The 114272-nt window shown below is 41.9% G+C and carries 75 protein-coding genes (1 of these 75 only partly in view); 64 read left to right on the forward strand and 11 right to left on the reverse strand.

Annotation, left to right across the window (positions count from 1 at the left end; all coding sequences use genetic code 11):
* From G602_RS0103080 to G602_RS0103120, 9 genes are all read left to right on the forward strand, one after another.
* Positions 1-1700 carry the 3' portion of a GH39 family glycosyl hydrolase gene (locus tag G602_RS0103080; protein ID WP_026657625.1) on the forward strand. 706 nt of this gene lie to the left of the window's left edge, so the window shows 1700 of its 2406 coding nt (coding positions 707-2406); its start codon lies off the left edge, out of view; its stop codon occupies positions 1698-1700.
* A 270-nt stretch (positions 1701-1970) separates the two neighbouring features.
* Positions 1971-3404, forward strand: a complete 1434-nt coding sequence (locus G602_RS0103085; protein ID WP_242835477.1) for an MFS transporter — start codon at positions 1971-1973, stop codon at positions 3402-3404.
* A gap of 268 nt (positions 3405-3672) precedes the next feature.
* Positions 3673-4707 (forward strand): alpha/beta hydrolase, encoded by a 1035-nt coding sequence (locus tag G602_RS28520; RefSeq protein ID WP_049945019.1) that lies wholly within the window; start codon positions 3673-3675, stop codon positions 4705-4707.
* Positions 4708-4760: 53 nt separating this feature from the next.
* Positions 4761-6473: a glycoside hydrolase family 43 protein gene (locus G602_RS0103095; RefSeq protein ID WP_026657627.1), complete on the forward strand. Its 1713-nt coding sequence runs from the start codon at positions 4761-4763 to the stop codon at positions 6471-6473.
* Between the two features lie 93 nt (positions 6474-6566).
* A complete protein-coding gene (locus tag G602_RS24945) occupies positions 6567-8807 on the forward strand; it encodes a glycoside hydrolase family 3 N-terminal domain-containing protein (RefSeq protein WP_044930889.1) in 2241 nt (746 codons plus the stop codon).
* Positions 8808-8818: 11 nt separating this feature from the next.
* Entirely contained in the window at positions 8819-11455 is a 2637-nt protein-coding gene (locus tag G602_RS0103105; protein WP_044930891.1) for a hypothetical protein, read from the forward strand.
* Positions 11456-11659: 204 nt separating this feature from the next.
* The gene (locus tag G602_RS0103110) at positions 11660-12832 is read left to right on the forward strand and encodes a substrate-binding domain-containing protein (RefSeq protein ID WP_044930893.1); all 1173 of its coding nucleotides are present in this window, start codon (positions 11660-11662) and stop codon (positions 12830-12832) included.
* Positions 12833-12857: 25 nt separating this feature from the next.
* On the forward strand, positions 12858-14375 hold the full coding sequence (locus G602_RS0103115) for a sugar ABC transporter ATP-binding protein (protein ID WP_026657630.1): 1518 nt from the start codon (positions 12858-12860) through the stop codon (positions 14373-14375).
* A complete protein-coding gene (locus G602_RS0103120) occupies positions 14375-15415 on the forward strand; it encodes an ABC transporter permease (protein WP_026657632.1) in 1041 nt (346 codons plus the stop codon). The genes G602_RS0103115 and G602_RS0103120 overlap by 1 nt, the downstream gene beginning before the upstream one ends.
* A gap of 103 nt (positions 15416-15518) precedes the next feature.
* Here G602_RS0103120 and G602_RS0103125 read toward each other — a convergent pair whose 3' ends face one another.
* Entirely contained in the window at positions 15519-16343 is an 825-nt protein-coding gene (locus tag G602_RS0103125) for a LysR family transcriptional regulator (RefSeq protein WP_026657633.1), read from the reverse strand.
* 45 nt (positions 16344-16388) lie between these two features.
* On the opposite strand from G602_RS0103125, the gene G602_RS0103130 reads away from it, so the two are divergent.
* The gene (locus tag G602_RS0103130; RefSeq protein ID WP_155829671.1) at positions 16389-16622 is read left to right on the forward strand and encodes a hypothetical protein; all 234 of its coding nucleotides are present in this window, start codon (positions 16389-16391) and stop codon (positions 16620-16622) included.
* 9 nt (positions 16623-16631) lie between these two features.
* Here the strand turns inward: G602_RS0103130 and G602_RS0103135 are convergent, their stop codons facing one another.
* Positions 16632-18014 carry an LVIVD repeat-containing protein gene (locus G602_RS0103135; RefSeq protein ID WP_026657635.1) on the reverse strand — a complete coding sequence of 461 codons (1383 nt, stop codon included), beginning with the start codon at positions 18012-18014 and terminating at the stop codon, positions 16632-16634.
* A 456-nt stretch (positions 18015-18470) separates the two neighbouring features.
* Here G602_RS0103135 and G602_RS0103140 point away from each other — a divergent pair, with 456 nt between their 5' ends.
* The 24 genes from G602_RS0103140 to G602_RS0103255 all read left to right on the forward strand — a co-directional run bounded on the left by G602_RS0103140 (position 18471) and on the right by G602_RS0103255 (position 46256).
* On the forward strand, positions 18471-19322 hold the full coding sequence (locus G602_RS0103140) for a hypothetical protein (protein WP_026657636.1): 852 nt from the start codon (positions 18471-18473) through the stop codon (positions 19320-19322).
* A gap of 3 nt (positions 19323-19325) precedes the next feature.
* Positions 19326-20027, forward strand: coding sequence for an ATP-binding protein (locus tag G602_RS24950; protein ID WP_044930895.1), 702 nt, complete (start codon positions 19326-19328; stop codon positions 20025-20027).
* Positions 20028-20113: 86 nt separating this feature from the next.
* On the forward strand, positions 20114-20332 hold the full coding sequence (locus G602_RS0103150) for a 4Fe-4S dicluster domain-containing protein (RefSeq protein ID WP_026657637.1): 219 nt from the start codon (positions 20114-20116) through the stop codon (positions 20330-20332).
* Between the two features lie 2 nt (positions 20333-20334).
* The gene (gene vorB / locus G602_RS0103155) at positions 20335-21423 is read left to right on the forward strand and encodes a 3-methyl-2-oxobutanoate dehydrogenase subunit VorB (protein WP_026657639.1); all 1089 of its coding nucleotides are present in this window, start codon (positions 20335-20337) and stop codon (positions 21421-21423) included.
* Between the two features lies 1 nt (position 21424).
* Entirely contained in the window at positions 21425-22168 is a 744-nt protein-coding gene (locus tag G602_RS0103160; RefSeq protein ID WP_026657640.1) for a thiamine pyrophosphate-dependent enzyme, read from the forward strand.
* An 11-nt stretch (positions 22169-22179) separates the two neighbouring features.
* On the forward strand, positions 22180-22728 hold the full coding sequence (locus tag G602_RS0103165; RefSeq protein WP_026657641.1) for a 2-oxoacid:acceptor oxidoreductase family protein: 549 nt from the start codon (positions 22180-22182) through the stop codon (positions 22726-22728).
* A gap of 28 nt (positions 22729-22756) precedes the next feature.
* The gene (locus tag G602_RS0103170) at positions 22757-23668 is read left to right on the forward strand and encodes a phosphate acyltransferase (protein ID WP_026657642.1); all 912 of its coding nucleotides are present in this window, start codon (positions 22757-22759) and stop codon (positions 23666-23668) included.
* A 251-nt stretch (positions 23669-23919) separates the two neighbouring features.
* Positions 23920-24990, forward strand: coding sequence for a butyrate kinase (buk, locus tag G602_RS0103175; RefSeq protein WP_026657643.1), 1071 nt, complete (start codon positions 23920-23922; stop codon positions 24988-24990).
* Positions 24987-26285 carry an MFS transporter gene (locus tag G602_RS0103180; protein WP_026657644.1) on the forward strand — a complete coding sequence of 433 codons (1299 nt, stop codon included), beginning with the start codon at positions 24987-24989 and terminating at the stop codon, positions 26283-26285. The genes buk and G602_RS0103180 overlap by 4 nt, the downstream gene beginning before the upstream one ends.
* Positions 26286-26517: 232 nt before the next feature.
* Positions 26518-26943 (forward strand): hypothetical protein, encoded by a 426-nt coding sequence (locus tag G602_RS24955; RefSeq protein ID WP_049945020.1) that lies wholly within the window; start codon positions 26518-26520, stop codon positions 26941-26943.
* 80 nt (positions 26944-27023) lie between these two features.
* Positions 27024-27965, forward strand: a complete 942-nt coding sequence (locus G602_RS0103190; RefSeq protein ID WP_026657646.1) for a flavodoxin family protein — start codon at positions 27024-27026, stop codon at positions 27963-27965.
* Between the two features lie 72 nt (positions 27966-28037).
* Positions 28038-28511, forward strand: coding sequence for a hypothetical protein (locus G602_RS0103195; protein ID WP_026657647.1), 474 nt, complete (start codon positions 28038-28040; stop codon positions 28509-28511).
* A 1022-nt stretch (positions 28512-29533) separates the two neighbouring features.
* Entirely contained in the window at positions 29534-31024 is a 1491-nt protein-coding gene (locus tag G602_RS31820; protein WP_049945021.1) for a phosphodiester glycosidase family protein, read from the forward strand.
* A complete protein-coding gene (locus G602_RS0103205; RefSeq protein ID WP_155829672.1) occupies positions 31002-31442 on the forward strand; it encodes a hypothetical protein in 441 nt (146 codons plus the stop codon). The genes G602_RS31820 and G602_RS0103205 overlap by 23 nt, the downstream gene beginning before the upstream one ends.
* 197 nt (positions 31443-31639) lie before the next feature.
* Positions 31640-33328, forward strand: a complete 1689-nt coding sequence (locus G602_RS0103210) for a glycoside hydrolase family 3 protein (RefSeq protein ID WP_026657649.1) — start codon at positions 31640-31642, stop codon at positions 33326-33328.
* A gap of 19 nt (positions 33329-33347) precedes the next feature.
* Entirely contained in the window at positions 33348-33983 is a 636-nt protein-coding gene (gene pgmB / locus G602_RS0103215; RefSeq protein ID WP_026657650.1) for a beta-phosphoglucomutase, read from the forward strand.
* Positions 33984-34237: 254 nt separating this feature from the next.
* Positions 34238-36082 (forward strand): family 43 glycosylhydrolase, encoded by a 1845-nt coding sequence (locus G602_RS0103220; protein ID WP_026657652.1) that lies wholly within the window; start codon positions 34238-34240, stop codon positions 36080-36082.
* 30 nt (positions 36083-36112) lie between these two features.
* Entirely contained in the window at positions 36113-37891 is a 1779-nt protein-coding gene (locus G602_RS0103225) for a sensor histidine kinase (protein WP_026657653.1), read from the forward strand.
* On the forward strand, positions 37872-38642 hold the full coding sequence (locus tag G602_RS0103230; protein ID WP_026657654.1) for a response regulator transcription factor: 771 nt from the start codon (positions 37872-37874) through the stop codon (positions 38640-38642). The genes G602_RS0103225 and G602_RS0103230 overlap by 20 nt, the downstream gene beginning before the upstream one ends.
* A 105-nt stretch (positions 38643-38747) precedes the next feature.
* Positions 38748-40328 (forward strand): ABC transporter substrate-binding protein, encoded by a 1581-nt coding sequence (locus G602_RS0103235; RefSeq protein WP_026657655.1) that lies wholly within the window; start codon positions 38748-38750, stop codon positions 40326-40328.
* Positions 40329-40349: 21 nt separating this feature from the next.
* On the forward strand, positions 40350-41279 hold the full coding sequence (locus G602_RS0103240; protein ID WP_026657656.1) for an ABC transporter permease: 930 nt from the start codon (positions 40350-40352) through the stop codon (positions 41277-41279).
* A gap of 11 nt (positions 41280-41290) precedes the next feature.
* Positions 41291-42175, forward strand: a complete 885-nt coding sequence (locus G602_RS0103245; protein ID WP_026657658.1) for a carbohydrate ABC transporter permease — start codon at positions 41291-41293, stop codon at positions 42173-42175.
* A gap of 152 nt (positions 42176-42327) precedes the next feature.
* The gene (locus tag G602_RS0103250) at positions 42328-43359 is read left to right on the forward strand and encodes an alpha/beta hydrolase (RefSeq protein ID WP_026657659.1); all 1032 of its coding nucleotides are present in this window, start codon (positions 42328-42330) and stop codon (positions 43357-43359) included.
* A gap of 83 nt (positions 43360-43442) precedes the next feature.
* Complete coding sequence (locus G602_RS0103255; protein WP_026657660.1) at positions 43443-46256, forward strand: alpha-L-rhamnosidase; 2814 nt, start codon at positions 43443-43445, stop codon at positions 46254-46256.
* A gap of 77 nt (positions 46257-46333) precedes the next feature.
* Here G602_RS0103255 and G602_RS24965 read toward each other — a convergent pair whose 3' ends face one another.
* Positions 46334-48367, reverse strand: a complete 2034-nt coding sequence (locus G602_RS24965) for a methyl-accepting chemotaxis protein (protein ID WP_049945023.1) — start codon at positions 48365-48367, stop codon at positions 46334-46336.
* Positions 48368-48584: 217 nt separating this feature from the next.
* Between G602_RS24965 and G602_RS0103265 the strand changes: the two genes are divergently transcribed.
* Positions 48585-51044 carry a glycoside hydrolase family 2 TIM barrel-domain containing protein gene (locus G602_RS0103265; protein WP_026657661.1) on the forward strand — a complete coding sequence of 820 codons (2460 nt, stop codon included), beginning with the start codon at positions 48585-48587 and terminating at the stop codon, positions 51042-51044.
* Positions 51045-51286: 242 nt separating this feature from the next.
* The gene (locus G602_RS0103270; protein ID WP_044930898.1) at positions 51287-52699 is read left to right on the forward strand and encodes an MFS transporter; all 1413 of its coding nucleotides are present in this window, start codon (positions 51287-51289) and stop codon (positions 52697-52699) included.
* 69 nt (positions 52700-52768) lie between these two features.
* Here the strand turns inward: G602_RS0103270 and G602_RS0103275 are convergent, their stop codons facing one another.
* Positions 52769-53890 (reverse strand): helix-turn-helix domain-containing protein, encoded by a 1122-nt coding sequence (locus G602_RS0103275; RefSeq protein ID WP_026657663.1) that lies wholly within the window; start codon positions 53888-53890, stop codon positions 52769-52771.
* Between the two features lie 109 nt (positions 53891-53999).
* Between G602_RS0103275 and G602_RS0103280 the strand changes: the two genes are divergently transcribed.
* Positions 54000-54470, forward strand: a complete 471-nt coding sequence (locus G602_RS0103280) for a methylglyoxal synthase (protein WP_026657665.1) — start codon at positions 54000-54002, stop codon at positions 54468-54470.
* Between the two features lie 54 nt (positions 54471-54524).
* Here G602_RS0103280 and G602_RS0103285 read toward each other — a convergent pair whose 3' ends face one another.
* The gene (locus tag G602_RS0103285; RefSeq protein WP_026657666.1) at positions 54525-55511 is read right to left on the reverse strand and encodes an AraC family transcriptional regulator; all 987 of its coding nucleotides are present in this window, start codon (positions 55509-55511) and stop codon (positions 54525-54527) included.
* Positions 55512-55735: 224 nt separating this feature from the next.
* On the opposite strand from G602_RS0103285, the gene G602_RS0103290 reads away from it, so the two are divergent.
* The 10 genes from G602_RS0103290 (at position 55736) to G602_RS0103335 (ending at position 74890) form a co-directional block, all read left to right on the forward strand.
* Positions 55736-56986 carry an L-rhamnose isomerase gene (locus G602_RS0103290; protein ID WP_026657667.1) on the forward strand — a complete coding sequence of 417 codons (1251 nt, stop codon included), beginning with the start codon at positions 55736-55738 and terminating at the stop codon, positions 56984-56986.
* 16 nt (positions 56987-57002) lie between these two features.
* Positions 57003-57851, forward strand: a complete 849-nt coding sequence (rhaD, locus tag G602_RS0103295; RefSeq protein WP_044930928.1) for a rhamnulose-1-phosphate aldolase — start codon at positions 57003-57005, stop codon at positions 57849-57851.
* A gap of 229 nt (positions 57852-58080) precedes the next feature.
* Complete coding sequence (gene rhaB / locus G602_RS0103300; RefSeq protein WP_026657669.1) at positions 58081-59505, forward strand: rhamnulokinase; 1425 nt, start codon at positions 58081-58083, stop codon at positions 59503-59505.
* A 215-nt stretch (positions 59506-59720) separates the two neighbouring features.
* On the forward strand, positions 59721-63617 hold the full coding sequence (locus tag G602_RS0103305; protein WP_256374957.1) for an EAL domain-containing protein: 3897 nt from the start codon (positions 59721-59723) through the stop codon (positions 63615-63617).
* A 103-nt stretch (positions 63618-63720) separates the two neighbouring features.
* Positions 63721-65847 (forward strand): HD-GYP domain-containing protein, encoded by a 2127-nt coding sequence (locus G602_RS24970; RefSeq protein ID WP_049945024.1) that lies wholly within the window; start codon positions 63721-63723, stop codon positions 65845-65847.
* Between the two features lie 15 nt (positions 65848-65862).
* On the forward strand, positions 65863-70086 hold the full coding sequence (locus G602_RS24975; RefSeq protein ID WP_155829673.1) for a hybrid sensor histidine kinase/response regulator: 4224 nt from the start codon (positions 65863-65865) through the stop codon (positions 70084-70086).
* A 17-nt stretch (positions 70087-70103) separates the two neighbouring features.
* On the forward strand, positions 70104-70862 hold the full coding sequence (locus G602_RS0103320; protein WP_026657671.1) for a response regulator: 759 nt from the start codon (positions 70104-70106) through the stop codon (positions 70860-70862).
* A 7-nt stretch (positions 70863-70869) separates the two neighbouring features.
* The gene (locus tag G602_RS0103325; protein WP_026657673.1) at positions 70870-73251 is read left to right on the forward strand and encodes an HD-GYP domain-containing protein; all 2382 of its coding nucleotides are present in this window, start codon (positions 70870-70872) and stop codon (positions 73249-73251) included.
* Positions 73252-73385: 134 nt separating this feature from the next.
* A complete protein-coding gene (locus tag G602_RS0103330) occupies positions 73386-74516 on the forward strand; it encodes a threonine aldolase family protein (RefSeq protein ID WP_044930901.1) in 1131 nt (376 codons plus the stop codon).
* A 74-nt stretch (positions 74517-74590) separates the two neighbouring features.
* Positions 74591-74890, forward strand: coding sequence for a hypothetical protein (locus tag G602_RS0103335; protein WP_196808578.1), 300 nt, complete (start codon positions 74591-74593; stop codon positions 74888-74890).
* A gap of 145 nt (positions 74891-75035) precedes the next feature.
* Here G602_RS0103335 and G602_RS0103340 read toward each other — a convergent pair whose 3' ends face one another.
* Positions 75036-77027, reverse strand: coding sequence for an oxidoreductase (locus G602_RS0103340; RefSeq protein ID WP_026657676.1), 1992 nt, complete (start codon positions 77025-77027; stop codon positions 75036-75038).
* Positions 77028-78143: 1116 nt separating this feature from the next.
* Here G602_RS0103340 and G602_RS0103345 point away from each other — a divergent pair.
* The 4 genes from G602_RS0103345 to G602_RS0103360 all read left to right on the forward strand — a co-directional run bounded on the left by G602_RS0103345 (position 78144) and on the right by G602_RS0103360 (position 82078).
* Positions 78144-79532, forward strand: coding sequence for a hypothetical protein (locus tag G602_RS0103345; protein ID WP_026657677.1), 1389 nt, complete (start codon positions 78144-78146; stop codon positions 79530-79532).
* Positions 79533-79604: 72 nt separating this feature from the next.
* Positions 79605-80864: a DUF6688 domain-containing protein gene (locus G602_RS0103350; RefSeq protein ID WP_044930902.1), complete on the forward strand. Its 1260-nt coding sequence runs from the start codon at positions 79605-79607 to the stop codon at positions 80862-80864.
* Between the two features lie 72 nt (positions 80865-80936).
* Complete coding sequence (locus G602_RS0103355) at positions 80937-81422, forward strand: GNAT family N-acetyltransferase (RefSeq protein ID WP_242835478.1); 486 nt, start codon at positions 80937-80939, stop codon at positions 81420-81422.
* Positions 81423-81424: 2 nt separating this feature from the next.
* Positions 81425-82078, forward strand: coding sequence for an HAD family hydrolase (locus tag G602_RS0103360; RefSeq protein ID WP_026657681.1), 654 nt, complete (start codon positions 81425-81427; stop codon positions 82076-82078).
* Between the two features lie 57 nt (positions 82079-82135).
* On the opposite strand, the gene G602_RS0103365 is transcribed toward G602_RS0103360, so the two are convergent.
* Complete coding sequence (locus G602_RS0103365; RefSeq protein ID WP_026657682.1) at positions 82136-82933, reverse strand: LptM family lipoprotein; 798 nt, start codon at positions 82931-82933, stop codon at positions 82136-82138.
* Positions 82934-83167: 234 nt separating this feature from the next.
* Between G602_RS0103365 and G602_RS0103370 the strand changes: the two genes are divergently transcribed.
* The 13 genes from G602_RS0103370 (at position 83168) to G602_RS0103435 (ending at position 110852) form a co-directional block, all read left to right on the forward strand.
* Complete coding sequence (locus G602_RS0103370) at positions 83168-85000, forward strand: NAD(P)-binding protein (protein ID WP_026657684.1); 1833 nt, start codon at positions 83168-83170, stop codon at positions 84998-85000.
* A complete protein-coding gene (gene fdhF / locus G602_RS0103375) occupies positions 84997-87696 on the forward strand; it encodes a formate dehydrogenase subunit alpha (protein WP_026657685.1) in 2700 nt (899 codons plus the stop codon). The genes G602_RS0103370 and fdhF overlap by 4 nt, the downstream gene beginning before the upstream one ends.
* 151 nt (positions 87697-87847) lie before the next feature.
* On the forward strand, positions 87848-89524 hold the full coding sequence (locus tag G602_RS0103380; protein ID WP_026657686.1) for a M3 family metallopeptidase: 1677 nt from the start codon (positions 87848-87850) through the stop codon (positions 89522-89524).
* An 84-nt stretch (positions 89525-89608) separates the two neighbouring features.
* The gene (locus G602_RS0103385) at positions 89609-90955 is read left to right on the forward strand and encodes an esterase/lipase family protein (RefSeq protein ID WP_026657687.1); all 1347 of its coding nucleotides are present in this window, start codon (positions 89609-89611) and stop codon (positions 90953-90955) included.
* A 488-nt stretch (positions 90956-91443) separates the two neighbouring features.
* Positions 91444-93213 carry an ammonium transporter gene (locus tag G602_RS0103390; protein WP_026657688.1) on the forward strand — a complete coding sequence of 590 codons (1770 nt, stop codon included), beginning with the start codon at positions 91444-91446 and terminating at the stop codon, positions 93211-93213.
* Between the two features lie 79 nt (positions 93214-93292).
* Positions 93293-94876, forward strand: a complete 1584-nt coding sequence (gene asnB / locus G602_RS0103395) for an asparagine synthase B (protein WP_026657690.1) — start codon at positions 93293-93295, stop codon at positions 94874-94876.
* A 139-nt stretch (positions 94877-95015) separates the two neighbouring features.
* Positions 95016-97124, forward strand: coding sequence for a glutamine synthetase III family protein (locus tag G602_RS0103400; protein ID WP_044930905.1), 2109 nt, complete (start codon positions 95016-95018; stop codon positions 97122-97124).
* 206 nt (positions 97125-97330) lie between these two features.
* Positions 97331-101878 (forward strand): glutamate synthase large subunit, encoded by a 4548-nt coding sequence (gene gltB, locus G602_RS0103405; RefSeq protein WP_044930937.1) that lies wholly within the window; start codon positions 97331-97333, stop codon positions 101876-101878.
* Positions 101879-102169: 291 nt separating this feature from the next.
* Positions 102170-103657, forward strand: coding sequence for a glutamate synthase subunit beta (locus G602_RS0103415; protein ID WP_026657694.1), 1488 nt, complete (start codon positions 102170-102172; stop codon positions 103655-103657).
* Between the two features lie 282 nt (positions 103658-103939).
* Positions 103940-108364, forward strand: coding sequence for a starch-binding protein (locus G602_RS28530; RefSeq protein ID WP_049945025.1), 4425 nt, complete (start codon positions 103940-103942; stop codon positions 108362-108364).
* A 249-nt stretch (positions 108365-108613) separates the two neighbouring features.
* Positions 108614-109123 carry a hypothetical protein gene (locus G602_RS0103425; RefSeq protein ID WP_026657696.1) on the forward strand — a complete coding sequence of 170 codons (510 nt, stop codon included), beginning with the start codon at positions 108614-108616 and terminating at the stop codon, positions 109121-109123.
* A gap of 167 nt (positions 109124-109290) precedes the next feature.
* Complete coding sequence (locus tag G602_RS28535) at positions 109291-109557, forward strand: hypothetical protein (protein WP_026657697.1); 267 nt, start codon at positions 109291-109293, stop codon at positions 109555-109557.
* A 320-nt stretch (positions 109558-109877) separates the two neighbouring features.
* The gene (locus G602_RS0103435; RefSeq protein ID WP_026657527.1) at positions 109878-110852 is read left to right on the forward strand and encodes a DUF6033 family protein; all 975 of its coding nucleotides are present in this window, start codon (positions 109878-109880) and stop codon (positions 110850-110852) included.
* Positions 110853-111017: 165 nt separating this feature from the next.
* Here G602_RS0103435 and tnpC read toward each other — a convergent pair whose 3' ends face one another.
* The 4 genes from tnpC to tnpA form a co-directional block, all read right to left on the reverse strand.
* Positions 111018-112955 (reverse strand): IS66 family transposase, encoded by a 1938-nt coding sequence (tnpC, locus tag G602_RS0103440; RefSeq protein WP_026657526.1) that lies wholly within the window; start codon positions 112953-112955, stop codon positions 111018-111020.
* A 22-nt stretch (positions 112956-112977) separates the two neighbouring features.
* Entirely contained in the window at positions 112978-113328 is a 351-nt protein-coding gene (locus G602_RS0103445) for a hypothetical protein (protein WP_026657525.1), read from the reverse strand.
* A gap of 91 nt (positions 113329-113419) precedes the next feature.
* Complete coding sequence (gene tnpB, locus G602_RS0103450; protein ID WP_026657524.1) at positions 113420-113794, reverse strand: IS66 family insertion sequence element accessory protein TnpB; 375 nt, start codon at positions 113792-113794, stop codon at positions 113420-113422.
* The gene (gene tnpA / locus G602_RS0103455; RefSeq protein ID WP_026657523.1) at positions 113787-114182 is read right to left on the reverse strand and encodes an IS66 family insertion sequence element accessory protein TnpA; all 396 of its coding nucleotides are present in this window, start codon (positions 114180-114182) and stop codon (positions 113787-113789) included. Before tnpA ends, tnpB begins: the two co-directional genes overlap by 8 nt.
* Between the last annotated feature and the right edge of the window lie 90 nt (positions 114183-114272).

The raw sequence follows: 114272 nt of genomic DNA on the forward strand, positions 1-114272 counted from the left end.
CCAATTCTTCATCCTTCAACCGTGCTTTCCGCAAGGAGATGAACATGTCTCCTTCACAGTATCGTGAGCTTCACAGCGAGGATGCGAAAAAGGAAGAGGATGAAAAGAAGAAGATTGATATTGTGATCAGGGAAAAGCTTGAGAACAATGTGGCGATTCACGGCGGTACCGGTGTATCTGACAAGATAGTTACAGACCTTGCGGAAAATCAGGGTGAGCCCTACAAGAAGATATGGAATCACATTCTTAATATAGGAAGTGTTAATGATCTTACCCGTGCCAATACGCAGTATCACACAGAATACCTGCATGATAAGCTGCAGTTTACCATGGCCCGCATCTGGACACTGTTTTCAAAGAAGCTGATGATCACAGACGGATCTGGAAGAAAAGCCTGCAATTTCAATATGGTAGATATTGCATTGGATTTCCTTGTGAGAAATCATATAAGAGTTTTTCTGAGCTTTGGACGAAAGCCTGACATGGCTGCAAGTTCTACTGGGGAAATATATAACGAGGATGATTACATACCCTTTGAATCAAGAAATGCCTGGGAGTCTGCAATTACAGAATTTTTCAATCATATTGTCGACAGATACGGACTTAAGGAGGTTTCGGGATGGAAGTTTGAAATTACCAGTATACCGATTCTTCCGGAGGATGATACGAGACTCTGGGCAGGAGATCCTTTTTCCATAGAGATTGCTTACAGTTTTCTTTACAGCACAATCAAAAGAAAAATACCGGATGCCATGATAGGCGGCTTTGGTGGAACAATTAACCATGATTGGGAAAAGCTTCTGTCCTTGTATTCACTTATTGCAAAAGAGAACATGAAGCCTGACTTTGTCTCATTTCTTCTGTTTCCTTATGAAAATACTGTTGATAGCGAAGGGAATTTTGACAAGAAAGTATGTAAGGATCCTGAGAATGAAGTCAGACAGGTGCGTCAGATTAGGGAGCTTATGGAACAGGCAGGTATCGCTGAGAGTAAGCTTTACATCACTGAGTGGAATGAGTCTATTTCCAACAGAAACTATATAAATGACAGCTGCTTCAGGGCGTCATATATAGTCTCCAGATCGGAGCAGCTTCTTGGAAAAGTCGATGCCCTTGCTATTATGAGTTCCACTGACTGGATAAGTAATTACATGGACTCAACCGGTATTTTGAATGGTGGTATCGGACTTGTTTCTACAGACAGAATCAGGAAACCTGCGTATTATTCACTTGCATTCATGAATACGCTTGGTCACAGACTTTTGTCTCATGGTGATCATTACATACTTACGAAAACCGATAACGGAGGAATAAGACTTCTTCTTTTCAATGATTCATGGTTTTCGGCGGGATATTTCCTGGGACCTGAGGAAGTACCGCTTGAAAAAATGAGTTCCGGTTCATATACTGCCGGACATGTTCTGGATTTATCCGTGACCATAAGGCATCTGCAGGGAAGCAGCTGGTATATAAAGAGACGCATACTCAACAGAAATCACGGAAGTATACTTGATGAGTGGCAAAAGTTCCAGTATGAGACGAGACTTACAAGAAATGATGTTAAATATCTTGAGTCAATAAGCGTTCCAAAGCTTTCTCTTGAGAAGGCGGAGTTTGAAGAATCGGATCAGTCGATTACATTTACAGCCAAACTTGAGCCACATGAAGTGTGTCTTATTCATATTTTTGCCATGGAATGAAGCCATTTTTCATAGTAAAACGGGGCCTATGCAACAATGTTTGTCATTTGTTGCGTAGGCTCTTTTTTTATACCCCAAATATGAAAGGATTGATGTATATCGTGGAACGTTAAGCAAGCGATAATTGCATATAAAAGATAAAGTATATACATAACAAACGTGCACGTGTTAACCGGACCGTGGGGGTCAGGAAAAAGCAAAACAACAAATATTAGGAAGGTATATAGTATGCGGAAGTGAAGGTTCCGCAGCTTGGGAGGAAACAATAAAATGGTAAATCATGCTATGACAGATGCTGAAGCTACTGAAGGCAGTGTGGTATCATCTGCGAAGGTTACTTCAAACAATGAAAAAAAAGAAAAGACCAACTGGTTAACGGGTGGCTTTTATGCAATGGGTGAGGTTGGTTGCCAGCTTTCCTGGTACATGATCAACACATATCTCACAATTTTCTACACAGATATCGTAGGATTATCTGCATCAGCGATTTCACTGATCTTTGTGATCGCACGTGTTTGGGACGCTATCAACGATCCGATGATGGGAGCTGTTTGTGATAAAACCAAAACCCGTTTTGGTAAGTTCCGTCCTTATGTAATGTTCTCACCAATCTTTCTTGCAATCTTTAACATACTGACATTTACAGTATTCCCGCTTCAGGGTGTTATGAAGGTTGTTGTATGCATGCTTTGCTACATTGGTGCAGGTATGGCTTACACAGCTCTTTGCATTCCTTATCAGGGACTTGTAAATCTGATTGCAAGAGATTCTCAGGTTCGTATGGACTACGCTTCATGCCGCGGAATCGGTTCAGGTGCTATCAGCATGATTCTTTCAGCTGTTGCAATGCCTCTGATCCTTTACTTCGGACACAGCGAAGCACCTAACGCAACCGGCTATTTCTGTACAACAGTTCTTTTCTCAGTACTTCTTATTCCTGCCTGCCTGCTTTGCGCATGGAAGTGCAAGGAAATTGCTGTTCCTATGAAAGAAGAAAATGTAAAGCCTACACCTATTAAAGAGGCACTTCCTCTTATCGTAAAGAATAAGAACATCATGATCACAGTGTTCTCAACATTCTCAGGTGCAATGGGATGCATGGCTCGTATGTCAATGCTTACATATTATGTAATCTATGTTGTTGGAAATCCTATGATGATTGCTCCTATTTTTACAACAATGACAGTTTGTCAGTTACTTGGTAACCTTACACTTCCTTGGGGAACAAAGACATTCTCAAAGAAGGGCTATATGCTCCTTACAACCTTCATCCAGGTTGCAGCACTTGTTCTTCTGTTCCTTGTTCCTGTAAATAACATGGCATTCATTCTTGGTGTATCAGCAGTTATCGGTCTTACAATGGCTAATGGTAACATTGCACCCGGTATGATGTGTGACTCCATCGAGTATGGCGACTGGAAGTATGGCGTTCGCGAGGTTGGTCTTACATTCTCACTTGTAAGCTTCTCCGTTAAGCTTGCTACTGCAGTTACAGGTGTTGTAACAGTATCACTTCTTGCAGCTATCGGATATGTTCCTAACGCTGAGCAGACAGAAGCTGTTAAGGTTGGTATCAACGCACTTGTTAACCTTTTCCCTGCTGCAGTAATTGCAATCTCAGGTATCTCAGTTCTTTTCTATGATCTGACACCTAAGAAGATGAAGCAGATCTATGCTGATCTTGATGCCAGAAAGAACAAGTAATTTATAGAGTATTTGTGATTCGATACAATTATTAAAAATCTAATGGTGACGATTAAAAATATAAATCGCGCCGGTATGTGCTACTTACATACCGGCGCAATTTATCATATTGCCGACATTTTTTAATGAAGCCGGCATACTGGCAGGTGGGATGAAAAATATCTTGTTACAATGTTTGTATAACTGTAAACAATAGATTAAATGTAAGGCAGTTGTGTGAACATTATAGTAAGAACTGAATCTAAGATGAGTGAGGAGAAAGAACAAAATGAGAATAGAAACAATTACTTTAAATAAAAAGCGAAACGTAACTTTAACCGCAATGCTTCAGGATGTAGGCGGAGAATTCAGAGGTGTAACCAAGCGCCCTGCTGTATTTGTAATTCCCGGTGGAGGCTATATGTTCTGCTCTGACAGAGAAGCAGATCCTGTAGCACTTCCATATCTCAAGGCAGGGTATGATGCTTTTATCCTGAGATACTCTGTTAAGGAGGATTCCGTATGGCCCAATCCTTTAAACGACTACGATCAGGCCATGGACTACATTAAGGAAAGAGCAGATGAGTGGAACGTAATGACAGATAAAATTGCAGTAATCGGTTTTTCAGCAGGTGGACACCTTGCAGGAGCAGCTGCAACTATGTCAAAGAATCGTCCTGCGGCAGCAATCCTTGGCTATGCAGTGCTGCGTGAGGATACCACCCATGAGATTTCAGACGGGCCTTCAATTGTAGATGCAGTTGATGAGAAGACCTGTCCCTGCTTTTTATTTGCAACAAGAACTGACAATGTGGTTCCGATTCAGAACACACTTGATATGATGAGTGCTTTGAACAGACATAACACATCCTTTGAATGTCATATATATGATTTTGGTCCACATGGTTTTTCTACAGGAGATACCAGCATTCAGGCTAAGAGTACTCTTATTTCAGAGAGAGCAAAAAACTGGGTAGAGGATAGCATTGGCTGGCTCCGCGATGTTATGGGTGATTTTGATGAGAATGGACTCACAAAGCCGGTCTGCAAGGCTCATATTACAGATGATGGCGAACAATGGCTCTCACTTGACTGTACCCTTCGCAGAATATTCGGTAATCCCGAGGCAGTGAAGGTGCTTGCCGATACTATCGAGAGAATGAGGAAGGAAATTAAGCCTTTCAGTCCCGAGATGACCTTTGATGACATGATGCTTGGCGTTCTTGGAAAAATGAAGATGAGAGATCTTCTTGCTGAGCGGGGCATTGATATAGACAAGTTTGATGAGATGGATGAGAAACTCTCAAAGATACCGAATATCTGATTAAGTAGATTTAGCCAGTAATGTGCTTGTTTGAATGGAAAAGGAAAATAACTATGGAACATATAATTAGAAATCCAATAATCCCGGGATTCTATCCCGATCCATCTATTTGCAGAGTGGGAGATGATTACTATATAGCAAACTCGAGCTTTGAGCTTTGTCCCGGAATCCCGATTTTTCACAGTAAGGATCTGGCACATTGGAAGCAGATAAGCTATGCAATGACTTCTGAAAACGGATTCTATACGGATGCAAACCTGTATTCAGGAGGAGTGATGGCTCCGACAATCCGTTACCATAAGGGGACTTTCTACATTATTAATTGTAACTTTGGCGATAAGGGAAATTTCATAGTTACGGCTAAGGATCCAAAAGGTCCATGGTCAGAGCCCCACTGGATTACAGATATTCATGATATTGATTGTTCCATATTTTTTGATGAGGATGATAAGTGCTACCTGGTAAGTCCGGGAGAGGATAAGGACCAGGACAACAACAAAGCATTTTATCTGACTCCGTATGACATTGAGAATTTTAGGGTTTGTGGTGAGAGAAAGAAGATCTGGAACAGTGCAATGAGAGGAGCATGGGCTCCGGAAGCGCCACACATCTACCATGTTGGTGACTATTACTATCTGATGATTGCCGAGGGTGGCACAGAGCATAACCACTCCGTAATGATTGCAAGAAGTAAGACTATAGACGGCTGGTATGAGGGCAATCCTGCTAATCCGGTCCTGACACACAGACATCTCGGATGGGATTATCCTATTGAAAATATAGGTCATGCGGACCTGGTGGAGACTCAGACCGGTAAATGGTATGCAGTGATGCTCGGAGTCAGGATAATTGAAGGTCAGCACATGAACATGGGAAGGGAAACCTTTATCTGTCCTGTGGAGTGGCAGCGTGGCTGGCCTGTGTTTAGCAAGGAGACAGGAAAAGTTGAGCTGACATATCCGGCAGATCCTGATCTTCCGTGGTGCGAGGAGTCTGAGGAAGAGACATATTTAGGTGCTGAACAGGATATAAAAACAGATAACTGTAAGCGCAGCCATAAAGATGCATTATATGTGAGCAGAGATGATTTCAATTCAGAAGAGCTTGGTATGGACTGGAGCTTATGGGGGACACCTTCGGAAAAATACTATGAGATAAAAGACGGATCATTACGACTTAAGTGTTTAAAGCGTCCGATGGCAAGAAAACTACAGCCAGTGAGCTTTGCACCTAAGACAGAAAAGGATGAAAACGTCAGCTTTGTGGGAAGAAGACAAAGGCATATAAACTTCTCCTTTGAAATCAAAATGGAATTTGAAGCAGGCACAAGTGAAAATTCTGATGTAAGCGAAAGTGCAGGGATGGTGATAATGCAGCAGTGCAATCACCAGTATAGGTTTGAAAAGAGATGCAAGGACGGAAAACAGATCATTGCACTTGTCCTTGTAACAACAAAACAGAAGGGGCTTCCTTTCCTGCCGGGATATGAAGCAGATACAAGTGAGACAGTGCTGAAGGAAGAAGAAATATCCTTTGAAGGTACGGTGGTACTAAGGCTTTGGGCAAAGGGACAGGATTATACATTTTTCATGGGACAAAGTGCAGATAACTTAAAAGAATTCTATGCACATGCAGATGGCAAAAAGATAAATCCGGAAGAAGTAGGCGGAATGGTAGGTACCATGCTCGGTATGTACGCATCGGGTAATGGTAGAGAATCTGATAATGTGGCAAAGTTTTGCTACGCAGAGTATACAGGAAAGTGAATTTAGGGTTGTCCAAAGGACATTAGTTTTTTAGAGAAGATATTTTGAAGAATACGATGTGGGTAGACCGGGTGTATTTTTGGGAGGATAGATATGGCAATAACTTTAACAGCAGAGCAGACAAAAAGGGTGGAAGAGCTGCTCTCTAAAATGACATTAACTGAAAAAATCGGACAGATGAATCAGGAGTCTGTCTCAATTGTGGGCGGTTTTGATGTGCCCTTTGAACAGCTGATTGAAATGATGACAGACGGAAGACTTTCCAAGGAAGAGTTTGAAAACATCATGAAAACAGCAAAGACCGATTACCATGAGGATGCTATAAGAGAAGGTAAGGTCGGCTCACTCATGGTTTCGGATCCTGAAAAATGTAATGAACTTCAGAGAATTGCGGTTGAGGAGACAAGACTTGGAATTCCGCTTATTTTCGGACTTGATGTAATTCATGGTTTCAGGTCTGTTTATCCCATTGCGATAGCAGAGGCGGGCTCTTTTGATACAGAGCTTATGGAAAAAACAGCAAAAATGGCAGCAAAGGAGTCCAGATGCTCAGGCGTAGCATGGCACTTTGCACCAATGCTCGATGTTGCAAGAGATGCAAGATGGGGCAGGGTTTCAGAAGGACCCGGTGAGGATCCGTATCTTGGTTCATGCTTTGCAAGAGCTAAGGTAAAGGGACTTCAAAACGATCATTCATCAAAAGAAAATTACGTGGCAGCATGCTTGAAGCATTTTGTTGGCTATGGCGCTGCGGAAGCAGGAAAAGACTATAACACTGTAAGCATGGCTAACCACATCTTATATAATAATTATCTGGTACCTTTCAGGGCAGCAGTGGAGGAGGGAGCGCAGACAGCCATGGCTTCCTTCAACGACTTGAACGGCGTACCAAGCACAGTCAATAAATGGGCACTTCGAGACATTTTAAAGGACAATATGGGACTTCCCGGATTTGTTGTAAGTGATGCCAATGCAATAAAAGAGTGCGTGGTTCACGGTATAGCCGAAGACGAGAAGGATGCAGGTGAAAAGTCTGCAGTGGCCGGACTCGATATGGATATGGGAACAGAGATTTACATTAATAATCTTGAGAATTCCGTAGAAGAAGGAAAGGTTTCCGTGGAGGATATCGATGATGCCTGCCGAAGGATTCTTTCCGTAAAGATGTGGCTTGGATTATTTGATGATCCCTACGTCTCTGAGGAAGCAATGAAGAGATATGAGGAGATTCCGGAGGAGCATAAGGCACTTGCACTTGCATCTGCGGAGAAATCAGCAGTACTCTTGAAAAATGAAGGAAATATACTGCCCCTTAAAAAGGACACTAAAATCAGTCTAGTGGGAAATCTTGCAGCAAATAAAGGGGAAGTTGTAGGAGCCTGGGCAATAAGCTGGAAGGAGAAGGACTGTGTATCCATTTTAGACGGAATGAAGCAGGAATTTTCCAACGTGAATTATTATCCCTGTGGAGGACCTGAAGGGGATAATAACGATGAAGAGATTAAGGCAGCATGCGAAAATGGCGACGTGATAGTGGCAGTACTCGGCGAGACGGTAGCGATGTCAGGAGAGGCTTCATCAAGGGCAGATATCACACTTCCGGGAAAACAGAAGGAGCTTCTTGAAAAGCTTCTGGCATCAGGAAAACCGGTGGTACTTGTTCTTATGAACGGAAGACCCCTGGCACTTCAGTGGGAGGCAAAAAATGTACCTGCAATCCTTGAGGGCTGGCATCTGGGTATTCAGATGGGAAATGCGATAGCTCATATTCTTTCAGGAAAAAAGAACCCTGAAGGAAAGCTGTCATCCTCCTTCCCTGCAATGACAGGACAGTGTCCTATTTACTATAATCACCCTAATACGGGAAGACCTGCAGGTAATTTCAAGTTCACATCAAGATATCTCGATGCACCGTTTACAGCACTTTATCCCTTTGGATACGGTCTTTCATACACAAGTTTTGAATATTCGGATCTTACAGTAAGTGATGAGAAGGATTTACTGAAAATATCCGTAAAGGTAAGGAACACCGGCGACAGAGAGGGCACTGAGACTGTGCAGTTCTATATGCAGGATGTTGCGGCATCTATTGTAAGACCGGTCAAGGAATTAAAAGGCTTTGAGAAAGTAACACTTGCAGCAGGAGAAGAAAACACTATCACCTTCGAGCTTCCTAAAAAGAAAATGGGCTTCTGGAACAATCAGGGTAAGTATTTATTAGAGGATGGTCTTTTCAGAATTTATGCAGGCAGTGATTCTGCAACAGAGCTTAGCAAGGAGATAAGAGTAGGGTTTGAAGGTGTCCCGGGAGAGCCGGATTATCCTGTAGAATAAAGGAGTATAAAATGAACAATTACATATTCCCATTCCTATGGATGCGCGGCGAAGATGAAGCCACCATCCGTAAGGAGATGGAGAAAATAGATGAATGCGGAATAAAAGCAGTTTGCGTTGAAGCAAGGCCACACAAGGATTTCTGTGGCCCCGGCTGGTGGCATGACATGGACATTGTCATCGACGAAGCTAAAAAGCGCGACATGAAAATATGGATACTGGATGACAAACATTTTCCCACAGGCTATGCAAATGGTCTGATCGAAGAGAAATATCCTGAGAGAAAAAAACAGTATCTTGCCTGCACGGCATGCGATGTGTTTGGTTCAGCAAGAACACATACATTAAATATCCGTCGTATGATGAAGCCTACAATAGGTTTTTGGCAGATAGGACAACCTGCAAATGATGAGGAGAGGGCGAAAAACAAAGTCCTCTCTATTGTTGCTGTTCCTTTCGCGGAGGGCAACCGTTTTCATGAAAAAGAGCTGAACCTTATGGGATACTATCATGGACAAGATGAGATTACCTTCACTCTCCCCCAGGGACAGTGGAGAATTCATGTGCTCTACACGACTTACACTGATGGTGGAAACGAGAGCTATATTAACATGATCGACAGTGTTTCTGCTCATACACAGATTGAAGGTGTATATGAGGAACATTATAAGCACTATGGTGATCTTTTCGGAACAGTTATAGCAGGCTTTTTCTCCGATGAACCACAGCTGGGAAATACATCAGAGCAGGGATATGATACTAAGCTTGGAAAGCCCGGAATGCAGCTTCCCTGGAGCAACGAGCTTTCAGAGATGCTTAAGGAGCGCTGCGGTGAGGATTATCAGAAGCTGCTTGTATTTCTTTTTGCAGAAGGTGAGGAGAAAAAGGATGAGCCCCAGATTCGCTATGATTACATGGACTGCGTATCAAGGCTTTATCAGAAGAACTTTTCAGAACCAATCGGCAGATGGTGTCATGAGCATGGCGTGGAATATATAGGACATGTTGTGGAGGACAACGGTGTTCACTCAAGGCTTGGACTTGGTGACGCTCATTGGTTCCGCGCAATCAGCGGTCAGGACATGGCAGGTATCGATGTTATCGGAGGACAGGTAGTATATGGAGCACCGGTTCAGGAGAGAAAGGGTATGGGACCCCTTGTTCTCGACGGAGAGTTTTATCATTATGCTCTTGGAAAAATGGGAGCTTCTGCAGGCCACCTTGATCCCGGGAAGAAGGGACGCACTATGTGCGAACTGTTTGGAGCCTATGGCTGGAATTTTGGCGTACGTGATCAGAAAAGACTTCTCGACCATCTGCTTGTGAGAGGTATAAATCACCTTGTTCCTCATGCTTTTTCAATGGCGCAGTATCCGGATTTTGATTGTCCTCCGCATTTTTATGCAGGAGGAAATAATCCTGAATTCCCATATTTTGCAGAGCTTATGAAGTATGCAAACAGGATGTGCGATATTTTAAACGGCGGTGTTCACAAGGCAAGAGTAGCTGTTTTATATGATGGCGAGGGTGACTGGACTTCTGATGCCATGCCTATGCAGAAGGTATGCCGTGCGCTCACAGAGGCACAGATTGAGTTTGACATTGTCTGCCTTGATATGCTCAGAGACCTCAAAGCGTACAATGGTTATACAGACGGCAACAAGATAAATATTAACGGAGAGACTTTTGAGGTGCTGCTGGTGCCTTATGCTGAGTATCTCCCTGAGAGACTCTATGCTTTTAAGAAGGAGAATCCAACCTTCCCGGTTTACTTTGTGGGTGGATATCCGAAGGCACTTCTTATGGATGAGGTGAGAAAAATACCTGACAGAGCTGAGTGGAAAAAGCTTTTCAGTATGGTCAGCCTTGATGAGGTTACCGGGGAGCTTGAGTGCAACGACTGGAGTAAGCCATTCCTTGATGAGGAATTCCCGGAGCTTACCTTGTATCATTATGAAAAGGATGGAAAAGAGATTATCATGCTTATGAACGAGTCTGCTGAGGACGATTTTAATGGCGTGATAAATATTCCCTTTGAAGGTAGTGCAGTTTATGTGGACAGTTTTCGTCAAAAGAAGTGGGCCCTTAATCGTAAGGCAGATGGCAGAGTAAGGATTGAGATACCTGCCGGAGAGAGTTGTCTTATTATGGAGGAAGAGAATGCAGGCCTGAAACCATACTGTTCACTTGCAGGAAGACTCAGGGCTGCTGATAAGATAGAAGATATCTCTCATGAATGGAAAGTAGCTGCCGTAAAAGCAAAGGATTATCCTGCCTTTTCACAGGAAGAGACTATGCGTGACCTTGAACCCTACAGCAATGAGCATCCTGATTTTGCAGGAGTTCTTCGCTATAGAAAGACAATTACACTTGATGACAATGTAAAGGAAGCTTACCTTGAGATGGAGCAGGTTTATGATGTTGTGAAGGTAATTGTAAATGATCAGCCCTCGGAAATCAGGCTGACTCCACCTTACACTGTTAGTGTAGGTGAGCTTCTGAGGAAGGGAGAAAATGAGATTATCTGCGAGGTTGCAACAACACCCGCACGAGATCAGAGAAATTATCCTTCTGCTCCCTTTGACTTTAATCATGAAGTTACAGATCCAACCGGAATCTGTGGAAAGGTGAAGCTATACCTCAAATAAAAAAGCATGCAACAGACATTTGACTTCTGTTGCATGCTTTTTTATTTGCCTTACCACTTTGCAATAAAAAGACAGCTATATTGAATAGATGGATAAGAAAGACACCTCCCCGGGCGATATTATAAGTACATCAAATGAAACACGTACAGGTGCAATGCACTTGTAACGAATATAATGTTTTATCATTTTTGGGAGGATATCAAAATGAAAAAGAAATTATTAGCAGGACTTCTTGCAAGCGTAATGACAATATCTCTTGCAGCATGCGGCAACGGCGCAGCTGGAAGCACATCAGATGAGGCAACATCAACTGACGAAACAGCTACTGAAGAAGCATCTACTGATGAAGCAAAGGCAGAGGAGGCTTCAGATGAGACAACAGCTGAAGCATCAGCTGATGCAACACACATCTATGTACTTACAGCACCTGAGGATCACGGCTGGACAGGTTCCGTTGCAACATTTGCTAAGGAAAAGGTTGCTGAGGTAAACGGAGAGGGCAAGTACACAGCAGAGGTTATCACCTGCGAAGATGCAGCATACCAGATCACACAGATTGAGGACATCATTGCTAAGGGTGAAAAGAACATCTCAGTAGTTGTTCAGCCTATCGATGACACAGTTCAGTCAGCAATTCAGGAGCTTGTTGATGCAGGAATTCCCTATGTAGCATTTGACAGAATTATTGAAGGAGTAGCTTCAAGTGCAGTATCCAACGTTAAGGGCGACAACGAAGGTATCGGTGCAGGATCTGCAGCTTACTTTGTATCTCTTGGAATGCAGCCCGGTGAAAAGGTTTATGTATATGAGGGTGACACATCATCAGTTACAACTCTTCGTGATCAGGGCTTTACAGAATATCTTCTCGGTGAGATCGAATTTGACGGAGAAAAGATTGCAGATGACGCTAAGTGGACACAGGAGCAGATCGATGAGAACATCACATATTCAGGTGCTATGAACTGGAGCCGCTCCGATACTAAGGCAGCTTTTGAAACACTTATGGGTGACTCTTCAAACACAGATATCAAGTGGTTTTATGCTGAGGACGATGAACTTGCAATGGGTATCCTTGAGGCACTTAAGGGTGGCGGAATTGATGATTCTGCTAAGGAAGCTTTCCTTGGAAACAAGCCTGTAATCACAGGTTGTGGCGGACTTGATGAGCTTTATGGTGTACTTCGCGGTGAGGATTATACAGACATCACTTCACAGCTTGGCGGCATCATGTCAGTTACTTACAGCCCCAGCATGATCCAGACAGCTATTCAGGATATGGTTGACTACCTTGATGGCAAAGAAGTAACACAGGATCACGTTATCGAATGCCAGAATGTAACTTCTGACAACGTAGCAGATTTCGTAGGATTTAATTAAATTAAATGTAAGATAGGAAAAAACTATGGCACTTCTGGAAATGAAAGGTATACGTAAGTCCTTCAGTGGTGTGCAGGTACTAAAGGGCGTGGATCTTACAGTAGAGAAGGGTGAGATTCATGCCCTTCTTGGTGAGAACGGAGCAGGTAAATCTACCCTGATGAATGTCCTCACCGGAACCATTCCATGCGATGGCGGCAGCATCACTTTTGACGGACAAAGCCTTAAGAACATCACCGTGAAAAAAAGTGAACAACTGGGAATAGCATTTGTTCACCAGGAACTGAATCTCTTTAACGACCTTAGAGTTTTTGAAAATATTTTCATAAACAGAGAGATCACCGGAGCATTTGGAAAACTGAATAAGAAAGAAATGATCAGGGAATCTGAGGAACTTTTTACCAGACTCGGAATTAAGATAGATCCTAAAGCTCTTGTATCAGATTTAAGGACAGGAGATAAGCAGCTGCTTGAAATCAGTAAGGCCTTGCTTACAGGAGCAAAGCTTCTGATACTGGATGAACCTACAACCTCCCTTAATAATGATGAGGTTGAGCATCTTTTTAGTATGGTGAAGGATCTTAAGGAAAAGGGTATATCCTTTATTTTCATTTCACATAAGATGCCTGAAATATTCGATTACTGTGATTCCTACACTGTTTTCAGAAATGGAGAACTGGTAGGTAAAGGTAAGATAGCTGACACGACACCTGCGGATGTGACAAAGCTCATGGTAGGTCATGCAGAGGAAGCCGGAAGCTATGCAAAGAGAAAGACCGGAGAGACGGTCTTAAAGCTTAAAGATCTGTCAGGTAAGGGATTTAAGAACATTTCTTTTGAAGTGAAAAGGGGAGAGATAATAGGTCTTACAGGCCTCCAGGGATGCGGAAGCAGTGAGCTTTTGCAGTGCCTTTTTGGGATATCAACGCCTATAGAGGGAACTTTGGAGATAAATGGAAAGCCTGTAGCAGGACACAGCGTACACAAGGCTATGAAAGCGGGAGTCGGACTTTTACCTGCTAACAGAAAGGAAAATTCCGTAATTCCCGATATGAGCCTTGTGGAAAATATGTACCTTGCAGAGCAGACGCTTTCAGCAGGAAGATTTCATATCAATAAGAAAGCTGAGATGGAAAAATACGACCGCTATAAAAAGCAGCTTAATATCAAAGCTGAGTCCGGGAATTCACCTATAGTGTCCCTGAGCGGCGGTAATCAGCAGAAAGTATTTATTGCAAGATGGCTAAACACGGATGCGGAAATCCTTCTTTTTGACAATCCGACACAGGGAATTGATGTGGGAGCCAAGGAAGAGATTTATAAATTGATTCTTGCCCTTGCTAATGAGGGAAAGACAATCCTTGTAAATACACTTGAAATTCCGGAGTTGCAAAAGGTTGCGGACAAATGTCTGGTATTTTATGACGGCAGGATTGCAGGAGTTCTGGATCATGATGAGATTGAAGAACACACAGTAATGATGATGTCCACTGGAATTAGTGAAACCGGATATAAGAAAAATGAGAACGAGGTAATAGCGTAATGAACAACAAGTCTAAAACAAATGTGATAGGAAAAATCTGGCATGGCTACAGTTTCATATTTGTATTTTTCATAATTTTTCTGGTATATGCTTTGACCAGCAGCGGCTTCACCTGGAGTGCAACAATGAACATTTTCAGACATTCCGCAGTAATAGGAATTGTGGCACTGGGAATGGGACTCGTCTGCCTGACCGGGGAGATAGATCTGTCAGCGGGTTCGACTCTTGCTTTTGTCAGTGGGTTTTCAGTTGTTATTTTTAACATGACCGGTGGCAGCATTATTGCAACACTGATATTTGCACTTGCTATGGGAGGACTTCTTGGACTTGTAAATGGCTTCTTTGTCGGAGTTGTAAAAATGCCATCTTTCATCGTGACTCTTGCAACAATGCTTATCTACAGATCCTTTGCTCAGTATTTCTGCCAGCATATTTCAAAGAACTTAATAGGTGGCGGAAGTTCAGTATACAAAATGATATCAAAGCTTTCAGGATATGACTCCATGTATGGCTTTGGTAATGGCAAGCTTGCAACACTTCCCATTGTAGGAATTGTGCTTATAGTTTTCACAGCACTTTTTGTTTATATATCAAATGATACAAAGTTTGGTAAAAAAATATATGCTGTGGGATCAAGTGAAAAGGGTGCCTTTATGAGCGGTATCAACGTAAGACTTATGAAGATGATATCCTTTGTGATCATGGGTGTTATGATCGGCGCGGCAGCTTTTCTCTGGATATGCATGAATGGATCCTCAGATCCTGCAACAACAGGTAACAGCTATGAGATGTATGCTATAGCAGCTGTAGTACTTGGCGGAATTGCAATGTCAGGTGGTAAGGGCAAAATGATAGGTGTTCTTTTCGGATCACTATCCTACACAGTAATTGATAAGATAATCATTGCTCTTAAGATGGATTCACTTATAAACAACGCAATAAAAGGAATAATCCTTATCCTTGTAATTCTCATTCAGGTCGCAGGTCCTCAGATTAAAGAGAAATTTAAAGCTGTTGGAAACGCAGAAAAAGCAGCCTGATAGAAAAATATAATAATTTGGTAATAAAAAAGGGAGTGCATTACGCATTCCCTTTTTGAGTGCTACCGAAAAACTCACTGAGCTTTGTATACAACAGATCAATTTATGAAAAGATTGTACTGCGATGATATGAAAGTACAATCGGAAGTGAACAGTTAAGATCCATTGTATGAATTCCGGGGTGGTGGACTCCCTGATACCAGCTATCAAGGACTGCCACCCCGAGTCCGTTTTCTACTGATGCGAATACCGTGTTGATATTAGGAACGGCAGTAAATTTCGGAACAAAATTATATGGTCTGAAAAGTATTTCTATGTCCTGACAAAGTTCACCGATTCTTGGATCATCAATCATGAAAAAGGTGTAGTCACATAGATCCGCAGGAGAATTTATTTTTTCAAAACCGGGCAGATATTCTGAATAGACAACGATTCTGTCTATGCTTGTAAACTTCCGCTTTGTAAATTCAGAGACACCGGCCACATAGTCACCGGTTGTGATGATAGCATCCAGTCTTTTTTCTTCAACGGAAGTTGATAATTCCTTAAAACCCAGACATTCGAATGAAATCTTAAAATCAGGATTTTCTTCTTTGCAGGCTTTAACGACATCGGGCATGAAGTAAGATACATTCCAGCCAATGTTGTACCCCAGCCGAAGAATGCTGTTATTATTGGCAAGCATTTTGCGAACATTTGTAAGCTCTGCATTGAAGCGCTGGAACATGTTGAAGTATATGGTTCCGGCCTCGGACAACGATATATTTCTGCTGTTTTCACGTATGAAAAGCGTTGTTCCAAGCTCCTCTTCGAGCGCAGAAATATAACGGCTGACCGCAGGCTGTGGAAGATACAGATTCTGCGCAGCTTTCGTAAAGCTAAGATATTTACCTGTTTCTAAAAAGCATTCGATTTGTTTTTCATTCATATTTGCATTGTATCAAAAAATACTACCTGTTTTGACGAACTTTCTGTGAACAAAAGAATTACTTATTGTAAGTCGCTTCCTGTAAACAAAAGAATTACTTATTGTAAGTCGCTTCCTGTAAACAAAAGAATTACTTATGGTAAGTCGCTTCCTGTAAACAAAAGAATTACTTATGGTAAGTCGCTTCCTGTAAACAAAAGAATTACTTATGGTAAGTCACTTCCTGTAAACAAAAGCCTTCCCCCTATGGGGGAAGGTGTCAGCGCAGCTGACGGATGAGGGTTACTTTCAGATAAGACTCTTTAAAATATAAACACCATCATGCATAGCATTAAGATAAATATATCCTCTGTCATCAACAACAACATCCTCAGCGGTTCCGAGAGGCTTATTGGGCATCTTTACATCGAAGCAGAGCTTCTCAGGGTTCGGAGGAATGAAGTATGCAATCTCCTTCGGTACATAAGGATCTGAAATATCATAAACGCGAAGTCCTGCATGGAAGTAGCAGTCATACGCACGATCCTTGTTGTTCTCAAGCCAGGGCTTTCCTGTCATGGGCTCATGCAGATTGTGAGGACCAAAGGAAGTCGGGAAGTCATCACCAAGCTGGTTGAAGTTCTTGTAAGGGAAGTCCTCGGGGACTTCAGGGTAGGGCAGGATGGAAATCAGTACCGGATCCTCTTTGTTGCTGATATCAAACATTTCGATACCGCAGAAGGAGTGTACTCCGAACTGTTCGTACTGAGCCTTTCCATAGGTCCACTGACGCTCGCCCTCCTGCATTCCGATAGCATAATTTGTTCCAAGTACAGGCATGAAGGTGTGGCAGAGTGCGCCGCCAAACTTTGTTGCAAAGGGTGGTGTCATCTTGCATTCACCGATAACCTGAGGCCATTCGGGATTTGAGATATCAAGAATCTTAAAGCCACCTCCTGCGCAGCTAAGATATGCAGTCTTTTCATCATCTCCGACATAAGGGAAATGAACAAAACCGGGATATGTGTTATATCCCTGCCAGCCGTTCCATTCCTTTTTTCTTGTCTTTTCTGTCTGATTCCCGAAAAACTGTCCGGGATTCCACCAGCGACCAACCTCACGGGGATTGGTGGGATCAGAGATATCTACTATTCTGTAAATGAAATCCTTGAAACCAACTGCTGTTGCGGAGAGATGCATATATTTTCCGCCATTATAGGTAAAGCGGTGTACACCTGAACCGGGAGTTCCATCAGGCTCACCTGTTGACCAGAAGGAGAGCTTCTTGGGATGCTCAGGATCTTCTTTTAATGAAAAAATGTGAACTCCACCGGGAGCGGGAGTAAAGTTTTCAGGTGCAGGACCGTGCAGGAATTCAAGGCAGTTTCCGTTTGAAACAATCATAAGATCATCTGCAATCTGAACCTTAGGTGTTGACATATAAGGATATTTCTCGGGATCCATAACAGGCATGTACTGCACATGTCTGGGATTGGCAGGATCTGTCACATCGAGAATCTCAACACCGTTTCCGTAGAAACAGCCTCCGTATAAATAGTATTTTCCGTCCTTGGTCTTATATAACTGTGACTGGAAAAGGTAGTGATTGTCACAATCATGGTGCGCAAGCACCTCCATATTCTTAATATATCCCTCATTTCCGGGACTTTTTGCGTAGAATTTTTCGCTCATTAAAACCTCCGTATAACTGAGCCTAAGGGCTACTGTTTGTGGTAGATGTCTTAGGTCTTTACATAATATTAGACAACTTAATTTAGGGATTTCTGCCAATGTTTTAAACTCTTTTTCTATACTTCGATAATAATCCCCGCGTCGAAAATTAGTCCAATACCTATGTTGTGAGTTATCTATATCAAATTTGTTATTAAAAACTAAAAATATTGATATTTTTTTTCAAAACACATTTGTGCCTATAATTGCGTTGGCAAATATGAACAAAACACATCAGGGTTTCAAACGGTTTATGGCAAATCTATACAACTTACAGGAGTTAGGGTTCCTGTATAAATGAAAAATCTGCCAATTACTATTTTCTACCTTTAATGAGTAAACGTATTTAATGGTTTGCTTTAAACCGTAACAACACCCGCATTCAGGTTTTGTTAAGTGTATTAGGAGGTTATTCAAATGGCTTATGAATTTAATCTTATGAGAAGTCTCATATATGTAGGACTTGCTAAGGAAGAGTACAGAGCTAAACTTGAGCACTGGCTTTACAATCATCATGTTCCGGAAAGTATCAGCAAGTTTTCCCCATATGTAACTAAATATGCATTTTATCAGGCATATCCGACTCCACCTGAGGGTGACAGATTCGGTGCAAGAAAAATGCAGCTTACCGAGCACTACTGGCTTGTAAATGAGCATCTTCCTGAGATGGCAAACAACATTTTCCAGGAGTTTATGCCCATGGATGTACTCAGATGGCAGGGATGCATTCCTGATGTAGACAGCGCAACGGTACATGACAATGCAGAGTCGGGAGATGCAGGAAGAGCAGTAGGCGGAGGAGATTTTCCTCCATTCATCTTTGCTTTTGTTCCGATCAACTGGGAGGAAGACTTTAAGGGGAAAGAGAGAACACCTGTAAACGGACCTAATTTCCGCTGGCAGTTCCTTATCCAGTATCCGGAAGGATGCTCTAAGGACGAGGGTGAGAGATGGTTCCATGAGGAAGTGGTTCCTTTCCTTACAGGAAGCGTAAGAGTAAACAGACTTGTGAGCAGCAAGGTAAAGGTTAACTACGGCGCACCTTCAGCTCAGTTTGACAGACTGGTTGAGGTATGGTTCGACGGTCCGGAAGAGTGGTATGACCTTTGCGTCAACCTCGCTAAGGACAAGCTTAAGAAGCCTGAATGGGCACAGCAGGATACCTTCCCGTTCCTTAAGCCCCAGCACAATATAGCATCAATGTTCCTTGGAGACAGATGCACTTCCGATAACCTGACCCAGTACCGCGGATTTATAACAATGAGATAAAAAATGAAATTCATAGATAACGCCATAAAGGCAGGAAAAACAAACTTCATACTAATCGGCGAAGCCGGCTGTGGCAAGAGTGAGATAGCTTTAAACCTTGCCAAATATCTATCTGAAAACTGCGATAAAAAGGTTCATCTTTTCGATATGGACATGACAAAGCCACTTTTCAGATCAAGAGATGTTCTTAAGGAAGAGGCTCTATCCGACATAACTTTTCATTATGAGGAGCAGTTCTATGATGCGCCTACAGTAGTAGGAGGTGTAAGAGAATACCTTGCAAATGACGAGGAAATCGTGGTTATGGATGTCGGTGGAGACGATATCGGAGCAAGGTCAATCGGTGGCTTCATGATGGGAGCTGACAAGGAAAAGCTATGCGTCATGTATGTACTTAACTACTACAGACCATTTTGTCAGGACCTGAATCACATCGACAGATTCCTGAGTGAGATACTTGCAGTTTCAAGACTCTCTCTGAAAAATGTGCATTTCATAGATAATCCGAACATTGGAATCAGCACATCAGCGATGGAAACAGTCGACGGCTCAGCCATGATGAAAAGTCTGGTCGGTGAATACAAGGAAATTGAAATGACCTGCGCTGGCGAGGATCTGATAAATGAAGTACAGGGAAAAATAGATACAGATCTCATGCCACTGCATTTTTATCTGACATATGAGTGGCTTAGAGAGTGTTGCTAAAAAATAAGTAGAGCAAGGATGCTAATTTTTTAATGTCTTCCCCTTTGGGGCGCAGTTAGTAATCTTTTCTACATAGGAGGTTTCAAATGGCAAAATTTAAAGTAAGTGTAGTTGCCGAACGCTGTAAGAGCTGCGGTTACTGCATAAAGTACTGCCCTAAAAACGTTCTTGAAATTGGCACCGAAGTAAACGCCAAGGGCTATGAGTACGTTGTGGCAGCAAGAACTGAAGACTGCGTAGGGTGTCTGTCCTGCGGTCGTGTTTGTCCTGACGGGGCAATTGAAATCTACAAGGAGGGAGAATAATCATGGCAAGAACTTTTATGAAGGGCTCAGAAGCAGTTGCTGAAGCAGCTGTAAGAGCAGGCTGCAGATTTTTTGCAGGATATCCTATCACACCTCAGAACGAAGTGCCTGAGTATTTCTCAAGAAGACTTCCTGAAGTAGGTGGAACATTTATACAGGGTGAATCCGAAGTAGCATCAATCAACATGGTATATGGTGCAGCTTCAGCAGGTGTCAGAGCTATGACATCATCATCATCACCAGGAATTGCTCTTAAGAGTGAGGGAATATCATACTGCGCAGCAGCGCGAATCCCCATGGTGTATGCAAACTTCGCAAGAGGAGGCCCGGGTGTTGGTTCTATCCAGCCTGCACAGATGGACTATTTTGAGGCTACAAAGGCAGCAGGAAACGGTGGTTTCCAGATGATCGTACTTGCACCTTCCACAGTACAGGAAGCAGTGGATCTTACAGTAAAAGCCTTCGAGCTTGCTGACAGAGACAGAAATCCCGTACACATTCTTGCAGACGGTGTCATTGCAACAATGATGGAGCCTGTAGAGCTTCCTGAAATGATGCCGGAGGAAAAGGTAAAAGAGATTAAAGATAGCAAGAGAAAGTGGGCCTGCGTTGGTCACCCTCTTGATTATAAGAATCGTGCATGGATTGAGCCCGGCCACTGGCTTACCTCAAGACAACAGGAATGCAACGAGGAAGCAGCAGCACTCTACGAAACATGGAAAAAGAATGACGTGATGGTAGAGGAATACAAGGTAGAGGATGCTGAGATTATTCTGACAGCCTATGGAATCTCAGGAAGAATTGCAAAGTCTTCTGTTGATATTTTAAGAAGCAAGGGAATAAAGGTTGGTCTTATCAGACCTATTACACTTAATCCCTTCCCTACAGAGAGCTTTGAAAAGCTCGATTACAGCAAGGTTAAGGCAATCCTCGATGTCGAGATGTCAATCCCTGCACAGTATGCTACAGATGTTGAAGCAGTAGTAAGAAAGCGCTGCCCTGTTGAAAAGTGCCTGTGCTCAGGTGGAAATGTAATGTCAAGGGAAGCTGTTCTTGAGGCTGTAATGAAGATAGCAGGACAGGAGGCTTAAAATGGCAGAACTTTTATATAGCAGAACAAAAACAATTCAGGAAGATAAGGTATCAGGTTTTTGTCCCGGATGCATGCATTCCACAGTAATGAAGCTCATCGGTGAAGTAATAGATGAGATGGGGATTGTAGACAAAACAGCAGCAGTTCTCGGTATCGGTTGCTGCGGACTACAGATGGACTACATGGCCTATGACAATACAACAGCTCCTCATGGAAGAGCCTGCGCAGTAGCTACAGGTCTTAAGAGAGCTAATCCTGACACAATTTACTATACATATCAGGGTGACGGAGACCTTGCATCAATCGGACTTGCAGAGACAATGTCAGCTGCAAACAGAGGTGAGAATTTCACAGTTATTTTTGTAAATAACGGAATTTACGGTATGACCGGCGGACAGCTTGCTCCTACAACTCTTTTTGGAATGAAGGCATCAACTGCACCTAAGGGACGTATAGCTGAGGAGCATGGTTATCCTATGCATGTCTGCGAGACACTTAACCAGCTCACAGCTCCTCAGTACCTTGTAAGAACAAGCTGCAACAATCCGGGGAACGTTCTTAAGACAAAGCAGGCTATTAAGAAGGCTTTTGAATATCAGATTGCAGGAAAAGGCTTTTCACTTGTTGAGATAGTTACAAGCTGTCCTACTAACTGGGGACTTGATTCATTGAAGGCCCTTGATTTTCTTGAGGAAAACATGCTTAAAGAGTATCCGCTGGGCGTTATCAGGGATAGAGGTTAAGGAGGAGAAAAATGGAAACAAATTTATGTGTAGCCGGATTCGGCGGACAGGGTGTTATGACCCTTGGAAAATTTCTTGCTTCCGCAACCTGTGATTCAACAGATAAGAATGTTACGTTCTTCCCTTCCTATGGTGCGGAGCAGCGCGGTGGTACCGCTAACTGTTATGTCGTTATTTCCGATGAGATGATCGGTGCTCCTCTTGGTGATGTTATGGATGATCTCATCGTAATGAACGGACCTTCACTCAATAAATTTATTGGGACTCTGAAAAGCGGTGGACGACTTTTCATAAACAGTTCCATCGTTAAGGACAAAATTGAAAGAGACGACGTGGAAATCGTTGAGGCACCTGTAACAGAGCTTGCTCTTGAGATGGGTAACGCAAAGGTTTTGAACGTTATCATGCTTGGTGTTTACGTAGGTTATACAGAGGTTGTTGCACCTGAAATAGTCTGGGGCACAGTAGAGCATAAGCTTTCATCCAAGCCGAAGCTCCTTCCGCTTAACAAGGCAGCTTTTGATAAGGGTCTTGAAATCGGTAGAGCAGCAAGAAAATAAACGGATTTTTTAAGAAAGAAGGAACATAATGGTTTTTCATAATTTTGATGAACTCATTGCCAAGGTAAAGGGCGCGCCTGAAAAGAAGATAATGGCTGTGGCCTGCGCAAATGATGATCATACTCTTGAGGCTGTTGTTAATGCAAGACGAGAGGGAATCATCGAGCCTTTGCTGGTTGGCGATAAAAAGATAATTAAGGAAATTCTGGAAAAGCTTGGAGAGGATATCCCTGAGGAAAACATTTTTGATGTGCCTGCGGATGATCTTCAGAAAGCATGCGAGACAGCGGTTAAGCTTGTTCGCGAGGGCAGAGCTAATTTCCTTATGAAGGGTAAGGTAGATACAAAAATTATCTTAAAGGAAGTGGTTAATAAGGAATACGGACTAGGAACAGGTAAGCTTATGAGTCATTTTACAATGTTCCAGATTCCTTCCTACCACAAGCTTATTCTTCCTGTTGATGGAGGAATGGTTACATATCCTGATCTTGAGCAGAAAAAGCAGATCATTGAGAACACGGTAGAAACACTTAGAAGTATGGGGTACGACTGCCCTAAGGTTGGTGTTCTTGCCTGTGTTGAAAAGGTTAATCCTAAGATGCCTGAGTCTGTTGAGGCAGCTGAGCTTCAGAAGATGAATGAAAATGGGGAAATCAAGAACTGCATAGTGGAAGGACCTATTCAGTATGACTGCGTAATGAGAAAGGACCTTGCGGAGTTCAAGGGACTTGATTCTAAGATTGCAGGTGATCCTGATATTCTGGTTGCTCCAAACATCCATGCAGGAAACATCATGGGTAAGATGTATGCAATCAGCTGCGGTGGTAAAATGGCAGGCTTCATAGTTGGTGCCAAGTGCCCTATTGTAATGGTTTCACGTGGCTCAACAGCAGAGGAGAAGTACCTTTCAATCGTAGTCTCTGCGGCTGCAGCAAATTAAGAAATCCCCTCATCCGCCCTTCGGGCACCTGTCTTCGCTCCGCTTCGGTCCGCGCAAAGCCATCGTCCCCCGGACGATGTGCGCCCCCAAGGGGAAGGCAAAAAACATTTACATGTGCTGAAGGCAAAAAATATAGTCTTCCCCAAAGAGGTAGGCAAAAAACATTTACATGTGCTGAAGGCAAAAAAAATAAAGCCTTCCCCTTGGGGGGAAGGTGCCCGAAGGGCGGATGAGGGGAAAAGGAGAACGAAATGTCAAACGAAAAAATCCTGGTCATAAACCCGGGTTCTACATCAACAAAAATCGCCGTATATCAGGCTGAAAAACAGAAGTGGGTCGAAAGCATAAGCCATACACTTGATGGCCTTAAAGCCTACGCAACCATCTACGATCAGCTTGAAATGAGAACAAGTATTGTACAAGCCTGTCTTATCAGCCATGGTGATGACCTTAAAAGCTTTGGCGCTATCGTTGGAAGAGGCGGAGCACTTCCACCTGTAAAAACCGGTGCCTATGAAGTAAACGAGGCAATGATCGATACACTTAAGTTTCATCCCGTAGACCAACATGCCAGCAACCTCGGAGCAGGAATTGCATACAGACTTGCACAGCAGATTGGCGTTAAGGCCTACATCTACGATGCGATTACTGTTGATGAGATGACAGAGGTAAACAAAATCACAGGACTTAAGGGTGTGAGAGTTCCTGCAAAGGGACACAATCTCAACACCAGGGCAGCAGCACTTAAGCTCTGTGCAGATAAGGGAATTGACTACAACAAAGTAAACATAATTGTTGCACATCTTGGTGGAGGAATTACTGTAAATCTTCATTCTAACGGTCAGATAATCGACTTTTTCAATGATGAGATCGGAACCTTTGCACCTGAGCGAGCAGGCGGCCTTCCGACTTATGCACTTGTGGATATGTGTTATAGCGGAAAGTATACCAAGGAAGAGATGATGAAGAACCTTCAGCGAAAGGGAGGCATGATTTCCTATTTTGGAACAGCCGACATGCGCGAGGTTGAAAAAATGATAAATGAAGGTAACAGTGAGGCGGCACTTGTCTTCGAGGCTATGGCTCTTAACACCGCTAAGACAATTGCCAGAATAGCACCTTCTGTAGATGGAAAAGTAGATTACATCGTACTTACAGGAGGCCTTGCCTATTCAGATACTTTTGTTAATTCAATTAAAAAGCATGCAGGTTTCATCGGACCTATCGAGGTAATTCCCGGAGAGAATGAGATGAAGGCTCTCGCTGAAGGCGTGCTCAGAGTAATTCGCGGCGAAGAAACTGCGAGGATTTATGAACGATGAAACAGAATAATAGATGGAAATATGCTGTAGCAGGAGTAATAATACTCCTCTTTGCAGGTCTCATTTATGCATGGAGCGTACTCTCCAGCCCTATCGCAGCTGAGTTTTCAGATTGGAGTAAGGGATCCTTATCTCTGACCTTTACCATGGCCATGAGCTTTTTCTGTATAGGAGGACTTATTGCAGGGCTTCTTGCAGGAAAAGTGAAAGAGCGCTACATATTCATCGCATCGGCAGTACTCTTTCTTGCTGGTTTTATTTTGGTCAGTCTGATGCAAAGTATAGGAAGTCTTTACCTTGGCTTTGGAGTTCTTGCAGGCCTTGGAGCAGGCTTTTCCTACAACACTGTAATGGGAAGTGTGACCAAGTGGTTCCCTGATAAGAAGGGACTTATTTCAGGAATCCTGCTTATGGGCTTTGGAATCGGAGCTTTCATAATCGGTAAGGTTTATACCGCATTTCTTACTACAATCGGATGGCGTATGGAATTTAAGATAATGGGAATCATTGTCTGCGCAGTGATTGCCATTGGAGCTTTTATAATCAGAAAGCCTGCGACGGATGAGGTAGAAGAATTTACCCAAAACGCTATGGCTGATAAAGCAGATTCTTCAACAGGAAAAACTATAGCTGAGAAGAAGTCATCTATAGGAGGCAGGGCATCTGCAAATGAAATACTGAACAGACTTGTTTCAAATGATTTTACTACGATTCAGATGATATCAAAGCTTTCATTCTGGCTTTACTTTATCTGGGCAGTACTTATGAGCGCCGCTGCACTTGCGCTTATTGCCCAGGCAAGCGGAATTGTGGTAGAGAGTGCACCTGAACTCACCGCAGGAACCATAGCTACAATCGTTGGACTTATTTCCGTTTTCAACGGAATCGGAAGAGTAATTTTCGGTGGCCTTTATGATAAGCTCGGTCAGAAAAAAACAATGCTTCTGAACAATGCTTTGTACCTGATTTCTGTGCTGATCACTATGGCAGGTCTTAATACTAAGAGTCTTCCTATAGTTATTGCAGGATATATCTTTTTCGGACTTTCCTATGGTGGAGTTACACCCACAAACTCTGCGTTTATCATGGATTTCTTCGGAGTAAAAAACTATCCGGTGAATTTTTCCATAATAAATTTAAATCTGCTCCTGGCTTCTTTTGGAGGCACACTTGCAGGTGCTATCTATGACAAACAGGGAAGCTATATGAGCATATTTGTGATAATGCTTGTGGCTATAGCAGTTTCAACATTATGCACACTACTTATAAAAAAGCCTTCCGTTCAGCGAAGCTAAACAGGATAAAGCCATCCGCTTAGCGAAGCTAAACAGGATAAAGCCATCCGCTTAGCGAAGCAAAACAGGATAAAGCCATCCGCTTAGCGAAGCTAAACAGGATAAAGCCATCCGCTTAGCGAAACAAAAGAAAATAAAGCCATCCGCTTAGCGAAGCAAAAGAAAATAAAGCCTTCCCCCTTTATAAGGGGGAAGGTGTCAGCGAAGCTGACGGATGAGGGTTAATAACATCATGACAAAAGAACAATTCTTCAAATGGAACATCATAACTAACATATGTATGGCGCTCTCCATTAACACAGCAGCAACAATCCTGGCCGGCGGAGATGCACTTCAGAGCTGGGTAAGAGGGTGTTGCTGCGCATTCACTATCAATACAGTGGCTGCAATTATTATTCCCGTAGGGACTATCGGAAAATGGTTTGCAGAAAAAATATGCAAACAAAAGCCCGGAGCATTTATGGAGATGCTGGCAAGGAATTTCATAATCAATGCAATTTATGTAACTATTGTCAGCTTCTGCATGGCGATCATCGGTGTGGGGTTAGGTGAAAATCTGATTACTGCCTGGTGGTCCACCTATCCGATTTTACATGTTGTCGGACTCATCACAAGCCTTGTGATTGAGGTGCCTGTTGCGAAGATAGTTTACAGGTAGGCGTGTAACAACCAGATAAAAATGCTGACTAACAAGACAGGCATTTTAATAAAACTTTAATGGAACATAGGAGGTTTCACATGAAAATTTTAGGACTGTCCTGCGGGACAAGAAACGGTAACAATGATACAATGTGCCGCGTTGCTCTCGAGGAAGCTCAGAAACTTGGGGCAGAGATTGAATTCATCCACGTATTTGACTGGGACATCAAATACTGCTCTGGATGCGTTGCATGCTCAAGAGGCCTTGTAATGGGCAAGGGTATGATCTGCACTCAGAAGGATGACTATGCAGCACTTTTTGATAAGATGGCTGAGGCTGATGGTGTACTCATCGTTGATCCTATCTATGAGTCTGGCGGATCAGGACTCTTCCATGTACTTTGTGACAGAATGGGTCCCGGACACGACATGGGTATGCTCATGATGGCTGATGGACAGCTCAAGGAGCAGGGTAAGGAAGGCCTTGATCCCAAGTATCTTAAGAAGAAGGCTATCTCATTTGTTGGAATCGGTGGTTCTGACTGGGCTTGCCGTGTAGAGACAGACCACGCAATGCTTGCAATGAGTCCTGCCTGGAAGGTTATCGACAATGATTATTTCTCATGGTCCAAGGACGTTATCATGCAGGATGACAAGGTTGAGCGCATGAAGGAAATCGCCCGTAACCTTGTTGAAGCAGCTGCTGATATTGAGAATGCAGAGTGGAAGGGTAAGGAAGGTGCATGCCCTCACTGCCATGGTAATAACTTCTACATTTTCCCCGGAACAACAAAGTGCGTATGTGAGCTTTGCGGACTTGAGGGTACACTCGAAGTAGTTGACGGTGCTTTCAAATTCAAATTTGCTCCTGAGGATGAGCACAAGGCTCATGATACACTTTCAGGAAAGAAGCTTCACGGCGACGATATTTTCCAAAATGAGGGAAGACTTATGAACCTCTTCAAGGATCCTGAGTTCAAGGCAAGAAAAGAGCACTACACATCAGTAATCGCTCCTACACCTTCACCCTCTGTAGGTTGATGAATAACTATAGGCTGAAACAAATAATAACTGTACTGTTTATAAGACAGTATAATGTTGGGAGGAAAATAGATGGGTAAGCCAAGTTTAAAATTCTTTATTGTATTTAATTTAGTCATGAATATTCCTATGGCTCTTGGAATGTCAATTGGTGGAATGATTTTTTCAGGAAATGCAGATAAGCTGATGTCACCGGCATTACTGCTTAACACTTGCATAGGCTTTGCAGTAGCTGTTGTCATCAACATGTTTGTACCGATTCCGCTTATTGCTATGGGGTTCCCTAAGCTCTTTAAGGTTGATCCCGAAAGCGTTCCCGGGAGATTCCTTGGAAATGTACCGGTTGTATTTATATTTGTAATTATAATCGGACTTATCATGAACTTTGTGAATGTGCAGATCTTCGCAGGAGCAGCATTCCCTGCATTCCTGTTTGCTTTCATTGGAACATTTATTCCTATGTACATTCTGTGCTATGTTATCGCTATGATCTTCATTCCGATAGCCCAGGGCACAGCTGCAAAGGTTGACAGCCAGGTGGCATAATGGTATGCGCTACCTGTAACAATAATATATTGCTACGAAATACTTTTCCTATTTGAAAAAATGAAACTCAGTCATGGATTATTTCATGGCTGAGCTTTTTTATATTAAGACTAAATGATTTTTGGGTAAAGTTATAACAACAACTACCCTGTAAGCAGAAGGAATTGTTGCAATCATGGTATAGTCGTGCAACAAAATACCCTGGGAAGACTATATTTGTTGTAAATCAGGGTAGGCCTGTACAACAAGAACCCTGAAAAGAACAAGATTTGTTGCAATCAGGGTATTACCATGCAACAAAATACCCTGGGAAGACTATATTTGTTGTAAATCAGGGTAGGCCTGTACAACAAGAACCCTGAAAAGAACAAGATTTGTTGCAATCAGGGTATTACCATGCAACAAAATACCCTGGGAAGACTATATTTGTTGTAAATCAGGGTAGGCTTATAAAACAAGTACCCTGAAAAGGAAAAGAATTGTTGTAATCAGGGTATAGCCATGCAACAAAGAACCCTGAGAAGTTAAGAATTGTTGTAAATCAGGGTAGGCTTATAAAACAAGTACCCTGAAAAGGAAAAGAATTGTTGTAATCAGGGTATAGCCATGCAACAAAGTACCCTGGAGAGACTATATTTGCTGTAAATCAGGGTAGGCCTGTACAACAAGTACCCTGAAAAGGAAAAGAATTGTTGTAATCAGGGTATAACCATGCAACAAAGTACCCTGGAGAGACTATATTTGCTGTAAATCAGGGTAGGCCTGTACAACAAGTACCCTGAAAAGAATAAGATTTGTTGTAAATCAGGGTATACTAATGCAACAAAATACCCTGAGAAGATGATATTTGTTGTAAATCAGGGTAGGCCTGTACATCAAGTATCATGAAAAGATTAATATTTGTTGCAAGACATTTTTAATTATACTTAAGGTTCTCCATATATCATGATTTCATAAGCATCTTCCACAAGAATATGCTCAGCATAAATAATTAGAACAACATCCCGGGAGAATAAGAAATCATGAATCGAAAAAAATGGGTACTCATCTATGTAACTGGTCTTGCGGCATTTACGATATATATCACACTTGATACCTTTGTAATTTCAAGTGCGTACACAAAGAATGCAACTGAGATCAATACCGCGGTATTCGATAATGTAAAAAAGAAGTCCTTACAGAATGACATAAATCAAGACTCATCAAATGATACTTCTTCAAATAAAAAAGCAACAAATGTAGGTGATGATAAGACGTCTTCCACAACAGAATCAAATACCGGCACTGACTCAACAAACGAAAGAGAATCAAGCATCGTAACAGAAGATAAGTCAGCAACAAAAGATGATTCCACAACAAAAGAGGATTCCACAACAAAAGAGGATTCCACAAGAAAAGCAGACTCCACAACAGAGTCAGATACTAAACAGAAAGAAAATTTCCTATTTCACGGATCAGGGGAGCATTCACGGCCGGGGAAAGGGAAACATCGTCCAGGAGAGCATGACAATACACAGAAAACAGAAGCTTCTGAAGCGGCTGACACTTCAGAACAAAGTAGCAAGGATGATAACAATACTTCAGAACAAAGTAGCAAGGATGATAACAATACTTCAGAGCAAAGTAGCAAGGATGATAACAATACTTCAGAGCAAAGCAGCAAGGATGATGACAATACTTCAGAGCAAAGTGGCAAGGAAGATAACAATACTACAGATCAGAGCAATAAAGAAAATGGCAGCACTTCTGATAAAAGTAATGCTTTAACACAAGGCACCATCACAGAGACTTCCGAGGAACAAACCTACAGTGACGACAACATACAGATATCTCTGAAGACCTACGACTATAATGACACAAAAGTTTATGTTGCAGATATTCAGCTGTCCTCTGCGGAATATCTAAAAACAGCCTTTGCGAATGATACCTATGGAAAGAATATAACCGCAAACACCTCTGAAATTGCAGAAGAGCATGATGCGATTCTGGCGATAAACGGTGATTATTACGGAGTACAGGAATCAGGCTACGTAATCAGGAACGGAGTTGTGTACAGAGATATAGCGGATGGTGATGAAATCTTGTGCATATATGCAGATGGAACCTTTAAGACAGTCAATTCCACTGAAATTTCTGCAGATGATCTTGTGGAGCAGGGAGTATGGCAGGCATTCTCCTTCGGGCCATCGCTTATCGAGAATGGAAGTATTGCTGTTTCAACCAGGGATGAAGTAGGAAGAGCAATGGCAAGTAATCCAAGGACGGCCATAGGGCAGATATCAGACCTTCATTATGTCTTTGTGGTATCAGACGGAAGGACGGATGAAAGTGAGGGATTATCCCTCTATGAGCTTGCAAGCTTTATGGATACCCTGGGAGTAGAGACCGCCTACAACCTTGACGGTGGTGGATCATCCTCCATGGTATTTCAGGGAACTGTTATAAATAAGCCTACTTCTTCAGGCAATTCAATAAAAGAGAGAGGAGTGAGTGACATTGTATACATTGGATAATACGGCTATAGAGCCTGTGAATTCTGAAGTTATCAGGATTTCAGATATAAAGATAATAATCATCTATACGTTTGTGACAATTTTTACAGCGCTCTTTGGAGCCATATATGAACTGTTCAGCCACGAAGTATATTCTTATTATATGATATACGCCTTTGCAATTCCGCTTATTATGGGACTTACACCTTTTCTGATATGCAGATTTATTATGAAAAAAGAGCTGCCGATTGTTTCAAGCTATTGCTGGAACTGCAGCATTGCAACCCTGACAATAGGAAGTATGTTTAAGGGAGTCCTCGATATATATGGAACCACTAACAGACTAATATACGTTTACCCTGCTGCATCGATAATACTGATGATCATAGGATTAGTGGGTCTTATTAAGAATAAAGTACAGGCAGAAAAACAAAAGTAATGGACAATCCCGGATGAAAATTCGGCCTATTGGATCCATAGCTAAACTGAATCTAATACATTAAAAAATGTCGGATTGTCAATAATAAAAACTGTTCAGTAATTATTTCCTAAATAATAGAATCATAATCATGAAATTGTTTAAGCGAGGCAAAATGCATAAGCATAGCAATAATGCCGAAAGATAGGAGCATGATTATGATCAATTACAAAGACAAACCCTTTAACTTAAGCGATGAGAAAATCAAATGGGTTGAGAATACATATGAAAAAATGACGCTTGATGAAAAAATCGGACAGCTTTTCTGTCCGGTTATTTTCAGCAAGGATGAGAACGAATTAAAGGAGACCCTCGATAAATATAAGATAGGTGGACTACTTTACAGAGAAGGACCGGGCGAGGAAATATGGAAGGCTCAGAGCTTTTTACAAAAGGAGAGCAAGATACCACTCCTTATTGCTGCAAACCTCGAGTATGGCGGAAATGGTTCGGCAGTTGAAGGAACCTACTATGGCAGAGAGATGCTTGTTGGTGCTACAGGAAATGCCAGACGCGGTTATGAGCTGGGGAAGGTTAGCTGCTCAGAAGGCGCAGCTGTAGGAGATAACTGGTCCTTTGCACCTGTAGTTGATCTCGACAGAAACTACCATAATCCAATTATAAATGTCAGGGCATTTTCAGATGATGTGCAGACAGTCATCGATATGGGAAGAGGTTATCTTAAGGCAGCAGCCGAAGAGGGCGTTGCTACAGCAGTAAAGCACTTCCCGGGTGACGGAATAGACGAGAGAGACCAGCACCTTCTTACAAGTGTCAATTCACTCTCTGTTGAAGAGTGGGACGAAACCTACGGAAAAATCTACGAGGCAATGATCGATGCCGGAACACTTAGCGTGATGGCGGGACATATCGCAATGCCTGCCTATGAGGAACTCTTTGATGGAAAAGCACCTGAAAAGATTATTCCTGCTACGCTGTCTAAAAATCTTCTCGGTAAACTTCTCAGGGAAAAGCTCGGGTTTAACGGTCTTATTGTGTCTGATGCCACGCCTATGGTGGGCTTTTGCAGTGCAATGGACAGAGAACATGCTGTTCCATTTTGCATAGAAAACGGCTGCGACATGTTCCTGTTTAACAGAAACATCGATGAAGATTACGAATACATGCACAAGGGCTATGAAAAGGGCATCCTGTCCGAAGAGAGATTAGAGGAGGCCGTTAAGCGAATTCTTGCGACCAAGGCAGCTCTTAATCTTCCTGAAAAGAAGGCAAACGGTACTCTGGTTCCTGCTAAGGAAGGGCTTAACATTCTCTCATCAGAGGAGCATGTGACCTGGGCAAAGGAGTGTGCTGATGAAGGAATTACCCTTGTAAAGGATACACAGAAGCTCCTTCCCATAAAGCCTGAAAATCATAAAAGAGTTCTTCTTGAAATGATGGGAGGTTTTGAGTCTGACGAGCGCGTAACAAAATTTGTAATGGATAGACTTAAGGCTGAAGGTTTTGATGTGACACTGTATGAAAAAGAAGGCTTTGAAGTAATGACCGACTCCGTGTCAAAGCTAAAATCCAGATACGATCTAATCATCTATGTTGGGAATGTGGAAACTGCATCCAACAAAACCACAGCAAGAATGAACTGGCACACAATGTTCGGACTTGGAAATAACATGCCCTGGATGGTACATGAGCTCCCGGTTATGTTTATAAGCTTCGGTAATCCGTATCATCTTCTCGATGCACCGATGATAAAGACCTTTATCAACTGTTACTGTAATTCTGAATTCGTTATGGATGCAGCAATTGACAAGATTTTAGGCAGAAGTGAATTTAAGGGGAAATCACCTGTTGATCCTTTCTGCGGAAAAATGGATTTGAGATTTTAAAGCGGGAGGATGACATATTATGAAAGCTTTTATATTTGATCTTGACGGGGTTCTTGTTTTTACTGATAAATATCACTATCAGGGATGGAAAATGATAGCGAATAAGCTGGGAATAGACTTTGATGAAAAGAAGAATTCAAGACTTCGCGGTGTCAGCAGAATGGAATCTCTGGATATTATTCTGGAAGACAGTGTCAGAAAGTTTTCCGAAGAAGAAAAGGAAGATCTTGCTGCTGAGAAAAATGAATATTACAGGGAACTTCTGGGAACAATGACACCGGAAGACGTATCACCTGAAGTAAGGAATACACTTGCGGAACTTAGAAACAGAGGGCACAAGCTTGCGATAGGTTCTTCAAGTAAAAATACAAAGTACATCCTGGAAAGGGTGGGACTTACAGATTATTTTGACGCTATATCTGACGGAACAAATATTACAAAATCCAAGCCTGATCCGGAGGTGTTCTCAAAGGCAGCAGAATTTTTAAGTGAAAATCCCGATAACTGCGTAGTTGTTGAGGATGCTGTTGCCGGAGTTATCGCAGGTAAAAGAGCCGGCATGAGAGTTGCGGGAATAGGCGACGCAGCATCATACGAAAAGACAGACTACAAAATAAGCGGATTTGGTGAACTTCTTAATATTTCTGCAAAGTGATGGCCCTTTTGCAGGCTGTCTAAACAAGGGGGTCTGATTCATCAAGCATACTCAGATATGCAGTTGGAGGAAGGATGTGGTCAGACTGGCTACATCCTTTTTGATATTAAAAAATGTCGGATTATCAAAAATAAAAACTGTTCAGTAATTATTCCCCAAATAATAGAATCTATAAAAAGAGAGCAGGATACCGCTTCTAATCGCTGCAAATATCAAGTCTTCCTCTTGAGGGGATAATTACTAAGGAGAATAACGTGAAAAAAATACTTTGCAATCCCATAAACATAGATTACCATTACCAATTCATAAAGGACGGAATGTCTGGCGAGCAGCACATTTCCAGAGAAGCAGCTGATCCCACATTTTTATTTTATAAGGGGAAATACTATATTTTTGCATCCATGAATATGTCAGTGTGGGTATCTGATGATCTCATCAATTGGAAGAGCGTGCGTCTTCCCGACAACCTTCCGCTTCTTGACTATGCTCCGGATGTAAGAGTCATCGGAGACTATGTATATTTTAGTGCATCAAAAAGGGGAGAAATCTGCAACTTCTATCGCACCAGAGATATTGAGAACGGACCATATGAGGAGATAGAAGGAACTTTTGACTTCTGGGATCCCAATCTTTTTCAGGATGATGATGGAAGAGTTTATTTCTATTGGGGATGCTCTAATATGACACCAATCTGGGGAGTGGAGCTTGACCCTGAGACCATGAAGCCTCTTTCAGAGAGAATTGAGCTTGTTCATGGACGCCCAAAGGAACTTGGCTATGAGAGATGCGGTGAGAATCATTCAAAGAGACTTATAGAAGGTGAGGAGCTGGACAGAGTATTTGAGGGGTTTAAAAAGAATATGGGAGAAGAGGCATTTAGTAAGGCCTCTGATACAGACAAGGCTTTCTTTAGGAGTATGCTCAGCAACAATCCTTTCATTGAAGGTGCATACATGAATAAGCATGATGGAAAATATTATCTTCAGTATGCAGCGACAGGTGCTGAATATAATGTTTACAACGATGGGGTATATGTATCCGATTCACCCCTTGGACCTTTTGAGCTTGCAAAGAACAATCCCTATTCCTATCAGCCCGGAGGCTTTATGCCTGGGGCAGGACATGGCTCAACTATGGAGGATAAAAACGGTAATTTCTGGCATACATCAACCATGAGAATAAGCCTTAATGATCCCATGGAGCGAAGAGTCGGTATATGGCCTGCAGGCTTTGATAATGATGGTGAGCTGTTCTGTAATACTGGTTACGGAGACTGGCCAAGGAGCATAAATGACGGGAAAACGGATCCATGGGCTGAGCCTGAATGGTTCCTTCTTAGCAGGAATGCAAAGATGAGTGCATCATCTGTAAGTAAAGAGGATACGGTTTCACCTGTAGGTGATAACAATCCTGAGAGAGCCTGTGAAGAGGATATCAGAACCTGGTGGAGAGCAGCTAGTAACAAGCCTGGTGAATGGCTTCTCATGGATATGCGCGAAGTTAAGGACGTCAGATTTATTCAGATCAATTTCGCGGATGACAGTATTGAAGCTCTTCCGCCCGGAGAGATACCTGAAAACGGATTCGGCGCAAGACTCATTGATGAGAGAAAATATGTGACAAGATATGTGCTGGAAGGATCATCTGATGGCGAAAACTATGAGATTCTGAGCGATAAATCCAAGGCTGATACCAATCTTCCTCATGATACTTTGCTTATAGAAAATGGAAAAAGGTTACGTTTTATAAAGCTCACAATTCTGGAGCTTCCAATGAATCAAAAGGCAGCAGTATCAGGTATTCGCGTATTTGGAAAAGGTAACGGAAGGGCTCCCGGAGAGGTTACATTTACTGCTACTATTGAGAGCGAATTGGATATGAGTATAACAATGTCTTCCGAGGGCGCGGATGGTTATAACATTAAGTGGGGACATGCAGAGAATAAGCTCTATCACAGTTGCATGTACTACCCGGAGAAAGGCTCATCTAAGGGTACGAGATCTATCGGTGCACTTATAAAAGGTCAGGAGGTATACCTTCAGGTCGATGCCTTTAATGAAAACGGAATTACTCATGGTGATGTACAAAAGCTGAGATAAGAGATATTCGGCTGATTAATATGTTTAAATATGAATAAATTCAGGGAATCTATAGCATTTAGAATTATAGCAGTGGTAATACTTCTCGTATTACCACTCAACATATTGACTGTGGTATTTTTGCACAGAGTAATTGCGGACAGCGATGAGCGGATGAATATGGAAAGCCGTTCCTCGCTGTCTGTGTCGTCTTCATACTTAAAGGGACAGCTTAAGTCTGTGACAAGAAGACTCTTATATGAAAACGTTATAAATAACAATTTTTCAGAGCTTGCAGACAAAGATGGAAAGGTACCTTTAAACACTAAGGGAGAAATTGTACAGACTATAGGTAAGCTGTTTGATCAGATATTGGATGAATATGAGGTGATTGATCTTGTATATTGCCGTTTCCCTGACAGCGACATATTTATAACAAAGGGCTCTCCCGGGGCTTCCAGAGAGGAATACAAAAAAGCAATTGAAGATACCACAACTGATGTAAGCAGTAAATACGGAACAGTCTGGAAGATAATTGAGATGGAAAATACGCCATATCTCATAAGCCTGACAAGATGGAAGGACAGGGAGTTTGGCTGCATGCTCAATCTGAGAAAGACAGGAGACCACATAGTGAATTATGGTGGAGCCGAGGATAAGTATTTCTTTTTCACTGATTCCGAAATGAATATGACCCCGGTATCAAATATAGAGGCGCTCAATTCAATTTTCATATCTGTTGATGAAAAGGATGGTCATGATGAGCTGACACGTGATGGCAGTATAAATGGTGAGAAATACAGATTTTATGGAGAAAATCTTGAAGGATACGGGATAATGATGATACAGGCTGTTCCAAGGAGCGGAATTATAGCCGGATTATCAAAGGAATCCATTATACTGATTTTTATTGCAATAGTATTAACTGCAATGGCTATTCCGATTATGCTTTTGATGCTAAGACGCCTTTTGTTTGTACCTGTTTCGAAAATAAATCTTGGCATGAGGCGCATTGAAAATGGCGAAATAGATTATCGTCTTGATGAAAAAATGGGAAGTGCAGAGTTATCCGGCATCAGTCACAGCTTTAATGAAATGATGGATGAGCTGGAAAATCTTAAAATCGATGTGTACGAGAAGGAGCTTGAAAGAAAGGACATTACCACAAGGTATCTTGCAAAACAGATACAACCACATTTTATACTTAATGCTCTCAACATACTCTATAGCTATGAGCCTGAAGAGTATGAGCTTTCAAGAAAAATGATCTTAAGTATTTCGAAGTATTTCAGATATGTTGTATATGTAAAAAACAGATTTGTCACACTCTCTCAGGAGATGGATTTTGTAAAGAATTATCTGGATATACAACATATAAGATATCCTGATCAGTTTTTCTCGATTGTCGAATATGAGGAAGAACTTGCGGATTATCTCATGCCTCCTCTTATAGTGCAATCGCTTACAGAGAATGCCATTAAACATTCATTGAAAATCGGCAACCGCATAAATATTTTTGTTATAACTGACCATATTACTGATTGTGGAACGGATAAGATAAGGATCAGGATCTATGACACTGGAGAAGGAATCACGGATGAAATACTTGAGGAAATCCGAATATTCCAAAGAACCGGGGAACCTCAGGAGCATCTGGGAGTAGGTATACAGAATACTATCGAAAGGCTGAAGGTTTTGTACTCTGATATGACAACTATAAAATTCGAAAGAGATAATGCCTCAGGCGGAACTAATATAGATATTCTCTTGCCAATGATAAAAGAAAATAGCGGATCAGGAGACTATGCACATGAAACTGCTTCTTGTTGACGATGAGATAGTTGCTCTTAATGCACTAAAGCGAAGAGTAGACTGGATAAAATATGGTTTTTCCGATGTATATACTGCAATGGATGCAGATAATGCAAGAAAAATGCTTGATGAGAATACAATAGACCTTGTTTTATGCGATATCGAGATGCCTGGGGACAGTGGGCTCATACTGTCAGCAGAGATTAGAGATAACTATGAAAACACAGAGGTTATAATGGTAACCTGTCACTCGGATTTTGATTCAATGAAAAGCTCGATGCAGAATAGGGTAAGAGACTATCTTCTTAAACCAATAGATTATGATGAACTTGATTTGATGTTGAAAAAGTACATTGAAGATAAGGAAAAGAGAGAAACTAAGGATAAAATCGATAGAATTGTCAGGATAGCGGAAGAAAAAGACACTGATGAAATAACAGACAAGGATCCCATTGAGAAGGCAGAAGAATATATTGAGAAGCATTTGTCAGAAAAGATATACGTTGAGAATTTGGCTAAGATTGCATATATGAATGAACAGTATTTTATGCGTGTTTTTAAAAAGCGGACACAGAAGAGTGTTACTGAGTATATTACTGATAAGAGAATGCAGCTTGCAGCGCAGCTTTTAAGGGACACCGATAAATCCATAAGCTTTATTGCGGATGCTGTAGGGATCACGGATGATGCGTATTTTTCAAGAAGCTTTAAGAAACATTCGGGGATTTCTCCAACAGAGTATAGGAACAGATTTTCCGGAAAGTCATAATTGTACAAATTATAGGCTATAATAATACAAATCGGAAAACGGTCTTATTGCTATCATTTTTTATAGCAAAAGACCGTTTTTAGATTATTGGGAGGATAAAACAAAATGAAAAACAAATTATTGAGTGTCTTACTTGCATGTTCACTGACAGTAACTATGATTGCAGGTTGTGGAAGTACAGGAACAGAATCAAAAGATAGTAATGAAACTTCTACAGATAGCACTTCTGCTGAAGGCGCTGACGAGGATGTTGCTGAGGTTGCACCTGCAGAAATAGATATGGATGAAGAACCATATGAGGTAGCTATTCAGCTTGTTACACTTCCGGGTACCGATTATTCAGCATATGAAGCTGAGATGGAAGAGAAAATAAATGAGATTACAGTTCCTGCTATAAACGCAAAGCTGGATATCCAGTTTGTATGGATTAACGAGATTGCCAATAAAACAAGTCTTGCTGTTGCAGGAAATGAGAAACTTGATCTGGTTCATGTTGCTACAGTAAGTCCGCTTTCATCAATGGTCGGTGCTGACATGCTTTATGACATGAATGAGGATGATCTTCTTAAGACTCATGGACAGACTTTGGTTTCTCTTTTTAGCGACATTCTTGAAGCAGGTGAGGTTGACGGACAACAGCTTGCGGTTCCTGCAAAGCTCTATAATGCTGTTGCAAAGGGACTTGATTTTAACAAGACGGCAGCAGAGAACGAAGGTGTTGATATTCCTGCAACCGGAAATCTTGAAGATCTTGATAGAGCTCTCACAGATCTCAAAAACTCCGGTAGTGACATAATCGGATGGTATGCAGGAGAGGGAACTAATAACTATTTATACTGGTTAGAAGGATATGAAAGCTTCGGTACAAATGCATCCTATGGTGCGGTGCTTGATTCAGACAAGGATACAACGGTAGTGAATCTCTATGATACAGAAGATTTCCTTGACTATGCCCTTCTTACTTACAAGTGGAGACAGGAGGGAATCATTCGGAAGGATTCTACTGATAATACAAGCGCTCAGGATTACTTTAATGCACAGCAGATATTTTGCTACCCCGGAGATATTACTCCTCAGCTTAATGCAAACTACTCTGCAACAGCAAAGAATAATGGATTTGAACTTGGAACAATGCAGATGGTAGAACCCAAGATTACAAATGCTTCTGTGACAGAGTATATGTGGGGAATTGCTGTCAATTCAGAGCGACCTGACAAGGCAATGGATATGCTTAACTTTATTTATGAGAATGCTGATGTTGCCAATATTCTGATGTATGGTCTTGAGGGAACAAACTATGAGTTTGTTGAAGGTTCAGATAAGGTAATCGAAACTAACGGTTCATATATTGCATCTTTTGTACAGATCGGAAATCCCGAGAATATGCTTATTCAGTCACCTGCAGGAGAAGACTATTACGAACAGTGGGAGGCGTTTTCTGCCAAGGCAACAACATCACCTATTGTAGGTTATATGTTCAGTGATGCGGATTACCAGACTGAATCAGCAGCTATTACCAATGTTATAAATCAGTACATGCCTACACTTATGAATGGCTCATGTGAGAGTGAGGATGCCACAAAGGCATATGTTGAGGAATTTGTTTCAGCTCTTGAAGCAGCAGGAATGAATGATGTAATAGCAGGAAACCAGGAACAGCTTGATGCATATCTTGCCAGGCAATAATACAGTTTGGGAGCATTAAAAATGGGAACAAAAAAGCAAAAGATAAACTGGAAGCATTGGATGCCTTTCTATCTGATGTTTCTTCCCGGGGCTGCGTACTTACTGATAAATAATTATATTCCGCTGTACGGGCTTCAGCTCGCTTTCAAGTCCTTCAGCTATAAAAAAGGTATTGGCGGCAGTAAGTGGATAGGATTTAAAAACTTTAAGTTTTTGTTTTCTACAAGTGATGCATTTATCATGATTCGAAATACTCTGCTTTATAATATCCTGTGGATTTTTATTGGCATGATTTTCGGAATCACAGTGGCGATTCTGTTTAATGAAGTAAAAAATGCAGTTGCTAAAAAGATATATCAGACAGCAATTCTTCTGCCTTATCTTATGTCCATGGTAGTTGTGGCTTATCTTGTATATGCATATCTTGCAGGAGATACAGGACTTGTAAACAACGCTATTGTAAAGGGAATTTTCGGAAAAAGCGATGGTGTACAGTGGTATGGGGATCAAAAATACTGGCCCTTTATTCTGACCTTTGTACAGCAGTGGAAGCAGATTGGCTTTGGTATGCTTCTATACCTTGCCAGCCTTTTGGGAATAGATAATTCATACTATGAAGCTGCGATGCTTGACGGAGCAACAAAATGGCAACAGATAAAGCTTATAACACTGCCATTATTAAAGCCGACAATAATTATGCTGGTGATTCTGAACCTTGGACAGATTTTCAGATCTGACTTTGGTCTGTTCTATCAGGTTCCGATGAACCAGGGAGCTCTGTTTGGCACTACACAGACTATAGACACGTATGTATACAGAGCACTTCTTGAAAATAATAATGTTGGAATGTCGGCAGCAGCAAGCTTTCTGCAGTCAATAGTAGGATTTATTTTTATAATCACAGCCAATGCTATTGTAAGAAGACTTGATGAAAACAGTTCACTTTTCTAAGGGAGGAAGTTATGGTATCAAAAGATCAAAAAAGGTGGAATATTGCAGCTAATATCGTCATGACTATCATGACAGCACTGGCCATTCTTCCTTTCATACTGCTTATTATAGCTTCGTTTACTGAAGAGAATACGGCATTAAAATACGGATACAGTTATTTTCCGAAGGCTTTTTCACTTGATGCGTATGCGTATATATTACAAAATGCTTCGACCTTTGTAAGAGCTTACGGAATGACTATTGTTGTAACTGCGTTGGGAACGGCTGCTTCGATAGTACTAACAGCACTTACAGCCTATGTGCTTTCAAAGAAGGGGCTGCCTGGTGGAAAAATACTCACATTGATTGTAGTATTTACCATGCTTTTTAATGGTGGACTGGTAGCAACATATATCAGCTATGTTACGATATTTCATATCAAGAATACGCTATTTGCACTCGTATGTCCTTCTCTTTTAATGAATGCATTTAGCATTATGCTGGTAAGAAATTACTTTGCAAACAGTATTCCTGAGGAAATATATGAGTCGGCCAGAATAGACGGGGCATCTGAGCTAACGATTTTTTTTAAGCTTGTGCTGCCTCTCTCTGTTCCGATTCTTGCAACCGTGGGACTTATGGCAGGCATTGCATATTGGAATGACTGGCAGAATGCGCTTTATTACGTCGATGATAAAAAACTCTATACAATTCAGGCAATCCTGAATTCAATAAATGATTCGATATCGGCACTTACTTCTCTTGGAGGCTCTGCGGGAGTAACTGTGGCAGATCTTCCTTCAACAACTATCAGAATGGCAGTTGCAGTTGTCGGAATACTACCGGTGCTTGTAGTATATCCCTTTTTCCAAAAATATTTTGCCGCCGGTTTGATGGCCGGTTCTGTAAAAGGATAAGTCCTGTGAAAAGCCTCGCGTTTTGTGGGGCTTTTTTTAAAATGGCAAATTGGTATTAAAAAATGTCGGACTTAAAAAAAATAAAGATGTGTATTATATGTGCTTCAAATAATAAAATAGAAACATAATGGATAATATCAGAGAGGTGGAAAATGAGATTTAGTCCTGAAAAAGAGAAAGAAATAATTAAAATCTGGGGTGAAAAAATACCGGGAAATACCGGAGAGTCCAAGCATGACAGAATGAACTGGGATGATTCACTCTCTCCCGAGGATATGTTTGTTAAATATCCGGGAATATGGGATAAAACCACAGATAAAATTGGCGATATGCGTGGCAACGATACCATGGTATATCGTGAAGAAATAAAGGATGGTTATGCGAATGAAACATATGTTGATGAGCCTTTCATTGTTCCATATCTTGTACCCGGAAGTAAGAAATGCGTGATTTCCTGTCCGGGAGGTGCATATCTTACCAAGAGTATTGATAGCGAGGGAGCAGATATAGCCGAGTTTTTAAATGCAGCAGGAATAAGCTGTTTTGTTCTCTGGTACAGATCATATCCATACAAGGCTCCTTACATGTTTCTTGATCTTCAGCGTGCAATCAGATATGTAAGATTCCATGCAGATGAATATGGGATTGATCCTGACAAGATAGCTACAGTAGGCTTTTCAGCAGGAGGAAATCTTGTTGGTGTTCAGGCAGTTATCACTCAGGATAATCCTGTGAATGTTGAAGGATATGTAAGTGATGAGATAGATAAAGTAGATGGAAAACCAAATGCTGCAGGTCTTATCTATCCTGCTGTTACTGTTGCAGATGACAAGATTCAGGTTGTTATGGCGGATGTGGAAACCTACAATGATTCCGAAAAACGAGCTGCCTTCGCTGCCAAATACGAATTAAAGGATCATGTTAATGAGGATGTATGCCCAATATTTATGTGTAACGCAGCTGATGATGATGTGATTGATGCATACCATATGGTGGATTTTGCAAGGGCGCTCAGGGATAAGAAAATTCCTCACGAGCTTCATGTTTTCCCCTATGGAGGGCATGGCTTTGGTGGCTGTAAGCCGAATGATACAATATATTATCCCGGCTTTGTACCTCCGGATCTTACAGCCGTTTCACAGTGGAAAGATCTGTTTGTAACCTGGCTTAATAAAGTGCTGTGATTTGCGAGATATTTCTCCTTGCAGCAAGGTGACAGTGAAGCGGTCGTATTAGGAAGATGGCATAGAAATAGTAAGAGGTATTTATGAAAATAACAAGAGCAAAACTTAACGGAATAATTAACCCAATCGGATATGATTTTAAAAATCTTATAGCATCCTGGAATGTGGAAGAGACAGATGCGAAGACATTAAAAAATGGCGTGCTGGAGGTGGCTGCAGACAGGGACTTTACTGAGATTCTCTACAGAAAAGAATCTGCTGACCTGGATCAGACAGGTGAAGTTATCAATGGTGATAAGGTAAATGTTGAGCTTAAGCCCCGCACCGTATATTTCTGGCGCGTAACGATTACAGGCGACAACGGAGATACTGCAGTCTCAGATGTGCAATACTTTGAGACTGGAAAGATGGACGAAGCCTGGACAGGAAAATGGATTGCAGCAGAGGATGGTGCTAAATATCATCCGATTTTCAGAAAAGACATTGAGCTTAGGGAAAAGCCTGTGAAGGCCAGACTTTATGCGAGTTGCCTTGGTGTATTTGAGGCATATCTTGATGGTGAGAAAATCGGAGATGAGGTTCTGACTCCTTACATCAATGATTATGAAACAGGAATGCAGATTATTGCATTTGATGTGACAGACAAAATAGGTGAAAAAAGTCAGCTCGATATCCAGGTCGCTAAGGGCTGGTATATGAGTAACTTCGGTCTTGAGGGCGGCCATAATTTCGGTGACAGAATGGAGGCCATTGCTGAGCTCCATGTGGACTTTGCTGATGGAAGCCATGAAGTAATCGGAACTGACAATACCTGGAAGGTACTGAAAAATGATGTTATCGAATCCGGAATTTATTACGGAGAAGATCTGGATAGAACAGCAGGAACACCTGAAATCGGTAATGCTGTCGAAGTAAAGGCAGAGAGAGCACTTCTTGACAGATACAGTATTCCGGTAATTGTAAAAGAGATACTTCCCGCAAAAGAAATAATCCATACTCCTGCAGGTGAAACTGTAGTTGATTTTGGACAGAATCATGCAGGCGTAATGGAGTTTGATGCTGATTTTCCTGCAGGTACAAAGATAATAATTTCCTGCGGAGAGATACTTCAGAAGGGCAATTTCTTCAACAAGAATTACCGCGAAGCAAGATCTCAGTTCACTTATATATCTGATGGAAGGAAAGAGACAGTACATCCCAGGTTCACTTTTTTCGGATACCGCTATCTGAAAATTGAAGGTTGGCCGGAGGAGACCGTACTTACAACTGACAAGATAAGATCCCGTGTACTGTATTCAGATATGGAACGCACAGGTTATATTGAGACCAGTAACGAAAAAATCAACAGGCTCTATGAGAACTGCATCTGGGGACAAAAATCCAACTTCCTTGACATGCCCACAGACTGTCCACAGAGAAATGAGAGACTTGGCTGGACAGGTGATGCGCAGGTATTTTCTCAGACAGCCAGCTACAACATGGATACCCGTGCCTTCTACAGGAAGTTCCTTCGCGATCTTGCACTTGATGCAAAGCGTCACGAGGGAGGCGTTGCAAGCTTCCTGCCCAATACAGCCAATAACCTTGCGGGAGTTGGAAGCATCTGGGCAGATGTAAGCACAATAGTTCCCAATGTACTTTATAATACCTTCGGTTCTCTGGAGAATACCAAAGAACACTATGAAATGATGAAGGGCTGGGTAGAGTACATGCATCGAAATGATGCAGAGCATGGCGACAAGGGGTTCTTCATTTTGCCTTTCCAATTTGGCGACTGGCTTGGTCTTGATGGAATAACTGAGCAGAGCTTCAAGGGAGGGACCAATGACGACTACCTTGCTGCAATCTATTACTATCGCTCAACAGTCATAACAGCACAGATGGCAGAGAGGCTTGGACTCAAAGAGGATAAGAAAAAATATGATGCCCTTGCAGAAAAGGTAAAGAGCGCAATTCTTGATGAGTACTTCTCAAAGACAGGACGTCTTGCCTGTGATACTCAGGCAGCATATATTGTTGCACTTGCCTTCGATGTATATGTGGACAGGGATAAGCTCATAGAGCAGTTCATTGACAGACTTAATAAGGACTGTTACCAGATAAAATGCGGTTTTGTGGGAGCACCTCTTCTTTGTACCACTCTTGCAAAAATCGGAAGAATGGATCTGGCATATCATTTCCTGTTTAATGAAGGGTTCCCAAGCTGGCTCTACTGCGTAAATCTTGGAGCTACCACAATCTGGGAGAGATGGAATTCGGTTATGCCTGATGGAACAATATGTGATGAGGGAATGAACTCCCTTAACCACTATTCCTACGGAACGGTCGTGCAGTTTATGTATGAGTACATAGGAGGACTTCGTCCCGCCACTGAAGGCTTTAAGAGTGCAATAATTGCACCGCAGCCTTCCATGAAATTCAGACATTTTAATTCATCTATGGTAACTGCAGCAGGAAAATATGTATCCAATTGGAAAATCGGGGAGGACGGAATATTTACATTAAATATTGAAGTGCCGTTTAACGGAAGTGCTAAAGTAACTCTTCCCAGATTTAGTAGAAGAAAGCTTGCAGTTACAGGTTTTGATGCAGAAACTATTGATGAAAGTGGAGCAGTGGTACTTCCAGCAGGAAAGTATGAAATCAGCTACGTGCCTTCAAGAGATTATCGATGCGTGTACGGACCTGAAACCAGGCTCTCCGAGCTTGAGAAGGACGAAGAAGTGATGGCACTTCTTGAGAAGGAGCTTCCCCCTGCCTACGGAATAATCCGTAAGCATGATAAGGAAAACGGCAATCATACCTTGGGCGAGCTGCCATTCCTGTTCTTTATGGGCTTTACACCTGAAAAGGTAGGCCCTGTTAATGAAAAGATATTCAATTTTAAGAGATGGTAAAACTATAGTATAAAGTGCCTCGTCACCCTTAAAAGTATTCTGGTAACGAGGCACTTTTATGTTAAATAGGATATAAATTATACTTTGAATACATTTATAAGGTTTTCTATTTCTTCTGAAGAATCACTTACAGCGGTAGCACTGTGATCAACACCTTTAGAATTCTCTGCAACCATCTCAGCGCTGGATGTGAGGTGTGTTGCGGTAGCACTTACTTCCTGAGTACTTGCTGACTGTTCCTCTGAAATGGCTGCCATAGAGGTTGCAATTTCATCTACACTGCCGACTTTGGATATCATTTCTCCAACAATATCGCTGGTTTCGTCAAGACTCTTGAAGATTTCTTCAAAGGTAGCGCCTGCAGTATCAACAGCATCCATGTTAGAGCGAATCTCATCCATGTTGGATTGAGATTTGCGTGAAAGCTCCTCAATCTGAATAGTGATATCCTTTATGATGGAAGATATCTGTTGGGTTGAATCAGCAGAGTTCTGCGCAAGCTGTCCAATTTCCTGTGCAACAACGGCAAAACCTTTTCCGGCTTCACCTGCTCTTGCAGCTTCAATGGATGCATTAAGTGACAGGAGATTAGTCTGGCTGGAGATGGAATTGATCATATCTACGATTGAGTTAATCTTCTGGGCGGACTCTCCAACTACCGAAACAACCTCGTTCATATCTGACATTGATTGTGATATTCCTGTCATACCATTCTGGACAATTTCCATGTCTCGCTGTCCGTCTTTTGCCTTAGTAACAAGAGAATCCATGACATCTCTTGTCCGCTGGCTCTTGTCTGTGAGGTCTGATACCTCCTGGGCAAGGGTTGTTGCCTGATTGGCAAGTTCTGTCACAGCGTCTGCCATATCATCCATAGCACCCTGTATCTGTTGCATGGCCTTTGACTGTTCATCGGCCTGGTAATTCAGGTCGCTTGATGCACTCTTTGAATTATTTGCTTCTCCTGAGAGTTTTTCAGTTACATCTTTCATCTTTATCAGGGTATCACGCATCTGAGCAACATAATCAGCCATATTGTTGTTCATAAGGCCTATTTCATTTTCGCCTCCGCGTGTGCCTTTAGCTATCTCTACAGTGAAGTCACCCTGGGATATACGTGTGATATTATCTGTAAGTCTGCTGACAGGTTTTGCAATCATTGCGTTAAGTACGAAGAGCATAACAACGCTGCCGGAAAGTATTATTATTACCCCAATTACAGCAATGATGATAATAAATTTGTTTAATTCAGCCAGTACATCGCTCTCTTTTACGAAGGATGCCAGGTACCAGTTTGTACCGCTTACCGCATCAATAGAAACGTAGTAATCAGCACCATCAGTTCCGTGAAGAACGAATACATCACTTCTTCCGCCGGAGGTTGTTATCTTGGAAATCTCCTGAATAAAGTTATCATTAGGATATTCTGAAACATCCTTACCTATCTGATCTGTTGCGGGTGATGCAACTATTATGGTTCCATCAAACATCATTGTTGAACCTGTTCCAAGTGGCTTATAGGCACTGGCAGTTTTGGAAATTCCGGATAATACGATATCTGTGGAGAGGACACCGGATCTTCCGTCAGTCAGTGTCACACCGCGAGACCCACAGACAACCATTTGCCCTGTTGTCAGATCTACCGAAGGATCTCCGAGTACTATGCTGGACTTTCCCTGTCCGTTCTGGTACCAGGCTCTGGTTGTCGGATCATAGCCTTCGTCAGGAACCCAACCGCCGCCATCATAGAAGTAATCTTTACCAAAGGCAAGGTATACATCGCTGACTACTCCGGGATAGGCTTTCATTCCGGGTTCCAAGGATTTTAAGATTGCAGCATCATCTGCGTAGTCTGAAACCTGAAGTGTATCGGCATACGCATTGTAATAGGAAACAATACCCTCCATCATTCCGGAGATGTCGGACGCATTTTTTCTTGCTTCCTGCTGTAGTCCGTTCTTCGCGCTATCAATAATGATATTTCTTGCATTAAAAGCCAGAAAAATAGTAACAAATGCAATTGCAGATATTACCATAGGCAGCAGGATTGCAAGTAGTTGCCCGGTAATATGCTTGCTCATTACTTTAGTGCCGTTTTCGTTATTCGCCATAGTATAATCCTCCATTGCAGATTGTAGTAACATGATTATATTTTAAGCGATATAGCGTAATGGAGGATAAATCGTGTATTAATTATTTATTATTTTTATATTAATAAATGTCGGATTCTCCGCAAATTAAGAAGTGTTCCATCTAAACCTCAAATTATAGAATTGCTTATGAACAGACTAATTTGTGCATAACGCAGTATTTAAGAGGTGGAACATAATGAAAAAAACAAAATGGAACGATAACTGGCTTTTCTGGAACAGCAAGAATGCCTTTGCTCTAGTGTGGAGCATTCCTGAAAATGCGAGAAAAATTACACTTCCCCATGATGCGATGATAGAGACAGAGACCCATGCTGATTCGCTTAATGGTGGCAATACAGGATTCTATGATGGTGGTTCCTATACTTATGTGAAGTTTTTTGAATCAAAAAAGGGTGACAGAAGCAGGAATATAATGCTCTTATTTGAGGGTGCTTACATGAATACCTTTGTCTATGTTAATGGTCAGCTTGCTGCTAACAGACCTTATGGATATTCAGAGTTCACAGTTCCGATTTCTCAGTTTTTAAAGGAAGAGGGCGAGAATGAAATTCGCGTTCAGGTGAGAAACAATGCATGTCAGAACAGCCGCTGGTACACAGGCTCCGGAATCTACAGAGACGTATACCTTCTTGAAGCGGATAATACCTATATAAAGGAAAACAGCTTCCTGATAACTACTGAAGAATGTAATGAAGAAGAGGCAACAGTACATCTTAAGGCATCTGTAAGGAATGCGGATATAGCGCCAAAAGACCTTGTTATCAGCTTTGGAATTTTGGACAGGAATGGAGAGCTTATTGCTTCCGATCAAAAGGTAATCAGCGCTAAGGCTAATTCTGAGATGACTGTTTTTTCAAGATTATATGTAGACAAGCCATCACTTTGGTCTGATGAAAATCCCGCACTTTATAAGGCTGAAGTTACGGTGTTCGAAGCAAAGGAAGAGAATGACGGGCAGACAGGCTGCGGAGAACCTCTGGATGATGAAGCGGAGATCTTCGGTATCAGAAAGCTGAGACTTGATGCAAAGCATGGCCTTAGAGTGAACGGAAAAAGTGTTAAGCTTCGTGGAGCCTGCATTCACCACGACAGTGGAATCTTAGGGGCAAAGACTTTTTATGAAGCTGAATACAGAAGAGTTGCTATATTAAAAAAAGCCGGCTTTAATGCCATAAGAATGTCTCATCACCCTGCGGCACCTGCACTTGTAAAGGCCTGTGATGAACTCGGAATGTATATCATGGATGAAGCCTTTGATATGTGGACCAGGGCAAAATCAGACTATGACTATAATCTGTATTTCATGGACTGGTGGGAGCGTGATGTGGAAGCGATGGTCATGAAGGACTACAACCATCCTTCCGTTATTCTGTATTCAATCGGTAATGAAATTCCTGAGATCGGAACAGATGAAGGCGCAAGGCTTGCTGCAGAAATCAGCGGACTTTGCCACAAGCTGGATCCTAACAGATATACCCTTGCTTCAATAAACGGAGTGTTTGCGGCAGGAGATGCTGTGCCTAAGATTACTGCAGATGTTGCTGCATCTGTAGAAGATGGTGATGATTCCATAAACGTAAATGATTTCATGACTATCATGGATAAGTACATGGATAAAATTGTCGTACATCCTGAGATCACAAAGCGTCTGGACAAGGCCTGTGCAGCAACTGACATAGCAGGTTATAACTACATGACAGCACGTTACAGCCTTGATGCCAAAAAGGCTCCTAACCGTGTTATTGTCGGTAGTGAAACCTATCCTCCTGAGATTGCTGTAAACTGGAGAGAGGTTACAAAATACCCTCAGGTTATCGGAGATTTCACCTGGACAGGTTGGGACTACCTGGGAGAAGCAGGCGTAGGAATTCCTGCATATAAATTCGGTGAGGGCGGCTTTGGCGCACAGTTCCCTGCTAAGCTTGCTTATACAGGAGATATTGATATCACAGGCTTTAGAAGACCTTTATCATATTACAGGGAGATTGTTTTCGGACTAAGAAAAGCTCCTTATATAGCAGTTCAGGATCCCGCACACTATGGCGAGAATCTGATAAAGACACCCTGGGTAATGAGTGATACTGTTTCAGGATGGACCTTTAGCGGATATGAAAATAAGCCGGTTGTGGTTGAGGTTTATTCTTCAGGGGATGAGGTGGAATTATTACTTGATGAAAAATCCATAGGAAAGAAAAAGGTTGTGGAAGAGGATAACTGCAGAACTCTTTTTGAAACAACTTATCAGCCGGGAACCTTAAAAGCTGTGGCATACAAAGATGGCGAGAACATAGGAGAATATGAGCTAACTACTGCAGTGGGAGATATGAAGCTTTTTGCTGAGGTAGATGGAAATATATTGGAAGATAGTGAGATAGTATACGTGAATCTTTCTCTTCAGGACTCTGATGGAGATGTTTTCATAAACTCTGATCAGAGTATTACGCTTGAGCTTGAAGGTGACGCTGAGCTTTTAGGCTTTGGATCAGGTAATCCCAAAGAGCAGGAGCCTTATAGTAGCAATACTTCAAATACCTGGAATGGACGTGCCCTGGCTATTGTCCGTAAGATACCGGGAAAAAAAGTCGTTCTCAAGGCAGCTATAGATTCAGGTATTAAAACTGAAATAATACTGTGATAGAAAATTAAATAATTCGAGATATCATGTAATATAATGTAGTTTCCCCGATAACTGTCCGGAATCTAAAATATTAGGCCGGATTATTATCGGGGATTTTTATTTATATTTATGCATCTTAAAAAATGTCGGATATAGATAAACATATTACATGGAGCAGGAAGTATTACCTTGCTATTATAATCTCACAAAGCAAAAAACATTGTTTACCACATTTAAAAAACATGAAAAGGAGAAGGACAATGGGGAACAATAGTAATTCTACAAATAAAGCAGAAGTCGGTGGTGCCTTTAGATGGTTCCATGCTACTTCCGTAAACGGCGGCGCGATGATGGTAGCTGCAGTACTGGCAAGTTATCTGTCTGTTTATATGACGGATACATTAGGGATTCCGGCAGCTATATGCTCAGTAATAATGTTTATAGCAACTCTCTGGGATGCGATAAACGATCCGATGATGGGTGTGATCGCTGACAGTACACATACAAAGATGGGACGTTACAGGCCTTACTTCCTGTTTGCACCGGTTCTGCTTACATTCTTTGCAACTATGGTCTGGGTAGACTGGGGCTTTACAAATACTACGGCTAAGGCTGCATACATTCTTATTATGTACATCGGTTACGGAATGACAGTTACTATGTACACAATGCCTCAGATGGCAATTCTTCCTGCAGCGGTTAAGAATGACGGTGAGAGAAACAAGATTATAACAATGGGAGCAGGATGCTGTGCAGCAGCATTTACAGTAGGTAACACCTTTACTCCGAACATCACAGGTTTCTTTAACAGCCTTGGATTTACAAATGGATATGTTCCTTACATGATCATTTGCGGTATTCTTTCATTCGTTTCTTTCTGGGGACTTTTTAAGGCTTCAAAGGGACAGGAGAGATATCTTGCTACACCTGAAAAGAATCCTCTTAAGGGAATCGGAATGGTTTTAAAGCACAAGGAAGTATATCCTAACATCATTGCCTGGGTAATGGCTTCAATGGGATATGGACTTATGTTTTCATCATCAGTTTACTACATGATGTATTACTACCAGAGACCTGACCTTATAGGTGCATACATGGGTGTTATTTCAATCGGCGCACTTATTTCAATGGTAGTTGCAATGCCTATCGTTCTTAAGGTATTTAAGACCGGACAGAGAGCACTTTGCTTCTCTCAGGTGACAACAATAGCTTTATATGTAGTTCTTTTCTTCTTTGGAAAGACAAACTTTATCTTCCTCTGCGTGCTCACTTTCATCGCATCTGTAACAGGAGCTATGCAGAACGCACTGGTTAATATTCTTGTAAATGATACTATTGATTTCATCATGTACAAGGAAGGAAAAACCGCAAACGGACTTGTTTCATCAATCAAGGGATTTGCACAGAAGTGCGGTAATACAGCTACAAGCTCAGGCATACTTGCAATCCTTGCAGTATCAGGATATGTGGCAGGTGCCATTGGACAACAGCCCGAATCAGCTATGTTTGCTCTTAACTTCATCAAGTTCGGAGCACCCAGCATTACAGGAATCATTGTTATTCTCTGTGTAGTATTTGGACCCATCAAGCACTACAAGAAAGAGATAGAAGAGATGAAGTCCAAAATGCATGCTGAGGACAGTGAGAATAGTCTGAAGCAGAAGGCTGTTTGATAAGAAAAAAGGGAACTGAGTCCGTATATGGTCTCAGTTCCTTTTTCGGTGTGTGAAGTATGATTTACATTACTCATGCGAGAATGGAATGAAAGGGCTGTCCTTTTTATTGGACTTTCTGAAATCGGCCGGTGAGCAGCCATAGGTTTTTCTGAATACCCTGGAAAAATGATCGGCGCTGTTATATCCTATTTCTTCAGCTATTTCATTTACCTTCTGGTCGGTATTTATAAGCAGATTTACTGCATCTCGCATGCGGAGATTCTTAATAAGATCCGTGAAGTTTTTCCCTGTATTCTGTTTTATGAGTGTGCAAAGATGCGGCTCCGAATAGTGAAAAAACTCGGCAAGCGAAGACAATGACAGTGTCTGATAGTTGTGCTGAATATATTGCAGTACAAGTGAAAAATCAGAATCAATATCATAGTTGTAAAAGGATATTGTCTTGCTGTAGTTTCGGAGAAGATTAGCAAAAAATAAATTGATTATGTTAATACAGCAGTTGTTACTATACCCGTCAGGAGCCTCTGATTCGATCAGAAGCTTTCGAAGGAAAATTCTGCATTCCATATTGTTTTCAGTAAAGAGCATAAGGTAATTGGGCCTATCCTCATTTCTAAGGATGTGCCTGAAAAATCCTGACAAAAGATCCTGATGAAGCATAAGTGAAGTGAAGGTACTTTCGAAGGTACTTTTCCTGATGCAAACGGTATAAACTATGCTGGTTTCATCATCTATGATGTAGTCATGATTGGAACCCGGGGCAACAATACATACTTCACCCTCGTGCATCTTATGGGCAGTTCCCTCAAAATACAGAGTGCCCTCACCCTTTACCACAAAATCCAGCTCAAAATAATTATGCCTGTGAGCATAATTTCTGGTAAATCGCGGATGACGAATAGTGTAGACATCATAAAACTGAGGAATGATTTTTTCCTCACCTACATAGGAATTTATTTCATGCTCTACATCATAATGAAGAGGTATCTTATCCACAAGCTTATCAAATTCATCATCACTTACTGACAGGGCATCTGCAGGAAGCCTGAAAAAAGATGGCGATGTACTAAGAAGCCCCTTTTCATTCATACGCTGCATCATTTCAGTAAACTGAAGCTTCATACCTGTGCGCTTGTAATATGAATTCATTTCATTTTGGAATTTTCCATAAGTCGTATATTTTTTCATGGCTATATCATAACATACTAAAATTCTTTTGAAAAAATAACGTGATATTTTGAAAACAAAGTAATATAATGCTTGATAAGATTTTTTGAAAAAGGAGGAGACAGAAAAAATGTCAGAAACAATTACACTTACCATAAAGAAACAAAAGAACATAGCACTCATAGCTCATGATGGCAAAAAGGCAGAGCTTATCGAGTGGTGCAAAAATAATGCAGATATTCTTTCAAAGCACTTTTTATGCGGAACAGGTACAACTGCCCGTATGATAACTGATGCAACAAATCTTCCTGTACGCGGTTATAATTCAGGCCCCCTTGGCGGTGACCAGCAGATCGGCGCTAAGATAGTAGAGGGGAAAATTGACTTTGTTATTTTCTTTTCAGACCCGCTTACAGCAGCACCGCATGATCCTGATGTAAAGGCACTTATGAGAATTGCGCAGGTGTACGATATTCCTTTTGCCAATAACAAAGCCACAGCTGATTTCCTTATTCATTCATCATACATGGATGAGGAATATGACCACGACATTATCAACTTCAAGCAGAACATTGAGCACAGAGCAGAGACACTTTTGTAAATTGAAAATGCAATATGATATTAGCTACAGGCAGATGCATTTTGGGATATTTAATCACTGTATAAAACTGTGATTAGCCAGTCGGTAGTCTCTGGGACTGCAGCCATATATTCTGCGGAACAGACGATGGAAAAAACTGGTGTTGTCATAGCCTACAGAGATAGCGATATCGGCAATAGGTGCATTTGAACGAACAAGAAGAGAGCAGGCCCTTTCAAGACGCTTCTCCTGAAGGAGATCCTTGAAGGTGTGGCCTGTTTCTTTTTTTATTATGCGACTTATTGTGTATACATCTGCTTTTTCTGCTGCTGCAAAATCCTTGAGCGATGCGGTCTTGTAGGATGTATCAATATAGGATAGGAGCTTAAGCGTTATCTCCTGTTCATAGGAATTGGAGTCAATATGAATAAGCTCAGAATGATTTGTGAGATTAAGGAAAAGAAGTCCCACAGTGGCCTGGTTTATGGTTCTGCTGTTTTTGTCGGAGTTCAGCATATTCCATATCAGGTTTTCCATTAAGTTCTGAATGGGAAGAACATCTGAAACATTAAAATACATGTAGTTGCTGGTCAAATCCTTTCTGGTGAGGCAGCTTATTATGAAGTCTCTAAGGGCGCTTGGCTGAGCTCCCATCATAGGAAGCACCACATCAAAAAATTCCGGAAGTATCATGAAATTAACTGCAATATCATTCTCACCTGCCGGATATATTTCCTGAGTGGCATGCTGATTCAGAAAAAGAAGATCGCCTTCTTCCAGAATAATTTCCTGACCATCCACGATATGTCTTGTAGTACCATTGCACATATAAATGAACTCAACATAGTTGTGAGTATGCTTCGGAAAGTGAATAAAGCGCACATGCGGACGCATATCAATAAGGCGTCCGTTTTTTAGTACCCTCGCAGAATCAATCTCATCTGATTTTTTGGACGCTTGAGGACTATAGTACAAGTCACGGTTTATATATTCTTTTCCATCCAGTATGGACTGTTCCTCATCTGTGATAATGCTGAGCTTTTGCAGTAATTCTCTGTTCATTTAGGACCTCCGTGAAGGATTATGTCTTTAAATTAACATGTGTGTTTATTATTTGCAATAAAGGACCTATTTTTCTTCAGTGTAGGACCTTAAATATTTCGTTTGGGAGTTTTAATATAATTTCAAGATGTTTAAGACGAGAGTTTTTCACGATTGATTTATCTTGGCCAATATTTTCCGGATTATAAACGGATAGCAAAAAAAGAAAGGGAAGGTTACAAAAAATGACAGTTAAGGAAAGATATGAAGCAGCAAAAGAGCGTTATGCAAAGCTTGGAGTTGATACAGATAAGGCTATCAGCGAACTTGAAAAAATCAGTCTCTCTATGCACTGCTGGCAGGGAGATGATGTAGTAGGTTTTGATCAGAAGGGACCTCTTAGCGGAGGAATCCAGACAACAGGAAATTATCCCTACAAGGCTACAACACCTGAGCAGCTCATGCAGGATATAGATGAGGTATTCACACTTGTACCCGGAAAACATAAGCTCAATCTTCATGCCTGCTATGCAGTATTTGAAGGTGATGAATGGGTAGACAGAGATAAATTAGAGCCTAAGCACTTCAAGGCCTGGGTAGATTTTGCAAAGAAACATGGCATCGGTCTTGATTTTAACCCCACAATGTTTTCACATCCCATGGCAGAGAATGCAACACTTTCATCAGAGGATGAGACAGTTAGAAAATTCTGGGTTGATCACTGCATCGCATGCCTTAAGATTTCTGAGTATTTTGCAACAGAGACAGGCGTACCCTGCATGATGAATATCTGGATTCCGGACGGTTTCAAGGATGTGATTCCGGATCGAATCTCTCCCAGAAAGAGACTTAAGGATTCACTTGATCAGATCCTTGCAACTCCTTATGACAAGAGCAAGGTATATGTAGCAGTTGAGTCCAAGGTATTTGGAATCGGCATGGAATCAGTAACAGTAGGTTCACAGGAGTTCTATTTAAGCTATGCAGCTAAGAACGGAATCATGTGCCTCATCGATTCAGGCCATTTCCATCCTACAGAGAATGTTGCAGATAAGCTTTCATCAATGCTTCTTTTCAATGAAAAGATGGCACTTCATGTTACAAGACCTGTACGTTGGGATTCTGACCATGTAGTTATCTACAATGATGATGCAAAAGAAATCGCACAGGAAATCGTAAAGAACGGTCCTGAAAGATTCTTCATCGGAATGGATTATTTCGATGCAAGTATTAACCGTGTTTCCGCATGGACAAACGGAATGAGAAACTTCTTAAAGGCCCTTCTTAACGCAGAGCTTCAGCCCAATGAAAAGCTGTGTGCACTTCAGAACGAGCGCAACTTTACAGAGCTCATGTCTCTCCAGGAGCGCATCAAGATGATGCCTGTCGGAGATGTTTGGGACTACTACTGTGAGAAGATGAACGTTCCCACAGAGGACGAGTGGTTTGACGTTTGCAAGAAATATGAGGATGAGGTTCTCACAAAAAGAGCGTAAAGAAAGGATATATATCATGAAAGTTTTAGATTCAGAATTTGCAAAAGGTTTTTGCCGCATGTGCGTAGACGGCTTCTACCAGGGCTGGCACGAGAGAAACGGCGGTAACTTAAGCTACAGAATAAAAGAGGAAGAAATTGCTTCCGTAAAGGAAGAGCTTACAGAAGATGGCGAGTGGAAGGAAATCGGAACAGCCGTACCTGATCTTGCAGGTGAATACTTCATGGTTACAGGTTCAGGCAAATATTTCAGAAATGTTGAAATCGATCCTGCAGCCAACATCTGCATTATCAAGGTAGATGAAAAGGGCGAAAAGTATCAGATCCAGTGGGGCCTTGTAAATGGAGGAAGACCTACATCAGAGCTTCCTTCACACCTCATGAATCTTGAGGTGTGCAAGAAGAGAAACGCTGATATCAGAGTGGTATACCACTGCCATCCTGCTAACACCATTGCACTTACCTTTGTACTTCCTCTTGACGGTGAAGTTTTCACAAGAGAAATATGGGAGATGGCTACAGAGTGTCCTGTTGTATTCCCTGAGGGAATCGGCGTAGTACCGTGGATGGTTCCCGGCGGACGTGAAATTGCAGTTGCTACTTCCGAAATCATGAAAAAGCAGGATGTTGCTATCTGGGCACATCACGGCATGTTTGCCTGCGGCACGGATTTTGATATCACCTTCGGCCTTATGCACACAGTTGAGAAGGCAGCAGAGGTTCTTGTAAAGGTTATGTCTATGACAGACAGAAAGCGTCAGACCATACAGCCCGACGAATTCAGAGCTCTTAACGAGCCCTTCGGAATCAAGGTAGGAGAAGCTTTCCTCTACGAGAAAAAGAGTGACATAATCGGAGAACGATAAAAGTTCTTGCTATAGAAAAAGATGATACCTCAATAGCTATAGAAAAGATGATACCTCAATAGCTATAGAAAAGATGATACCTCAATAGCTATAGAAAAGATGATATTTTAATAGCCTTCCACCTTTGGGGGGCGCTCAACGTCCGGGGGACGTTGGTTTAGCGCGGACCGAAGCGGAGCGAAGACAGGTGTCAGCGAAGCTGACGGATGAGGGTTATTAGGAGCACATAATGAATTACTACTTAGCAGTTGATATAGGAGCATCTTCCGGCCGACATATCCTTTCATGGCTGGAAGATGACAAAATAAAATACGAAGAAATCCACAGATTCTACAACGGCATGGATGAAGAAAACGGCCACAAGGTCTGGGACACAAAAAGACTATTCGAAGAAATTCTTATCGGTATGAAAAAATGCCATGAAATGGGCAAGGATCCTGTTTCAATGGGCATCGATACCTGGGGCGTTGACTATGTACTTCTTGATAAAAATAATGAGATAGTCGGCAGCACCTATGCCTATAGAGATGACAGAACTGAAGGCATGGACAGCGAAGTCTACAAGATAATTTCTGAAAATGACCTCTATGCACGCACCGGAATTCAGAAAGCAATTTTCAATACGATTTACCAGCTTATGGCATGCAAAGTTCAGGAGCCTGAAAATCTGGAAAAGGCAGAATCACTTTTGATGATACCGGATTATCTGCATTTTCTTTTGACAGGTATAAAGAAGCAGGAATACACCAACGCCACAACAACACAGCTTGTTAATCCGAAGACCAACGAGTGGGACATTGAACTCATAGAAAAGCTGGGACTTCCTGCAAAGCTTTTTGGAGAGCTTTCAATGCCCGGAACAGAAGTGGGTATGCTTTCAAAGGAAGTACAGGACAAGGTTGGTTTTAACTGTAAAGTTATCCTTCCTGCAACTCACGACACAGGCTCTGCGGTAATGAGCGTTCCAAGCACAGCTGAGGATGTGCTTTATATATCCTCAGGAACCTGGTCATTATTTGGATGTGAATTATCAAAAGCTAACACTTCAGAGATAGCACGTAAGGCGAACTTCACCAACGAAGGCGGCTATGATCATAGATACAGATTCCTGAAGAACATCATGGGCTTGTGGATGATACAGTCTGTTAAGAAGGAATTTGAAGCCGGATATGATTATGCCGGAAAGAAGGAAAATGAAGATTATTCCTTTGCAAATCTCTGTGCAAGAGCAGAAAACGAGACAATTGACTCCATAGTGGATGCAAATTCAGCTGTCTTTCTTGCCCCTGCGTCCATGATTGCAGCGATCCAGGACGAGTGTAAAAAGACCGGGCAGCAGATACCTGCAACACCCTGGGAGATCGCCAGGATAATCTACAGATCTCTTGCAGCCTGCTATAAACAGGCAGCAGAAGAACTGGAAGAAATAACAGGCAAACATTTTGAGTCTATTAATATAGTAGGTGGAGGCTCAAACGCTGACTACCTTAACAAGCTTGCTGCCAGGGAAACAGGCAAAACAATTTATGCCGGTCCTTCCGAAGCAACAGCCATTGGCAATATAGGAGCTCAGATGCTTGCAGATGGTATATTTACTGACCTGATGGAATTCAGAAAATGCGTATTTTCTTCTTTTGAAGTAAAGGAATACTAACGAAAAGCATAAAAAAGAATGTATATTACAATATAGAACCGGACACAAATATTGTTACGCCGGTTCTTTTTTTTATAAAGAGTTTATTAGGTACATGACAAAAATTATATTAAAATATAATAGTAGATTTATGTTTTCTTATAAATACGCTGGTGATCATGAAAAAACGTAAACTCTTTTTGGTATTTATATGCTTAATTATGACCGTGTGTTTCATGCGGCCTTTTTTTGCTGTTGCAAAGACCCATAATGCTAAAAAAGTCAGGGTGGGATGGTACGAATCAGCATATTGCTATACCGATAAATTTGGAAGGAAAATGGGTATGGCATACGAGTATCAGAGGAAAATTGCTGTTTATGCAGGCTGGGATTGCGAGTATGTTGAAGGCACCTGGACCGATCTTTTGGACAAACTACAAAGAGGTGAAATAGATATTCTCAGCGACGTTTCCTACACAGATGAGCGAGCAGTAACTATTCTTTATCCGACGCTTCCAATGGGGGAGGAGTCCTACTACATTTATATCAAAGCTGACAATAACGAGATGACGATGGAGGATCTGAATACATTTAACGGGAAAAGGTTTGGAGTTTTCAGGGGAAGTATCCAGGAAGAGCTTGTAAAAAAATGGGCTAAAGATAACAGAATATATCCGGAAATTGTTGAGATTGAAGCTGTATCTCCGGAAGATTTAGTACATCTACTTGATGTAGGCGAGATTGATGCCTTTGTTGCTACGGATACCTATGGAGGATTTGGGAATTGTTCTCCTGTCTGTAAGATAGGCGCTTCAGAGTACTATTTTGCTATTAGTAAAAATAGACCGGACTTGCTGTCAGATATTAATCTTGCTATGAGCAGAATCCAATATGAGGATCCCTATTATAATCAAAAACTATACGAAAAATATATTCTTTCCGTTAATTCCAGTGCATTTCTGACTAGAGAGGAAAGGGCATGGATAAAGGATCACGGACCTATCAGAGTGGGCTACAGGGATAATTATCTTCCTTTCTGTGATACGGATGAGGAGACTGGAGAACTGACAGGAGCACTAAAGGATTATCTTGATAATGCATCAGGCAGTCTTTTAAATGACAATTTAGACTTTGAAACTGTACCTTTTCCTTCCGTGGAAGATGCCATGGTTGCAATGCAAGATGGAGAGGTTGACTGCGTATTTCCTGTAAACTTAAGCTTTGATGAAAGTGAAAAAATAGATGCAATTTTGACAGACTCTCTTGTGGAGTCAGAAGTCTATACAGTTGTAAAGAACAATGCTTCAAATGATGTATATAATAATTCAGATTTAAAGGTTGCACTAGTTAAAGGAAATACAAGCTTTGAAACCTTTATTATGGACTATTATCCCGACTGTCAGGTGATTTTCTTTGATAATATCGAAGCATGCTTTGAAGCGGTTTCAGAAGGGACAGTGGACTGCATGTTTGTCAGCAGCTATCGTATATATCAGACGGATAAGATTCGCAATAGATATAAGCTGGCTTTGATTGCTACGGGAAAATACATCGAATCAGCGTTTGTTGTTCCTGAAAGTGAGATTCAATTATATTCAATTTTGAATAAAACCGTTAGTCTTGTTGGCGATGAGGCTGTACATTCTGCACTTTCAAAATACACGTATACGGAGGATAGAATAACCTTTCGCGAGTATGTGCGGGATAATCTCATTGCTGTTATTGTGGTTGTTTCAGCGACAGTAATTGTCATACTGCTTCTTGTAATCCGTCAGCAAAAGGCAGATAAAAAGGCGGCTGAAAAGCAAAGACTTATTACAGCAACTGAGTTTGATCATATCACAGGGCTGTATAATCGCGGGTTCTTCTACGAGTACGCTGCACAGATGTTTAAAGAACATCCTGAATATAAATATGATGCGGTGGTTTTAAACCTGGATCAGTTTCATACTGTTAATGCCTTATATGGCTGGGAATTCGGAGATATTGTTCTCAATGCGATAGGTGATGAAATCAAGATGTATCTGGATGAAACAGATGGTATCGCATGCAGATCTCAGGCAGACAGATTCAATATATTCTGTAAGAGTACGGAGGATTATCAGCCACTTTTCGACCGCATTCAGAACAGGCTGGACAAGGTCTCGGGTAATGTAAGTGTGAGACTCAGAATGGGTGTAATGCATTATCAGAAGGGAGTATCACCTATCCAGCTTTTTGATCATGCCCGTACAGCCTGCAATATGCTCCGCGGTGGAAACCACCAGCGAATAATGGTATTTAATGACGACCTTAGAGAAAAGGAGCTCCGCGGACAGAGACTTCTGAGCGACTTAAAAAGAGCTATTGAAGAGCATGAGTTTCTTGTTTATTATCAGCCTAAATTCGATATTATCAGCAATCCGCCAAAGCTTTGCTGTGCTGAAGCACTTGTACGCTGGAAGCATTCCGAGCTTGGAATGATATCTCCCGTTGAGTTTATCCCGCTTTTTGAGGAAAATTGCAAAATCGGAGAAGTGGACAGATATGTGTGGAGAGAGGTTGCAAGGCAGATAGCCTATTGGCGCGATAAGTACGGAGTTGTAATACCTGTATCCGTTAACCTGTCAAGACTCGATGTCTTTGACCCGGATCTGGAGCAGGTACTTCATGATCTGATAGAGGAAAACGGGCTAAGACGAAGTGACCTTGACCTTGAGGTTACAGAATCTGCATATACGGACAATTCAGACAAGGTAATTGAAATCGTGAGCCGCCTTAGGGAAAAGGGGCATCATATAGAAATGGATGACTTTGGTACAGGTTATTCATCTCTTAGTATGCTCTCATCCATGCCTGTTGATATATTGAAGCTTGACAAGGCTTTCATCAAGAATATGGAGCATGACAAAAAGGATGTGCGCATGGTTGAGCTTATCCTTGATATAGCAAAGGGACTTATGGTTCCTGTGGTTGCAGAAGGAGTTGAGACAAGAGAACAGCTTGATTTTCTGAGGGCAAGAGGCTGCGAGATGGTGCAGGGATTCTACTTCTCGCCTCCTGTTCCGGCTTCTGAATTTGAGGAAAAATTCGTGACAAAGGAGATGCTTGGTGATACTGATGAGAATAAGCAGCTCGCCAGAATCTGGTATACAAATGAAGAGGGCTATATAGAAGAGGCAGAAACTGACAGACAGCACCAAATGTCCGGAGAGTTTGCAAGACTTCTTGCTGAGAATGCTGAGCTTAGGAAGGAGGCTGACGCCAATCGTAAGATTGCTGAATTACAGCAGTCTGTTTCGGCTCTGCTTAAGCATATGCCTGCAATGACTTTTTCAAAGGATGTGAATACAAGAATCTATCTTGCCTGCAATCAGGCCTTTGCTGATTATGCGCATAAAGAAACACCTGAGGGAGTTGTAGGACTGACAGATTTTGAGATTTTTGATGAAGAGACAGCGCAGCATTTCATAGAGGATGACAAAAAGGCACTCTCTATGGATAAACCGCATATTTTCTTCGAGGATGTACCTGATGCTGTAGGTAATCCGCGAAGATTCCAGACAACGAAGCTTAAATTTGTCGATGCAACAGGAAGAGAGTGTCTTCTTGGTCTTTGTCAGGATGTTACTGATGCAATGCTCATTAAACAGGAATATGATGAGAAACTTGCTCATGTGACTATCCAGGCTCATATTGATGCACTCACAGGTATTAAGAATAAAAATGCCTATCAGGAAGAGGAGAAGAGATTAAACCGCATGATCACGGAACTGCATCACCCTGAGTTTGCTGTGACCATATTGGATATTAATGATTTAAAGAAGGTAAATGATACCAAAGGACATAAGGCCGGAGATGAATATATTTGCAGAGCCAGCAGGATTATTTGCAGTATTTTTAAACACAGTCCTGTTTTTCGAATTGGCGGTGATGAGTTTGTAGTAATCTCACAAGGAGAGGACTATGAGAATATAGATAATCTTATAGGAGAAATTGAGACTCATAATGAAACTGCTGTTAAGGAAAATGTTCTTGTAATTGCCTGTGGCATGGAAAGATACAACAATGAAGATTCAGTGGCTGAAGTATTTGAGGTCGCTGATAAGAAAATGTATAAAAATAAAAAGAGCTTAAAGAAAATGACCGGGTAAAAATAAATTTATTGGTTTTTAATTAAAATTATTCCCGAAATATTGTATGATTAAACAGTAATGGTATGTCAAAATGACAAGATTTGCTTAGTAGGATATTGCTATGCAATTACACATAAATTATGAGGGGAAAAAGAGAATAAAGCTGGCCGCTCTTGTAGTGTCAGCGATCATAATAAATGTACTTTTGTACTTTGTTATGAGTAATCTTGGTGCACCACTTTATCTGGACACCATTGGAACAATATTGGTAACAATAGTAGCAGGTCCCTATTTTGGGATTATGTCTGCCGTTTGCACCAATACTCTTTGCATGCTCTTTAACAGAGATGCCATTTACTTTTCAGCGGTAAATGCGCTTATTGCTGTTCATACGTTCTCCTTTGTGAGAAAACGTCCCATAAATAAAGTAAATGCAATAGTTAAACTGGTTTTGCTTCTGGCAGTTGTAACCGGTTCATTAAGTACGCTCATTCAGTGGCTTCTGGGTGATGTACAGAGTACAGTATCCGGAAAACATGCTATGGGCTTTTCTGAAGCAACGGGATTTCCTTTTCTTCTTGCTGCACTTCTGCTTAACATCACAATTAACATAATCGATAAGGGAATAACAACTGTTGTTGCGATTGTTTTAATTCAGCTTACACCGGAAACGATAGTTCAGAGCTTTAAGACCAGTACGATTAAGCAGACCTGGGAATCACTTCTTAAATATCAGAATAACGGGAAAAATAAAAAAGGCATCAAACGATCTGTAAGAACACGTGAGACCTTCTCACTCCTTGTGACATCATTTGCCATTGTGATTGCAATGTCCTGGATAGGCCTCAGTCTTTATTACAACAGTTCAAAAGAATCAAGTATTGAGCATGGCTATACGGCGGCTAAATTTGCTGCAGAAATAATAGATCCCACTAAGGTGGATGAATATATTGAGAATGGTGAGAACGCACCGGGATATAAAGAAACAGAGGAAATGCTTGCAAGAATACGTGATAATACGCCTGATGTTGACTATTTATACGTAACTAAAGTCCAGGAAGACGGTTACTATATGGTGTTTAATCCTTACAAGGAGGATGAACCTCGTATTGAACCCGGTGTTTTAATGCCATATACAGATTTTTTTATTCCTTATTTGCCTGCACTTTTATCAGGGGAGGGGATAGACACTATAGAATATCCCGAGGATGGCGGTAAAACTCTGAGTGTTGTTTATCCTGTTAAGGACGAAGAGGGAAATACAGTTTGTTATACAAACAGTGACATTTCACTGGATTATATGACTGATTACATGACTGATTTTATTATCAGAGTGCTGCTTATTCTTGCAGGACTTTTCATACTTCTTATTGGGTATGAAATGTGGATGACAAGTATTTATTCTACTTTTCCGATAACAAGCATGACTGAGTGCGTGGACCGGTTTGCTGAAAGTGGTGATGACCAGCAGACTCTGGATGAAAATGTTAAGGAGATTCGCTCTCTTGGTATTAAAACAGGTGACGAAATTGAGAAATTGTACCATACCCTGTGTGATATGACCCTGAATCAGGCAGAGCAGATGAGAAATATCAGGCGGTTGTCCGAATCAACCATGAAGATGCAGGACGGTCTTATTCTGACCATGGCAGATATGGTCGAGAGCCGCGACTCGGATACCGGTGCGCATGTTCAGAAGACAGCGGCTTATGTAAAGATAATAGTGGAAGGGCTTAAGAAAAAGGGATATTACGCTGAAAAGATAACACCTAAATTCATCTCGGATGTTGTGAGATCAGCCCCGCTTCATGATGTGGGAAAAATAAATATATCCGATAAGATACTTAACAAACCCGGAAAGCTTACGGATGAAGAGTTTGAGATTATGAAAACTCATACTACAGCCGGAAAAGAGATAATAGAGAAGGCTATAAGCACCGTAAAAGGAGGAAGCTACCTTAAGGAAGCAAGGAATATGGCCGCTTATCACCACGAAAGGTGGGACGGAAAGGGGTATCCTGACGGACTTCACGGAGAGGTTATTCCTTTATCCGCAAGAATAATGGCAGTTGCGGATGTATTTGATGCACTTACTTCCAAGCGAGTATACAAACCGGCATATCCGCTTGAAAAAGCACTGGATATATTAAGGGATGGTGCCGGTACACAGTTTGATCCCAAATGTGTTGAAGTATTTTTGGAATCCATGCCTGAAATACTGGTTATTCTGAATAAATATAACCAGTGACAACGGAGGCTATTTGTGGCAAATAAGTTTTTTAGGCTGAAAAAACTTAATATGCTAATGGCAGTTATTCCCATGACTCTGCTTTTGCTCTCAGGGCAGAAGGTACTGTCTGCTGAGGATGAGACAACAAAAGTGGGTGGGGGATATGCTATTTCCGGACAGACACCGCAGGTGGGATATACTGCGGAGCTTTATGATGCCTCAAACGGGCTTATAACCTCTGATGCCAATTGCATTTTATGTGCCAGCGATGGCTCAATGTGGATAGGCGGCTACAGCGGAATTCTCCGCTATGATGGCACGACCTTTGAAAAGCTTGATCCGTCCGATGGACTGACCAGCGGAAGAGGTCTGTTTGAAGACAGCAGAGGCAGAATCTTTGTAGCTACCAACGATAATGGTGTTGTTGTGATCGATGGAGAAGAGCGTACACATTACACCTATAAGGAAGGATTGCCGTCATCTTCAATCAGAGTATTTGCCGAGGATGCTGATGGAAATGTTTTCGTGGGTACTACATCGGGTGTGGCATACATAACTCCTGACGGAAAACTTAAAAATATAGATAATGAAAGAATTAATGATGAGCGAATACTAAGACTTGATGCGGATACTTCCGGAAGAATCTATGGACAGACAAAAAACGGAATTATTTTTTCAATAGATAATTGTAAAATTTCTGAAGTTTATGCCTCAGAAGAGCTTGGAATGGAGACTATAACGTCCATTCTTGCGGACCCTGAAGCTGAAGGCAAGGTATACATAATTACTCAGGGTAATGCCGTTTATTACGGGGATTTTGGCTCAAGAGCAATAAATATGATAAGAGCGACAATCTATGCGCTGGACAATCTTCATTGGATAAGCTATGACTGCGGTCGTGTGTGGATATCTTCTAAGGACGGCATTGGATATATGGAAGATAAGAAGCACTTCAAGCTTATCAGTGATCTTCCTGTCAATAATTCAATTGAAATGACAACTTCGGACTATCAGGGGAATTTGTGGGTTGCTTCCTCTTCACAGGGTGTGATGAAGGTTGTGGCAAATAATTTCTTTAATCTGTCTGAAGAAGCCGGGATACGTGAGACAGTCACCAACGCATGCTGCCTTTATAAGGAAAAACTGTATGTTGGAACAGATTATGGGCTTTCTGTAGTTGATGGGAACGACAGGCCTGTTACCAACACTCTGACCCAAATATTAAAGGATATCAAGATAAGATGCATCATGAAGGACAGTAAAGGTAATCTATGGATATCCACTGATACTGAAGGCAGAGGTCTGATGCGGGTTAGTGATGACGGTGAGTTTTCACTTTTTACTATGGTTAACGGAATGCCCAGTAACGAGGTAAGAAGTACTTACGAAACTGCTGATGGAAGAATTATCGTATTAACAAACGGCGGACTTGCCATAATCAAAAATAATGAAGTGGTAAAAACCATAAGCGCAGAGGATGGAATTAAAAACACAGTCTTTTTCTCGGCTGCTGAAGGCTTTGACGGAAAAATATATATCGGAACTGACGGGGATGGAATATACGTGCTGGATGGTGACAATATGTCCAGAATAGGCAGGGACGAAGGCCTTACCAGTGATGTTGTGACCAGAATTAAAAAGGACGAAAAGAATGGCTTATTATGGATTATTACCTCCAATTCCATAGAGTATATGAAGGACGGAGTTATCACGAATGTGTCAACATTTCCGTACAACAATAACTATGAGATGTTCTTTGATAATGATGGGTTCGCCTGGGTTCTTGCAGCCTGCGGTATATATAAAATAAAAGCAGAGGATATCCTTTCTGATAATATAGAGGAATACAGGCTTTATACTGCTTCGAACGGGCTCCCTTTTCCTATAACTGCAAACTCCTTTAGTGCGCAGGACGAGGACGGGAAATTATATATTTCCGGAAGAAATGGTGTTATACGGGCAAACACCGACCATTTCTTTGAGGGGAAAACAGAGATAAGAGTTGCAATTAAGAGTGTGACCTTGGGTGATACAGAGATTTTACCCAATGACAACGGAAAATATATTATTCCTCCATCAAATGAACGTATTATAATTCAGGCATCAGTAATGGACTACACCATGCTTAATCCTACGGTCAAACTTCATCTGGATGGAAGTGAGGATCCGGGGATTACTGTGCCAAGGAGTGAGCTTACTACATTGGAATACACAGCGCTTCCCTATGGTGACTATAAGCTTCACTTACAGGTTATTGGGGATAATGAAGAAGATATAATCACGGAAACATCCTTTGATATTTCAAAAAGGCCACGACTTTCTGAGCTTTTTATCATTAGAATAATATTCTCGTTAATTATTGCTGTCACTGCCGCCTTTATTGTTTATAAAGTAATGAAGGCTACCATTATCAGCAGACAGTATAATGAGATAAGGCTGGCCAAGGAAGAGGCAGACAGGGCGAATACGGCAAAGACAAGGTTCCTTGCAAATATTTCGCACGAGATAAGAACGCCCATAAATACAATCATGGGAATGAATGAGATGGTTATGAGGGAGGATGCTACAGGTGTTCCCAAGAACTATTTCATGTCAATGATGAACTATGCTTTCGATATAAAAAGTGCATCGGAGTCTTTGCTTGGTCTTATCAATGACCTGCTGGATATCTCAAAGATTGAATCCGGCAAGATGCATCTTGTTGAGAAGGATTATGATGTACAGGAGATGCTGCGTTCTGTTGTAAGCATGATCCGTGTCAGAAGTACCCAGAAGGAGCTTACTTTTGATGTTGTAGTTGATGAGATGATACCGAAGCGCCTTTACGGTGACAGCGGCAAGGTAAGACAGATTATAGTAAACCTTCTTACAAATGCGGTTAAATATACGGAGTATGGCGGCTTTATACTTAATGTTTCCATGGTGAAAAGAGAAAATGACATCTGCGATCTATGCTTCCTTGTTAAGGATACCGGAATAGGTATAAAGGAAGAGGATATGGAGAAGCTCTTTACAGCTTATGAGAGACTAGATGAAGAGAAAAACAGCGGAATTCAGGGAACAGGACTTGGCCTTGATATTTCGAGAAGATTTGCGGAACTCATGGGTGGAAGTATTACCTGTAACAGTATTTATGGTGAAGGCTCTGAGTTTATATTAAATATCACGCAGAAAATCGTTGACCCTGAACCTATAGGTGTTTTCATAGAACATGACGACAGTCAGGTGAAGGGGCCTCACATTCCTAAGTTTGTTGCTCCTGATGCGGATGTCCTGGTAGTGGATGATAATCCAATGAACCTTAGTGTAATACAGGGACTTCTTAAGGCGACCAAGGTATTTGTTACAACTGCGGCAAGCGGACCGGAGTGTCTTGAGAAAATTCAGGACAGTAAATACAATGTAATTTTCCTGGATCATATGATGCCTGAAATGGACGGTATAGAGACTCTTCGTGAGCTTCGTAAAATTGATACCGATACACCGGTATATGCCCTTACTGCCAATACCTCGGAGAGTGAAGAGTACTATAAGGAAATGGGATTTAACGGATATCTGGCAAAGCCCATCGACAGCGTGATTCTTGAAGAAACCATCATGAGGCATCTTCCTGAGGAAATGATGGAAAAGCCTAATGCGGAAGACTACATGGATGTTCTGACGGAAATACCCGAGGAGCTTAAGTGGATCTATGATATTACTGAGATCAATGTGGACGAAGGTATAAAGAACTCCGGAGGAATAGGAAGCTTTATCTTCTCGCTTCAGCTTTTCCTTGATACAATTGATGGGAATGCAATAGTAATACAGGACGCTTATAATGAAAAGAATATAAGACTCTATACCATAAAGGTTCATGCCCTGAAGAGCTCAGCGAGAATAATCGGTGCGCTGGAGCTTGGAAAAATGGCAGCGGCGCTTGAAGAAGCCGGTAATAGAGAAGATATAAAATTCATTAGTGAAAATACGGATAAATTCGTAAATGACTACCTTGCCTTTAAGGAGCTTCTCGGAAGAATCAGGATAGAGGAGCAGGGTAGTGATGATAAAGAAGAAATCTCACCTGAGGAGCTTGCAGATGCGTACAATGCGCTTTCTGAAGTTGTTCCTCAGTTTGATTACGATGCAGTTGAGATGATTTTAGGTCAGCTTAAGTCCTTTAAACTGCCCAAAGAGGATGCAGAGAAGGTGGCTGAGCTTGAGAAAATGCTGAGAGTTTTTGATTGGGATGGCATGGAAGCGCTGATTTCAAAGTAAACGCGAAGGGAGTAGTTATGGCGGGAAACAGCATGATTGTTATAGGGGAAAAGGAATCCTTTATTGTGAGGGTTCTTATGCAGAAAGCAGAGGCAGCGGGATGTCCCACTTCATTTGTGCGTTGGAATATCAATGACATAAATAAAGCGATTGAGAATGCCGCCCTTGTTACGCTGTACATTGATAATAAGTTTATACCGGATGAGGAAATTATTCATTTTCTGGTGGATATCATGGAAGAGAAGGACATTCAGATGATACTCATCGGAGAACAGCTGGACATTGATGGAATGAAAAAGGTTGTACCTGCTGAGCTTATATATGAGGCATTTCCAAGGCCGGTTGATAATACAGTCTACGTTACGGCAGTCACGGAGTACCTCATGAAGATGTCCACGGGAGAGCTGAAGAAAAGCATTCTCGTTGTTGATGACGACCCACAATACCTTACACTTGTCCGCGAATGGCTCAAGGAAAAATACAAGGTTTCCATGGCAAATTCAGGACTGCAGGCTATTAAGTGGCTTGGAAAAAACAAGGTGGATCTCATTCTTCTTGACCACGAAATGCCTGTTACAACAGGCCCGCAGGTCCTTGAAATGTTAAGAAGTGATGAGGAGACAAAATCAATTCCCGTCATGTTCCTCACGGGAAAAGGCGACAAGGATAGTGTCATGGAGGTAGTTTCGCTACGACCTGAGGGTTACTTCCTCAAGAACATAGGAAGAGACGAACTGCTTGAGAAACTGCAGGAATTTTTCGTACTGCACAGATGAGGGGAAGATGTACGAATTCATAAAAACCAACCAAATGGATATAATGCTGGCCCTTTGTACAGTTTGCTTTACAATGGCGCTCATGCTCGTTATCACCAGGTTCCTTCCGGCAAGGAGAAAGTGGATCCTTATCGGAATGGAGCTTGTTGCGGCATTTCTTCTTTTCTTTGACAGAATGGCATACATATATGCAGGCGTTCCGGGAACGGTTGCATACGTAATGGTAAGACTGTCCAATTTCATGGTCTTTTTCCTTACTGCAGGAATAGTTTTCAATTTTAATCTATATATTATTGATCTTCTTAATGAAAATAAGAAAATATCATTTATACCTAAAAGACTGATCTTCACAGGGGTGGCATCGGTTATTGAAATGATGCTGGTTGTTATCTCCCAGTTTACAGGGATGTATTACAGCTTTGATGCCAATAATATTTATCACAGAGGTCCGGGATTCCTTATATGCTATCTGATTCCGGTAATCGGTCCGCTTATTCAATTTACCGTATGTATGAAATACAGGAAAAGATTCAGCATATACATAAATATTGCACTTTCCCTTTATATCTTTGTTCCGATAATAATGGGAATAATTCAGATTTTTGCCTATGGAATATCTATTGTGAATATGGCCATGGTTATGGTGTCAGTTTCTCTTTATATTTTTACATACCTTGATATTAATGATGAAGTTGTAAGAACTCATAAAATTGAGATGGAAAACCTTAAGCAGGAGAGGAAGAGTTCCAGAAGATTGTTTGAACAGACTGCAGGTGCATTTATAAAGGCTGTTGAAAAGAAGGATGAGCTTACCCAGGATCATTCCTCAAGAACTGCGGAGCTTGCAAGGAGACTGGCAAAGGCAGCAGGCAAAAGTGAAGAAGAATGCGACGAAATCTACTATGCAGCTCTTCTTCATGATATTGGTCTGATTAGTATGCCGGACAGCCTGCTGACTAAGGAGGATGACCTTACTCCGGAAGAAATGGACATGATAAAGCACAAACCCATTCTCAGTGCGGAAATTCTCTCAAGCATCACGGAGTATCCTTATCTTAGTGTAGCCGCACGTTACTGCTATGAGAGATATGATGGCAGTGGCTATCCTGATGGACTAAAGGGTGAGGCTATACCCGAGGTATCACGAATAATATCGATAGCAGATGCCTATGTTTCCATGAATTCAAAGCGAAGCTACAGGGATGCTCTGCCATTGCCTCTTATCAGAGAGGAGTTTGTGACCTGTGGAGGAACCCAGTTTGATCCTAATTATACAGACATCCTTGTTCAGCTAATTGATAATGATGTTAATGAAAAAGTGCTTACAGAAGAAGTGGAGCTGGAGACGGAGCTTCAATGCGGAAAATACAGAGATGCAGTATCTGCTGGTATTTTGATAGACAATGAAGTTACCAGAATTACCTTCATGTGTGTAAATTCTGCCTCTACAGAAGGTGAATTCAGTCAGCCCTCCATCATTCTTTTTGATTCCTTTGACAGGCATGTGTACAGCAATGCAAAGGCTATAGAAGCTTTTAAATATACAGAATATGGCGAATTGTGGTTTGATGGTCACAGTGTTACTACCAATGCCAGAAATATCAGGGTAAAGACAACAGATTCCGAAGATGTATCTGCAGAGCAAAAAAACGGTGACCTGAGTGATCAGTTTTACAGCATTACTACGCGTCGTTTTGAGGATCATTTAAAGCTGGTGCTGGAGAGTAAGTGGAGAATAGTTGAAGCAATAGTTGCACTTCCTGACAAAACAAAATCAGCTTATGTTGGAATTACAGGAGAAAACTGTTATATAACAGGAATTAATGTAGAACAAACCGGTGAAATGACAGGTGCCGAGGATATTCCCAGAATAGAGGAAGAGCTTGATTACACTGACAGAATTGCCTCTGATGTGCCCAATATTCAGATAGACAGGACAAGATCTGCTGCTACGGAAGGAATTGCTTTGACGGATCATATCAGGATAAACTTCCACTCCATGAGTCTTCCTTCAGCCAATCTTGTATGGCATTGTCCGTACATTGTCCTTTTTTATTCAGATGATAAAAAGGTATATGGAGAGGGCTACCGTGAGTATGCGATGATCAAGCTTAATGGTGAGAGCGATCCTACCAAGGAATTTGCTGAAAACAAGTTTGTAATTAAGAAGACTGAGAAATTCCAGAATTGGGGAGCATGGAAAAAGACCGGACATCGCGGAATGGAGTGCGAGGTCCGGATTAAGAGAAGAGGCAACACTATAACAACACTGACTGAAAATCTTGGTATTTATATTGAAAATATTACAACGTTAAAGGACGGAAACAGTAAGGTATATGTAGCCCTTACCGGTGATCAGGTTGCGCTTACGGATATCAGGATCAGGTGAGTGGTTTAATTGCTCTATCTTATGAAGGGTTATTTCCATTAATCATTTCTTCAGCTTTGTATACCATATTATTATCTTGCTATTTTGCCGGAGAAAAGTTAAATTTATGAAAAAATATATGAGGAGATGCTTTGATGAAAAATAATTCGGATAGTAAAAAGAACAATAAAATATCATTTTCCAGCGATTATACAAAGGGGGCACATCCCAGAATATTAGAGCGTCTTACTGAGACCAATTTCGAGCAGAATGATGGATATGGAACAGATGATTATTGCAGTAGTGCAGCAGAAAAGATAAAGAATGCATGTGGTTGCCCTGATGCGGATGTGTTCTTTCTTGTGGGAGGGACCCAGACAAACCAGGTTGTACTGGATATGCTGCTAAAGCCATATGAGGGTGTTGTAGCAGCACCTACGGGACATGTGGCTGCGCACGAAGCGGGTGCTATTGAGTTTTCGGGACATAAGGTTCTGACTCTTCCTGTAAATAATGATGTATTATCCGCGTATTCTTCAGATAAAGATAATGTTTCATGCAAATATGCTACCTACTCAGATCAGATTGGGAAAATTACCGCTGTAGATCTGCGAGCTTTTATCAAAGGATTCTATGCAGATGATAACCATGAGCATATGGTATTTCCCGGTGCAGTTTATATTTCTCATCCAACCGAGTATGGAACCCTGTATTCAAAGACTGAACTCGCTGAGATTTCGAAGATATGTAAAGATTTTGACATTCCGCTTTTCATTGACGGTGCAAGACTTGGTTATGGACTTATGAGCAGACGCACTGATGTTACGCTTAAGGATATAGCTGAAGTCTCAGATGCTTTTTATATAGGTGGCACCAAGGTTGGAGCTTTATTTGGAGAGGCTGTGGTATTTCCCAAGGGAGTTCCTACAGCGCATCCTGTTCCTGTCATCAAGCAGCACGGAGCACTTCTTGCAAAGGGGTGGCTTCTCGGACTTCAGTTCGACACCCTTTTTACGGATGACCTCTATTTTGAAATAAGCAAAAATGCCATTGATAAGGCTGAGGCCTTACGCAAAGGACTGATAGAAAAAGGCTATAAGCTTTACATCGATTCACCGACGAACCAGCAGTTTATTGTGATGGAGGATGAGAAGCTGAAGGCTTTTGCAGAGAATGTCAGATACGGCTTTTGGGAAAAGTCTGATGAAAATCATACAGTTATAAGACTTGCTACCGACTGGGCTACGACAGATGATGATATCGAAAAGCTTATGAGTCTGTTATAATGGGAAATCGAGGGGACGAAAAAAGTAAAAGGAGTTTTGGGTTTGGAGATGGCCCGGAGGGTGCATATTCAGGTATGTCTAATTATCTCATTGCTGTTACGAAGCCCTATATGAAGCTTGTTCATGGCATTGACTTTGCAGAGGGTGACACAATCGAACTTGTTAAAAACGATAAGCTTCCAACAATGGTAATCGTATCTGATAAGGATGAGGTATGTCTTCCTGAAATGGTTGAGGAAGTTTATGAAAATGTCGGAAGTGATACAAAGACTGAGGTTCATGTTGACAGTGCTCATATAGAAGGAATAATTGATGACAAGGATTATTATATGCAGCAGGTAAGAGCTTTCCTTGAACCCATAGGACTATATTGATATTCGGAGTATAAAATACTCAGATATTTGAGCCTGATATTTATTACGCATAGTGTAGAAATAAAAACGGTAGAAGATTTGTTATAAAGCAAGTCTTCTACCGTTTTTTTGTTTTTGAACAGGTGTGATTTATTGTATATATTTATCAGATATGATTTGCTACCTCAAAAGCATCCCATATAGCATACATGATATTTGAAACCTGTCTGGCGTCACCGAGGAGGTATACTTCATCGATATCATTCTTGTATTGGTCATAGAGAGAGGACTCGCTGGTGTATCCGACACAGAGAGTTACGCTGTCTGCAGGAATCTCCTTAACGGCTCCTTCTACCTCAGCCTTGAGAACACCATCCTTGTATTCAGTAACCTTGGCACCGGTCACAACATCTATGCCATTGAAGGGGATGAGCTGCTCGAGCATTTCCTTATTGGCACTACAAAGCGGACCGTTTACAGCGAGAAGCTTATCAAGTGCTTCGACAATAGTAACCTTTTTGCCCTTCTGCGCAAGATCAAGAGCAAGCTCACAGCCGACAAGTCCGCCGCCTACAACAACAGCCGTAGCGCCGGGATCCTTCTTTCCAAGGAGAACTTCTTCAGCGGTGTAAACCTTTTCATCATCACCAAGAGAGAACTTCTTCGGTCTTGATCCTGTTGCGAATATTACTGCATCAAAAGAGCTGTCGGTAATCTCTTTTTCAGTAGCCTTGGTATTCATGTGAACTTCAACCTTGAGGCGTGTCATTTCGTCCTCGTACCATTTTGCGAGTGCAAGGTCATCCTCTTTAAAGGAGGGAGCACCGCCGGGAATGAGGTTACCTCCAAGTCTGTCTGAAGCTTCGTAGAGAACAGGCTCATGACCTCTCTCTGCAAGAACTCTTGCTGCTTCGCAGCCTGCTACACCGCCGCCCACAACAAGAACCTTTTTCTTTTTGGCAACAGGAGTGTAGACGTTAATGCTTTCTTTTCCTGTCTGAGGATTTACTGCACAGTTGATGAGAGAGTAGGTCTGGATACGACCCATGCAGCCTTCCTGACAGCTGATGCAGGGGCGAATCTGTGATATCTTATCTCTTCGGATCTTGTTTACGATATCCGGATCTGCAAGTGTAGGTCTTCCAAGTGAGACCATGTCGCAAATGCCTGTATTAATGCATTCAAGAGCTGTATCGGGATTATCGACACGTCCGGCCATAATTACAGGAATCTTTACATTCTCTTTTGTAATACGTGCGAATTCTTTATATGGTGCCTTTTCCATGTACATCGGGGGATGATTCCACCACCATGCATCATAGGTTCCGGCATCAACATCAAGGGCATCATAGCCATATTTTTCAAGAAGCTTGGCTGCCTCAATTCCTTCCTCGATATCGCGTCCTTTTTCCTCGAACTCTTCTCCTGGAAGAGCGCCTTCACGGAAGTCCTTCACCATACTCTTAAGTGAAAATCTGAGTGCAACAGGGAAATCCCAACCGCAGGTTTCTGCAATCTTTTCACGAATTTCTTTCGCAAATCTCAGTCTGTTTTCAAGTGAGCCGCCATATTCATCTGTGCGGTGGTTGAAGAATGAGATAGCAAACTGATCAATAAGATAACCTTCATGAACAGCATGAATTTCTACACCGTCAAAGCCTGCTCTTTTTGCGTTGTAAGCGCCTTTTCCAAAGCTATCTACAATACCATGAATCTCTTCGACAGTAAGAGGGCGGCAGGTTTTATCAAGCCATCTGTGCGGTATTGCAGAAGCAGATACCGGTGGAAATTCTCCAAGGTTTGTGGGGATTGTAACGCGTCCGAATCCACCACTCATCTGAAGGAAAATCTTGGAGCCATATGCATGGACTCTCTCAGTCATTTCGCGGCTTGTTCTTACGAACTGTACCGGATTATAGGTTGAATTGGGTGTGTTTGGAAAAGAGGGTTTTTCAACCTCTGTATCTGAGAATGTTACACCTGTGATGATAAGTCCTATTCCGCCCTGTGCTCGTCTGGTGTAATAGTCAATTCCTCTATCGTTCCAGCCGCCTTCGCAGTCTCCAAGTCCCAGCGGCCCCATAGGTGCCATTGCATAGCGGTTTTTGATTTCGAGCTTGCCGATTTTGACAGGCTCAAACAGTTCTTTGTACTTCATGAAATCTCCTCCTTGTACATATGTTTTTTGCTAATTCCCTTTTTACATAATAATCACCATGAACAAAATTATATCAAACTCACAGACAAAGAATAGTCGATTTTTGTGGTGATTATGTAGAATAATTGATGGGAGATTTGGTTAATATTTGTACGAAAAATTTGGAACAATTTACCGTGATATGTTATCAAATCCTGGAATTATGCATTTGCACTTTCAAAGACAGGAATCGTTATTTATTGTTTGTATTGTTTGTCATTGCTGGATCATTGTTGGGCATGATCAGTTTTCATCCGATAATTGTAAAATGGACTATCTGACTGTACATTTTTTGTAAAAATAGACGATATTTCGATTAATGTACACCCGAAATTATTATTTAAGAATAATTGACTGAATAAAATGGTACAAAGCTTCTCGGTTAAACTTTTTACCGTAAAAAGTTTCAGTCAGATTTCAGAATTTCCAGAAAAATGGGTGAAGAGAGTCTCAAAAAGTAATCATCCTTCCGTAAAGTGTTACACCAATTTGACTAGTTTGTAGATTATTGGATGAACATAAACCATAATGCGATAATAAAATCACTATAAAGAGACAATAAACAGACTTACTATATGATATTATCAGGAAACATTTGATGATGTAGGTGTCAAAAGTAAATTTTGACACCATATGATATACGAATTGCTCCGTTTCTTCGAAACTCTTGCAATTCTACAAATATTCGGAAACCGCTAATTTACTGCGTAAATTGCTAATTCCTCATATTTGTTCGGGTCATAAAGTCAAAATGCTTAACATGCAAGCATGTACGCATTTTTGACTTTTGACACCTATATCATTTGATATTATTATGAAATACTATGGGATTTCATCTATGTAACAGCAAAATAATAGGTAAAAGTGAGATATGGATGACCACAGAAAATATCAATATATCATATTTAAATCAATTTCTCTGTATATGATATAATGGATTTCTGGGGGAAATAGTAGTAAGGGGAAAATAGTTTTTCAGGGGAATTATTTTGGGAAAGTCTGCATATCATTGGATATGTCTATTTTCGTTTTGGAATCTTCTATCTATAAAAAATCATCAAATGGAAAATCATAATTATGCTTAAATATATAATTAAAAAATATTATGAAGGTGGAATTGGTGCGTTTTTAGCAGGGATTGCGATATTTTTCATCCTTATGGGCGAAATTGGAATAGGCTTTGTTTCTTCCATATATATTTGTATCGGGTTGGAAAAGGTGTTGGGTAAGGGGCTTATTACAAACATTATTTTCGGAGCTTCTTCTCTTATACTTATGCTTTCGCCTATGCTTAGATTCTCTAAACTTGACGACAAATACGGAAAAAATAAGAGAACCGGTAATTCCGGTAACTCTAATACAGGAACAGCTTACGACAGCACTTCCTATACAAATCAGTTTTCAGGAAATGGCAATATTCATTTGGACTATCTGTCACCCTCAGAACTCAGAATTGTAATGGGGGATGAGGAAATACCATACTTCAGGGATTTATTGGAAGAATCACAGATAGAGTATCTGCTAAAGAAAGAGAAGTTCCATAATTATAAATATAGAACAAATACTATAGCCGGATATGTACAGATAAGTGAAGACGGAAAATGGTTACGTCTGGGAAAAAATATCCTCCCGCTTGACTTTATTTGCGGATACAGTAAACACAACAATGAGCTGTATACCATTGACGGAGCTGTTCTGGTTCTTCCGGAAGAGGTCAGGGATCATGAGAAGAGCAGGGAAATAGGGAATTTCTTCGAGGAGCGGGGGATGTATTTTAAAACGACGCCGCACCCCGGAAGATATGAATTCAGGCGAATTGTGGAGAAATGTCACACAGAGCTTTCCAAGGCTGACTGGAGCAGAATCAGATATAATTGGGAGAAAGCCTATGCTAACAGTAAAGAGGGAAGATCAAGAAAAGGAAATTTGCAATCTGATGTTTTTACACGGGTATTGCCGACGGATGAGATATTAAAGGCTACAAAGAAGATAAAGGATAAGCGCAAGAAGATTTCCGATTATATCGATTTTTCAAAGTTTAGAAATGAGTACAGCGTTTGTAATGGAATAGAAATTCTGACTATGCTGGGATATCCGGTTAATAGTGAGGGCATCGATTTCCTCTTTGAATGTCTGAGAGATGTTGATGAGGCATATTTTTTACTGGCAATAAACGCGCTCAAAACAATACCTTTAGATGCTCTTAAAGAAAAAATTGAAGAGAATGCAAAGCTGGCATACGAGGCAGAAAATGTTGAAAGGCTTGCAGGTGTTATGTATCTTGCAAAGGAAATCGGATACGAGATTGAATTCACGAAAGAACTGAAGGAAAAAGCAGTAGCCAGAGAAAAAGAGGAAAAGAACAAGATTCCTGCATTTACCATTGATGAAAGACTTGCCTACGCAAGTGACAGGATACAGAAATTCAATCCTGATTCTGTGGCTTATGCATATCAGGAAGACTAAACGGGGAGTATAGTTAAAACACTCTTTGGGCGATAAGCTGTCGGTGAAGTTGATGGATAAGGAAAAGATAATATGGATACAAATCAAAATGAAAATTTACCATTCTACAGAAGACATCCGGTGTTTATAGCACTGGTGATATCATCCATTATCGGAATGGGATATAAGCTTGTAACAAGCAGGGATGTGGAGGATTTTCTGCAGTTTCCGATAGCAGGACCACTCTGGGCACTTATTTATGTATTTCCAATCATGCTGATGCTGGGAGAAATGTACTGCCTGATACTTGAAGGGAGAGGAATGAAAGCGATAGGCGCAAGAGTATTTGATGCCACAGCTCTAATACTCGGAATCTTCTATGAATATGCCTATATTGCTTTTTGGAAAAATGCCACCGGTACAGACTGGCAGTATCAGCTTCACAATGCTGAGCGGCATACACCAATCTATAGTCAGACGGCTACGACAGTTGCAGTAATATTTATTCTTGCGATAACAGGATATCTTGTGCTTCAGTATAGTTCTCTGGAAACACTTCCTCCGCTTGTTACTGTGCTTTCCATGTCAGCTATGTATCTTGGAATAATAGAACTTATTATTCTCACGATACAGGTATTTGGAGTTGGAAATGATTACGAAAAGGAAGAGGATTTCTACCTTCTTATTCTTCCTGCCTGCTGCATTCTGATGACACTAAGAACTATATTACAGAAAATCCATGAATGGCAGAAAACAACCATGGAAATGAGTGGGATTAATGAGAATCCTGTCCTTAATGCATCTGCCAATATACTTGAAAATGTTGCAGTATGGCCAATTTTTGCACTTTTCCTGATGATACCGCTACTTGGCATAATTATAATGCTTCTGATGCTGGTTGGGCAGGCACCGGATTCTGTAGTCAAAGCGTGGACTGAGACGAGTGAGTGGAACCTATCAACTAAAGTATCTCCACAGAATATTTATTATGATGAGCACTATCTTTGCACTGTGGCAGCAGGCGGACATCGCAGAATTGTTAAGCCTATCCGCAAGGGCATACGCCACGGACACGAGGTTACTGTGAACAGACAGCTATGTATTGCCAATGCCTTCGAACAGATTTTGGAGGAAAAGACGCCTCATCTTCACAGGGCAGTTCGCTCTTTTTATGATAAGTACGGTTTCCCGGTGGCGAGGATGATAAATAGCAGGTGGACTGCTGATGTGGTTTATATTATTATGAAACCACTTGAATGGTTTTTCCTTGTGGTGATTTACATGGTAGATGTACATCCGGAGAATAGAATTGCTGTTCAATATATGGGACAGGTTCCGGAGTACAGACATTGAAAGCATTTTATCAATGCGTGTGAAACAGTTAAAATATGACAGGACACCAGGCAGCAGGAGGACATAAGCAAAGTGAATAATGACATAATACTTGCTACAGAAAGAGACAGGGAAGAAGTACTGAAATTGTATGAGATGCAAAAAGGCAGAGAGTTCTGTGCATGGGATGAAGACTATCCCTCAAACGAGACCATTGATTTTGATTTGTCCAGAGACTCCCTGTTTATCATGAAAGAGAATGACAGGATAATTGCAGCCATTTCCATTGAAGTGGACGAAGCCGTAGACAATCTTGACTGCTGGGATAAAAAACTTTTTCCCGGAGGAGAACTGGCACGTATAGCTGTAGAGCCTTCCATGCAGGGGCGAGGTATTGCAAGAAAAATGATGAAGCATGGAATGGACGTCCTTAAGGAGCGTGGATATAAGAGCATCCATTTCCTTGTTAATAAATATAATGAAAAAGCTATACGGTCATATTCCTTCTTTAATTTCAATGTTGTTGGGGAGTGTTTTATGTATGACCAGGACTTTTTATGCTATGAGAAGGAGCTTTAATTATGAAAAAATTTGACGCTGTGGTTTTTGATATGGATGGAGTTATCTTTGATTCTGAAAGAGCAACAATGGAGTGCTGGATGGAGCTTGCCAGAAAATATGACCTTGAAAACATTGAAGAGCCATACCTTGCCTGCACCGGGACAACTGATGAAAAAACCAGGGAGATAATGCTTGATGCATATGGCAGGGATTTTCCTTACGACACTTATGCAAAGGAAGCTTCAAAAATGTTTCATGAAAAATATGATGGCGGAAGACTACCAATAAAAAACGGTGTGTTTGATATTCTGGAGTTTTTAAAACAAAATAATAAGAAGATAGCCCTTGCATCATCAACCCGCAGACAGACTGTTGTGAATCAGTTAAGGGATGCCAATCTTCTTGATTATTTTGATGAGATAGTGACGGGAGACATGGTTTCAAAGAGCAAGCCTGAACCCGACATATTTTTACTTGCCTGCGAAAAGATAGGTGTGGATACTGCCAATGCTTACGCTATAGAGGACTCTTATAATGGCATCAGAGCAGCACACAGAGGAAACTTAAGACCGATTATGGTTCCGGACCTCTTACAGGCTGATGATGAGATGAAGGAGCTTTCAGAGACTGTACAGGATAGTCTTAATGATGTGGTCAGCTACCTGGAAGCATAAAAAGACCTGCAATTATGGCATTGCCAACAATTGCAGGTCTTTATTGTTTTTTCTATTTTACTTTGTTACCGGCTGAAAATTTACAATTTCGCCATTCATCATTTCATCTATAAGCTCTTTATAGATCTTTTCTGCTTCGGCTGAATCCATATTGCTGTAGTCACCGCCATCATCGGATTCATAGAAATAGGTTCCGTTTCCGTTTTCATCATAAATGACACCGGCCTTTTCCATGATGGAGAGCTTATCATTTGCGACAGCATATTTGCATATCCAATGATTGGAACCACTGTAGAGATATCCATTATTCATTGTAAATGGATAAGCTGTACCACCGCTGCAGAGGGCTCCGATTTCCACTACGACACCATCCTTATATTCGAAAGCAGTAGCATCGATGGCTGCCATTCTTCCTTCGAGGTCATCATAGGTGGCGCTGCTTACAAGGAGAAGATCAGTACCGGTTACGGTTACGTTTGCATATCCCATGCCGTTTTCGAGCTTCTGGTCAACAATTTGTGTAAAGGTATCACAGTCTGTAATGTCGATTGAAGGAGATACCTCTTTGGCAGCATTTTCAATAAAATCGTTTGATAGTTCATTGGTTTCTGCAGAACTGTCAGGTGCATTTGCACCGATCTGCTTAGCGGGATCGTAAATTCCTGCAGCTGCAGCTTCTTCTTCCGCAGCTTCCGGCATAGCGGACCGCGCTACTTCTGTATCTTCAATAGTCTTTGTGGTAGCAGGCTCAGCATCCGGTATCTGCTGTGAAATAAGGCTCGCATTATTTCCGCAAGCAGATAGCGAGAGTGAAATAGTTCCCATTAAAATAAGTGCCCAAAATTTGTTTTTCATTTCCTTCCTCCTCATTTTTTGACCCATGTGTTGTTTACATTATTTGACGTTATTCATAGTATCCCTAACATTAGTATATATTTTTTTGTCCAACAGATGTCCACATTTCATCCCGGGATTTCCTACATAATTATATTATAAAGAATATCTAAAATAATGGAAATACGAACATTTATTACCATTTAAATGTTATGATTAGATAATGAGTTTATGCGATATGTAGGGGGATTTAAAATGCGTTCGTTAAAGAAGAAAGACAGTGTCAATGACAGGATAGATATAGTGCTTAGAAAATTCAGAGCCAGAATGACTTCATATCCTCCGGGAATGTGTCCTCTGGTACTGTACAGATCTCTTTTGCAGATTTCAATGAATCAGTCCTGTGGCAAATGCGTTCCCTGCAGGGACGGACTTGTGGAAGTTGATCATCTGCTTAAGTCCGTGATTGATGGGGATGCTACGGAAGATGTTCTTAAGACTATAGAAAAAAAGTGCAGAATGATAGCCAGAACTTCAGACTGCGCTGTTGGCACAGTGGGTGCAAATCTGATTCTGGATTCTCTTTCAGAATTTGCCGATGAGTACGAAAGTCACATAAAGAAAAGACGCTGCAGCGAAAACACGGCCCAGACGATTCCCTGTGTAACTTTGTGCCCTGCCCATGTTGATGTGCCGGGATACATTGCGATGATAAAAGAGGAGAATTACTCCGGAGCAATAAAGGTAATACGCGACAAGAATCCGCTACCGACAGCATGTGCCATGGTATGTGAGCATCCATGCGAAAGAAAATGCAGACGTTCTCTGATAGATGCTCCGATAAATATCAGGGGGCTCAAGAAGTATGCAGTCGATAGTGTAAAGGCTGATGAGGTAGATACGCCTCTTCCAAATGTCAGTACCGGAAGAAAAATTGCAATAGTAGGAGGTGGACCGTCAGGACTTACAGCTGCGTACTTTCTGGCGCTTATGGGGCATGAAGTCCATATTTATGAGGAACATGAAAAGCTTGGAGGAATGCTCCGCTACGGAATTCCGGAATACAGACTTCCAAAGGAAAGACTGGATGAGGATATAAGAGCAATTCTAAAGTCAGGGGATATTAAGGTTTTTACCGGAACCAAGATAGGAAAAGATATTACTTTTAACAAAATCAGACAGGAGCATGATGCTGTCTATGTTGGCATAGGTGCACAGCTTGGTAATCGAATGCCGATGGAAGGGGCAGATGCAGAGAATGCAGTCCCTGCTGCGGATTTTCTTCAGGAGGTTGCAAGCGGAGAGCTTAAGGACCTTACCGGCAAAAGAGTGGTTTTGATAGGTGGCGGAAATGTGGCTATGGATGCCGCGAGAACTGCTGCAAGATTAAATGCAGAAACGATACATGTTTTTACAAGAAAAAGAGATGATTACACAGCGCTCGAAAGCGAGATAGAGGCTGCAAAAGAGGAGGGAGTAAGATTCAGAACGCTTCTTAGTTTTTTGAATATTGAGACGGATAAGGAAACCGGGCATGTATGTGCAGTGTGGCTGCAGCCTGAAATCGTTTCTGTAATTGATGAATTTGGTTTTGTTACAACAGAGCATTCAAGTAATTATCCGTACAGATTCAAGTGTGACCTGCTGATCATGGGAGTAGGGCAAAGGAGCGATGTAGAGAGCTTTGATAAGGAAGGCGTGCCTGTTAACAGAGGCAGGATTGTGGCTGATGAGATGTGCATGGTAGAGGGAATGGCTGATGTCTTTTCGGGAGGAGACTGCGTGACCGGCCCCTCAACTGCCATAAATGCCATTGCTGCAGGACAGGTGGCGGCTTTTAACATTGATGAATATTTGGGATACCATCATAAGATAAGGCTGGATGAGCAGATACCGGCAGCACTTCCTAACCCGTGTATCCCGACAGGAAGAGCTGAAATTGAGGAAAAGGATCCATTTGAGAGGAAAACTAATTTTGAACATGTAGAGCTGCCAATGACTTGTGAGGAAGCCATGAGAGAAGCAGGAAGATGCTTAAGATGCGATCATTATGGCTGCGGAGCTATAGAAGGAGGATGGGGAGAATGATTTCTTTTACCATAGACGGGAAAGCCTGTGAGGTTCCGGAAAATACAACAATTCTTGAAGCGGCTAAGGACAACAATATAAAAATACCAACCTTGTGCTATCTTGAGGGAATATCTGATATTGGCTCCTGCAGACTGTGTATGGTTGAGGAAGAGGGCTTTGACTCACTTCTGCCTGCATGCAGAACAAAAGTAAGTGAAGGCATGTCGATAACTACCAGGTCGGAGAGACTTACTGAGTACAGAAGGGATATGCTTAAGCTTATTTTGTCAAACCACAATCAGGACTGTATGAGCTGCCCTGCCAATGGAAAGTGCTCGCTTCAAAGTCTCTGCAATGAATACGAAGTTGAAGGCGCAGACCATGAGGGAAGCAGAGTGGGGATAGAAAAAAAGCTGCCACGCCTTGATGGAAATCCGTATATAAGCTACGACCCCAGTAAATGTATACACTGTCAGAGATGTATAAATGTCTGTCACAGGATAGCATGCAACGGGACTATAAAAAGCGGAAGGCTTGGTAACTTCCACATTGTTGAGGCGCCCTTTGGAGATGATTACAGAGAGAGTGGCTGCGAGAGCTGTGGTAACTGTGCGGCAGTATGCCCTACAGGAGCACTGATTCTGAAGAGGGAAAAGAGCTATCGCGAGTGGGAGGTCAAAAAGGTTCTCACTACATGCCCTCATTGCGCAACAGGCTGTCAGTTTTATCTGGTAGTTAAGGACAACAGGATTGTAAATGTGGAATCTGCTGACGGACCTGCAAACCATTTCAGACTTTGTGTGAAAGGTCGAAATGCCAGCTTTGATTTTGTTCATTCACCTGACCGCCTGAAAAAACCGCTTATTAAGGATAGAAGCACCGGAGAATTCAGAGAGGTATCCTGGGATGAGGCGATAAAATATACCGCTAAGCGATTTATGGAGATTAAGGAGAAATACGGAAGTGAATCTCTTGCCGGATTTGCCTGCTCCAGATCCTCAAATGAAGATGTTTACATGGTTCAGAAAATGGTCAGAACCTGCTTTGGAACAAATACCACAGACAATTGTGCAAGGGTATGTCATTCAGCTTCTGTAGCCGGGCTTGCAAGGACACTTGGCTCCGGTGCTATGACTAATCCGATATATGACATTACTCACGACGTTGATGTGATTCTTCTTATTGGTTCAAACCCTGAGGAAGCGCATCCTGTCGTTGGAATGCAGATCAGAAAGGCTGTAAAAAACGGAGCCAGATTGATTGTCGTGGATCCAAGAGAGATTGGACTGTCCAGGCAAGCAGATATTCATCTTAAGCTTCGTCCGGGGACAAATGTAGCCTTTGCAAATGGCATGATGAATGTCATGATAAATGAGGATCTTATAGATCATAAATACATAGACGAATATGTGGAAGGCTATAATGAACTAAAAGAACTCGTAATGGACTATACTCCTGAGAAGGTGGGAGAAATATGTCATATCGATCCCGATAAGCTTAGAGAAGCGGCAAGGATGTATGCTCAGGCAAAGAAAGCACCGATAATCTATTGCCTTGGTGTGACGGAACACTCTACCGGAACTGAGGGAGTTATGAGTCTCTCCAATATGGCAGCTCTTGTGGGCAAAATAGGTAGGAGCGGCTGCGGAGTCAATCCTCTGAGAGGCCAGAACAATGTTCAGGGAGCCTGTGATATGGGAGCCATGTCAACGGACTACCCGGGATATCAGAAGGTTGATAACGAAACTGCACGGGAGAAATTTGAAAAAGCCTGGGGAGTATCGCTAAATCCTAATCCCGGACTTAGAGCGACGGAAGTTTTTCCTGCTGCAATTGATGGGAAAATTAAGGGACTCTATATCTGCGGTGAAGATCCAATGGTATCAGATCCTGATACACATCACATTATCAAGGCATTGGAAAGTCTTGAATTCTTAGTAGTGCAGGATCTTTTCATGACAAAGACAGCACAGTATGCAGATGTGATTCTTCCTGCAAAAAGCTTTGCTGAGAAGGAGGGAACATTTACCAATACAGAGCGCAGAGTTCAGCGTATAAGGAAGGCAGTGACCATCGATGGTGAAATGAGGTCGGATACGGATATACTGATTGACCTTATGAATGCGATGGGGTATAACCAGCCCTATCTTACACCGAAGGAGATTATGGATGAAATCGCAGCGGTAACTCCGAGCTATCATGGTATAAGCTATGAGCGCCTTGATGCAGGAGAAAGTCTTCAGTGGCCGTGTCCTGAAAAGGATCATCCCGGAACACCGATTATGCATGTGTCAAAGCCTGTACGTGGTAAGGTGCTGCTATACCCTGCCAGGTTTAAGGAAGCACAGGAACTTCCTGATGAGGAATATCCGTTTATCCTTATGACCGGAAGAATTCTGTATCACTATAATGCTTTTTCCATGACTTCGAGATCGCCGGGACTTATGGATATATCCGGTGAGGGCTTCATTGAGATAAACTTTAAGGACGCAGGGGAGCTGGGAATAGAAAACGGAGATATGGTCCGTGTTACCAGTAAAAGAGGCTCCATAACCGCAAAGGCCAGAGTTGGAAGGAAGGTTTCAGCCGGGGAAACCTGGATGCCTTTCCACTTTCCGGACTCACCGGTAAACATGATTACAAATGCTGCCTTGGATGAATTTGCGAAAATTCCCGAGTACAAGGTATGCGCCGTAAAGCTTGAAAAGTATTAATCTTCAAAAACTCAAATGTCGAAAAAGGAACTGAGACCGCATGGTGAATGGGCTCAGTTCCTTTTTTGGTATGCAGTATACCTTTACCGCTTTAAATAACTAATGTATAATCGAAAGTTCAGGGGGATCAATATAATGGAGGAACAGGGGTATGAGAAAGTACGATGAGATTAAGTACGAAAGACCTGATTATGAGAAGCTAAAGGAAAAGATGAATCAGGTTGCGGATGAGATAAAGACGGCATCTGATTTTGATACAGTTCTGTCTCTTCTTCAGGATTTTCAGAAGGAATATGACAGAGTAGAGACGATGATGTCGGTAGCTGTTATCGCAAGCTATCTTGATGGTACAGATGAAGAGGCAGGAGAAGAGGGCGCATTTTGCATGGGGAATAGTCAGGCCTTCGATGTGTCACCTATATATGAAGCTATTGCAAGCAGCCCCTTCAAAGAGGATTTTGATAAAAAATACGGCACCTTTTTACTGGAATCAGTGAGTAAAAAGAAAATGCTTCATGGGGCAGGCGAGGAGTTTTTAGCCAAAGAGCAGGAGATACTGGCTGATATTTCCAAGTTCGTAGCGAATATAACTTTTGATTATAATGGCGAGAAATTATCAGCATCACAGATAGGCATTCTACAAGAATCCGATGATCCGGTGGTGAAGAAAAATGCCCGTTACGCATATAGAAAAGCTTATGCTGATAATGGTGAAAAGATAGGAGAATACCTTGGTCAGCTCATTGAAACCAGAGATAAGCTTGCCAAGGCCAATGGCTATAACAACTATCTTGAATACTGCAATATAGAAAAAGACAGGTATTCCTATGGAGAACCTGAATTTGATGAGTTTGTAAAAAACGTAAAGAAATATATTCTTCCACTCTCGGAAAAATCCAATAAGAAAATCCAGAAGAGGCTTAACCTGGAGACCTATACAAATGATGATACAGGAAAATACTTTGCTGATGGTAATGCAAAACCTGTTGGAGATTTGGAATTTGTAAAAGATAAAATGCAACAGGCCTTTGATGATATGGATCCAATGCTGGGAGATACCTATCGCAAAATGAGGGATAATGGCTACACTGATCTGGAGCGTTCGGATACGAAACTAATAGGTCTTTCTTTTGCACAGCAGATTTTTTCTGAGAGGATTCCCTATGTTTTCAGCAATTATCTTGGAGATGCAGCTGCGGTAAATACGCTGTTTCATGAATTCGGTCATGCGATGCAGATGCAGCTGTCAATGAACAGGTATGATTTACATGAGTTCTATGATCAGGTACAGGATCTGTCTGAGGTACCATCAAAGACTATGGAATTATTTTCCCTCTCATACGCGAAGTCTGTCTTTGGAGATGATGCGGATAAATATGTTGAAGGGCACTTAATTAATGTGCTGGATGAATTTACAGGCTATTGTATGTTCCACGAACTTGAAACATATTTTTACACTAATGTTCAGGCATCACCACAGGATAGAATTGATAAGTACAATGAGCTTACAAAACTGTATAGCCCCGGGGTTACTTACAACAATTTCGATTTGTTTGAAAAAGGCTGTGCCTTGTACAGCTCATATGCAATCTGGAGATTTGCAAGATATGTAATTACCTATCCTTTATGTAGTCTGGCATCAGTTTATCTTGCTATGGAGTTTAAGAAGGATAAGAAGAGAGGCGCTGAGTTATTTAAAAAGCTTGGAGAAATCGGTGGCTCCATGGATTACAATGATGCAATAAAGTATATGGGGTTAAAATCACCTTTCTCAGAGGAAGTAATCAGGGAAGTTGCAGACTATTTGCAGAGAGAGCTGGAACTGTAAGTGATTGATTCAATTTAAGAAGATTGACGGGCATGAGAAGATATATATAATGCCTGTTTTATGAAAAAATTGTAGGAGAAGTAAATGAAAAAAGTTTATCGGACATTTGCTACGGCAGTAGCGGTGGTATTTCCATGCCTTGGAATGCTCTTACCCGAGATGTTTCAATCGGTTATACCATACATTATTTTGGGAGGATTATTTTTACTTATAAATATTGTACCAAGCCTTGATGCCGGATCACTTCGAACAAGGAAGCTCCGGAACTGCCTTAAGGGCGCTGAGCTACTTAGATTTTATATGGCGGCATCTATAATTAACGTCATAATCTGGCTGGGATATCTGATGTTGCATATACCTAAATTCAGGCTAACATTTCTGACACCGTGGCTACTATCCGGACTTGCAATTTTTATCACCATGTCGATTTTGTACTGGAACGGAAGCATACGTTTAATGACAAGTTCCACGCAGGCAGGGATTGTTACAAAAGCGGCATCATATTTCTTTGCATGGTTTTTGCCATTCATTTTCGCGATCGTTCCGGGAATGATTAAGAGAGCAGAGAATGAAGCTTTTTTTGAAAATTACAGAATCGGTCTAAATGAGCAGAGATATGCAAATCAGGTATGCAAAACAAAGTATCCGCTACTTATGGTGCACGGAGTATTTTTCAGAGATTTTAAACCTGCCTTCCTGAATTACTGGGGCAGAATCTCAGGAGAACTGATTCAGAACGGTGCGACTGTTTACTACGGTAATCAGCAGTCTGCAGCATCCGTTGAAAAATGCGGAGAGGAGCTTGCTGAGAGAATAAAGCAGATTGTTGCTGAGACAGGCTGTGAGAAGGTAAATATCATAGCTCATTCCAAGGGAGGCCTCGACTCACGTGCTGCTATTGCCAGATATGGTGTGGAGGATATGGTTGCCAGTCTCACAACAGTAAACACACCTCACAGAGGCTGCGAGTTTGCGGATTATCTTCTGAGTAAGATTGGGCAGGGCATTAAGGATAAGGTAGCTGCTACCTACAATGCAGCCCTTTCTAAGCTTGGTGATCCTAATCCCAACTTTATAGAGGCTGTAACCGACCTTACACATGAAGCATGTACCGCTTTCAATGAGAGAACACCTGACTCCGATAAGGTATATTATCAGAGTATAGGTTCATACATGGGATTTGCTACAGGTGGAAGATTCCCGCTTAACTTTTCCTACCATCTGGTAAGATATTTTGATGGCAGAAATGACGGACTTGTTGGAGAAAAATCCTTCCCATGGGGAGAGAATTATGTTTTCCTGGAACCTAAGGGTGGAAGAGGAATATCCCATGGGGACATGATTGATCTTAACAGGGAAAACTTTGATGGCTTTGATGTCAGAGAGTTCTATATTCAGCTTGTAAATGCTTTGAAGCAGAGAGGCTTTTAATTAAATTTTGGCTTCTTGCGTGCGAAACAAAAAAATGCGCTATAATATGCAAAATTATTTGTAAAGAAAGGTCTTTCAGGAAAGGTAACAGTTAAGTAATATCCACTTTGAAATATGTTAAAATCGCAACATGATAAAAAGTTGCAAAAAGATTAAAATCACTCCTTGACAGATTGTATACAGGAGCGTACAATCACAAAATATAAAAGACAAGGGCGTCTTAGAGGTAACACTCTAAGGCGCCTTTTTCGTTTGTTATTATCTGACAGACGAAGCTTTTTGAATACTACTCCGGAGACGTATACATGAAAGTGTATACAAGTATTCACAAAATAATCACTTAGCTATTTTGCAAACTATAAGAAATCATTTATGCGGTGCAATGGGGCATCAGGGTGTAATACTCTCCCCATCTGCGCCGCTATTTTTATGGTTACCACGTGATATCTACAGAGCATGTTGTGAACCATACCATTGGAGGAGAGATTATGAGTGAAGAGATTATGAGCACAATAGATGCGAGCGTTTTCGGAGTCTGGTTTTTAATCGGTGCAGCTCTTGTTTTCTGGATGCAGGCAGGCTTTGCAATGTGTGAGGCCGGTTTCACAAGAGCAAAGAACACAGGAAACATCATTATGAAAAACCTGATGGATTTCTGTATTGGTACCGTGGTTTTTATCCTTATCGGATTTGGTTTACTCCTTGGAGAGGATCTGATGGGATTCATCGGAAAGCCGGGATTTGACATTTTTACAAATTATGCAAATTTCGACTGGTCCAATTTTGTATTCAACTTAGTGTTTTGTGCAACAACAGCAACAATCGTTTCAGGATCAATGGCTGAGAGAACAAAATTTATTTCATATTGTGTGTACTCGGCAGTTATTTCAGCAATCATTTATCCTATTGAAGCTCACTGGACATGGGGCGGCGGCTTCCTGGCACAGATGGGATTCCACGATTTTGCAGGATCAACATGTATCCACATGGTTGGCGGTATCTCAGCTATGATCGGTGCAGCAATCCTCGGAGCCCGCATTGGTAAGTTTGAGAGAGATGCAAGCGGAAAAGTTATTAAGGTAAACGCTTTCCCCGGACATAATCTTACAGCTGCAGCACTTGGTGTTTTCATTCTCTGGCTTGGCTGGTACGGATTCAACGGAGCAGCCTGCACATCAATCGAACAGCTTGGCAGCGTATTTGTAACAACAACAATCGCACCTGCACTTGCAACAGTTACCTGCATGATTTTCACATGGCTTAAGTATGGCAAGCCCGATGTTTCAATGTGTCTTAACGCATCACTTGCAGGTCTTGTAGCAATCACAGCTCCCTGCGATGTTACAGATGCTTTTGGTGCAATTGTAATTGGTATCGTTGCAGGACTTCTTGTTTGCTTCGGTGTTTGGCTTCTTGATTACAAGCTTCATATCGATGATCCGGTTGGTGCAGTTGCAGTTCACTGCTTAAACGGTATCTGGGGAACACTTGCAGTTGGTCTTTTTGCTACAAATTCAGCACCCGGTTACAGCATCGCCGATGCTTCAGGAAATGAGATGGTTGGTCTTTTCTATGGCGGCGGATTTAAGCTTCTTGGAATCCAGCTTGTAGGCTTTGCAGCAGTAGCTATTTGGACAGCAGCAACAATTACAATCACATTCTTAGTAATCAAAGCAGTACTTGGCCTTCGTGTTTCAGAGGAAGAGGAGATTACAGGTCTTGATGCAACAGAGCATGGTCTTGCTTCTGCATATTCAGGATTTGCACTCATGGATATCTCAAACACACTGAACATGGATGTAAACGAAAACACAGATCTTGGAGCAAGTGATTACGATACAGCTTCAGAGTTCCAGAAGAATGCTTCAGTTCCTGTTGTAACAGCACCTGTTAAGACAGATTCAGCAATTCATAAGGTAGTAATTGTTACAAAGCTTTCAAGATACGATAAGCTTCGTAAGGCAATGAATGATCTTGGTGTAACAGGTATGACAGTAACTCAGGTTATGGGCTGCGGTGTTCAGAAGGGTTCAGGCCAGAAGTATCGCGGAGTTGAGATGGATGTAACACTCCTTCCCAAGATTAAGCTTGAGGTTGTTGTAAGTAAGATTCCTGTAGAGGACGTTATTGAAGCAGCTAAGAGAACACTTTATACAGGTAAGATCGGAGATGGTAAGATCTTCGTTTACAGCATTGATAATGTTGTTAAGATTCGCACCGGCGAAGAAGGCGTGCTCGCCCTCGCTGACGCTGAATAAATAAAGTAGTGAGTATTAAGTCTGAGTGGTGTCAGCTTAATGCTTCATATAAAAATGAAATACCAGGAGGAACAGTAATATGTGCGCAATTCTCACATATACAAGAGAAGAGATCAGTAAGGAGTTTTTTGAAGAAATGCTCCAAAGAACAGCATCCAGAGGTCCTGACAAATCAAGGACCTTAAAGGTGAAGGGAGGATGGCTTGGATTTAACCGTCTTGCAATCATGGGACTTAACTGCAAAGGAATGCAGCCCTTTGAACTGAATGGCAATGCTGTTATCTGCAACGGAGAGCTTTACGGATTTAACTCTTTGAAAAAATATCTGAAGTCTCTTGGTTATCACTTCCAGAGCGACAGTGATTGTGAGATCATACTTCCTTTATATGAGAAGCTTGGAACTAAACTGTTTTCAATTCTCGATGCAGAGTTTGCAATGGTTATCTACGATGATGAAAAAAGGAAGTTCATCGCAGCAAGAGATCCGATAGGAATCAGACCGCTCTACTATGGATATGATGAGGATGGCTACATATTATTTGCCTCTGAACCTAAGAACCTTACGGGCGTGTGCAAAAAGATAATGCCGTTCCCGCCCGGACATTATTATGAGGACGGCAAATTTATAAGCTACAGAGACATGACCTGTGTAAAAGAGGTCAGAACAGATAATCTCGAAACTATAACAAAGAACATTCACGATAAGCTCCTTAATGGAATAAAGAAGAGACTGGATGCAGACGCTCCTGTTGGATTCCTTCTTTCAGGAGGTCTGGATTCCTCTCTGGTTTGCGGAGTTGCAGCAAGTCTCCAGGACAAGCCAATTGAGACCTTTGCAATTGGAATGGACATAGATGCCATTGACCTTAAGTATGCAAGAGAAGTTGCAGATTATATCCACAGTAATCACCATGAAGTGATTATTACAAAACAGGATGTGCTTGATGCTTTGGAACCGGTTATAAAGGCTCTTGGAACATACGATATTACAACAATCAGAGCTTCCATCGGAATGTACCTTTTGTGCAAATGGATTCATGAAAATACAGATATAAAGGTAGTTTTAACCGGTGAGATTTCTGATGAGCTTTTTGGATACAAGTACACGGACTTTGCTCCGAACGCCGAAGCTTTTCAGGAGGAAGCAAAAAAGAGAGTAAGAGAGCTTCACATGTATGATGTACTTCGTGCAGACAGATGCATAAGCGTCAACTCTCTGGAAGCAAGAGTTCCGTTTGGTGATCTTGATTTCGTGGACTACGTTATGAGCATAGATCCCGAGAAGAAGCTTAACACATACGGAATGGGAAAATATCTTCTCCGTAAATCATTTGAAGAAGACAAGTTTATACCTCACTCAATTTTGATGAGAGAGAAGGCTGCATTTTCCGATGCTGTTGGACACTCGCTTAGAGATGACCTTATGGAATATGCAGAGGCTCATTACACAGATGAGGAGTATGCAGAAAAAGTAAAGAAGTATACACATGCGACACCTTTTACAAAGGAATCGCTTTTATATAGAGAGATCTTTGAAAAGTACTATGAGGGTCAGTCAGATATGGTTATAGATTTCTGGATGCCCAATAAGAGCTGGGAGGGCTGCGACGTCAATGACCCGTCAGCAAGAGTACTCAGCAACTACGGAGCAAGTGGTAAATGATAATGAAACCTCATCAAAATATAAAGCCTTCCCCTTGGGGGCGCACGACATCCGGGGGATGTCGGCTTTGCGCAGACCGAAACGGAGTGAAGACAGGTGGCACGGAGTGCCGGATGAGGGGATATAAAAGGAGGAGAATATGATAGAAGCTAGTAAATTAACAGAAGAATTTGGATGTCTTGTATTCAACGATAAGATAATGAGGGAGCGTCTTCCCAAGGATATCTACAAGGCAGTACATAAGACTATAGAAATGGGCTCACACCTGGAGCTTGACGTAGCGAACACAGTAGCTGCAGTCATGAAGGAGTGGGCAATCGAGAATGGTGCAACACATTTCACACACTGGTTCCAGCCCATGACAGGACTTACAGCCGAGAAGCATGACAGCTTCATTTCACCTACTGACAACGGCGGAGTTCTCATGGAGTTCTCAGGAAAAGAACTGGTAAAGGGTGAGCCTGATGCATCAAGTTTTCCTTCAGGTGGTCTTCGTGCGACATTTGAAGCACGTGGCTATACAGCATGGGATCCTTCATCTCCTGCATTCATAAAAGATGGTTCTCTTTACATCCCGACAGCATTTTGTTCATATGGCGGAGAAGCGCTTGATAAGAAGACACCTCTTTTGCGCTCGATGGAAGCTCTGTCCAAGGAATCTGTAAAACTGCTCCACCTCCTGGGGTACGAGGATGTAAAGCGCGTAAACACCACAATCGGCTCTGAGCAGGAGTATTTCCTTATTGATAAGGACTTCTACAAAAAGAGAAAGGACCTTCTTTTCACAGGACGTACCCTTATCGGTGCACCTGCGACAAAGGGTCAGGAGATGGAGGATCACTACTTTGGTGTTATCAAGCCCAAGGTTTCCGCTTACATGCATGATCTTGATGAAGAGCTTTGGAAGCTTGGTATTCCCGCTAAGACAAAACACAACGAGGTAGCACCTTCACAGCATGAGATGGCTCCCGTATTTGAGACAGCTAACATCGCTGTTGATCACAACCAGCTCACAATGGAGGTTATGAAAAAAGTTGCCGATAAGCACAACTACGCATGCCTTTTACATGAAAAGCCGTTTGAGGGAATTAATGGTTCAGGTAAGCACAACAACTGGTCAGTCTGCACAGATACAGGAATGAACCTTCTTGATCCCGGAAAAAATCCTGGCGAAAACATTCCTTTCCTGCTGTTCCTCATGGCTGTTATTTCAGCTGTAGATGAATATGCTCCGATCCTCAGACTCTCTGTTGCATCAGCAGGAAACGATCACAGACTTGGAGGAAACGAGGCACCTCCGGCTATCATCTCAATTTTCGTAGGTGATGAGCTCGCCCAGGTTCTGCAGGCAGTAGAGGAAGGAAAAGCATATGAGAGCCAGGGCAAGGTTCAGATGGCAATGGGGGCAAAGGTACTTCCTCACTTCACAAAGGACAACACAGACAGAAACAGAACTTCACCCTTCGCATTTACAGGAAACAAATTCGAGTTCCGTATGCCCGGTTCATCGGTTTCAGTAGCAAACGCTAACATCGTACTTAACACAGCAGTTGCTGAAGAAGTAGCAAAGCTATATGAGAAGCTCTCAGCATATAGCGGAGATGAGCTCAAGGAAAAGATAATGGAGGTGCTTAAGGAAACACTTGTAGCACATAAGAGAATTCTCTTCAACGGAAACGGATACACAGACGAGTGGGTTGAGGAAGCAGCAAAGAGAGGCCTTCCGAACCTTAAGTCACTTCCTGATGCAATGCCTTACTGGATCAGTGATGAGTCAATTGATCTCTTCACAAAGCACGGCATCTTCACTAAGGAAGAAATCCACTCAAGATATGACATCCTTCTTGAGAACTACTCAAAGTCAGTTCACATCGAGGCACTCACAATGCAGGAGATGGTAAGAAAAGACCTGACAGAAGGCATTGTTTCATACCAGAAGGATCTTGGTAAGGAGATAACCCAGAAGAAGAGCCTTCTCGGAGACGGAAGTGCAGTTCTTGAGACCGGAGTTCTTAAGACAATCGACGAGGCTTCTGCAGGAATGTGCAAAGCGCTTGCAACACTCGAGGCTGACACTAAGAAGGCTGAGGATAAGGAAGATCTCCTTGATCAGGCAAGTTATTACCAGAAGACAATCCTTGCTGACATGGACGAGCTCAGAAAGTACGCTGACGAAGCTGAAGCTCTTATCCCTGACAAGTACCTCAGCTACCCGACTTATGGTCAGATGTTATTCTCGCTTAGGTAATATTTAACTACTTCACTAATGATGAATAGTCAACAGATGCACTACACTCATAGGGGTGTAGTGCACCTTTGAATATTCAGTTTATGTATTTTAGAAAAGACAGCTTCAGTGGAGATTCAAGTAAAGTGCCCGGTCCAACACGAGCAAATATGCGCACTTTGTTTGGAGCTACACTGAAGCGTAATGCTAGGAAAAAGGTAGGTAAAATGGACAATTGGATGAATGAGCGCGATGCCTGCGGTATCGGTGCAGTTATAAATATAGATGGAAAGGCCGACAATAAAGTACTCGATGATGCTTTAAGTATTGTCGAGAAACTTGAGCACAGAGCCGGAAAAGATGCTACAGGTAAAGTGGGTGACGGTGTCGGAATTCTGGTTCAGATATCTCACAAATTCTTTTCAAAGGAAGCTAAGAAGGCAGGCATTAATCTTAAAAATGCCGGTGACTACGGAATAGGTATGTTCTTTTTTCCGCAGGATTCAATGAAAAGAATGTTTGCAAAACGCATGCTTGAAGTGATTGCAGAGAAGGAAGGACTCAAGGTTCTCGGATGGAGAGACGCCACAATTCACCCTGAGATTCTCGGCGAAGTTGCAAGAAACTGCATGCCATATATCAGTCAGTGTTTTATTGAGAGACCTGACGATGCAGAGAGAGGAATTGAATTTGACAGAAGACTCTATCAGCTTAGACGTGAGTATGAGAAATCCTCAGAGGATACCTACATCTGCTCTTTTTCATCAAGGACAATTGTCTACAAGGGAATGTTCCTCGTAGGGCAGCTCAGAAACTTCTATGAGGACTTGTTATCACCTGATTATCATACGGCGGTTGCTCTTGTTCACAGCCGCTTTTCAACTAATACCACACCCTCATGGCAGAGAGCACATCCATACAGGATGATAGCGCACAACGGTGAGATCAACACAATCCGTGGTAACAGTGACAGAATGCTCGCCCGTGAGGAGACCATGTCTTCCGATGTTTTCGGAGATGATCTTGGAAAAGTGTATCCTGTAATCGCATCCTCAGGTTCAGATTCCGCAATGCTTGATAATACTCTTGAATTCCTTTACATGAATGGAATGGACCTTCCGCTTGCGATGATGCTTACAATTCCTGAACCCTGGAAGCACAACGATTTCATGGAGCAGGAAAGAAAAGATTTTTATCATTACTATGCAACTATGATGGAGCCATGGGATGGTCCTGCAGCTGTGCTATTCACAGACGGAGAAGTATTTGGAGCAACCCTGGACAGAAACGGACTTCGTCCTTCAAGATATTATGTCACAAAGGACGGAAGACTTATTCTGGCATCAGAAGTCGGAGTTCTGGATATTCCGGATGACAACATTCTTAAGAAGTCACGTCTTTCACCCGGACATATGCTTCTTGTTGATACTAAAGAGGGACGCATCATTTCAGATGAAGAATGTAAGCAGAGATATGCCAGTGCAAAGCCTTACGGAGAGTGGCTTGACAGATATCTGTTGCACCTTGGCTCTCTTGAAATACCTAATAAAAAGATCCCGAGAAGCACACAGGAAATGCGCGATAAGCTCTATAAAGTTTTCGGGTATTCCTATGAAGATGTAAAAAATCAGATTATGCCGATGGCAATGAACGGAATCGAACCCACTGTTTCAATGGGTACAGATATCCCGCTTGCTATGCTTTCACAGCATCATCAGCCTCTTTTCTGTTACTTTAAACAATTATTTGCTCAGGTAACCAATCCGCCCATTGATTCACTCAGAGAGAAGGTTGTAACCGACACCACGGTTTACATCGGATCTGATGGTAATCTTTTGAAGGAGAAAAGCGATAACTGCCGCGTGCTTGAAGTAAATAACCCTATCCTTACAGGCGTAGACCTGATGAAGATAGAGGCACTTGATCAGCCCGGATTCCATGTAAGCAAGATATCACTTCTATATTATAAAAATACTCCGGTTGAAAGAGCACTTGAGCAGCTTTGCATTTCAGTTGACAGAGCTGTGGCAGATGGCGTTAACATCGTAATTCTTTCTGACAGAGGTGTTGACGAAAACCACATGCCTATACCTTCACTCCTTGCAGTGTCTGCAGTTGAGCAGCATCTGGTCAGAACCAAAAAGCGCACTGCTGTATCACTCATCCTTGAGAGTGGAGAACCCAGAGATGTTCACCAGATCGCAACTCTTTTAGGTTTTGGTGCACGTGCTATCAATCCTTATCTTGCACAAGAGTGCATCGCAGAACTCATAGATATCGGAATTCTGGATAAGGACTATCACACAGCAATTGCCGACTACAATAAGGCACTTCTTGGTGGAGTAGTAAAAATCGCTGCAAAGATGGGTATTTCAACATTACAGTCCTATCAGTCAGCAAGAATTTTTGAAGCAATCGGACTTGCAAGCGATTTTGTAGATAAGTATTTTACCGGAACAATAAGCCGCGTAGGCGGAATAGGCATAAAGGAGATCGGAGAGGATGTGGAGCTTCGTCATAACAAGGCTTTCGATCCCCTTGGACTTTCCACTGATACAACTCTTGATTCCATCGGCTTCCATTCACTCAGAAGCGGTGAAGACAAAGAGGATCACATGTATAGTCCGAAGACTATAGTTACTCTGCAGAGAGCAGTTCGTGAGGATGACTATGAGCGCTTCAAGGAATATACGAAGATGGTTGATGATGAGGACAGACCTCATACACTGCGTGCGCTGTTATCATTTGTGCCAGCAGGAAATCCGGTGCCGCTTGAAGAAGTTGAGAGCGAAACAGAGATTGTCAAGCGTTTTCAGACAGGCGCCATGTCCTATGGTTCTCTTTCAAAGGAAGCGCATGAGACACTTGCCATTGCAATGAATAAGCTTGGCGGAAAATCCAACACCGGTGAAGGCGGTGAGGATGTTGCCCGCTTTGGTACTAATAAGAACAGTGCAGTAAAGCAGGTTGCATCAGGAAGATTTGGTGTAACGAGCAGATATCTGCAGAGTGCTAAGGAAATTCAGATAAAAATGGCACAGGGGGCAAAGCCCGGTGAAGGCGGACATCTTCCCGGTAAAAAGGTGTACCCCTGGGTTGCATCAACCCGTTTCTCAACACCCGGAGTTGCACTGATATCACCTCCGCCTCATCACGATATCTATTCAATTGAGGATCTTGCACAGCTGATCTACGATCTTAAAAATGCAAACGACAAGGCAAGAATCTCAGTAAAGCTTGTTTCAGAGGCAGGAGTAGGAACCATTGCATCAGGTGTTGCAAAGGCCGGTGCACAGGTAATTCTCGTATCAGGATATGACGGAGGAACCGGTGCTGCACCTTCATCCTCAGTTCACCACGCAGGACTTCCCTGGGAGCTTGGAGTAAGTGAAGCACACCAGTCACTTCTTGATAATGGTCTTAGAAGCAGAGTAGTTCTTGAAACTGACGGTAAGCTCATGACAGGCCGCGATGTTGCAATCGCTGCGCTTCTTGGTGCGGAGGAATTCGGTTTTGCCACAGCACCCCTTGTATGTATGGGATGCATGATGATGAGAGTCTGCTCCAAGGATACATGTCCTGTCGGTATTGCAACTCAGAACGAGGAGCTTAGAAAACGCTTTGCAGGAAAGCCTGAACATGTAATGAACTTCATGCTTTTTGTTGCAAGACAGCTTCGTGAAATCATGGCCGAGCTTGGCTTTAGGAAGTTAACCGACATGGTCGGAAGAACAGACTGCCTGAAGATGAGAAGCGTACCCGGTGCAAGATGCAAGGATGCTGCCGATCTTAGAAAGATTTTGGATGGAGCCTATGCAGGCAGGGAGAAGAATCACTTTGATCCTGCGGATGTATATGACTTCGGACTTGATAAAACATTAGATAAAAAGGTACTGATTCCTGAATATGATAAGGCTAAGAAAGCACTTAAGGAGAGCCTTGAATCCGCAATGGTTGATGGTTCTGCAGTTTCTAAAAAGCCTGTCCTTACCATCAAAGCAAATATATCAAGTACGGATAGAAGCTTTGGAACACTTCTTGGAAGCAGAGTAACGGCTGACTTTAAGAATGCACTTCCGGATGATTCTGTATTGGTAGAAGCTCACGGTGGCGGCGGACAGTCCTTTGGTGCATTCCTTCCTAAGGGCGTAACCTTAAAGCTTTATGGTGATGCAAACGATGGCTTCGGAAAAGGACTTTCCGGAGGAAAAGTAATCGTAAGACCTTCCGATAAGGCAACCTACAAGGCACATGAAAATATCATAATTGGTAACGTTGCTCTTTATGGTGCAACAGCAGGAACAGCTTATGTCTGCGGTGTTGCAGGAGAGAGATTCTGTGTAAGAAACTCCGGTGCAATCGCTGTTTCAGAAGGCTGCGGTGATCACGGACTTGAGTATATGACAGGCGGAAGAGCGGTTATTCTTGGAATGACCGGTAAAAACTTCGCAGCCGGAATGAGCGGTGGAATAGCATATGTCCTTGATAAGGAACACACTCTTTATCTCAGAATGAATAAGGATATGGCTTCGCTTTGCGAGCTCACTGAAAAATACGATATAGCAGAGCTTCGTGATATTCTTGAAGATTATGTTGCTGAGACAGGTTCTGAGTACGGTGCTGAGATTCTTGCGAATTTTGAGAGCTACATTCCTGATTTCAAGAAGATTGTTCCGAATGATTATCAGAAGATGCTCACAGCTATCGGTAAATACGAGGAACAGGGAATAGATCACGAACACGCAGTACTTGAGGCATTTAAAGAATTAGCGTAAAGGAGGTCCCCTCATCCGCCCTTCGGGCACCTTCCCCCCAAGGGGAAGGCAATAAAAGAACAAATAATGCCTTCCCCCAAGGGAAAGGCAATAAAAGAACAAATATAATGCTTTCCCCCAAGGGAAAGGAAGCAAAAGAACAAATAATGCCTTCCCCCCAAGGGGAAGGCAATAAAAGAACAAATATAAAGCTTTCCCCCAAGGGAAAGGAAGCAAAAGAACAAATAATGCCTTCCCCTTGGGGGGAAGGTGCCCGAAGGGCGGATGAGGGGAATTACGATAGGAGAACCAATGGGAAAAGATACAGGATTTCTTGAATATCAAAGAAAAAACAACACAGACGTACCACCGGCTGAGAGAATCAAAAACTTTAACGAATTCCACAAGCCACTGGATACAGAAAAGAGACGCGAACAGGCATCACGTTGCATGAATTGCGGCGTACCCTTTTGCCAGTCAGCAATGAATCTCGGGGGCATGTTTACAGGTTGTCCCCTGCACAACCTGATACCTGAGTGGAATGATGAACTTTACAGAGGACATGATGAGCACTCCTTTGCAAGACTTCATAAGACCAGCAATTTTCCTGAGTTTACAGGACGTGTATGTCCGGCACTTTGCGAGAAGGCATGTATGTGCGGACAGTATGGGGATGCTGTAACAGTTCATGACAATGAATTATATCTTGTTGAAACAGCTTATGAAAAAGGCTACATCAAACCCTTCATTCCCCAGATAAGAAGCGGTAAGAAGGTTGCGGTTGTAGGAAGCGGACCTTCCGGACTTGCAGTAGCGGATGAGCTTAATCACAGAGGACACAACGTTGAGGTGTTTGAGAGAGAGGACGAGATTGGTGGTCTTCTCATGTATGGCATACCTAACATGAAGCTTGATAAAAAGGTAATTAAGCGCAGAAGAAAGCTCATGGAGGATGAGGGAGTTGTATTCCACACAAACGTAAATGTAGGTAAAGACAAGAAGGCTATGGAGATGCTTAGCAGTTTTGATGCTGTAGTTCTATGCTGCGGAGCGAAGAAGGAGCGTCCCCTTCCTGTTGCTGATCCTGCCAAGGTAAAGGGTGTTTACAACGCAGTTGATTTCCTTACAAGTACAACCAAAGCCCTCATGGGATCTAAGGATACAAAGGTTACTTCTTTAGCTGAGCATGGCGGATACATTGATGCAGCAGGCAAGAATGTAGTTATTGTCGGCGGTGGTGATACAGGTAATGACTGCATCGGAACTGTAATACGACATGGTGCAAAGTCAGTTACTGCTCTTGAGATGATGCCTAAGCCTCCTGTAGAGAGAGCTGCAAACAACCCATGGCCTGAGTGGCCAAAGACCCTGAAAACAGATTATGGCCATGAAGAAGCTATTCATGTTTTCGGAAGTGATCCCAGAGTATTTGAAACCACAGTTAAGAGTATCGAAACTGACAAGAAGGGTGCTCTTAAGTCAATCGAGACAGTTAAGGTTACTTTCAAGGAGGGAAAACTTGTAGAGGTTCCCGGTACAGAGAAGAAGCTTAAGTGTGAGCTTTTACTTATAGCAGCTGGCTTTATCGGATGCGAAGACTACACCGCTGAGGAATTCTCTCTTAAGAGAACCCAGCGCGGAACAGTTATTACTCCGGAGGGAAGCTACAATGTTGAAGGCACAAAGCTCTTTTCCGCAGGTGATATGAGAAGAGGCCAGTCTCTTGTTGTGTGGGCTATCGCTGAAGGCAGAGCCTGCGCGAAGGAAGTAGACGAGTACCTGATGGGATATACAAACTAAAATGGGAGTCAAGGAGTCAAGGGGATGGTTCTTTGACTCTTTTTCTTTTATACAAGATAAGACCTGATTGATGTGTGAAGTTTAAGTAATGCGATTGTTTAAGACGCTTAGCTTTCAACTGTATGGAAGTTAAGCGTCTTTTTGTATATTTTTCACAAAAAACGTTTTCCAAATACTATACCTTTGAATAATTGACTTAAGACTACCTCCAAACCTATAATCTATATCAATTGAGTTAATCGGTTAACAGTAATGAATATAGTAATAATAGCGGAGGAAGTAATGAGAAAAGGTAAACACATAGTAAAACGGTTAATGTCCGTTTGGCTTGGTGCTTCACTGGCAATGAGTGCACCCGGGGCATCACTTGTTTCCCTTGCAAGTGAAGTGGAAAATGTTGCAGTAGTACAGGAAGAGTCTGTAGCAGAAAATGAAGCAGCAGAAGCGGAGAGTACGACAGACGAAGGCAGGACAGAAAGCGTAAGCACAGATAGTGAAGGCACAGAAGAAGCTACAACTACAGGGGCTACAGAGCAAGTATCAGAAGAACAGACAGAAAGTACAACAGAGCAGGCATCAGAGGAGCAAACAGAAAGTACAACAGAGCAGACTTCAGGAGAACAGGCAGAAGGTACAACAGAGCAGACTTCAGGAGAGCAGGCAGAAGGTACAACTGGACAGGCTTCAGAAGAACAGGCAGAAAGTACAACAGATGATCGATCTGCAGAAGAAACGACAAATGGCGCTACAGATCAGAATACAGACCAGTCTGCGGAGTCAACTCCGGGGGAATCTACAGAATCTCAGAATGAGAATAATACAGACGAAACCGTGAATCAGGAAGAAGAGGATGAAGATCCGGAGCTTATAGATTCCGAGGATGCTTTTGATATAACGACCAAGGCTTCAACACTTTCCTCAGAGGAAGAAACTGCTGATGATATCGAGGCTAAGAAACAGAAAGCTAAGGACTCCCAGAAGCATGAGAAAGAGAATATCTCAAACAGTGCAAATGTAAACCGCGCATCAATTCATGATGGTGCCATACTTCATGCATTCTGCTGGAATTTTAATACCATAAAAGAGAACATGGCTGCAATTGCTGAGGCAGGATTTACAGCAGTTCAGACCTCACCTATAAATGCATGCCTTGATACACATAATGCATTATCACTTAACGGTGAGCTCAACGGAACAGATGGTATGTGGTATTACCACTATCAGCCTACAGACTGGACAATCGGTAACTATCAGCTTGGTAGCAGAGATGAGTTCATTGAGATGTGTAACGAAGCTGATAAGTATGGTATCGGAGTTATCGTAGATATTCTTCCGAACCATACAACTCCCACAGCAGATCAGGTATCACAGAACATGATTGATGCCGTTGGCGGATGGGATAACCTTTTTCATAAGGATTATACAACAGGAATCAGCAACTGGAGCGATCGTGCTAACGTAACCTATTACGCGATGGGTGGTCTGTATGATGTTGATACTGAAAACACAGATTTCCAGGATTATTTCTATGCATATTTGGATGACTGTGTAAACTGCGGTGCAGACGGATTTCGTATAGATACAGCTAAGCATATAGCACTTCCCGATGATCCGGTTCCAGGAAACTATGAAGGGGATGAGGGAAGAAACAGCTTTTATCCCAACATGGCAGCAGCTCTTAACGAATATGCCGCAGAGACAGGGAATGGTAAGTCATACGATAATCTCTTTGTATATGGTGAAGTCCTTCAGGGAGATAATGACAGACTTGCTGCATATGAGCACTATATCGGAGGAACAACAGCAAGTAACTATGGTGGAACAATCAGAAATGCAGTTTCAGGCGACAACGTATCTGCAGATAAGCTCGCTGGCTATGGCATATATGATGACGGAGCTTACACAGCAGACAGCAATAAGCTTGTAACCTGGGTTGAGTCTCACGACAACTACATCAACGACAATTCGTACCTTGCAATAAACGATAATGACACCCTGGAAGCATGGGCAATTATTACTGCAAGAAAAGACGGCACACCGCTCTTTTTCTCAAGACCAAGCGGAAGCTCAAGAGAGAATCCATTCGGTGATAATGTACTTGGCGCGGCAGGAAATGTCTTGTTCAAGTCTCCTGAGGTTACAGCAGTAAATAACTTTAGAAAAGCCATGACAGGAAAAGCTGAGAAGCTTACAAATCCCGGTGGTGATATGCATGTTGTAATGGTTGAAAGAGGCGATGATACAGCAGACGGAGCAGTACTTGTTAACACAGCTTCTTACCCTGTTGCAATCAAGGGTGCGACAACACTTCCTGATGGTAATTATGTAAATAAGGTATCAGGAAAAAATGATCTTTTCATAGTAAAAGACGGAACAATTGATGGTGTAATTCAGAAGGAAGCAGTAGTAGTCCTTACAGAAGCTACAACAGAAAGCTACACAACTGTTCACTTCAATAACTCTTATAACTGGAGTAAAGTACAGGCTATTGTTGATGATGCAGAAGCTCCCGTTGATGCTATAAGTGAGAACGATGGCTGGTACAGAGTTAATGTTGCTTCTGAGAACTTCAAGGTAGTATTTACAAATGGTACAGATCGCACAGAGAGCTACACAATTGAGAATGGAAAAGAGAGCTTTGTAACACCTGAAAAGACAGACATCTATGATTCAAAAGCACTAACGGATGAAGCGCTAGGACTTGTGACAGATTCTGTATATCTCTTCAACACAGATATGTGGCAATACGCCAACATCTATTCCTGGTACGATGGTGGACAGAAGATTGCAGGGGAGTGGCCGGGAAAGAACACCTACGATGAGGGTGGATACTGGATTCGTGCAGACTTAAAGCTTCCTAAGGACAGAGCAGATGAGAAGTATTTTGTAATTTTCAATACCGATGGAACACAGACTGTAGACATAGAAATAAAGGGTGATGACAAGTACATTGCGCTTACCGGAAAAAATGATGCCGGACAGTGGAATGTAAAGCAGTACTCATCCAAAGAAGAAGCTGAAAAGGACCTTGGAATATCAGCAAATGAAACTACAGTATATTTCTATAACAAGGATAACTGGGATACTGTAAATGCATATACCTGGGAAGCCTACAGCTTTGGAGAATGGCCAGGAACACCCTGTGAGGATGAGGGCGATGGCTGGTGGAAGGTAACAGTTCCCGCAGGCGCAGGATCCAACTTTAACATCATCTTCAATAATGGAGGTAATGGAAAACAGACAGGTGATCTTAAGATACTGAATATCAAGAGCAGATTCGTTTATGATGACAGATATTTTGCTTCAAAGGAAGAAGCTCTTGGGGCACCTGAAGAGGAGATAGTACCGGCATATCCTGAAGGTACACCTGTTACAAGAATTTACTATTACGATGATAATGACTGGGGAAAATGCCATGCATATGTATGGTCAAGTATACCTGAGTACAACAACATAATTGGCGGATGGCCGGGAACACGTATGTATAGTGAAGGCGACGGCTGGTATTATACTGATGTTCCTACAGAGGCTATTGAAAAGGGTGATCTCAACCTCATTATTAACAGAGCAGGTTCCTCACAGCTTGCTGATAAGAAAATTGCCGACACAACAAAAGTATACTTCAACACACCTAAGAGCCAGGGCTACACATCAAAAGATATTGCTATCAAGGGAAGGACTGAAGATATAGATGAGTCCGGAACAGAAGAGCCCGGAACAGAACAGCCTGGTACAGAACAGCCCGGCACAGAGGAACCCGGAACAGAAGAGCCCGGAACAGAAGAGCCCGGTACAGAACAGCCCGGTACAGAACAGCCTGGAACAGAGGAACCCGGAACAGAAGAGCCTGGTACAGAAGAGCCGGGTGCACAAGATCCTGCGACACCGGAGAATCCCGGTCAGTCAGAATCTACAAAACCTGCCGATAATACGCCTCAGGAAACAACACCTGCTGTAACCAACCCGGAAGTAACCACTCCTGAAACAACTACCCCCGAGGTAACAGCACCTGAAACAACCACACCGGAGGTGACCACCCCTGAAACAACTACCCCCGAGGTAACAACACCTGATAATACAAAAACTGAGACAGAGTCTCCCAAGACTGAAAATGTAGAAATGGTAATTCCTGTAACAGGAATAAAGCTTAATAAGAAAAAAGTCAGCATCGGAAAGACAGGAACATACCAGCTTGTTGCAGAGATTCAGCCTGAGAATGCTACAAACAGGGAACTCACATGGACTTCAAGTGATGGAACTGTTGCTCAGGTTTCAGCAGAAGGACTTGTAACGGCAAAGAAAAAGGGCAAATGTATCATCACTGTAACCACAAAGGATGGTGAGTTCAAGGCTGAGTGCAAGGTTACTGTTACAAAGAAGGTAGACGTAACGGGAGTTAAGCTTAATAAGTCAAAGAAGACTCTTAAAAAGGGTAAGACCTATACCTTAAAGGCAACCTTGAAGCCTAAGAAAGCCACCAACCAGGATGTTAAGTGGAGTAGCAGCAACAAGAAGGTTGCTACCGTTGATGAAAACGGTGTTGTAACAGCAGTAGGTGCAGGCGAAGCAACAATTACCGTCAAGACTAAGGAAGGCGGCTACAAGGCAACCTGTAATATTACAGTAAAGAAGGATAAGAAGGTAAAAACTAAGAAGACAAAAGCAAAGAAGACTGCGACTAAGAAAAAAACTGTGAATAAGAAATAATCTGTGAATAGGGAATAATCTTCCAAATAACCTTCTATAAAACTCCAATAGACTATGACTTCTTACGCGCTTTGGGCAAGAAGTCATAGTCCTTTTTTTAGAAAAACACTAAGTGAACAAGGAATCCCCTTTATGGAATGTTTATAGTTATTTAACAAGTGTACTAATTGAATTGCATTCAATTATCTACATATAATTAAAGAGTAATTACATGTCCTACAATTAGTACCTTATGAAGGGAGATACAATATGGAAGGAATCAAAAAGAATGCCAATATAGCTGCAAACATCGCGAAGGCGATCAGAAATTTATTTGTTGTTGGTATTGTAGGAAGCATAGTAGGTGCAGTTTTAGCTATACTGATGGCGGGATTTATAAATATGTATTATCAGGATCCTGAAAAGCTTGCAACGGCAGCAGGCTCAATTAATGCTGACATGGGATTTTTCAATGTTATTAAAATGGCTAACCTGACTGAGAGTGGTTTGTATGCTCAGTATTTTGCTGTTCAGCTCATATGCTGTGCTGTACTTTGTGTGATATACTTTTTCCTTTTCAAGGTCCTTCATAAAAATCTGTCCAGTATAAGGGACAATGGCTACGCTTTTGATAAGTACTCAGAGAAAAAGACAAAGAATTCCTATATTGCAATTGTAGTATTACTTGTGCTTTTCCAGGGAATGGGAGAGGGAATTATAGTCGGTCTTATCCTGTGCGGACTATTCCTTGTTACTAAAGCGGGATATATAGAAGATTGAAAGACAAAATTTCGATTTATAAGCCAATGGTTTCAATTGTTGAATACCTGAATGAAAATGACTTCTAATGCGATATAGACAGCGGTTCCGACAGAACAGTTTGCAGAGCTATTATAAAGGATAAGCTCCCGATTTCTGAAAACAGAGTAATTGGAATGAGTTATAGCATGGTAGCAAAAGGCCAGGGAGATACAGATGGACTTGAATATGTATACTCCCAGGACGATGATGTGATTCTAGGTGTAGAGCTCATCATCAAGACCATTAAGATGAACAAGGTTAGTGCAATTTCGCTTGAGATAGGAAAAGTGCCTGTGCTTTCATTCGGAAACAGTTTAGGCGATGTTTCCATGGCTCAGTATGTAATCAACAATGATAAGTACGAATCAAGAGGATTTAAAGGACGCCAGCTGAACGTCAGATTAAGTGTATAAGATAGATTGAAATCGGTGGTCATTGATATGTGTCCGGGATTCTGGGTACATATCATTTGATCACCGTTTTTGGAAATAATTGAGAAAAAACTGAATTTGGTATCCATTTCAGCCTGATTTTAGTAGGATTTTGAGGGTGATTTTCAACAGCAAGCAAGTTTTTTGTAAGCGGTGCAACAAGCGCGTACACGGGCTTTTGAAACCAGAAACGATTATATTGTTTCTGGTTTTTTATAATTTGCTATTATTAAAATGCAGTTATTAGCCGATATCGTAAATGAGATACTATTTGTTATCAAAGTTGTACATGGAGGTCGACTATGATTATAAAAGATCCGGGTTTTTTACGATATGATCCAGGTTTAAAGGATCAAGTTCCTAAGATTGACATTCCTAAAAAGGCTGAACCAGTATTTATAAAAGAAAAATTAGAGCAAATATTAGCTGAAGACCCAGATAATCCGCTTAAAGAAAAGCTGTCAAGTGCTGTTTCTGTTGAGATTTCTGAAGAAGGAAAGAAACTATCAGAATCTGTTTCAAACTCAACCGAGAATTATAAAGAAGCAGGTGTAACCAGTCAACGAGAGCCCTGGGAATCTTGCAGTAAAGAATTTATAGGTTATGACAGGAAAGACTGGTTAGGCAACGACAGTATGCTATATGCATTCAGAGTAGAAGATCCGGATGGCTATGCTGATTATATCAAGCTCCTGGATGAGGCCATAAATAGTCGAATAAAAAAACACGATGGGGTAACTGAAATCTTTGATTGGAATGAAGATAGTTTAAAGCTTTTATATAAAGCATACAGTAGATTTAGTGATTTCCGTGATCTTAAATATCAGAATGATCCACAAATGAATAGAAATTCTGTACGGAGATCAACTATCGATATTCTTGAGAAGACCTATTCTGATTCAAAACATGACTTAAGCATCAATACGCATTTTACAGGTGAGGATCTCAAACCAAAGAATATATTTTCCGGAGCAAGTCTTTGGAGATATAGTACTAAGTTCAATATGCTCATGTCTACGGATTTGCTTGAGAAACTGACATACGGCAGCGATGACGATAAGCGTAATATACTCAAAGTAATTGATAAGTCAGTTAATGAAATGAAAGATATAGAAAAAGCCTATTCCGGTAATAAAGAATTCCTTAGATTTGGTGTTACACTTGACGATAATGGAAAAGTCTCATATCACGCCAACTATAAGGACTGTTCAAATCCTTACGGAATCGAAGCCAACAGTGCAGATGATCTCTTAAAAAAGCTTATGTCCGACAATTGAAAATGTGAAACCATACCAGGCAGTTCTCAACCCGAGAGCTGCCTTTTTTATGAGATCAATCAGCTATCATTCAAAACTTTTGCAATTTTTACAAGTTTTGAAAGACAAGCATACGAACTGCCCTGCAGACCATGTGTCCGCAGGGTTTTTTTTTGTGATTTTTGATCAGGCTGTATCTGCCACAGGATTATCGGAAGCTTCTGCGGTCTTCCGTGGCGGCTTTGGAATTACAGGTGCAGGGAACATGCCTGAATACATCTGATTCCTGTTTTCAGCGCATTCCTCTTCGTAAGTGTGGAATGCATCTGACCACGGGACCATGTCCTTAAGGCATTCACGGTCAGTGATATTTCCGTATTCATCCAGATGTTCCGGCATCTTTTCTATGAGATATTTGATATATGTATAAGGATTGACGTTGTTTGCTTTTGCAGTCTCCACAATGGAATACATGGCAGCATTTACCTCTGCTCCGGTAACGGTATCAGCAAAAAGCCAGTTGGCTCTGCCCACGCTGTAACCACGGATATGGCGTTCGCTGCTTCCATTGTCGCATGGGATGTTTCCATCTTCAAGGAACCTTCGAAGGTATACTTCCTGGTTTATGGCATAGTCAATGGCTTTTGCAAGCTTCTCGGAGAATATCATTTCTGACTCGGCCAGTTCATGGATATATTCAAACAGGGAACCCATCTTCGGGGCAACAAACTCTTTCCTTGCAAGGAGTCTGTCATCAGCTGTCATGTTCTTAAGCCTGTTTTCTTCCTCGTAGACTTCCCTTATCAGCATGAGGGCCTTTACCTCGGGCATCTCAAGTATCTGCTCATCCGTAAGTCCTTTCAGGTCATTGACAAAAAGTGCAATGGCAAAATACCTGCGGCAGTGCATCAGGCATCCTGTAGCCAGGATCCTTCCTTCACTTTCTTCCTCCATAACATGATAGGATATATATGCATCACAGGTGATATAACCATGGAATTCAAGAAGGAGTTTCCTTAAGTGGTCAGTGCCTCGTGTTGCTTCATAAAAGAACAGTATTATAGGATTGCAGGAAGCCAGCTCACTGGTACTGTGAACCCAGAGAAAACCCTTTGTTCCTGCGGCTCTTCCGTCTCTGTTTACGAGAAGATATGTTTCATCACACTGATGATACCTGCACTGCAGCATGAGCTCTGTAAGGTACTCTATGACCGGGCGAGTTATCACAGGAACGAGTTCGTTTACCCACCTTATGATGACCTGTCTTGAAAGGGCAAGCCCCCAGTTGTTGTAGTCATCGGACTGCCTGTAGAAGGGCAGCGCAAGCACAAACTTCCTGTACAGTATGTCTGCAAGGAGTGATGCTGAAAGATATGATCTGTCTTTTATGGGATTTTTATAGGGAACGGTCGACATCCTGTGTTCAAGACCTGACGATATCACAGGAGTAAATATCCTTTTTACATAGATGGGGCACTCTATCTTTTCGATAGTGAAATGTTCGTGCCAACTGGCTATTCGCCAGTTGCCCTCACCGTATTCTTCATTGAGCTTGTCTATATCAAGGTCATAAAGCAGCTGCATAGGAAGGTTCATTATGGATTCATACAGGTTAGCTGTACGTGTACCTTTTTTAGAACCGTTGTCCTTTGTTACATGGCTGCCATTATTGCCGGAATTGTTCTGCCCGTCTTTACCGGGATCTTCAGAACGTGACTTTTTGAGATCCTCAAAACTTATGAGGCTTCCTTTCTTTTTTCCACGTTCATCGGAATCTTCAACCTGGCTTTCATCCTCAAACTCTTCAGGAGGGTTCTGCGCATTCTCAAGGGAATCAATGAATTTCTCTGTATGACGTCCGAATATCATCCTAGTCTTAAGGGAGAGCTGTTCATTAAGCTTAGCAATGACTTTTTTGCAGTCTCCAAGCTCCTTTTTTGTGTCTTCGAGCTCTTTCTGCATGGCACGGAATGCGAGGGCACTTTCCGTGTTTATCCTGTCACTTGCATTTTCCCTGAGCGTTTTTTCCTCGATCATGTCATACATGGACATGCAGAGCTCTCGCAGATAGTACTCCCCCAGACCATTTATGGTTTTTTCAAAGTTTTTCCTATCTGCTTTCATCCCTGCATCCTCCCTCAGTGTTTCATGACCATTTCTTTAACAGTACGTCAAGTGCCTCGATCATTTCCTGCTTTTCCTTTAAAAGGCGTCTGTTCTCTGCCTTTAATGAGCTGATGATCTCATCCTTCTCAGCAAGAAGTCTTACATGGTCAGTGATAGCTTCGGGAGTCTTTGTCTGCTCCGGGGTAACGGCTGCCTCTGATTTCTTTTTCCCACTCTTTCCAGTCGGTATCACCTCACCGGTCTCTTCGTCGATCTTTCCGATGAGGGTACGCTTGGAGCGTGGCTGCTTCTTTTCCTTATCCCAGTAGGACTCGGACTCATATACATAGGTAACTCCGGAACGTTTGTCGGTGTGCTTTACAATAGACATCTTCTTGTCCTCCATAGTGATAATTTACCACATACCTATGCTAGTGTCAATAAGCTAGTGGTAATTATTTCATGAATTATCACTATGTTTTTTAGTGTCTGCGTTCAATCCGTACAGGGTCAGGCACACGTTTTTTACCGACTGAAGGGTCAATGGAGAATCCATCCATCAGACGCATGAATTCTTCTCCGGAGAGATTCCGTGCTTCCTCCTCAGAACGAGGCCACTGGAAGGAACCTTCCACAAGACGTATGTAAAGAAGTATGAACCTGTCTCCGGTCCACAGGATTCCCTTGAGCCGGTCTTTACGTGTGCCACAGAATAAAAACAGCGTGTCCTTTTCTAATGGATCACGGTTATATCTGAGTCTTACAAGCGCGGAGAGTCCATCAATACCCTTGCGAAGATCACAGCGCCCAACCAGAATAACGACCTTTGAAAAAGTAAGCCCGTTAGCATTAAGCATGCTTCACCGCCCTTAGTACAGAAGAGAGTGCGGCTTCATCGACTGATCCATCCAGTTTTATAGAGACTCCGTGAAATGAGAGTGTCATGGAAGATGGTTTCTGCGGGGCAATAACTTCCGGCGAACAACTTGGCTGTTGTACAGACTGAACCATAGGCAGCTCTACAAAGGCACCCTGCCCATTGTCTTCTGAAGTATCGAACAGTGATTGCATGTCAGCACCGTCTTTGAGCATCTTTTTCCTGACATTGCGCTGCCATCTATAAAAAGAGTTCTCGGGAATGCCATGTTTTTCACAGAATTCCCTTTTGTTGAGTCCACTTTCAGCCTGCGCCTTAAGCACAGGTATCCAGCTCTGAAGTCTTACATCCATTACTTCTGAATCCATAAAAAATCCTCCTGTATTGGTAGTATTCTCTAAGAGAATACTACCAATACAGGAGGGTGGTTCCTAGACGCGCTTGTTGCACCGCTTACA

The sequence above is a fragment of the Butyrivibrio sp. AC2005 genome (genome assembly GCF_000424145.1).
Lineage (GTDB): Bacteria > Bacillota > Clostridia > Lachnospirales > Lachnospiraceae > Butyrivibrio.

Excerpts from the sequence above, each read along its gene's own strand:
- G602_RS0103275 (WP_026657663.1), bottom strand. The coding sequence starts at position 53,890 with ATGAAAAAATATACGACTTATGGAAAATTCCAAAATGAAATGAATTCA.
- rhaB (WP_026657669.1), top strand. The coding sequence starts at position 58,081 with ATGAATTACTACTTAGCAGTTGATATAGGAGCATCTTCCGGCCGACAT.
- G602_RS0103270 (WP_044930898.1), top strand. The coding sequence starts at position 51,287 with ATGGGGAACAATAGTAATTCTACAAATAAAGCAGAAGTCGGTGGTGCC.
- fdhF (WP_026657685.1), top strand. The coding sequence starts at position 84,997 with ATGATTTCTTTTACCATAGACGGGAAAGCCTGTGAGGTTCCGGAAAAT.
- tnpC (WP_026657526.1), bottom strand. The coding sequence starts at position 112,955 with ATGAAAGCAGATAGGAAAAACTTTGAAAAAACCATAAATGGTCTGGGG.
- G602_RS0103125 (WP_026657633.1), bottom strand. The coding sequence starts at position 16,343 with ATGAATGAAAAACAAATCGAATGCTTTTTAGAAACAGGTAAATATCTT.
- G602_RS0103110 (WP_044930893.1), top strand. The coding sequence starts at position 11,660 with ATGAAAAAGAAATTATTAGCAGGACTTCTTGCAAGCGTAATGACAATA.
- G602_RS0103370 (WP_026657684.1), top strand. The coding sequence starts at position 83,168 with ATGCGTTCGTTAAAGAAGAAAGACAGTGTCAATGACAGGATAGATATA.
- pgmB (WP_026657650.1), top strand. The coding sequence starts at position 33,348 with ATGAAAGCTTTTATATTTGATCTTGACGGGGTTCTTGTTTTTACTGAT.
- G602_RS0103320 (WP_026657671.1), top strand. The coding sequence starts at position 70,104 with ATGGCGGGAAACAGCATGATTGTTATAGGGGAAAAGGAATCCTTTATT.
- G602_RS0103140 (WP_026657636.1), top strand. The coding sequence starts at position 18,471 with ATGGCTTATGAATTTAATCTTATGAGAAGTCTCATATATGTAGGACTT.
- G602_RS0103425 (WP_026657696.1), top strand. The coding sequence starts at position 108,614 with ATGGAAGGAATCAAAAAGAATGCCAATATAGCTGCAAACATCGCGAAG.
- G602_RS0103085 (WP_242835477.1), top strand. The coding sequence starts at position 1,971 with ATGGTAAATCATGCTATGACAGATGCTGAAGCTACTGAAGGCAGTGTG.
- G602_RS0103435 (WP_026657527.1), top strand. The coding sequence starts at position 109,878 with ATGATTATAAAAGATCCGGGTTTTTTACGATATGATCCAGGTTTAAAG.
- G602_RS0103380 (WP_026657686.1), top strand. The coding sequence starts at position 87,848 with ATGAGAAAGTACGATGAGATTAAGTACGAAAGACCTGATTATGAGAAG.
- G602_RS0103330 (WP_044930901.1), top strand. The coding sequence starts at position 73,386 with ATGAAAAATAATTCGGATAGTAAAAAGAACAATAAAATATCATTTTCC.
- G602_RS24945 (WP_044930889.1), top strand. The coding sequence starts at position 6,567 with ATGGCAATAACTTTAACAGCAGAGCAGACAAAAAGGGTGGAAGAGCTG.
- buk (WP_026657643.1), top strand. The coding sequence starts at position 23,920 with ATGTCAAACGAAAAAATCCTGGTCATAAACCCGGGTTCTACATCAACA.
- G602_RS0103120 (WP_026657632.1), top strand. The coding sequence starts at position 14,375 with ATGAACAACAAGTCTAAAACAAATGTGATAGGAAAAATCTGGCATGGC.
- G602_RS0103190 (WP_026657646.1), top strand. The coding sequence starts at position 27,024 with ATGAAAATTTTAGGACTGTCCTGCGGGACAAGAAACGGTAACAATGAT.
- G602_RS0103135 (WP_026657635.1), bottom strand. The coding sequence starts at position 18,014 with ATGAGCGAAAAATTCTACGCAAAAAGTCCCGGAAATGAGGGATATATT.
- G602_RS0103340 (WP_026657676.1), bottom strand. The coding sequence starts at position 77,027 with ATGAAGTACAAAGAACTGTTTGAGCCTGTCAAAATCGGCAAGCTCGAA.
- G602_RS0103265 (WP_026657661.1), top strand. The coding sequence starts at position 48,585 with ATGAAAAAAACAAAATGGAACGATAACTGGCTTTTCTGGAACAGCAAG.
- G602_RS0103235 (WP_026657655.1), top strand. The coding sequence starts at position 38,748 with ATGAAAAACAAATTATTGAGTGTCTTACTTGCATGTTCACTGACAGTA.
- G602_RS0103325 (WP_026657673.1), top strand. The coding sequence starts at position 70,870 with ATGTACGAATTCATAAAAACCAACCAAATGGATATAATGCTGGCCCTT.
- asnB (WP_026657690.1), top strand. The coding sequence starts at position 93,293 with ATGTGCGCAATTCTCACATATACAAGAGAAGAGATCAGTAAGGAGTTT.
- G602_RS0103280 (WP_026657665.1), top strand. The coding sequence starts at position 54,000 with ATGTCAGAAACAATTACACTTACCATAAAGAAACAAAAGAACATAGCA.
- G602_RS24950 (WP_044930895.1), top strand. The coding sequence starts at position 19,326 with ATGAAATTCATAGATAACGCCATAAAGGCAGGAAAAACAAACTTCATA.
- G602_RS0103285 (WP_026657666.1), bottom strand. The coding sequence starts at position 55,511 with ATGAACAGAGAATTACTGCAAAAGCTCAGCATTATCACAGATGAGGAA.
- tnpA (WP_026657523.1), bottom strand. The coding sequence starts at position 114,182 with ATGGATTCAGAAGTAATGGATGTAAGACTTCAGAGCTGGATACCTGTG.
- gltB (WP_044930937.1), top strand. The coding sequence starts at position 97,331 with ATGGACAATTGGATGAATGAGCGCGATGCCTGCGGTATCGGTGCAGTT.
- rhaD (WP_044930928.1), top strand. The coding sequence starts at position 57,003 with ATGAAAGTTTTAGATTCAGAATTTGCAAAAGGTTTTTGCCGCATGTGC.
- G602_RS24955 (WP_049945020.1), top strand. The coding sequence starts at position 26,518 with ATGACAAAAGAACAATTCTTCAAATGGAACATCATAACTAACATATGT.
- G602_RS0103360 (WP_026657681.1), top strand. The coding sequence starts at position 81,425 with ATGAAAAAATTTGACGCTGTGGTTTTTGATATGGATGGAGTTATCTTT.
- G602_RS0103350 (WP_044930902.1), top strand. The coding sequence starts at position 79,605 with ATGGATACAAATCAAAATGAAAATTTACCATTCTACAGAAGACATCCG.
- G602_RS0103225 (WP_026657653.1), top strand. The coding sequence starts at position 36,113 with ATGAATAAATTCAGGGAATCTATAGCATTTAGAATTATAGCAGTGGTA.
- G602_RS0103180 (WP_026657644.1), top strand. The coding sequence starts at position 24,987 with ATGAAACAGAATAATAGATGGAAATATGCTGTAGCAGGAGTAATAATA.
- G602_RS28530 (WP_049945025.1), top strand. The coding sequence starts at position 103,940 with ATGAGAAAAGGTAAACACATAGTAAAACGGTTAATGTCCGTTTGGCTT.
- G602_RS0103105 (WP_044930891.1), top strand. The coding sequence starts at position 8,819 with ATGAACAATTACATATTCCCATTCCTATGGATGCGCGGCGAAGATGAA.
- G602_RS0103165 (WP_026657641.1), top strand. The coding sequence starts at position 22,180 with ATGGAAACAAATTTATGTGTAGCCGGATTCGGCGGACAGGGTGTTATG.
- G602_RS0103305 (WP_256374957.1), top strand. The coding sequence starts at position 59,721 with ATGCGGCCTTTTTTTGCTGTTGCAAAGACCCATAATGCTAAAAAAGTC.
- G602_RS0103250 (WP_026657659.1), top strand. The coding sequence starts at position 42,328 with ATGAGATTTAGTCCTGAAAAAGAGAAAGAAATAATTAAAATCTGGGGT.
- G602_RS0103445 (WP_026657525.1), bottom strand. The coding sequence starts at position 113,328 with ATGTCTATTGTAAAGCACACCGACAAACGTTCCGGAGTTACCTATGTA.
- G602_RS28520 (WP_049945019.1), top strand. The coding sequence starts at position 3,673 with ATGAGAATAGAAACAATTACTTTAAATAAAAAGCGAAACGTAACTTTA.
- G602_RS24970 (WP_049945024.1), top strand. The coding sequence starts at position 63,721 with ATGCAATTACACATAAATTATGAGGGGAAAAAGAGAATAAAGCTGGCC.
- G602_RS0103390 (WP_026657688.1), top strand. The coding sequence starts at position 91,444 with ATGAGTGAAGAGATTATGAGCACAATAGATGCGAGCGTTTTCGGAGTC.
- G602_RS0103095 (WP_026657627.1), top strand. The coding sequence starts at position 4,761 with ATGGAACATATAATTAGAAATCCAATAATCCCGGGATTCTATCCCGAT.
- G602_RS0103365 (WP_026657682.1), bottom strand. The coding sequence starts at position 82,933 with ATGAAAAACAAATTTTGGGCACTTATTTTAATGGGAACTATTTCACTC.
- G602_RS0103240 (WP_026657656.1), top strand. The coding sequence starts at position 40,350 with ATGGGAACAAAAAAGCAAAAGATAAACTGGAAGCATTGGATGCCTTTC.
- G602_RS0103150 (WP_026657637.1), top strand. The coding sequence starts at position 20,114 with ATGGCAAAATTTAAAGTAAGTGTAGTTGCCGAACGCTGTAAGAGCTGC.
- G602_RS0103335 (WP_196808578.1), top strand. The coding sequence starts at position 74,591 with ATGTCTAATTATCTCATTGCTGTTACGAAGCCCTATATGAAGCTTGTT.
- G602_RS31820 (WP_049945021.1), top strand. The coding sequence starts at position 29,534 with ATGAATCGAAAAAAATGGGTACTCATCTATGTAACTGGTCTTGCGGCA.
- G602_RS28535 (WP_026657697.1), top strand. The coding sequence starts at position 109,291 with ATGGTAGCAAAAGGCCAGGGAGATACAGATGGACTTGAATATGTATAC.
- G602_RS24965 (WP_049945023.1), bottom strand. The coding sequence starts at position 48,367 with ATGGCGAATAACGAAAACGGCACTAAAGTAATGAGCAAGCATATTACC.
- tnpB (WP_026657524.1), bottom strand. The coding sequence starts at position 113,794 with ATGCTTAATGCTAACGGGCTTACTTTTTCAAAGGTCGTTATTCTGGTT.
- G602_RS0103160 (WP_026657640.1), top strand. The coding sequence starts at position 21,425 with ATGGCAGAACTTTTATATAGCAGAACAAAAACAATTCAGGAAGATAAG.
- G602_RS0103385 (WP_026657687.1), top strand. The coding sequence starts at position 89,609 with ATGAAAAAAGTTTATCGGACATTTGCTACGGCAGTAGCGGTGGTATTT.
- G602_RS0103230 (WP_026657654.1), top strand. The coding sequence starts at position 37,872 with ATGAAACTGCTTCTTGTTGACGATGAGATAGTTGCTCTTAATGCACTA.
- G602_RS0103400 (WP_044930905.1), top strand. The coding sequence starts at position 95,016 with ATGATAGAAGCTAGTAAATTAACAGAAGAATTTGGATGTCTTGTATTC.
- G602_RS0103345 (WP_026657677.1), top strand. The coding sequence starts at position 78,144 with ATGCTTAAATATATAATTAAAAAATATTATGAAGGTGGAATTGGTGCG.
- G602_RS0103255 (WP_026657660.1), top strand. The coding sequence starts at position 43,443 with ATGAAAATAACAAGAGCAAAACTTAACGGAATAATTAACCCAATCGGA.
- G602_RS0103290 (WP_026657667.1), top strand. The coding sequence starts at position 55,736 with ATGACAGTTAAGGAAAGATATGAAGCAGCAAAAGAGCGTTATGCAAAG.
- G602_RS0103210 (WP_026657649.1), top strand. The coding sequence starts at position 31,640 with ATGATCAATTACAAAGACAAACCCTTTAACTTAAGCGATGAGAAAATC.
- G602_RS0103245 (WP_026657658.1), top strand. The coding sequence starts at position 41,291 with ATGGTATCAAAAGATCAAAAAAGGTGGAATATTGCAGCTAATATCGTC.
- vorB (WP_026657639.1), top strand. The coding sequence starts at position 20,335 with ATGGCAAGAACTTTTATGAAGGGCTCAGAAGCAGTTGCTGAAGCAGCT.
- G602_RS0103170 (WP_026657642.1), top strand. The coding sequence starts at position 22,757 with ATGGTTTTTCATAATTTTGATGAACTCATTGCCAAGGTAAAGGGCGCG.
- G602_RS0103415 (WP_026657694.1), top strand. The coding sequence starts at position 102,170 with ATGGGAAAAGATACAGGATTTCTTGAATATCAAAGAAAAAACAACACA.
- G602_RS0103195 (WP_026657647.1), top strand. The coding sequence starts at position 28,038 with ATGGGTAAGCCAAGTTTAAAATTCTTTATTGTATTTAATTTAGTCATG.
- G602_RS0103115 (WP_026657630.1), top strand. The coding sequence starts at position 12,858 with ATGGCACTTCTGGAAATGAAAGGTATACGTAAGTCCTTCAGTGGTGTG.